This is a genomic window from Campylobacter porcelli (assembly GCF_002139855.1).
Taxonomy (GTDB): domain Bacteria; phylum Campylobacterota; class Campylobacteria; order Campylobacterales; family Campylobacteraceae; genus Campylobacter; species Campylobacter porcelli.
This window is the reverse complement of record NZ_CP018789.1, coordinates 230,686-346,028: the sequence shown is the minus strand read 5'-3', so window position 1 is coordinate 346,028 and position 115,343 is coordinate 230,686. Positions and strand designations below refer to the sequence as shown.

The 115,343-nt window shown below is 34.8% G+C and carries 104 protein-coding genes, 1 tRNA gene, 3 rRNA genes and 2 pseudogenes (2 of these 110 only partly in view); 38 read left to right on the top strand and 72 right to left on the bottom strand.

What is annotated here, in order from left to right; genetic code table 11:
* Both groL and groES read right to left on the bottom strand, forming a co-directional pair.
* Positions 1-1,273, bottom strand: the 5' portion of a protein-coding gene (gene groL / locus CSUIS_RS01690; RefSeq protein WP_086296842.1) for a chaperonin GroEL. The gene continues 365 nt to the left of window position 1, outside the view; 1,273 of the gene's 1,638 nt are visible here — the first part of the coding sequence; the start codon lies at positions 1,271-1,273; its stop codon lies beyond the left edge, outside the window.
* 14 nt (positions 1,274-1,287) lie between these two features.
* Complete coding sequence (gene groES / locus CSUIS_RS01685; RefSeq protein ID WP_086242535.1) at positions 1,288-1,551, bottom strand: co-chaperone GroES; 264 nt, start codon at positions 1,549-1,551, stop codon at positions 1,288-1,290.
* 237 nt (positions 1,552-1,788) lie between these two features.
* On the opposite strand from groES, the gene CSUIS_RS01680 reads away from it, so the two are divergent.
* Positions 1,789-4,356: a translocation/assembly module TamB domain-containing protein gene (locus tag CSUIS_RS01680; protein ID WP_086296840.1), complete on the top strand. Its 2,568-nt coding sequence runs from the start codon at positions 1,789-1,791 to the stop codon at positions 4,354-4,356.
* A 23-nt stretch (positions 4,357-4,379) separates the two neighbouring features.
* Here the strand turns inward: CSUIS_RS01680 and CSUIS_RS01675 are convergent, their stop codons facing one another.
* The 7 genes from CSUIS_RS01675 to CSUIS_RS01645 all read right to left on the bottom strand — a co-directional run bounded on the left by CSUIS_RS01675 (position 4,380) and on the right by CSUIS_RS01645 (position 13,348).
* On the bottom strand, positions 4,380-5,654 hold the full coding sequence (locus CSUIS_RS01675; protein WP_086296838.1) for an aminotransferase class V-fold PLP-dependent enzyme: 1,275 nt from the start codon (positions 5,652-5,654) through the stop codon (positions 4,380-4,382).
* Between the two features lie 62 nt (positions 5,655-5,716).
* Positions 5,717-7,504 (bottom strand): ATP-dependent DNA helicase RecG, encoded by a 1,788-nt coding sequence (recG, locus tag CSUIS_RS01670; protein WP_086296837.1) that lies wholly within the window; start codon positions 7,502-7,504, stop codon positions 5,717-5,719.
* Entirely contained in the window at positions 7,504-8,724 is a 1,221-nt protein-coding gene (locus tag CSUIS_RS01665) for a M16 family metallopeptidase (protein WP_086296836.1), read from the bottom strand. The genes recG and CSUIS_RS01665 overlap by 1 nt, the downstream gene beginning before the upstream one ends.
* Positions 8,724-10,166, bottom strand: a complete 1,443-nt coding sequence (pyk, locus tag CSUIS_RS01660; RefSeq protein WP_086296835.1) for a pyruvate kinase — start codon at positions 10,164-10,166, stop codon at positions 8,724-8,726. The genes CSUIS_RS01665 and pyk overlap by 1 nt, the downstream gene beginning before the upstream one ends.
* Before the next feature lie 99 nt (positions 10,167-10,265).
* Complete coding sequence (locus CSUIS_RS01655; RefSeq protein WP_086296834.1) at positions 10,266-11,612, bottom strand: FAD-dependent oxidoreductase; 1,347 nt, start codon at positions 11,610-11,612, stop codon at positions 10,266-10,268.
* A 176-nt stretch (positions 11,613-11,788) separates the two neighbouring features.
* The gene (locus CSUIS_RS01650) at positions 11,789-13,096 is read right to left on the bottom strand and encodes a DNA recombination protein RmuC (RefSeq protein ID WP_086296833.1); all 1,308 of its coding nucleotides are present in this window, start codon (positions 13,094-13,096) and stop codon (positions 11,789-11,791) included.
* Positions 13,097-13,138: 42 nt separating this feature from the next.
* Complete coding sequence (locus CSUIS_RS01645) at positions 13,139-13,348, bottom strand: alkylphosphonate utilization protein (RefSeq protein ID WP_086237644.1); 210 nt, start codon at positions 13,346-13,348, stop codon at positions 13,139-13,141.
* A 140-nt stretch (positions 13,349-13,488) separates the two neighbouring features.
* Here CSUIS_RS01645 and alaS point away from each other — a divergent pair, with 140 nt between their 5' ends.
* From alaS to CSUIS_RS01625, 4 genes are read left to right on the top strand one after another with little or no spacing between them, the layout of a single operon-like run.
* Entirely contained in the window at positions 13,489-16,026 is a 2,538-nt protein-coding gene (alaS, locus tag CSUIS_RS01640; RefSeq protein ID WP_086296832.1) for an alanine--tRNA ligase, read from the top strand.
* Complete coding sequence (locus CSUIS_RS01635) at positions 16,023-16,505, top strand: hypothetical protein (protein ID WP_086237642.1); 483 nt, start codon at positions 16,023-16,025, stop codon at positions 16,503-16,505. Before alaS ends, CSUIS_RS01635 begins: the two co-directional genes overlap by 4 nt.
* Complete coding sequence (gene maf / locus CSUIS_RS01630; protein ID WP_086237641.1) at positions 16,502-17,047, top strand: septum formation inhibitor Maf; 546 nt, start codon at positions 16,502-16,504, stop codon at positions 17,045-17,047. The genes CSUIS_RS01635 and maf overlap by 4 nt, the downstream gene beginning before the upstream one ends.
* Positions 17,044-18,984 carry a transglycosylase domain-containing protein gene (locus CSUIS_RS01625; RefSeq protein ID WP_086242528.1) on the top strand — a complete coding sequence of 647 codons (1,941 nt, stop codon included), beginning with the start codon at positions 17,044-17,046 and terminating at the stop codon, positions 18,982-18,984. Before maf ends, CSUIS_RS01625 begins: the two co-directional genes overlap by 4 nt.
* A 31-nt stretch (positions 18,985-19,015) precedes the next feature.
* Here CSUIS_RS01625 and CSUIS_RS01620 read toward each other — a convergent pair whose 3' ends face one another.
* The 22 genes and pseudogenes from CSUIS_RS01620 to rpmH form a co-directional block, all read right to left on the bottom strand.
* Positions 19,016-20,668, bottom strand: a complete 1,653-nt coding sequence (locus tag CSUIS_RS01620) for an FTR1 family iron permease (protein ID WP_236860788.1) — start codon at positions 20,666-20,668, stop codon at positions 19,016-19,018.
* A gap of 26 nt (positions 20,669-20,694) precedes the next feature.
* A complete protein-coding gene (locus tag CSUIS_RS01615; RefSeq protein ID WP_086296830.1) occupies positions 20,695-21,852 on the bottom strand; it encodes a Dyp-type peroxidase in 1,158 nt (385 codons plus the stop codon).
* Between the two features lie 9 nt (positions 21,853-21,861).
* The gene (gene efeO / locus CSUIS_RS01610; protein WP_086296829.1) at positions 21,862-22,674 is read right to left on the bottom strand and encodes an iron uptake system protein EfeO; all 813 of its coding nucleotides are present in this window, start codon (positions 22,672-22,674) and stop codon (positions 21,862-21,864) included.
* A 245-nt stretch (positions 22,675-22,919) separates the two neighbouring features.
* Positions 22,920-23,201 (bottom strand): cupin domain-containing protein, encoded by a 282-nt coding sequence (locus CSUIS_RS01605; RefSeq protein ID WP_086237689.1) that lies wholly within the window; start codon positions 23,199-23,201, stop codon positions 22,920-22,922.
* A 124-nt stretch (positions 23,202-23,325) separates the two neighbouring features.
* Positions 23,326-23,682 (bottom strand): 50S ribosomal protein L19, encoded by a 357-nt coding sequence (gene rplS / locus CSUIS_RS01600; protein WP_086237636.1) that lies wholly within the window; start codon positions 23,680-23,682, stop codon positions 23,326-23,328.
* A 9-nt stretch (positions 23,683-23,691) separates the two neighbouring features.
* Positions 23,692-24,375: a tRNA (guanosine(37)-N1)-methyltransferase TrmD gene (gene trmD, locus CSUIS_RS01595; RefSeq protein ID WP_086296828.1), complete on the bottom strand. Its 684-nt coding sequence runs from the start codon at positions 24,373-24,375 to the stop codon at positions 23,692-23,694.
* A gap of 9 nt (positions 24,376-24,384) precedes the next feature.
* The gene (gene rimM / locus CSUIS_RS01590; protein WP_086237634.1) at positions 24,385-24,915 is read right to left on the bottom strand and encodes a ribosome maturation factor RimM; all 531 of its coding nucleotides are present in this window, start codon (positions 24,913-24,915) and stop codon (positions 24,385-24,387) included.
* Positions 24,905-25,150 (bottom strand): KH domain-containing protein, encoded by a 246-nt coding sequence (locus CSUIS_RS01585; RefSeq protein ID WP_086237633.1) that lies wholly within the window; start codon positions 25,148-25,150, stop codon positions 24,905-24,907. The genes rimM and CSUIS_RS01585 overlap by 11 nt, the downstream gene beginning before the upstream one ends.
* Complete coding sequence (rpsP, locus tag CSUIS_RS01580; RefSeq protein WP_086237632.1) at positions 25,150-25,377, bottom strand: 30S ribosomal protein S16; 228 nt, start codon at positions 25,375-25,377, stop codon at positions 25,150-25,152. Before rpsP ends, CSUIS_RS01585 begins: the two co-directional genes overlap by 1 nt.
* Positions 25,378-25,445: 68 nt before the next feature.
* A complete protein-coding gene (ffh, locus tag CSUIS_RS01575) occupies positions 25,446-26,792 on the bottom strand; it encodes a signal recognition particle protein (RefSeq protein ID WP_086237631.1) in 1,347 nt (448 codons plus the stop codon).
* A 134-nt stretch (positions 26,793-26,926) separates the two neighbouring features.
* The gene (locus CSUIS_RS01570; protein WP_086237630.1) at positions 26,927-27,331 is read right to left on the bottom strand and encodes an acyl-CoA thioesterase; all 405 of its coding nucleotides are present in this window, start codon (positions 27,329-27,331) and stop codon (positions 26,927-26,929) included.
* Between the two features lie 110 nt (positions 27,332-27,441).
* Positions 27,442-27,963: pseudogene (locus tag CSUIS_RS08700) on the bottom strand (methyl-accepting chemotaxis protein); the annotation flags it as partial.
* Positions 27,964-28,296: 333 nt separating this feature from the next.
* Positions 28,297-28,896, bottom strand: a pseudogene (locus tag CSUIS_RS08695) (HAMP domain-containing protein); the annotation flags it as partial.
* 256 nt (positions 28,897-29,152) lie between these two features.
* The gene (gene purH, locus CSUIS_RS01560) at positions 29,153-30,685 is read right to left on the bottom strand and encodes a bifunctional phosphoribosylaminoimidazolecarboxamide formyltransferase/IMP cyclohydrolase (RefSeq protein ID WP_086296826.1); all 1,533 of its coding nucleotides are present in this window, start codon (positions 30,683-30,685) and stop codon (positions 29,153-29,155) included.
* 9 nt (positions 30,686-30,694) lie between these two features.
* A complete protein-coding gene (locus CSUIS_RS01555) occupies positions 30,695-31,405 on the bottom strand; it encodes a DnaJ domain-containing protein (RefSeq protein ID WP_086237688.1) in 711 nt (236 codons plus the stop codon).
* A 2-nt stretch (positions 31,406-31,407) separates the two neighbouring features.
* Positions 31,408-33,603: a phosphoribosylformylglycinamidine synthase subunit PurL gene (gene purL / locus CSUIS_RS01550; RefSeq protein ID WP_086296825.1), complete on the bottom strand. Its 2,196-nt coding sequence runs from the start codon at positions 33,601-33,603 to the stop codon at positions 31,408-31,410.
* A gap of 21 nt (positions 33,604-33,624) precedes the next feature.
* Positions 33,625-34,935 (bottom strand): tRNA uridine-5-carboxymethylaminomethyl(34) synthesis GTPase MnmE, encoded by a 1,311-nt coding sequence (gene mnmE / locus CSUIS_RS01545; RefSeq protein ID WP_086237626.1) that lies wholly within the window; start codon positions 34,933-34,935, stop codon positions 33,625-33,627.
* Positions 34,932-35,810, bottom strand: a complete 879-nt coding sequence (locus CSUIS_RS01540; protein ID WP_086298539.1) for a Jag N-terminal domain-containing protein — start codon at positions 35,808-35,810, stop codon at positions 34,932-34,934. Before CSUIS_RS01540 ends, mnmE begins: the two co-directional genes overlap by 4 nt.
* A complete protein-coding gene (yidC, locus tag CSUIS_RS01535; protein WP_086296824.1) occupies positions 35,806-37,365 on the bottom strand; it encodes a membrane protein insertase YidC in 1,560 nt (519 codons plus the stop codon). The genes CSUIS_RS01540 and yidC overlap by 5 nt, the downstream gene beginning before the upstream one ends.
* Complete coding sequence (gene yidD / locus CSUIS_RS01530; protein WP_086237624.1) at positions 37,359-37,700, bottom strand: membrane protein insertion efficiency factor YidD; 342 nt, start codon at positions 37,698-37,700, stop codon at positions 37,359-37,361. The genes yidC and yidD overlap by 7 nt, the downstream gene beginning before the upstream one ends.
* 77 nt (positions 37,701-37,777) lie before the next feature.
* The gene (gene rnpA / locus CSUIS_RS01525) at positions 37,778-38,110 is read right to left on the bottom strand and encodes a ribonuclease P protein component (RefSeq protein ID WP_192940197.1); all 333 of its coding nucleotides are present in this window, start codon (positions 38,108-38,110) and stop codon (positions 37,778-37,780) included.
* Between the two features lie 8 nt (positions 38,111-38,118).
* Positions 38,119-38,253, bottom strand: coding sequence for a 50S ribosomal protein L34 (gene rpmH / locus CSUIS_RS01520; protein WP_086237623.1), 135 nt, complete (start codon positions 38,251-38,253; stop codon positions 38,119-38,121).
* A 153-nt stretch (positions 38,254-38,406) separates the two neighbouring features.
* On the opposite strand from rpmH, the gene CSUIS_RS01515 reads away from it, so the two are divergent.
* From CSUIS_RS01515 to CSUIS_RS01505, 3 genes are read left to right on the top strand one after another with little or no spacing between them, the layout of a single operon-like run.
* Positions 38,407-39,060: a hypothetical protein gene (locus tag CSUIS_RS01515; protein ID WP_086296823.1), complete on the top strand. Its 654-nt coding sequence runs from the start codon at positions 38,407-38,409 to the stop codon at positions 39,058-39,060.
* Positions 39,060-41,876 (top strand): hybrid sensor histidine kinase/response regulator, encoded by a 2,817-nt coding sequence (locus CSUIS_RS01510; RefSeq protein WP_086296822.1) that lies wholly within the window; start codon positions 39,060-39,062, stop codon positions 41,874-41,876. The genes CSUIS_RS01515 and CSUIS_RS01510 overlap by 1 nt, the downstream gene beginning before the upstream one ends.
* Positions 41,873-42,253 carry a response regulator gene (locus CSUIS_RS01505; protein WP_086237620.1) on the top strand — a complete coding sequence of 127 codons (381 nt, stop codon included), beginning with the start codon at positions 41,873-41,875 and terminating at the stop codon, positions 42,251-42,253. Before CSUIS_RS01510 ends, CSUIS_RS01505 begins: the two co-directional genes overlap by 4 nt.
* Here the strand turns inward: CSUIS_RS01505 and CSUIS_RS01500 are convergent.
* Positions 42,245-42,652, bottom strand: coding sequence for a hypothetical protein (locus CSUIS_RS01500; protein WP_086237619.1), 408 nt, complete (start codon positions 42,650-42,652; stop codon positions 42,245-42,247). The two genes, CSUIS_RS01505 and CSUIS_RS01500, sit on opposite strands and share 9 nt — an antisense overlap.
* Positions 42,653-42,750: 98 nt before the next feature.
* Between CSUIS_RS01500 and CSUIS_RS01495 the strand changes: the two genes are divergently transcribed.
* The 5 genes from CSUIS_RS01495 (at position 42,751) to CSUIS_RS01475 (ending at position 47,515) form a co-directional block, all read left to right on the top strand.
* On the top strand, positions 42,751-43,284 hold the full coding sequence (locus tag CSUIS_RS01495) for an ATP/GTP-binding protein (RefSeq protein ID WP_086296821.1): 534 nt from the start codon (positions 42,751-42,753) through the stop codon (positions 43,282-43,284).
* A gap of 103 nt (positions 43,285-43,387) precedes the next feature.
* Positions 43,388-44,083 carry a dUTPase gene (dut, locus tag CSUIS_RS01490; RefSeq protein ID WP_086296820.1) on the top strand — a complete coding sequence of 232 codons (696 nt, stop codon included), beginning with the start codon at positions 43,388-43,390 and terminating at the stop codon, positions 44,081-44,083.
* Positions 44,080-44,796, top strand: a complete 717-nt coding sequence (locus CSUIS_RS01485) for an EI24 domain-containing protein (protein ID WP_086296819.1) — start codon at positions 44,080-44,082, stop codon at positions 44,794-44,796. Before dut ends, CSUIS_RS01485 begins: the two co-directional genes overlap by 4 nt.
* Positions 44,796-46,550: a Na/Pi cotransporter family protein gene (locus tag CSUIS_RS01480; protein WP_086237615.1), complete on the top strand. Its 1,755-nt coding sequence runs from the start codon at positions 44,796-44,798 to the stop codon at positions 46,548-46,550. The genes CSUIS_RS01485 and CSUIS_RS01480 overlap by 1 nt, the downstream gene beginning before the upstream one ends.
* Positions 46,551-46,552: 2 nt before the next feature.
* The gene (locus tag CSUIS_RS01475; RefSeq protein ID WP_086237614.1) at positions 46,553-47,515 is read left to right on the top strand and encodes a cation diffusion facilitator family transporter; all 963 of its coding nucleotides are present in this window, start codon (positions 46,553-46,555) and stop codon (positions 47,513-47,515) included.
* On the opposite strand, the gene CSUIS_RS01470 is transcribed toward CSUIS_RS01475, so the two are convergent.
* The 3 genes from CSUIS_RS01470 to CSUIS_RS01460 are packed head-to-tail and all read right to left on the bottom strand — an operon-like array spanning position 47,512 to position 50,611.
* The gene (locus CSUIS_RS01470) at positions 47,512-48,105 is read right to left on the bottom strand and encodes an NUDIX hydrolase (protein WP_086296818.1); all 594 of its coding nucleotides are present in this window, start codon (positions 48,103-48,105) and stop codon (positions 47,512-47,514) included. The two genes, CSUIS_RS01475 and CSUIS_RS01470, sit on opposite strands and share 4 nt — an antisense overlap.
* A complete protein-coding gene (gene mgtE / locus CSUIS_RS01465) occupies positions 48,090-49,445 on the bottom strand; it encodes a magnesium transporter (RefSeq protein WP_086296817.1) in 1,356 nt (451 codons plus the stop codon). Before mgtE ends, CSUIS_RS01470 begins: the two co-directional genes overlap by 16 nt.
* 2 nt (positions 49,446-49,447) lie before the next feature.
* Positions 49,448-50,611 carry a peptidoglycan DD-metalloendopeptidase family protein gene (locus CSUIS_RS01460; RefSeq protein ID WP_236860787.1) on the bottom strand — a complete coding sequence of 388 codons (1,164 nt, stop codon included), beginning with the start codon at positions 50,609-50,611 and terminating at the stop codon, positions 49,448-49,450.
* Positions 50,612-50,728: 117 nt separating this feature from the next.
* Between CSUIS_RS01460 and CSUIS_RS01455 the strand changes: the two genes are divergently transcribed.
* Genes CSUIS_RS01455 through CSUIS_RS01445 form a run of 3 tightly spaced genes read left to right on the top strand, consistent with a single transcriptional unit; the run spans position 50,729 to position 53,631 of the window.
* Positions 50,729-51,445 carry a plasminogen-binding N-terminal domain-containing protein gene (locus tag CSUIS_RS01455; RefSeq protein ID WP_086296815.1) on the top strand — a complete coding sequence of 239 codons (717 nt, stop codon included), beginning with the start codon at positions 50,729-50,731 and terminating at the stop codon, positions 51,443-51,445.
* Between the two features lie 9 nt (positions 51,446-51,454).
* Positions 51,455-52,834: an FAD-linked oxidase C-terminal domain-containing protein gene (locus CSUIS_RS01450; RefSeq protein ID WP_086296814.1), complete on the top strand. Its 1,380-nt coding sequence runs from the start codon at positions 51,455-51,457 to the stop codon at positions 52,832-52,834.
* Complete coding sequence (locus CSUIS_RS01445) at positions 52,834-53,631, top strand: YihY family inner membrane protein (protein ID WP_086237608.1); 798 nt, start codon at positions 52,834-52,836, stop codon at positions 53,629-53,631. The genes CSUIS_RS01450 and CSUIS_RS01445 overlap by 1 nt, the downstream gene beginning before the upstream one ends.
* A gap of 1 nt (position 53,632) precedes the next feature.
* Here the strand turns inward: CSUIS_RS01445 and flgH are convergent, their stop codons facing one another.
* On the bottom strand, positions 53,633-54,340 hold the full coding sequence (gene flgH, locus CSUIS_RS01440) for a flagellar basal body L-ring protein FlgH (protein WP_086296813.1): 708 nt from the start codon (positions 54,338-54,340) through the stop codon (positions 53,633-53,635).
* 71 nt (positions 54,341-54,411) lie between these two features.
* On the opposite strand from flgH, the gene pta reads away from it, so the two are divergent.
* Genes pta through CSUIS_RS01425 form a run of 3 tightly spaced genes read left to right on the top strand, consistent with a single transcriptional unit; the run spans position 54,412 to position 58,288 of the window.
* Complete coding sequence (gene pta, locus CSUIS_RS01435; RefSeq protein WP_086296812.1) at positions 54,412-55,785, top strand: phosphate acetyltransferase; 1,374 nt, start codon at positions 54,412-54,414, stop codon at positions 55,783-55,785.
* Complete coding sequence (locus CSUIS_RS01430; RefSeq protein ID WP_086296811.1) at positions 55,786-57,009, top strand: acetate kinase; 1,224 nt, start codon at positions 55,786-55,788, stop codon at positions 57,007-57,009.
* Positions 56,996-58,288, top strand: a complete 1,293-nt coding sequence (locus CSUIS_RS01425) for a DUF2920 family protein (RefSeq protein WP_086296810.1) — start codon at positions 56,996-56,998, stop codon at positions 58,286-58,288. The genes CSUIS_RS01430 and CSUIS_RS01425 overlap by 14 nt, the downstream gene beginning before the upstream one ends.
* Positions 58,289-58,333: 45 nt before the next feature.
* On the opposite strand, the gene uvrB is transcribed toward CSUIS_RS01425, so the two are convergent.
* Positions 58,334-60,310, bottom strand: a complete 1,977-nt coding sequence (gene uvrB, locus CSUIS_RS01420) for an excinuclease ABC subunit UvrB (RefSeq protein ID WP_086296809.1) — start codon at positions 60,308-60,310, stop codon at positions 58,334-58,336.
* A gap of 148 nt (positions 60,311-60,458) precedes the next feature.
* On the opposite strand from uvrB, the gene CSUIS_RS01415 reads away from it, so the two are divergent.
* From CSUIS_RS01415 to CSUIS_RS01400, 4 genes are read left to right on the top strand one after another with little or no spacing between them, the layout of a single operon-like run.
* On the top strand, positions 60,459-60,692 hold the full coding sequence (locus tag CSUIS_RS01415) for a hypothetical protein (protein WP_086237602.1): 234 nt from the start codon (positions 60,459-60,461) through the stop codon (positions 60,690-60,692).
* Complete coding sequence (locus tag CSUIS_RS01410) at positions 60,689-60,928, top strand: hypothetical protein (RefSeq protein ID WP_086237601.1); 240 nt, start codon at positions 60,689-60,691, stop codon at positions 60,926-60,928. Before CSUIS_RS01415 ends, CSUIS_RS01410 begins: the two co-directional genes overlap by 4 nt.
* Positions 60,912-61,271 (top strand): type II secretion system protein, encoded by a 360-nt coding sequence (locus tag CSUIS_RS01405; protein ID WP_086237600.1) that lies wholly within the window; start codon positions 60,912-60,914, stop codon positions 61,269-61,271. Before CSUIS_RS01410 ends, CSUIS_RS01405 begins: the two co-directional genes overlap by 17 nt.
* Complete coding sequence (locus tag CSUIS_RS01400) at positions 61,268-63,097, top strand: primosomal protein N' (protein ID WP_086296808.1); 1,830 nt, start codon at positions 61,268-61,270, stop codon at positions 63,095-63,097. Before CSUIS_RS01405 ends, CSUIS_RS01400 begins: the two co-directional genes overlap by 4 nt.
* Before the next feature lie 82 nt (positions 63,098-63,179).
* Here CSUIS_RS01400 and CSUIS_RS08560 read toward each other — a convergent pair whose 3' ends face one another.
* The 6 genes from CSUIS_RS08560 to CSUIS_RS01365 all read right to left on the bottom strand — a co-directional run bounded on the left by CSUIS_RS08560 (position 63,180) and on the right by CSUIS_RS01365 (position 72,659).
* On the bottom strand, positions 63,180-64,691 hold the full coding sequence (locus CSUIS_RS08560; protein WP_236860786.1) for a hypothetical protein: 1,512 nt from the start codon (positions 64,689-64,691) through the stop codon (positions 63,180-63,182).
* Positions 64,692-64,808: 117 nt separating this feature from the next.
* A complete protein-coding gene (locus CSUIS_RS01390; protein WP_202819630.1) occupies positions 64,809-65,141 on the bottom strand; it encodes an MGMT family protein in 333 nt (110 codons plus the stop codon).
* A gap of 1,860 nt (positions 65,142-67,001) precedes the next feature.
* Positions 67,002-67,121 (bottom strand): 5S ribosomal RNA (rrf, locus tag CSUIS_RS01380).
* Between the two features lie 151 nt (positions 67,122-67,272).
* A 23S ribosomal RNA gene (locus tag CSUIS_RS01375) occupies positions 67,273-70,298 on the bottom strand.
* 463 nt (positions 70,299-70,761) lie between these two features.
* Positions 70,762-70,837, bottom strand: a tRNA-Ala gene (locus tag CSUIS_RS01370).
* A gap of 80 nt (positions 70,838-70,917) precedes the next feature.
* A 16S ribosomal RNA gene (locus CSUIS_RS01365) occupies positions 70,918-72,659 on the bottom strand.
* Together the 16S, 23S and 5S rRNA genes with 1 tRNA gene alongside form the textbook arrangement of a ribosomal RNA operon.
* A 425-nt stretch (positions 72,660-73,084) precedes the next feature.
* Here CSUIS_RS01365 and CSUIS_RS01360 point away from each other — a divergent pair.
* Both CSUIS_RS01360 and murI read left to right on the top strand, forming a co-directional pair.
* Positions 73,085-74,884 (top strand): menaquinone biosynthesis decarboxylase, encoded by a 1,800-nt coding sequence (locus CSUIS_RS01360; RefSeq protein ID WP_086296805.1) that lies wholly within the window; start codon positions 73,085-73,087, stop codon positions 74,882-74,884.
* Positions 74,884-75,642, top strand: coding sequence for a glutamate racemase (murI, locus tag CSUIS_RS01355; protein WP_086296804.1), 759 nt, complete (start codon positions 74,884-74,886; stop codon positions 75,640-75,642). Before CSUIS_RS01360 ends, murI begins: the two co-directional genes overlap by 1 nt.
* A 52-nt stretch (positions 75,643-75,694) precedes the next feature.
* Here the strand turns inward: murI and CSUIS_RS01350 are convergent, their stop codons facing one another.
* From CSUIS_RS01350 to CSUIS_RS01340, 3 genes are read right to left on the bottom strand one after another with little or no spacing between them, the layout of a single operon-like run.
* Entirely contained in the window at positions 75,695-76,162 is a 468-nt protein-coding gene (locus CSUIS_RS01350; RefSeq protein WP_086296803.1) for a tetratricopeptide repeat protein, read from the bottom strand.
* Between the two features lie 27 nt (positions 76,163-76,189).
* Positions 76,190-77,998: a glutamine--fructose-6-phosphate transaminase (isomerizing) gene (glmS, locus tag CSUIS_RS01345; RefSeq protein WP_086296802.1), complete on the bottom strand. Its 1,809-nt coding sequence runs from the start codon at positions 77,996-77,998 to the stop codon at positions 76,190-76,192.
* Positions 77,999-78,001: 3 nt separating this feature from the next.
* Positions 78,002-80,398, bottom strand: a complete 2,397-nt coding sequence (locus tag CSUIS_RS01340) for a hypothetical protein (protein ID WP_086296801.1) — start codon at positions 80,396-80,398, stop codon at positions 78,002-78,004.
* A gap of 114 nt (positions 80,399-80,512) precedes the next feature.
* Between CSUIS_RS01340 and CSUIS_RS01335 the strand changes: the two genes are divergently transcribed.
* Genes CSUIS_RS01335 through CSUIS_RS01325 form a run of 3 tightly spaced genes read left to right on the top strand, consistent with a single transcriptional unit; the run spans position 80,513 to position 82,532 of the window.
* Positions 80,513-80,926 (top strand): DUF1924 domain-containing protein, encoded by a 414-nt coding sequence (locus CSUIS_RS01335; protein WP_086296800.1) that lies wholly within the window; start codon positions 80,513-80,515, stop codon positions 80,924-80,926.
* 9 nt (positions 80,927-80,935) lie between these two features.
* A complete protein-coding gene (locus tag CSUIS_RS01330; protein ID WP_086296799.1) occupies positions 80,936-81,433 on the top strand; it encodes a diheme cytochrome c in 498 nt (165 codons plus the stop codon).
* Positions 81,414-82,532 (top strand): cytochrome b/b6 domain-containing protein, encoded by a 1,119-nt coding sequence (locus CSUIS_RS01325; protein WP_086296798.1) that lies wholly within the window; start codon positions 81,414-81,416, stop codon positions 82,530-82,532. Before CSUIS_RS01330 ends, CSUIS_RS01325 begins: the two co-directional genes overlap by 20 nt.
* A gap of 497 nt (positions 82,533-83,029) precedes the next feature.
* On the opposite strand, the gene CSUIS_RS01320 is transcribed toward CSUIS_RS01325, so the two are convergent.
* The gene (locus tag CSUIS_RS01320) at positions 83,030-84,274 is read right to left on the bottom strand and encodes an autotransporter outer membrane beta-barrel domain-containing protein (RefSeq protein ID WP_086296797.1); all 1,245 of its coding nucleotides are present in this window, start codon (positions 84,272-84,274) and stop codon (positions 83,030-83,032) included.
* Positions 84,219-84,722, bottom strand: coding sequence for a hypothetical protein (locus CSUIS_RS01315; protein ID WP_086296796.1), 504 nt, complete (start codon positions 84,720-84,722; stop codon positions 84,219-84,221). Before CSUIS_RS01315 ends, CSUIS_RS01320 begins: the two co-directional genes overlap by 56 nt.
* A gap of 201 nt (positions 84,723-84,923) precedes the next feature.
* On the opposite strand from CSUIS_RS01315, the gene dapB reads away from it, so the two are divergent.
* Together dapB and purF are read left to right on the top strand one after the other, a co-directional pair.
* Positions 84,924-85,685 (top strand): 4-hydroxy-tetrahydrodipicolinate reductase, encoded by a 762-nt coding sequence (gene dapB, locus CSUIS_RS01310; RefSeq protein ID WP_086296795.1) that lies wholly within the window; start codon positions 84,924-84,926, stop codon positions 85,683-85,685.
* Between the two features lies 1 nt (position 85,686).
* Complete coding sequence (gene purF, locus CSUIS_RS01305) at positions 85,687-87,027, top strand: amidophosphoribosyltransferase (RefSeq protein ID WP_086296794.1); 1,341 nt, start codon at positions 85,687-85,689, stop codon at positions 87,025-87,027.
* A 40-nt stretch (positions 87,028-87,067) separates the two neighbouring features.
* Here purF and CSUIS_RS01300 read toward each other — a convergent pair whose 3' ends face one another.
* Positions 87,068-88,405: an acetyl-CoA carboxylase biotin carboxylase subunit gene (locus CSUIS_RS01300; RefSeq protein ID WP_086236958.1), complete on the bottom strand. Its 1,338-nt coding sequence runs from the start codon at positions 88,403-88,405 to the stop codon at positions 87,068-87,070.
* A complete protein-coding gene (gene accB, locus CSUIS_RS01295; protein ID WP_086242374.1) occupies positions 88,402-88,848 on the bottom strand; it encodes an acetyl-CoA carboxylase biotin carboxyl carrier protein in 447 nt (148 codons plus the stop codon). The genes CSUIS_RS01300 and accB overlap by 4 nt, the downstream gene beginning before the upstream one ends.
* 121 nt (positions 88,849-88,969) lie before the next feature.
* On the opposite strand from accB, the gene dcd reads away from it, so the two are divergent.
* Both dcd and pseC read left to right on the top strand, forming a co-directional pair.
* A complete protein-coding gene (gene dcd / locus CSUIS_RS01290) occupies positions 88,970-89,530 on the top strand; it encodes a dCTP deaminase (RefSeq protein WP_086296793.1) in 561 nt (186 codons plus the stop codon).
* Between the two features lie 9 nt (positions 89,531-89,539).
* The gene (pseC, locus tag CSUIS_RS01285; protein ID WP_086296792.1) at positions 89,540-90,664 is read left to right on the top strand and encodes a UDP-4-amino-4,6-dideoxy-N-acetyl-beta-L-altrosamine transaminase; all 1,125 of its coding nucleotides are present in this window, start codon (positions 89,540-89,542) and stop codon (positions 90,662-90,664) included.
* Positions 90,665-90,703: 39 nt separating this feature from the next.
* On the opposite strand, the gene CSUIS_RS01280 is transcribed toward pseC, so the two are convergent.
* The 7 genes from CSUIS_RS01280 to rho are packed head-to-tail and all read right to left on the bottom strand — an operon-like array spanning position 90,704 to position 97,388.
* Positions 90,704-91,273, bottom strand: coding sequence for a ComF family protein (locus tag CSUIS_RS01280; protein WP_086296791.1), 570 nt, complete (start codon positions 91,271-91,273; stop codon positions 90,704-90,706).
* Positions 91,273-91,800, bottom strand: a complete 528-nt coding sequence (locus CSUIS_RS01275) for a hypothetical protein (RefSeq protein WP_086296790.1) — start codon at positions 91,798-91,800, stop codon at positions 91,273-91,275. Before CSUIS_RS01275 ends, CSUIS_RS01280 begins: the two co-directional genes overlap by 1 nt.
* Before the next feature lie 10 nt (positions 91,801-91,810).
* The gene (locus tag CSUIS_RS01270; protein WP_086236964.1) at positions 91,811-92,470 is read right to left on the bottom strand and encodes a hypothetical protein; all 660 of its coding nucleotides are present in this window, start codon (positions 92,468-92,470) and stop codon (positions 91,811-91,813) included.
* On the bottom strand, positions 92,467-92,673 hold the full coding sequence (locus tag CSUIS_RS01265; RefSeq protein WP_086236965.1) for a 2-hydroxymuconate tautomerase family protein: 207 nt from the start codon (positions 92,671-92,673) through the stop codon (positions 92,467-92,469). Before CSUIS_RS01265 ends, CSUIS_RS01270 begins: the two co-directional genes overlap by 4 nt.
* A gap of 46 nt (positions 92,674-92,719) precedes the next feature.
* Positions 92,720-94,510 carry a translation elongation factor 4 gene (gene lepA / locus CSUIS_RS01260; RefSeq protein WP_086242369.1) on the bottom strand — a complete coding sequence of 597 codons (1,791 nt, stop codon included), beginning with the start codon at positions 94,508-94,510 and terminating at the stop codon, positions 92,720-92,722.
* A gap of 7 nt (positions 94,511-94,517) precedes the next feature.
* Complete coding sequence (locus CSUIS_RS01255; protein WP_086296789.1) at positions 94,518-96,062, bottom strand: DNA polymerase III subunit gamma/tau; 1,545 nt, start codon at positions 96,060-96,062, stop codon at positions 94,518-94,520.
* Positions 96,063-96,071: 9 nt separating this feature from the next.
* Positions 96,072-97,388, bottom strand: a complete 1,317-nt coding sequence (gene rho / locus CSUIS_RS01250; protein ID WP_086236968.1) for a transcription termination factor Rho — start codon at positions 97,386-97,388, stop codon at positions 96,072-96,074.
* 234 nt (positions 97,389-97,622) lie between these two features.
* Here rho and CSUIS_RS01245 point away from each other — a divergent pair, with 234 nt between their 5' ends.
* From CSUIS_RS01245 to CSUIS_RS08660, 3 genes are read left to right on the top strand one after another with little or no spacing between them, the layout of a single operon-like run.
* Positions 97,623-98,555: an aspartate carbamoyltransferase catalytic subunit gene (locus tag CSUIS_RS01245; RefSeq protein ID WP_086296788.1), complete on the top strand. Its 933-nt coding sequence runs from the start codon at positions 97,623-97,625 to the stop codon at positions 98,553-98,555.
* Positions 98,555-99,835 (top strand): dihydroorotase, encoded by a 1,281-nt coding sequence (locus tag CSUIS_RS01240; protein WP_086296787.1) that lies wholly within the window; start codon positions 98,555-98,557, stop codon positions 99,833-99,835. Before CSUIS_RS01245 ends, CSUIS_RS01240 begins: the two co-directional genes overlap by 1 nt.
* A complete protein-coding gene (locus tag CSUIS_RS08660; protein ID WP_086296786.1) occupies positions 99,836-100,261 on the top strand; it encodes a type II secretion system protein in 426 nt (141 codons plus the stop codon). It begins immediately after the preceding gene.
* Between the two features lie 36 nt (positions 100,262-100,297).
* Here the strand turns inward: CSUIS_RS08660 and flhB are convergent, their stop codons facing one another.
* Genes flhB through lpxB form a run of 13 tightly spaced genes read right to left on the bottom strand, consistent with a single transcriptional unit; the run spans position 100,298 to position 112,418 of the window.
* Positions 100,298-101,374 (bottom strand): flagellar biosynthesis protein FlhB, encoded by a 1,077-nt coding sequence (gene flhB, locus CSUIS_RS01230; RefSeq protein WP_086296785.1) that lies wholly within the window; start codon positions 101,372-101,374, stop codon positions 100,298-100,300.
* Positions 101,375-101,383: 9 nt separating this feature from the next.
* Positions 101,384-102,517, bottom strand: a complete 1,134-nt coding sequence (nspC, locus tag CSUIS_RS01225; RefSeq protein ID WP_086296784.1) for a carboxynorspermidine decarboxylase — start codon at positions 102,515-102,517, stop codon at positions 101,384-101,386.
* Positions 102,518-102,569: 52 nt separating this feature from the next.
* Positions 102,570-103,115 carry an aminoacyl-tRNA hydrolase gene (pth, locus tag CSUIS_RS01220; protein WP_086296783.1) on the bottom strand — a complete coding sequence of 182 codons (546 nt, stop codon included), beginning with the start codon at positions 103,113-103,115 and terminating at the stop codon, positions 102,570-102,572.
* The gene (locus CSUIS_RS01215) at positions 103,115-103,651 is read right to left on the bottom strand and encodes a 50S ribosomal protein L25/general stress protein Ctc (protein ID WP_086236975.1); all 537 of its coding nucleotides are present in this window, start codon (positions 103,649-103,651) and stop codon (positions 103,115-103,117) included. Before CSUIS_RS01215 ends, pth begins: the two co-directional genes overlap by 1 nt.
* Positions 103,652-103,708: 57 nt before the next feature.
* On the bottom strand, positions 103,709-104,689 hold the full coding sequence (locus CSUIS_RS01210; RefSeq protein ID WP_086296782.1) for a transaldolase: 981 nt from the start codon (positions 104,687-104,689) through the stop codon (positions 103,709-103,711).
* 9 nt (positions 104,690-104,698) lie between these two features.
* Entirely contained in the window at positions 104,699-105,322 is a 624-nt protein-coding gene (gene serB, locus CSUIS_RS01205) for a phosphoserine phosphatase SerB (protein WP_086236977.1), read from the bottom strand.
* A 9-nt stretch (positions 105,323-105,331) separates the two neighbouring features.
* Positions 105,332-105,832 (bottom strand): chemotaxis protein CheW, encoded by a 501-nt coding sequence (locus CSUIS_RS01200; protein WP_086236978.1) that lies wholly within the window; start codon positions 105,830-105,832, stop codon positions 105,332-105,334.
* A 9-nt stretch (positions 105,833-105,841) separates the two neighbouring features.
* Positions 105,842-108,169, bottom strand: a complete 2,328-nt coding sequence (locus CSUIS_RS01195; protein ID WP_086296781.1) for a hybrid sensor histidine kinase/response regulator — start codon at positions 108,167-108,169, stop codon at positions 105,842-105,844.
* 10 nt (positions 108,170-108,179) lie between these two features.
* Positions 108,180-109,136, bottom strand: a complete 957-nt coding sequence (locus tag CSUIS_RS01190) for a chemotaxis protein (protein WP_086236980.1) — start codon at positions 109,134-109,136, stop codon at positions 108,180-108,182.
* Positions 109,129-109,845 (bottom strand): UDP-2,3-diacylglucosamine diphosphatase, encoded by a 717-nt coding sequence (locus CSUIS_RS01185; RefSeq protein ID WP_086296780.1) that lies wholly within the window; start codon positions 109,843-109,845, stop codon positions 109,129-109,131. Before CSUIS_RS01185 ends, CSUIS_RS01190 begins: the two co-directional genes overlap by 8 nt.
* Positions 109,842-110,855 carry an N-acetyl-gamma-glutamyl-phosphate reductase gene (gene argC, locus CSUIS_RS01180; protein WP_086296779.1) on the bottom strand — a complete coding sequence of 338 codons (1,014 nt, stop codon included), beginning with the start codon at positions 110,853-110,855 and terminating at the stop codon, positions 109,842-109,844. The genes CSUIS_RS01185 and argC overlap by 4 nt, the downstream gene beginning before the upstream one ends.
* An 8-nt stretch (positions 110,856-110,863) precedes the next feature.
* Positions 110,864-111,349: a transcription elongation factor GreA gene (greA, locus tag CSUIS_RS01175; protein WP_086296778.1), complete on the bottom strand. Its 486-nt coding sequence runs from the start codon at positions 111,347-111,349 to the stop codon at positions 110,864-110,866.
* Between the two features lie 43 nt (positions 111,350-111,392).
* Positions 111,393-112,418 (bottom strand): lipid-A-disaccharide synthase, encoded by a 1,026-nt coding sequence (lpxB, locus tag CSUIS_RS01170; RefSeq protein ID WP_086296777.1) that lies wholly within the window; start codon positions 112,416-112,418, stop codon positions 111,393-111,395.
* Positions 112,419-112,497: 79 nt separating this feature from the next.
* On the opposite strand from lpxB, the gene surE reads away from it, so the two are divergent.
* From surE to CSUIS_RS01155, 3 genes are read left to right on the top strand one after another with little or no spacing between them, the layout of a single operon-like run.
* On the top strand, positions 112,498-113,274 hold the full coding sequence (surE, locus tag CSUIS_RS01165) for a 5'/3'-nucleotidase SurE (protein WP_086296776.1): 777 nt from the start codon (positions 112,498-112,500) through the stop codon (positions 113,272-113,274).
* Entirely contained in the window at positions 113,271-113,912 is a 642-nt protein-coding gene (locus tag CSUIS_RS01160) for a tRNA threonylcarbamoyladenosine dehydratase (protein WP_086296775.1), read from the top strand. Before surE ends, CSUIS_RS01160 begins: the two co-directional genes overlap by 4 nt.
* Positions 113,906-114,787, top strand: coding sequence for a nuclease-related domain-containing protein (locus CSUIS_RS01155; protein ID WP_086296774.1), 882 nt, complete (start codon positions 113,906-113,908; stop codon positions 114,785-114,787). The genes CSUIS_RS01160 and CSUIS_RS01155 overlap by 7 nt, the downstream gene beginning before the upstream one ends.
* Here the strand turns inward: CSUIS_RS01155 and CSUIS_RS01150 are convergent.
* Both CSUIS_RS01150 and CSUIS_RS08425 read right to left on the bottom strand, forming a co-directional pair.
* Positions 114,780-115,202, bottom strand: a complete 423-nt coding sequence (locus CSUIS_RS01150; RefSeq protein ID WP_086296773.1) for a Sua5/YciO/YrdC/YwlC family protein — start codon at positions 115,200-115,202, stop codon at positions 114,780-114,782. The genes CSUIS_RS01155 and CSUIS_RS01150 overlap by 8 nt on opposite strands.
* Positions 115,199-115,343, bottom strand: the 3' portion of a protein-coding gene (locus CSUIS_RS08425) for a hypothetical protein (RefSeq protein ID WP_192940195.1). 8 nt of this gene lie beyond the right edge of the window; the window shows 145 of its 153 coding nt (coding positions 9-153); its start codon lies off the right edge, out of view — the gene reads right to left on this strand; it ends in the stop codon at positions 115,199-115,201. The genes CSUIS_RS01150 and CSUIS_RS08425 overlap by 4 nt, the downstream gene beginning before the upstream one ends.

Here is a 115,343-nt window from a genome sequence, read left to right as displayed (position 1 = left end):
CTTTATTGCCAGCTTTGATTAAAGCAGCACCACCGCCTATTACGATGCCCTCTTCTACTGCTGCTTTTGTAGCATTTAGAGCGTCATCTACTCTATCTTTTTTCTCTTTCATTTCAGTTTCAGTCGCAGCGCCAACTTTGATAACTGCCACACCGCCACTTAATTTGGCTAATCTTTCTTGAAGTTTTTCTTTATCATAATCGCTTGTAGTTTCGATAATTTGAGCTTTGATTTGATTAATTCTAGCATCTATTGCATCTTTTGAGCCTGCACCATTTACAATTGTAGTGTTATCTTTGTCAATTACAACTCTATCAGCTTGACCCAAATCACTTAAACTAGCACTTTCTAAAGTTCTACCTAGCTCTTCGCTTATGACTTCACCGCCTGTTAAAATCGCTATATCTTCTAGCATAGCCTTTCTTCTATCGCCAAACCCAGGAGCTTTAACCGCTGAGATGTTTAGCACTCCACGAAGTTTATTAACAACTAAAGTCGCTAAAGCCTCGCCCTCTATATCTTCAGCGATGATTAATAGCGGTTTGCCAGTTTTTTGAATTTGCTCTAAAACCGGTAAAAGATCTTTTAAATTTGATATTTTTTTATCAAATAATAGTATAAATGGGCTACTTAGCTCAACTTGCATTTTCTCTGCATTTGTGATGAAATATGGACTTAAATAGCCTCTATCAAATTGCATACCCTCAACTACATTTAACTCATCATTGATTGATTTAGCCTCTTCAACTGTGATAACTCCATCTTTGCCTACTTTTTCCATAGCTTCAGCTATTAGATCACCAACGCTTGTGTCGCTATTAGCTGAGATTGTAGCTACTTGGGCGATCTCTTTTTTGCCTTCTACTTTTTTAGATGCGTTTTTAAGCTCGTTTATCACCGCAGCGGCGAATTTATCCATACCTCTTTTTACTTCAATTGGATTTGCACCAGCTGTGATATTTCTTAAACCTTCTTTAAAAATAGCGTGAGCCAAAACTGTGGCAGTTGTAGTGCCATCGCCTGCTTCATCGTTTGTTTTGCTAGCTACTTCTCTTACTAAACCTGCGCCCATATTTTCTATAGTATCAGCCAGTTCAATCTCTTTAGCCACGCTAACGCCATCTTTTGTGATTGTTGGGGCGCCAAAGCTCTTTTGTAAAAGCACATTGCGTCCTCTTGGTCCCATTGTTACTTTGACCGCGTCGCTTAATTTTTTAACACCATTATATAATCTATTTCTAGCATCATCTGCAAATATAATCTCTTTTGCCATCTTTTATCCTTTTATTATTTTATAATTCCTAAAATATCTTCTGTATTTAAAACTAGATATTTTTTATCATTAAGCGTAATTTCGCTACCGCTATATTTAGCAAATACAACCGTATCACCTACGCTAAGACCCTCTGCTTCTTTGCTAACAGCTACAACTTTACCTTGACTTGGTTTTTCTTTAGAAGCATTATCTGGAATGATAATACCTGAAGCTGTAGTTTTAAGCTCTTCTTCCCTCTCTACAAGCACACGCTTGCCTAATGGCTCAAAATTCATCTCTATCCTTTCGTTTATATGATTTGTCTTAAAAATTAGCACTCTATATATTTGAGTGATGAAAATATATCATAATTTTATATATATGTCAATAAATTTACCCCAAATTTAAATAAAAATTATCAAAAACATTTAGTCTAATCCACTCAAGCTTAATAAAATTTCTCTATAACTAGCAAATTTAATTTATTAAGCTAGATTTGAGTATAATTAAATAAATTTTTTTAAGGAATTTAGATGAGAGTTTTATACTGGATTTTAGGAAGCTTAGCCGTGCTTTTGGCTATTGCTTATACCCTGCTTTTTAGTAGCGTTGGAAATAGCATAACAAAGCCATATATACAAAAGATAGCATCTCAAAAGAGCGGAATGGATATAAGGCTTGATGAGTTTAAGCTATCTATCAGCACTCTTGATATTACCGTTAGTGTAAATAATGCCTTAAAAGCTAGAATTTATGGTAATTACAGCCTATTTACCCAAAAATTAGACCTTAACTACACCGCTAGCACAAGCGATTTAAGTAGTTTTGGGGTGGATATTAAAGATAATATAAGCTTAAATGGTGCTATTTTAGGCGAATTTAATAATTTTATTGCTAATGGTAGTGGGACGATAGTTGGGTCAAATTTGCGTTTTGCTACTAGAATTGCCAATTTTGCTCCAGTTGAGATAAAGCTAGATGCCAAATCGCTTGAACTAGCACAAATTAGCTCCATAGCATTAGGAAAGCCATATATAAAAGGCAAGATGAATATCATAGCTGATATTGGTAGTAACGATGGAAATTACAATGGAAATGCTACTTTAAATATCCCAAATTCTATAGTAAATAGCGAGTTAGTGGCTGCTGATTATGGTGTAAATTTGCCACAAAATTTCACAATAAAAGCAAACTCAAATTTAAACTTAGATGGTAGAGTTGCTAAGGCTAAAAGCGTGATTACCACGCCAGTTGCCGTTATCGCAGCTTTAAATTCAATATATAATATTGATGAAAATGCCTTAAATAGCGATATAAATTTAAATATTCCAAATTTGGCTAGACTTGAGCCTATAATCGGTCAAAAACTACATGGAGAGATCACGGCTAAGGCTAATACTAAGATAGTTGGAGCCAATTTAGAGTTTTTAGATGCTGATATTAATGGATTAGGCGGCGTAATAACAGCTAAAATGGCAAATAATGAGGTAAAAGCAGATATTAAAAAAATTAAATTAAATGAGCTTTTAAAACTCATATCTATGCCAGCACTAGCTAATGGAAGTATAAACGGCAACGCCACAATAATAGGGTTAAATGACCCTAATAAAAGAGCTGGAGATATAAAAATAGATATAAATGGTGGGCTATTTAATGCTAGTGAATTAAATAAGATGATTGGCTCAAATATAAATAAAAATATCGCATTTAACTCAAATATAAAAGCAGATTTAAAGGGCGATGATGCTAATCTAAACGCGAATTTAAAATCTGAAATTTTAAATATAAATAGCCTAAATGCAAACTATAATCTAACGCAAAAAATCGCAAAAGCTAGTACCCAAATAGTAGCACCAGACCTTGCTAAATTAGGCAATATTTCTGGAGCCAAACTAACAGGTCAAATCGCTATAAACGCAGATTTAATAGGGGATTTGAATAATCAAAAATTACCATTAAAAAGTGCAAATTTAGATATTAAGGCTATTGATGGGTTGATTAGTGCTAATATAGATAATGGCAAATTAAAGGCTAAAATTCAAAATATTTTGGCTCAAAATCTCTTTTTGATGATTGGTCAAAAGCCACTTTTAAGCGGGGAGTTAAATGGGGAGCTAAATCTTGATAGCATTGATATTGCTAATTTAAATGGCAAGGGCGAGATAAGACTAGAAAATGGGGTGCTAAATGCGACAAATTTAACAGAGCTAACAAACAAAACATTTCCACAAAATACCACCATAAACGCACATATCAAACCCACTTTTACCAATTCCACCATCCATTTTGCCACTACGATTAATTCAAATTTAGCCACAATAAACAAATTTGATGGTAGCTATGATATAAATAAAAATAGCCTTGAAGCCATATATAACGCTGATATTCCAAGGCTAGATAAGCTAGAGTTTTTAACTGGAATGAAGCTAAATGGCTCACTAAATCCAAGCGGTAAAATCTCTATAAATGATAATATAAATGCTACTTTAAATAGCGATTTTATCGGCTCAAAACTCAAAGTAGATATAAGGAATAATAAAGCAAATTTAACCTTACCTAAATTTGAGATTGCTAAGCTTTTGGAATTTTTAGATTTTAGTGCTTTTTATGAAGGGGAGGCTACTTTAAATGCTAATTACGATCTAAACAGCTCCAAAGGCGATTTCAAAGCTGATATAGCCAAAGGGCAATTAGCTAAGAGTGATCTTACAAATTTAATTAGCGCTACAATTCAAAAAGATATAACAAATGAAGTCTATAAAGATGGCTATATAAAAGGGATAATAGATAAAAATTTGATTAATTTCAACGCTTTGCTAAGCTCACAAAAATCAGATATAAATATTACATCTGCTAGTTTAGATACCGCCTCAAAAGCTATAAATATCCCAGTTAAAGCGAATTTAGAAAAGACTGATATAGCTGTAAATATCACAGGCACAAGCGACCAGCCAAAGTATGCTATTAGCTCTAACTATCTAAAAGATAAGGTTTCAAAAGAGATTGATCGTGGACTAAATAAGCTATTTAAAGGCGACGAAGAGAAAACTCAAGGCACAAAAGATCTCATAAATGGCCTTCAAAATTTATTTAATCGCTAAGCCATTTTACAGCTTAGATAAGATCAAGCTAAATATTTTTTAGCTTGATTAATCGCACTTAATAGATAATCCACATCATCATCGCTATGAGACCAGTGAAGGCTAACTCTTAACCAGCCAGGCTTAAAGCTAAGCGGTTCATCATCATTAAGCCCTAAAAGATCATGTCCATATGGTCCAGCACATGAGCATCCATCACGACTTTGAATTCCAAATTTCAAGCTTAGAGTTTGAGCTAAATCAAATGGCGATATGCCTTTGATATTAAAAGCAAAAATAGCGAGTTTTTCCTTATCTTTTGGAGCGTAATTTACCACCCCTTTTATATGAGATAGTCCATATTCGAATTTACTCATCAGCCTATCTTTTTGATTTTTGATAAACTCCAGTCCCACTTGATTTCTAAGCTCAAAAGCCAAATACGCACGGATAAGCTGAGTAATGGCAGGAGTTCCAGCATCTTCTATCTGCTCTATATCATCTAAATAACGCACACTTTTTTTGCTAACATAGCTAACCGTTCCACCAGCTGAAAATGTAGGCAAATTTGTATTAAATAATGATTTTCTAATAGCTAAAATCCCACAACCACCAACCCCACCAAGCAATTTATGCGAAGATATAAATATAGCATCACACAAAGAGCTATCTACATTCTCATACGCTATCAAGCTTGAAGCGTCTATGGCAATTACAGCATTATACCGCCTTGCTATGGAATTTATAGCCTTTATATCAGTTTTAATCCCAGTTACATTTGAAGCAGCACTAATGCTAATTATAATCTTTCTATTAGCGTTAATCTTTAAAATTTTATCTAGCTCCCCCCAGTGTAATCCGCCATCTCTAGCTAGAGGTATTCGCACCACTTCACAAGCTCCACTTCTATAGCTAATCTCATTGCTATGGTGCTCATATGGCCCAACAATCACTAAAGGCAAAGATCGCCTTATACTATCAAAATTGATATTCAACGCCATTTTGGTAGCTGGTGGAATATAAATTCCCATAATTTCTTGAAATTTTTTGATCGCCGCACTGCTGCCTTGTCCGCATGGTAAAAGCAAAAAATCGCTTTGTAAATTTAGTAATCTTTTAATTCCAGCCCTTGCATTTTCATAATAATTTGTCGTGATATTTGAGCATTGGCTACACTCGCTATGAGTGTTAGCGTAAGTCTTTAAAACTCGCCTTATCTCATCTTCAATAGGCAAATACCCAAGCCCGCTAGCAGTCCAATCAAAATAGTAAATTCCATCTTTTAATATTATATTTTGGCGAATTTTATCTATATTCAATACTTATTCCTAGATTTTTGTCTAATTATACTAAAATTTAGTAAAATCTAAATTCACAAACTCTATTTGCCCCTTAAAGCGGCTAATCTACTTTTGGCTTTTTGAGCTATATCCTCTTCCATATCATAATATTCAAATGTAGCCCCATGCTGAATTGTCCCATCTAAAATATCTCCAGCTTGGCGGTTTTTTAAATCTATCTTAGCCACCTCAAATCCATCAAGAGTTTTAGCAAATTCCTTAAGCCTACTTGGTATATTATCAAGCTTAGTATATAGATAGCACCAGCCAACTCCGCCATTTCTACTAACCCTACCACGAAGCTGATGAAGTGAAGCAAGACCTAACTTCTCAGCACCAACTATAACAATAGTAGAGAGTCTAGGAAGTGAAATCCCAACCTCAACAATCGTAGTAGCTAGTAAGATATTGCCATCATTAGCAAACTGCTCTAAAATATCATCTTTTTGCTTATCCTTGCCATGCGTGATATAGACCTTTTGAAATTTATTTAACCAAAATGGAGCAGCCGTGCTTAAGCTTTGATAGTTGCTTACTTGGCTATCTTCTATGAGCGGATAGATGATTATTGTCTGTTTATTTTCTTGAATTTGAGCCTTGATATGCTCTAAAAGTGCGTTAAATCCGCTATTTTGGATTATTAGCGTTTTAATCTGCTTAATAAATGGAGTTTGCTTTAAAAAGCTAAAGCTAACTAGCTCAGACTCAATAAGACAAAGCGTCCTAGGAATAGGTGTCGCACTAAATTGCAAAAAGTGCGCCCTTAGGCTTTCATCACGAGTTAATTCATCGATTTTTTGCCGTTGAGTTGAGCCAAATCTATGCTGTTCATCGATCATTATTAGAGTGCTTTTTGGTAAATTTTGGTATAAGAGTGCGTGAGTGCCAACTATCAAATTCGCATCTTCTAAATTTATATTTTTTGAGCCTTTTTGTAGATATACCACCTTCATAAATTTCGGTAAAAGCCGTATTGCCTCACTATAAAGCTGAGTAGCAAGGATGGTAGTAGGTGCCATTAAAATAGATAAATTTGGAGAATTTAAAAGTGCCGCACCAAGTATCACTAAAGTCTTACCGCTACCTACATCTCCCATTATCACTCGTTTTGCTGATAGATCTTTAGCAAGATCGATTTTAATATCATTTAGCGCTTTTAGCTGGTCATTAGTAGGCTTAAAAGGTAGATTATCCAACCACTGCGAAATATCATATGGCTTAATAGCAGTGGCTTTAAATAGCACTTTTTTTACACTAAGCTTTTTTAAATAGTTAAAAATTTCAATAAATTTTAAAATTTTCATCTGCTTAGGGGTTAAATTTAAAGCTGAATTTGTCTCATTAAGATTATGTAAAGATAAAATCTCATTAGCCTCATTAGTTTCAAGTCCTTGAGCGATTAAAGAGTCAAGGCTTATATATTTTTGAATTAATTTTTGAATTTGGCTATCTTTTATAGATCTTTTATAATGTGGGATAATCTGGCCAACCTTGGTTATAATCTTAGGATTGCTAAACTGCCAAATTCCATTATACAACATGCTTTTACCATAGATATAAAGCCTCTTACCACGCTTAAATGAAGCATAATGCCACGCTTTAGCATTAAAAATAACAATACTTACACTACAATCCCAAGAGATACAATAAGCCAAAACATTAAGTGTATTAGGGCGAGTAAGCGTAGATTTAATCTCTATTTCTACGCTATTATCGCCTGAATTTGGCTGATTTTTTATACGCAAATCCTCAAAACTCTTTGGCAGTATCAAAGCTAGATCTAGCAAACTAGCAATCCCTAGCTCTTTTAGCTCTTTAATTTGCTCCACTACTTTTGCTCATTATATAAACAAGCGATACTAAGAGAATTAATCTCATCTAAGCTAGATATAAATGAGTTTAGCTCATCTAATCCCAAAGCCTTTATACGCTCTAAATTTAGATCAAATTCGCCAAGCTCATAGCCTTGATAATGCTCCTTTTGAGCTATTGCAAGTCGCTTAAATAGCGTCTCTTTGCTAAGAGGCTTACTACCAAGCAAGAAATTTTTAGCCGCGTCAAGCTCTTTTTGCGTTGCTCCATTTTGGACAAATTTAGCTATCTCATCTTTTATAAGAGTTATGGCCTCATCTTTGCTCTCATTTTTAGTTTGTAAGTAGCCATTTAAAGAGTTATAGCTTAAATTTAAATTTGCCGAGCAATATACGCTATAAGCTAGCCCACGCTTAACCCTAATCTCCTCCATCAATCTAGACCCAAATCCGCTACTACCAAGAATAAACATAGCCACATTTAGCTTAAATTTATCCCTTAAATCAAAATTAATCGGCGAACCAAAATATATATAAGCTTGCTCGCTTGGCTTATCAATTATCTTTAAATTCTTATTTTTGCTTACTTCTATCTTGGTTAATGTTTTTTCTTTGCCATGGTTTAACACATTAAAAAGCTTTTGGAATTTGACATTTTCTAACTCTATATCTCCACCCAAAACAACGAACATATTCTCAAGAGTTAAGCTATCTTCTATAAATTCCTTAATATCGCTAAGCTCTATTTGACTAATGCTCTTAGGTGTCCCGATACTAGGCGTAGCTAAGCGTGAGTTAGGGTATAAAATCTCTTGTAATGCGCTACTAGCTTGATAATCATAGTCGCTACTATATGAAGCGATCACGCCTAGAGCTTGAGTTTTTAGCTTTTCTAATATATTTTTATCGTAGTTTGGATCTGATAATAAATCCACAAGCATATCAAATCCATATTCAAAATGTTCGCTCAAACTCTCTAAGCTAATCTCAAATGTCTCAAATCCAGCACTAGCCCCAAGCATAATAGCCCTCATATCAAGAGCTTTATTAAACTCACTACTACCAAGCTTTTTCGTCCCTTCGCTTAATAATTCAGCGGCTAATTTTGCTACTCCATATTTTTTTTCACTACAGGTTCCAGCTACCTTAAAAACAAGCTTTAATCCCACAAGTGGCAACTCGCAACTACGCTCATAAATCAGATCAATATTATCAATTTTTAAATTTAATCTCTCCACTATTTTACCTCATTTAAATAATACTCTATTTGGTCTTTTCTTAAAATCCTTATGTAGTTTGTGCTACCAATCTTTCCAGCTGGATAACCCGCTGTAAGAGTATATGTAGATTCATAGTTGATTAAACCAGCATCTTTTAAGCCTTTTATTGTATTAGCTAGTAGCAAATTTAGCTGATTTTTAGAAACAACCAAGCTTGGAGTAACACTCCAAACAATTGTAAGGCTTCTAGCGATGGCCTCATCATGAGTTACGGCTATTATAGGCATTGTAGGGCGATTTCTTGCCATTTTTATCGCACTTGATCCGCTACTAGTAATGGATATGATAGCATCAGCACCGATCCTTTGAGCTAAATGCGAGCTAGCACTAGCTACCATATCTGTCTCATCGTCAAATTCAAACTCATCAAATTTACCATATGGATAGATAGATTCACTTTGGATTATTGTAGCACTCATCGCTTTTACCACTGCTACTGGATTTATACCCACCGCACTCTCTTCGCTTAGCATCACAGCATCAGTTCCATCTAATACAGCATTTGCAACATCGCTAATCTCAGCCCTAGTGGCACTTTGGCTCTTAGCCATTGTAAGCATCATCTGGGTAGCTGTGATGACTGGGCGATTGGCTGCGTTGGCTTTTTTGATTATTGATTTTTGAATGCTTGGGACTTTGTAGTATGGCACCTCAATTCCTAAATCCCCACGAGCTACCATAATTCCATCACTTGCTTCTATAATACTATCGATATTTTCTACTGCGTCAAATTTCTCTATCTTAGCAAAAACCTTAGCATTTGAGCCAAATTCTCTTAATATAGCTTTGGCATTTATTATATCATTTGCATTTTGCACAAAGCTAATAGCGACAAAATCCACCCCATTTTGAGCTCCCCAAAGCATATCATCTCTATCTTTTTGCGTAATAACATCAATATTTAACTTCGTATTTGGGAAATTCACTCCCTTATTTGAGCTTAAAATGCCATCATTTTCTATAATGGTTTCGATAATATCAGCTGAGCACTTCACCACTTTTGCTCTGATAGTTCCATCATATAAATATATATATTCACCCTCTTTAATCAAAGATAAAATTTGAGGTTGATTGATACTTAGCTCATAAATTTCGCCATTTTTACGACCAATTATGCTATCTTTTAATACATTTAATCTATCTCCAGCCTTTAGCTCAAATGGCTCATTTAAGGCTCCAACCCTAATCTTTGGCCCACAAATATCTTGTAAGACTCCAACTCTAATACCAAGAGAATTTGAAGCCTCTTTAATCTTATCAATTGTGGATTTATGATACTCATGTGTGCCGTGTGAGAAATTTAGCCTAAATACATTAACCCCCTCTTGGATTAATGACTTAATCACATCTATAGAGTCGCTAGATGGGCCGATAGTTGCTACGATTTTTGTCTTTTTCATATCTGCTCCTAAGTTTTGATAATTATACCAAATTTAAGAATAAATAATGAAAAAAATATAAAATAAAGTAGAATTTAGGCGGGATAATCCGCCTAAATATTAATCAAATAACTCTTCGTTTAATTTGGCTTCGTTGAAGTTTTTGCCTAGATATTCACAAACTTCACGAACATCTCTTAACGCATTGCCAAGGCAGCTTGTCGCACCAGGGCTTGGTGTCATATTAAAGATTATTCCGGTTTTTGGATTTATACTAGCTTCACCTAACATTAATTTTTTCTCCGTTTTATTTAATACTTGAGGGCGAACACCGCCAAAACCTTTAGCATAATAAATATCGTTAGTACTTAGGCTTGGGACAATTTTTTGAGCATCTTTGACAAATAATTTTTTGTTTAGATATGGAACTTCAAATAAGAAATTGCGTAAAATATAGTTGCGAATTTCGCTATCTTTAAATAGATCAAATAATATACCAGCAATGGCTGAATCAAAATTTAAAGTTTTACAAAAATCAAGGAAACTTCCCCAATTATCATGGTATCTCTCTAGTTTAGGAAGTGCTAAAGCAGTAGGGCCAAATCTAGTACAACCATCAGCTAAAATATCTGGATCGCCATGTAAAGCAGCAAAAGGTAATTTAGGATTTTGTACCATATAAACCTTGCCATTTAATAGTTTTTTCTTAGTTAAATAAAAGCTCCCAGCCACAGGCAAACAACCAAAATCAAGCCCATATCCCATTTTGTGAGCTAAATATAAAGAGTGAGCACCAGCATTTACTACGACAAAATCAGCACTAATTGATAGACCATTTGCAGTTTGGATATAGTATTTATCTGCATTTTGAGTGATTATATCCACTTTTGAGTTTAGATATACATCACACTCTCCGCCCTCTTTTTTAGCATTTTCTACAAATGTAGTTGTAAATGCACCATAATCAACGGTGGTATATTCACCACTTTTAACACCCATACCAACCACATTTTCAGCCCTATGAGTACCATCGCTATTTAATATAATTTTTGGCTCGATTTTAGCTAGTTCAGCCTTATCATAAAACTCCAAGTATGGATAAAGCTCTTTAAATTCATTAAATCTATTTTTAATATAATCAACCTCAACATCGCCTACGCCAATTGCCATTTTTTGACCATCAAACATATATTTGCCTTGATAGCCGTGCTGTAAGCCATATTTTACCACCATTCTAGCAGTTTTGCTGACTTTTTGAGCCTTTTCAAATGTATAGTTTGTCTCAATATCGCCACAATGGATAGTTTGAGAATTAGCCGTTCCTTTCGAATTTAGCGTAGCTAAACCGCCATATTTTTCTATTAATGCAATACTTTTAACATCTGTATATCTAGCCAATTCATATAGTAGCGCACCGCCACTGATACCGCCACCAATTATCACCACCTCATAGTGCTTCTCTTTCATCTTTCACTCCTAAGATTTTTTGAATTCCGTAGTATATATTAATAAAACTTAAAGATAACAAAATAAAAATAGTAAATTATAATATTTAAAAATTATTCAGCTTTAAAGCTGAAGATTTAAATTTAATTAATTAAATCCCCATATTTTGCTATTTTACTTTTAAAATTACATAGTCTTTATCCCCTATTTTCTGATATTAACTCATCATCGCTAATTGCATATGGCAAAGTTTTTGTAGTTTTAGCTCCTAATTTTTTAAGGTTTTCAAACTTGCTTATTAAATTTCCACGCCCTTGATATAGAGTGGTTTTACCATCTTCGATTACCTTAGACATTGCAATTACTTGATTTTCTAATCTTTCATAATTTTTGATAAACACATCAAATTTATCATATATTTTACCAGCTTCGCTAAATATCCTAGCAGCATTCTCATCGCTTTTTAAATTTCTCCAGCAGATATAAACCGTTTTTAAAGCCATCAAAAGAGTAAGTGGCGTGGTTATAAATATACCTTTTTCATATGCATACTCATAAAGAGTGCTATCAGCACCAAGAGCGACAAATAGCATATTATCATTAGGTATAAACATAAATACATACTCATAATTTTTACTATCTAAAAATGCGTAATCTTTGGAGCTTAAATTATCAATATGATTTCTAATATCCTTAGCCAAAGCCTTAGCATAGCCCTCTTTTAGGCTCTCATCTGTGGCGTTGTGATACTCATTATAATTGATAAGTGAGCATTTTGCGTCTATTATCGCTTTTTTATTCTCATCAAATTTAACCACAGCATCAAGATATTTTTGATTACCATTTTCATCTTTACAAGCTACTTGCTTCTCATAATTAACACCCAAAATAAGCCCACTGCTTTGTAGCACGCTATCAAGTTGGATTTCACCCCAATTGCCTAGAATTTTCTTATTGCTCTTTAACGCTTCGGCTAAATTATGAGCTTGAGTCATAACGCCTTTAGTTTCGCTTTTTAAATTCTCAAAATTTACCTTAAATGTGTTATTTATCTCTAAATTTGATTTTTGGTATTTATTTATCTCATCTTTTAATGGTACAATCAAGCTCTCTAAAATTTTAGCTGAGCTCTCAGTCATCTCTTTGCTACTTAAATTTAGCAAATTCTCACTCATCTGCTTGGTTTTTAGCTCAAAATACTCCCTAGTCTTGTTATCTAGCTCATCTTGACGCTCTTTTAGCTGCGCATTTATCTCATTTGCACTTTCTAATTTTGTAGTTAATTGTGTGATTTTTTGGATATTTTGGATATTTTGCTCTTGTAAATTTTTATTCTCATCTTTTATGGAGTTTAACTCTTGATCTTTTATGCTTAAATTTGCACTTAAATCGCTAAATTTCTGTTCTAGACTAGCTAGCTGGCTCTGCTTTTTAAACAGCACAAAACCAAGCCAAATCAACACAACTACCGCCACCACAACCACTGCGCTTAAAATCTCAACCATCTAAATCTCCACATTAAAACCAAAGCTTTTTAATATAAATTATCAAATTTTCTTTAAAAATTCACACTTTAACACCACAACGCCAACCCCATTTATCTTACACTCTACCTCACTATCTTTGCTTGTAAGCTTGATATTTTTAATCGTTGTGCCACGCTTAATTGTGCTACTAGCACCTTTTACTTTTAAATCCTTAATCACGCTAACGCTATCTCCAGCGTTTAATTCTATCCCGTTAGAATCCTTTGCCACTACATACTCCTTAAGGTTAATTTGAGCCAAAATTATAGCTATTTAATTCTTAAATTTCATAGCTATAAAGCATAAAAATTGAGTATAAATTTAGTAAATTTATGATACAATCAAGCCATTTTTAAACTTAGGAAATTAATATGGATATTAGAAAAGAGTATTTGGAATTTTTTAAAAGCAAAGGACATGAGATTATAGATTCAGCTCCGCTAGTCCCAGATGATGCGAGCCTACTTTTTACAAATGCTGGAATGGTGCCTTTTAAAAGCATTTTTACAGGTGATGTGCCACGCCCTACTCCACCTATTCGCACTAGCTGTCAAACCTGCATTAGGGCTGGTGGCAAACACAACGACTTAGATAATGTCGGCTACACTGCTAGGCACCATACATTTTTTGAAATGTTAGGAAATTTTAGCTTTGGGGAATATTTTAAAGAAGAAGCCATCGCTTATGCGTGGGAGTTTGTAACTGAGATTTTACAATTACCAAAAGATAGATTATATGTAACCGTGCATGAAAATGATGATGAAGCCTATGAAATTTGGCAAAAGCATATTCAAAAAGATAGAATTTATAAATTTGGAGATAAAGATAACTTCTGGGCTATGGGCGATACTGGACCTTGTGGCCCTTGTAGCGAGATATTTTACGATCAAGGAAGTGAGCATTTTAACAGCGATGAAGATTATATGGGTGGCGATGGAGATAGATTTTTAGAGATTTGGAATCTTGTATTTATGCAGTTTCAAAGGGATAAAGATGGAGCCATGAGCCCCCTTCCAAAGCCGTCAATCGATACTGGAATGGGGCTTGAGAGAGTAACTGCTATAAAAGAGGGTAAATTTAGCAATTATGATAGCTCTTTATTTATGCCTATAATAAACGAAGTTGCAAAAATCGCAAATTTAAAATATGAGTATGAGAGTGGCGCTAGCTTTAGAGTTATAAGCGATCATATTCGCTCAACTACATTTTTACTAGCTCAAGGCGTAAATTTCGATAAAGAGGGCCGTGGATATGTCCTAAGACGCATACTAAGAAGAGCTCTTCGCCATGGATACTTGCTTGGGATAAAAGAGCCATTTATGTATAGATTAGTTGATAAAGTAGTAGAATTAATGGGTGAGCACTATGATTATTTAAAAGAGAAAAAAGAGTATGTAAAAGAGCTGATAAAACTAGAAGAGGAGAGATTTTTAGCCACTATCTCTGCTGGGCTTGATCTATTTAACGAAGAGTTAGCAAAAACTTCAAGCAAAACTTTTAGCGGTGAAGTAGCGTTTAAATTATATGATACTTACGGATTTCCACTTGATTTAACGGCTGATATGCTAAAAGAAAAGGGACTTAGCGTAGATGAGGCTAAATTTGATGAGCTAATGAATGAGCAAAAAGCAAGAGCTAAAGCTAGCTGGAAAGGTAGCGGAGACGCTGCAAAAGAGAGTGGAGACTTTAAGGCTTTGCTTGAAGAATTTGGCGAAAATGAGTTTATCGGATATGAAAATTTAAAAAGCACTAGCAAAATTTTAGCCCTTTTAAATAGCGAATTTAAAAGAGTAAATGAGCTAAAAAATGGAGAAATCGGATATATTATGCTTGATTCTACTCCATTTTACGCTCAAAGTGGCGGTCAATGTGGAGATACCGGGCTTTTAGGTGGCAATCAAGTTCTTGATACAAAAAAATATTTTGGATTAAATCTAAGCACCATAGAGACAAAAAATAGCGTAAAAATAGGAGAAAGCATAGATTGTGAAGTTAGCCTTAATAGGCTAGAAATTCGCCGCCACCACTCAGCCACTCACTTACTCCACGCAGCACTTAGAAGTATCCTTGGATCTCACATAGCTCAAGCTGGAAGTAGCGTAGAGGCTAATAAGCTTAGATTTGACTTCTCTCATCCAAAGCCACTCTCAAAAGATGAGTTAGAAAAAATAGAAAATTTCGTAAATGAAGCAATACTAAAAGGTGCTAAAGCAAAAGTAGAGATAATGGGGCTAGAAGAGGCTAAAAATAGCGGAGCCATCGCTCTATTTGGCGAGAAATATTCTGATAAAGTCAGAGTGCTGACCTTGGGATGCTCTAAGGAGCTTTGTGGTGGCACTCATGTGGAAAATTTAAATGAGATAGGAAGCTTTTTTATCATCAAAGAAAGTGGCGTAAGTGCTGGAGTAAGGCGTATAGAAGCAGTTTGCTCTAAAGCAGCATTAAACTATGCAAATGAGCTAAGAAAAGAGCTTGAAGAGATAAAATTTAGCCTAAAAGGAGCTGACCCAATCATCGCTATAACCAAGCTAAAAGATGAGATAAAATCATTACAAAATGAGATTAAAAATGCCAACTCATCAGTAGAGCTTAGCCATGAGAGTATAAATGGTATAAATGTAGTAGTGGGCGAGTTTAATGGCGATATAAAAGCCAAAATAGATGAGATAAAAAATAAATTTGATAAGGTTGTGGTATTTTTAGCTAGTTCAAAAGATAATAAAGTAAGCCTAGCTGTAGGAAGCAAAAATACAGATATAAAAGCTGGAGAGCTAGTAAAAGCTATAGCCCCGATAGTTGGCGGTGGTGGCGGTGGTAGAGATGATTTTGCTACTGCTGGAGGTAAAGATATAAGCAATATCTCAAAAGCCTTAGAAGAGGCTAGTAAGATGATAAAGAGTAAAATTTGAATAGTGCATTTGCAAGGCTAGATCAGATAGCGCCATTTATACATATTAGCATAGCTGTTTTATTCATAGCCTTGCATATAGTAACAGCAATTTGCGCTCACTACTGCTTTAAAAATACAGAGCAAAATTGCTATAAACTAATTTTAAAAGAATTTACCAAATTTCTCTTTAGTGCTTTGGCAATGGTGATACTTTTGCTATTTGGTGGATTATACATGTCTTATGGTGAGCACTTCCCAATAGGCGATCCAATGGTAGAGGCTATTGTCAAAACCAAGATTGCGATACTAATTTTCATCTGTGCTAATCTAGCCTATATCTCATATAAGTATCACCAAGCCAAAGGGGCATTTATCAAAGATGATATGATAATGAGCCATGAGAATTTAATTCTTATAATCTACTATTTTATCCCATTAAATATAGTTTTATCATTTATAAATATATACCTTGGCATAACTTTTAGAGGGTTTTTATGATAGTTTTAGCTTCTAGCTCTGCTAGTAGGGCTTTGATTTTAAAAGAGCATGGCGTGGAGTTTATCCAAGTTTGTATGGAGTATGATGAGAATTTTGATTCTAATTTGCCACCAGCTAAATACGCTATGAGTATCACAAATAGCAAGGCTAAGCAGTTTTTTGATAAATTTAAAAACCAATATGATCGTGTGCTATTTGCTGATAGTAGCGTGGTATGTCAAGGAGTTATTTTAGGCAAGGCAAAAGATGAGATAGAGGCTAGATATATGTTAAAACTCCAAAGCAATAGCCTAACTAGCGTATATACTGCCATGAAATTTATCACTCAAAATATGATAATTGATATGCTAAGCATCGCAAGCTATAAATTTAAAAAATTTGATAACGATGATCTAGATAGATATATAGCAAGCAATCTATGGCAAGGCAAGGCTGGAGCTATGATGATAGAGGGATTTAATAAAAAATATATAGAAGTCCAAAAAGGCAATAAACCCACAGCCATGGGGCTAGATATTATAAATTTAAAGGCATTTTTATGAAATATATTTTTAATCTACTAATAATAATTGCTTTAACCGCTATAGGTGGAGTTATATATTTTTACTCTCAAATTAAGATTGATATATCAAAAATTGTAGATTACAACCCAAAGCTCACAACTCATATATATGATAGAAATGGGGATTTAGTCGCTTATATTTTTGATGAAGAGAATAGACAATATGCTAAATTTAACGAAATTCCCCCACGCATTATAGAGGCACTAATTGCCATTGAAGATACCGCATTTTTCGAACATGGCGGGATAAATTATGAAGCGATCTTTAGAGCGGCGATTAAGGATATTCAAGCAATGGCATTAGTCGAAGGTGCCTCAACCCTAACTCAACAGCTAGTTAAAAATATGCTCTTAACAAGGGAGAAAAAATTTACTAGAAAACTCAAAGAGATAATCATATCTTACGAAGTAGAGCAAAAGCTTACAAAAGAGCAGATAATCGAACGATATTTAAATCAAGTATATTTCGGGCATGGATATTATGGGATTAAAACTGCCGCACTTGGATACTTTAAAAAGAATTTAGATGAGCTAAGCATAAAAGAGATCTCTATGCTAGTTGGTCTGCCAAAGGCTCCTAGTAGCTATGATCCAACTAGGCATTTAGATCTATCTCTCTCTAGGGCAAATAATGTCCTTTTAAGAATGTATAATATCGGCTGGATCACAGATAAAGAGTATCAAGCCGCTATAAAAGAGACACCAAAAATTTACGAACAAACCCTAACTCAAAACAAAGCCCCATATCTAGTAGATGAGACTATCAAACAGCTAACCCCACTTTATAAAGATATTAAATATGGCGGATATAAAATCACTTTAAACGCTGATTTAAAAGTCCAAGAGATAGCTAGAAATGCACTAAAATTTGGCTATAATGAAATTTTAAAAAGAAATAAAGATGCCAACACTACAGTTTTAAATGGTGCAATGATAGTTACCAATCCTACCAATGGCGAGATATTAGCGTTAGTTGGCGGGGTTGATTACGCAAAAAGCAACTTTAATCGTGCCACTCAAAGCTATAGACAACCAGGCTCTAGCTTTAAGCCTTTTATCTATCAAATAGCACTAAATCAAGGCCTATCCCCTCAAAGCAAAGTCGCTGATATATCTAGAATTTATGAAGGAGCAAATAAGAATAGTGAAGAGGATAAGGATTGGAAGCCAAAGAATTTTAGCGGTAATTTCAAAGGGCTAATCACCCTTAATGACGCATTAAAACAATCAAGAAATCTTGCCACAATAAACCTTTTAAATTCCATTGGTCTTGATGTAGTTCAAAGGAATTTAGAGGATTTCGGATTTAAAAATATACCAAATAACCTATCAATCGCACTTGGTAGCTTCGGTGTAAGCCTTATGGATTATAGTGAGCAATACTCTATATTTCCAGGGCTTGGCACTAGGCATAAAACTAGACTCATCAACTCAGTTGAGAGTAAAGATGGGCAAATATTTAAATTTGAGCCAAAAAGTAGTGAAATTATCAAGCCAGAGCAAGCTTATTTGATGGTTAAAATGCTTCAAAATGTTGTAAATAACGGCACTGGACGCTCTGCTAAGATTGATGGTATAGAACTAGGTGGGAAAACTGGCACTACAAATGATAGCATAGATGCGTGGTTTTGTGGATTTGCTCCTGAAATTCAAGTCCTAGTCTGGTATGGAAATGATAATAACACTCCAATGAGATATGTGGAAGGCGGCTCTAGAACTGCAGCTCCTGTATTTAAGCAATTTATGCAAGAGTATATAGCAAATTACCCACAAACCAAACGAGATTTTGATATGCCTAGTGGCGTTTATCGCAAAATATATGATGGAGTAGATGCCCTATACACATCTACTTCACCACTACCAAAAGAACAAAATAGCATACTAGAAAAGCAAGATAAAGAGGGGATAATATTTTAATAGCTTTAATAATGGTAAATTGGTTGAAATTCTAAACCGCCTTTTTTCTCATTAAAAGAGCTAGAATTATTACAGATGATATATAGGCAATTTGCATAATCAACCCCTCAAGCGTATTATAAAATCCAATGAAAGATATAGAAGGAATGGGTGATATAATGCTATTTGGCACTATATTTGTAAGTTGTAAGGCATGCACGCTAACACCTAAAATCTTAAAGCCAAGTGCGTAAAGCAATAAACTCATAAGCTTAAAAATATTGTGCATAGCTATTTTAGAAGTGATAAATTTCATAAAATATGCTATCAAAATCAAAATAGCCAAAGCCCCAACTATACCACTTATAAAGCTTGAAATTTGCACCTTTGGTAGCATTCCAGCATAAAATAGTATAGTCTCAGCACCTTCTCTAAAAACAGCTAAAAATGATAATAATCCAAACCAAAGCAAACTACCACTAGCAACAGCTCTATTGATCTGCTTAGTTATATAGGCATTCCAAGCCTTAAGGCTACTTTTAGAGTGTAACCAAGCTACTACAAACACCATAACAACCACAGCCAATATACCCACTATTCCTTCTAAAATTTCTCTATTTGTACCAGCTGCTGCCAAAGGAAATAGATAGCTCAAAGTCGCCGCACCAAATACACTAGCTACTATAGCAATACCAGCACCACCTAAAATATGAGCCTTAGCTCTTTGTAAATTACCTGTTTTTACAGCAGCTAAAAGTGCGACTACTATAAGCAAAGCCTCCACTCCCTCTCTAATAAGCACTATAGCTACATCATAGGCGTTGTAATTTGCATTAAAATCTAGAGAATTGATATTATCTATAATGTTATTTAGCATATTTATGGATTTTAAGGAGTCTATATCGGCTGCTATTTGTGGTAGATCACTCTCTATTGCGTTGTATAAATTCGCACTGCGAGTTCTAATTTCACCTTCAAAAAGTGGCCAATTTGTTATAAAATTTAAGATATTGCTCTTTGCCTTAGCGTTATCAATGCCGATTAAATCTTTTGCCTCATCAAGTAGAGTTAAATTTCGTTTAAGCTCTTCTAAGGTATCGCCATCAACTTTTATCTCCTTAGTATTACCAGCTAGAAAATCGTTTAAAAACTCACCTAGCTCTATAATTTTACTATCCATAGCGGCTATATCGCTAGGAGTGCTTACCATAGCCATTCTATATAGCGCCATTGATGTCTCTATCTTGCCATAATGCCAAGGACTTAAATCACCCACCACACGCTCATTTCGCTGCCAAGAATCGTAAAATCTCTTAAAAATAGACGGAATTTGCTCTAAATCTCTATCTTTAGTAGCATTTACTAACTGCTTATATAAAGGCATCACCTTTTGTTTAAATTTCGCCCTTTTAGCCTCATAATCTACAGGGTTTTGCTCCTTTTCAAAAGCAATTAATGCACTAGATAAACTCTCGATATTCTCTACACTTGTATCATTTAAAACAGCTTTTAATCTCTGCTTTACATCATTAGATAAAACTGTATTGATATTAAGAGCATTAAATTGTTCTTGAAATTCAACCATTATATCTTTTGCTAGTTTGCTATCACCACTTTTAGCCGCACCTAAAGCGTCTGAAATTTGTATAAAAAATGGACTCATATTAGCTTCTAAACTTAAAGCAAAGAGTAAAGATAAGATCATAAAATAAAATTTAGACATAAAAACCTCTACCCTAAAATCGATCTAGCAAGATAGTCGCCATCACCTCTTACACCACCAAAACAGATAAAAAGCCCCGAGCCAATATGCGTGATATACTCATTCATTCTATCTACATTTCCCAAAGTATTTTGTATCTTTATAAATTGCTCTGGGTCTTTTTGGAATGAGATAAATAAAAGCCCCGCATCAAACTGATTAGTCTTAGGCTCCACACCACTAGCATAGGAGTATGACCTTCTAAGTATCTTAGTATCTGCACTTTTAGATAAAAATACATGAGAATCAGCTGGTAAAGAGGTATTTAAGCCTATATCAGCTTCATCAAATTCGCTCTTGCCGCCATACGGTGCACCGCTATCTCTAAATCTACCAAAGGTATCATTTTGTCCTTTTAGATGAGTTCTATCCCAAGTTTCTAAATGCATTTGTATCTTTCTTACTACCATGTAAGTGCCACCATCAAATGCTCCACCCTTTATCCAAACCTCCTTATCAAGCTCAGCACCCTTAGGATTGATTGTCCCATCTTTAAAGCCAAAAAGGTTGCGTGGGGTATCACTATTCATAAATGAGTTAAAGCCCATTTGTGACCATTTCATAGTAACTTGTAATCTTGCCACACGCACCAAATTACGCACCGCATGAAAAGCCACTTGCGGATCATCGCTACAAGCTTGTATGCATATATCTCCACCGCTAAATTCAGCCCTAATCTGATCTCTTGGAAAATGCGGTAAATCCTTAAGCTCCTTTGGCTTTAGCTTATCCAAACCAAGTTTTTTGAAAAATGACGCACTCACACCAAATGTCAAAGTAAGCCCACTACTTCCCAAAGAATCAGCCTCTCCAGTATCTAAAGTGGGGATAAATTTATTACTGCCATATTCGCTCACATTTTGTCCAGATGTCAATTTAGCTGAATATATAGTCCAAATTTTAAACATCTCTTTAATCTCATCAAGAAAGTTAGTATGTAAGTCTAAAACCATAAAGTATATATGCTTTTGGATAGCAGTAGCTATGCCTTGCTGGTGCTTTCCATAGAATGGATAAATATCTTTATCATCTGATTTAATGCGTGGATTTAAGAGTTGGCTAGCCCCAAGCGTGCTAGCACCAAATGCTAATACTCCACCAATAAAATTACGGCGTTTGGAATTCATATTAATACCTTAATCTAAGATTACACCCATTTTTGACAATGGCTCACCTAGTTTATTTACCGCTTCTGCTAGCTCTTTTATATCAGATTTTGATAGCTTGTCATAGCCTATATACTCATATCCATTTTTACTTTTATTATGCTTTTCTAAAAGATTATTTACATTAGCAAACTGAATTTCAATATCTTTTGCTAATTTAGAATCTTTTTTAATTAAGTGAGATTTGAGAATTTCATAGATCTTTTGCGCTCCTTGAATATTTGCCTTAAAATCATAAAGATCGGTTTTGGAATATATATCCTCTTCTCCTGTTATCTTGCTAGTTGATACCTCATTTAATAGATCTACCGCACCAGTTAGCATTAACTCCGCATCCACCTTGACAGTTGGCACCTTAGCCCTTAACTCCTTAATATCAGCTAGCAACTTATCAGCCACGGCCTCGCTACCTTTTGTCGTATTATCTACCCATAAAATTTTTTCAATCTTATGAAATCCACTCCAATCATCTTCTCCCTTACCATCTTCTTGTAAATCAGCCAAACGGGCATCTATACTAGGATCAAGCTCTCCAAAGCTCTCAGCTATAGGCTCTGAGCGTTCATAATACATTCTAGCTAATGGATAGAGTTTTTTAGCATTTTTAGTATCTCCAGATTTTAAGTAACCAACAAATTTCTCTGTGTCTTCTAATAATTTGTCTATTTGACCGATAACATAAGACCTATACTCATTTGCCTCTTTTGATAGATCAACTGCTCCATACAAGCTACTTCCTAGCATTAAGGCCGATAAGCCTAGAGTGATTTTTTTAAATTGCATTTTTGCTCCTTTAAAATAAAATTTAAAAATGTATAGATATTGATAAACATTTTCATAATCACTATTTTAATAAATATTATCTTAAGATTATCTTATATTTTATGGTAAAATTTAAAAATTATTTAATTAATTTATTTGATTAAATTTAAGATCAATAATCTATTTGCGGGGTTAAAAGAATATAAATAAAGATTAAAATGATATAATTAAACTACTAATTTATAAAAATAAATTAAAATATTTTATTAATTATTAATGACTTTAAACACTCTTGAATGGGTATCTGATTTAGATAGGCTAAGTCTGATTATAGAGTCTTTCAAAGCTTTTAAAGAGTGCGGTACAAAAGCTGGTAGTGTAATCATATCAAGCTCACTCATTACCACAATATCCCCACTCATCTCAAACTCTATCTCTCCACGAAGAATTTGAACGATTATGGCATTTGGTGCCTTATGCTCTTTCATTATGGAATCTTTAGCCATGGTAATGCGTATCTCTTTACTAAATTCACTTTCGCAAAGCATAGCACTCTTTACACCTTCAAATGTATCAAAGTTAAAAACAATTTTTTCCACGCTAAATTCCAAAATAAAATAAAACAGATAAGCCCCAATAAAAAAAGGGGGGGGGCTAAAGTCTAAATGAATGCTATTTTTTAAGCTCTTTAATTCTAGCAGCTTTACCGCGTCTATCACGAAGATAAAATAGTTTAGAGCGTCTTACACGACCTTTGCGTAATACAGTAATGCTCTCTAAACTATCACTATATATAGGGAAAATTCTCTCTACGCCAACACTATTAGCACCTATTTTTCTAATAATAAAGGTCTCTCCAGTGCCACTACCACGGCGAGCGATACATATGCCTTCAAAATTTTGAATTCTGCTTTTGTCGCCTTCTTTGATGTGAATAGCAATTCTCAAAGTATCACCAGCACGAAAGTCAGGCACAGACTTAGTCGCAATTTGAGCATTTTCAAATGCTTCAATATATTTATTTCTCATCTTATTTCCTTAAAGTTTTGGCGATTTAAGAGTTTGATACAAATCAGGGCGAAAAAACCGAGTTTTGCAAAGCGCCATATGATTTTTTAAAGCGAGGATTATACTATGATTACCCTTTAAAAAAGCTGAAGGAGCTAGTAGGCCATTAAATATATTTGGCTTTGTAAAACTAGGAGCTTCCAATACTCCGCCCTCAAAACTCTCAATATTCAAAGAGTTAAAATTACCCAAAACTCCATAAATATTGCGACTAATAGCATCGCAAAGGCTCATAGCAGCTAACTCTCCACCAGTTAAGATAAAATCTCCAATGCAAAAAACCTCATTTACCCTACTCTCGACTACACGCTCATCAATACCCTCATATCTACCACAGATAAATGTTATATTTTTTAGCTTTGAAAGTCTTTTGGCGTCATTTTGATTAAATTTTTTACCAGCTGGAGTAAGATAGATTATGTGAGTATCTCCAAGCGTATCGATGGTATCGCAAAGCGGTTGTGCACTCATCAAAAGTCCAGCACCACCGCCTATCATATACTCATCAACTTTATTATGCTTTTGCTTTGTATAGTTGCGAGGATTAATGCAATTAATCTCTATAATCCCATTCTTAACTGCCTTACCAAGTATGGAGTCGCTAAAATATGGGGTTATTAAATTTGGAAATAGTGTTATAAAGTTAAATTTCATATCTAAAATTTAAGAGTTAATAAGTATATTCATAGAGTTTTTGACCTCTACTTTTTTGGTTGCAGTATCAATCTTAATTATAAAATTATCTTGATAAGGTATATAAAACTGCTTAGGTAAATTTTGAGATACCAAATCTAGATCTGTTTTAATGCTAAATAAAAATCCGGCACCAACTTCTAAAATATCATCAATCCTACCAAGCAAATCACCATCTTCATAAACCATAGAGCCTATAATATCAAAATAAAAATACTCATCTTTTTTCAGCTTACAGCTCTTTTTAGTATCTTCTATTGTGCGATATAAAACCCTATTTGTAAGCTCTTTTGCCTTTTCGACACTATCAAATCCTTCAAATATCACAAGCGAATTTGAAGGCTCATAACTCTTAATAGAAAAAAGATTACCAAATTTATCATAAAATTTAGCACCCTTTTTATACTGCTCTATAAAATCGCTACGATTATGTAGTCTTAAAGCTCCCTTTAATCCAACGGATTTACCAAGTATGCAAACCTCTACTAAATCACTCTTCAATAGCTTTTACCGTAATTCTATATGAGGTTGGATCTTTAGCCTTATAGCCTATAACCACGGTTTTAATAGCATTTATCATCTTACCATCTTTGCCGATTAATTTACCAGTATCAGCCTTGCTAGCGTATATAATGATTTCATCGAAATTCTCTCCAAGATTTATCCGCTCAGTGCGAATAATATCAGGAGAATCACTTATAAGCTTAGCATACTCTTTTAAAAAATCTTCAACCATTATTTTGTAATTTGAGCGACTCTATCGCTTAGTTTGGCACCTACACTTTTCCAATATGCAAGTCTATTAGCATCAAATTTAATCACTTCTGGCTCTACCATTGGGTTATAATATCCAATACTTTCAATCCAGCCGCTATCGCGTCTTTTTCTACTATCTGTAACTACTATACGATAAAATGGTCTTTTTTTGCGTCCCATTCTTGTTAATCTTACTACTGTTGCCATCTTTGTCTCCTAAAATATTTTTATAAGGCTTAGTTATAGCTAAATTTATAGCCATAAATAAACCCTAATTATCTAGGGCGATTAGCATTTGCTAGCATATTAGCAAAGCCTTTCATACTATCTTTATTTGAGAATTTTTTGGCTAATTTTGCCGCACTGCTAAACTGCTTTAAAAATCTATTTACACTCATCTGATCTAGTCCAGCTCCAGCTGCTATCCTGCGTTTTCTAGCGTTATTTAATAAATCAGGATTCTCTCTCTCTTTTGGTGTCATCGAGTTTATCATAGCTTTTATATGTTTTATCTGATCTGAATTATCCAAATCTATATCTTTTAACTGATTAGCCATACCCCCAAGACCTGGTATCATACCTATTAAACTCTTCATACTTCCAAGTTTTTTAACACTCTCAAGTTGAGCGATAAAATCATTGAAATTAAATTCTCCCTTTTTAATCTTTTTATTAAGTTTTTTAGCCTCTTTTTCATCAATTATCGTTGATGCCTTTTCAGCCAAAGTCGCAAGATCCCCTTCGCCAAGAATCCTACCTACAATCCTATCTGGGATAAAGCTCTCAAGATCTGCTACTTTCTCACCAACACCAACAAATCTAAGCGGAATTCCCACTTGATGGGCTATACCAATTGCCACACCGCCTTTTGTGTCAGCATCAAATTTGCTTAAAATCACTCCTGTTATGCCAAGAGCTTCATTAAAGCTAGCTGCGGTGCGAACGCCATCTTGACCACTCATAGCATCAGCTACATAGAATATTTCGTGCGGATTTAATGCGGTTTTAATCTCTTTTAGCTCACTCATTAAAGCCTCATCAATTGCCAAGCGACCAGCAGTATCGACTAAAAGCACATCATAAAGAGCATCTTTAGCCTTTTTAAGCGCCTCTTTGGCTACATTTACTGGATTATTCTCTCCATCAATGCTAAATAGCTCAATCTCATTAGCACTACATAGTTGTCTAAGCTGCTCAACCGCTGCTAAACGCTGCAAATCAGCAGCAGCGACAAGAACGCGTTTTTTACGAGCTTTTAGATAACTTGCTAGTTTAATAGTAGTTGTGGTTTTTCCACCACCTTGCAAACCAGCCATCAATACAATAGTTGGTGGATTAGAAGCAAAAACAAAGCCACTACCCTTATTTCCATCATTTGGGGCGGTTAAGATATTTGTTAAATTTGATTTTATACTATCTAAAAATTGCTTTTGACCTATAGCGCCCTTTTTCATATCAGACTCTACAAGAGCTACTAACTCTTTAGTAACCTTATGATATACATCAGCTTTTAATAGCGACTTTTTAAGCGTCTCTAACGCATTTTTTAAAGCCTTCTCATCATCGACAAATTTAAGTTTATTTACAGCTGATTTTAGCGACTCGCCAATAAGTTCAAACACAATTTACCTTTATTAATTTTTATTAAAAGGAGCTAATTATATCTTTTATTTACTTTAAAATTCTTTAATCGTAATGCTAATTGGAGATAGTATAATAAATTAAATTTAGCCACCCAAAAAAAGGTAGCTAAATATTAAAAACCATGAAGTCGCTTTAGATCATTATCTATGCTCTTTTTCTCCCCTTTTTCATCTACGCTTACATATGTAACCTCAGCAGTAGTTACTGGGACGCACTCACAAAATCCTTGAGCATTTAATCTTTGGACGACAACTTTAACTCTTGTTGTGATAGAGGTGCTACCTACATTTGTGATTTTAGCATAGCAACTAACAATATCACCTATAAATACTGGCTCTTTGAATATAACCTCTTTCATCGATATTGTAACAACCCTAATTGGGGCTAACTCTCTAGCTGCAATTGCTCCAGCTAAGTCTATTTGTGATAAAATCCAACCACCAAAAATATTTCCAGCTGGGTTTGTATCGCTAGGCATAGCTACGATTTTAATTCTTGGTTCTCCCATACCTTTCATAAAATATCCTTAATATTTTTTAATTTATGAATTTTAACTCTAAAATATTAATTATAATTAAATTTACAATAAAAATTATAAATAAATAGTCGCCCAAAGAGAGCTTAAAATCAAGTTTTAAATTTACTTAAATCAACTTCAAGTCTGGTTGCTACATCTTTTAAATTCGTAGATACATCTAAGAATTGATTAACTATCTTAGCATTATTATCAAAAGTCTCTACAGATTCTTCAGATTGATCTAATAGCTTTTTAATCTTTTTGCTAATATCAGTAGCCATAGCCGATACCTCTTGAACTATTTGCATGGATTCATTTGTGGCTGTTTGAGTAGATCTTGCTCTATCCATAAGCTCATTGGCACTTTTGCTAATTAAAGCAATGTTTTTAGCATTTTCATTTAATGCATTTCCAAGCTCTGTAGTAGATTCTATCATATTTTTAGCATTTAAATTTATACCACCTAAGGATTCATTTGTCTTTTCAGCTAGCACTCTGACCTCTTCAGCAACTACAGCAAAGCCCCTTCCCATCTCTCCAGCTCTAGCTGCTTCTATGGCCGCATTTAAAGCAAGTAAATTTGTCTGGTCTGCTATATCGCCTATAATATCTAAAACTTTTTTCATATCTTTGGTTTGGCTAACTACGCTTATGGTTTTTTGTGCTACCTCTTGCTCTTTAGCATTTGCTTCATTTAGGTGAGTTACAACCTCGCTTAATGATTGTATCATCTCTTCTAACTCATCATATGACTGCTTGTTTGCACCAGCTGCCTGGGTGGATTTATCCGTTGAAATCTCAAGCTCATCAGATATACTTTTACTAATAGCATATGAGCTTCTAGCCTTATCTTTTCCATCTTCTGTGCTGCTAAGGAGTATGGAAGCGTTATCGTGTAAGGTTAGTGTCTGGCTCTCTACGCTTTTAGCACTACTTTGAGCCTTTTTGACTATATCTTGAATTTTTTCTATAAAGAGATTTATATGCTTACAAGTTTGCCCGATCTCATCGCTGCTTTTTATAGATATTCTAGCACTTAAATCACCATCTCCACTGCTTAAATCTTTAGCACGATTTAAAAGCTCTAACACAGGAGTTATAACAACCCTTTTTAATACCACCAAAACTATAATAGCTGTTAAAATCAAAGATATAGCAAATATCAATAAAAACATAACGCTCTTATCTCTTAAATCTTTATCCATAGCATTCAAAGAGTATGATAGATCCATAACGCCTAAAACATCATTTTCTTTAGAAAGAGTATGACAAGCTATACACTCACTCTTAGCAATGATTGGAGTGACTAATCGTAATGTGTGATTATCTTGTGTTTTTATAGTTTGAGTATAATTTTTAGGATTTATAAATTGTGATTTTATTATATCATCTTTAGGCGCTACCTTTTCAAGACCAAAACCTTCTGATACAGTATCTGAGCGGTATATTTTTAAAGATGCCACACCTTGGATTAAGCTTGCATCGTGGATTGATTTTTCTATTATTTGTGGATCACCAGTATTCATAGCAGTCTGAACTGTCTGAAATATAGATGAGCTAAGCATATTTAAGCTATCTTTGGTAATCTGTGTAGATGAGTTATTAAATTGAGCTATGATGATAAATTGCATAGCTATAAAACTTATAAATAAAACTGCGACAATACTAAAAACTATCTTTTTACCTATAGTATTTATCATGCTGTCTGCCTTGAAAGAAGATATAGTGAAATTATACTCATTAAACTCTTATTAAAAGTTTAATGAGATAAATAGACCCTTAATTTAAGGTAAATTAAATATAAATTTACCTTAAATTTAATCAATGCAAGAAGTGTCTAATGCCAGTAAAATACATACTCATTCTAGCTTTATTGGCAGCTTCTATCACCTCATCATCTCGGATTGAGCCACCTGGCTGAATTACATTAGCCACGCCCACACTAGCAGCTATCTCTATACTATCAGCAAAAGGGAAAAACGCCTCACTAGCTAACGCACAACCCTTTAAATCTATCCCCATATCATTAGCCTTTGCCACCGCTGCACGAGCCGCATCAACCCTACTAGTCATACCCATACCAATTGCTAAAAGTGTGCTATCTTTGACATAGACAACGCAGTTTGATTTAGTTAATGCTGCTATCTTCCACGCTATTTTAAGATCTGTAATTTCACTAGGATTTGCTGCTTTTATAGTAACTTGTTTAGCATTATCAACTTCGCTATCATTTAGGCTATCTTTTTCTTGAAAGACAAACCCCCCATCAATGTGTTTAAAGTCCCATTTATATCCCGAAGTTACTAAAAATTTATTATTTTGCGTAAAGATTTTAGTGCGTTTTTTATCACTATAAAGCTCTAAAACCCCATCTTCTACATTTGCAGCAATTATAACCTCTATAAATATCTCTTTAGTTTTTAAAGCTAGCTCCTTTGTAAGAGTTCCATTTATCGCCACCACGCCACCAAAAGCACTAACTGAATCGCACTTAAGTGCTTTGATATAGCTATCTAGCTCATTTTCTCCAATAGCAAAACCGCATGGATTAGCATGCTTACAAATAGCCACCGCTGGAGCCTTACCAAATGATGAAGCTATCGCCACGGCTGAATTAATATCAGTCATATTATTAAAGCTTGCTTCGCCTTTTAATTGAGTGAAATTTAAACTTAAAAAGCTATCAAATTCATACGCAGCGCCCTTTTGGTGTGGATTTTCACCATATCTTGTATCAAATACCTTTGAGCCAGTTATAAATCTCTTAGCACCAAATCCACCCTTAAATCTCTCATTCATATAGTTAGCTATCATTGAGTCATATGAGGCTGTATGTTCATATGCTTTTATCATCAAATCCCGTCTAAATTCATAGCTATCGCTACCATCTTTTAGTGATTTTAGCACTATTTCATAATCATTCACATCAGTAACGATTAACACATCTTTGAAATTTTTAGCAGCACTTCGCACCATAGCAGGGCCACCAATATCTATATTTTCGATAATCTCATTAAAATCATCTGTGCGGATTGTAGTCTCTTTAAAAGGGTATAAATTTACACAAACTAAATCAATTGCCTTAATATCATATTTATTAGCTTGTTCTATGTGATTAGTGTCATCTCTTTTATGTAAGATACCGCCATGAATCTTTGGATGTAAGGTTTTAACCCTACCTTCAAACATCTCAGGACTAGCGGTAAATTGGCTAACTTCTATAACTTTTATGCCACTATCTTTTAAAGTTTTATATGTCCCACCTGTACTTAAAATCTCAAAGCCCAAAGCCTCAAGCCCTAAGGCAAACTCCACCACACCGCTCTTATCACTTACACTAATTAAAGCTCTCATAAATCCTCCTTATTTATTAAATTTATTTTTTAATATCTCATATGCTTCATTTATTTGCTGCATTTTCTTAGTCGCTTGGCTTATAATATCATCGCTCTTATCCATCATAAAATCTGGATGATACTGCCTAGATAATCTCCTATGACTAGCTTTAATCTCTTCAAAACTAGCATCTTTTGAAACCTCTAAAATCTCATATGGGTCAATGCTATGCTCTTTGGATAAATTCTTAAATTCAGCCTCAAAATGAGAAAAAAGCTCTTCTACAATGCTCTTATTAATAGCAAATCCATCGCAAATTTCGCGTAAAATTTCTCTCTCATCGCTATTAAATTCCCCATCGATATAGGCTAAATTCATAAAAAACACTACACGATTTATCCAAATATTTTGACTAAATCCTAGCCTTTGCCTATACTCTTTAGCAATTGCGTAGGCTGAGCTTTGATTATCTTTATAATAAAGATATATATCTTTTAACTTGGCTCTAACATCTCTATTACCAAGCTTTAAACAAATATCATCTAATAAAAGCGATATATAATTAGCCTCATCCTTACTCACAGCTCCATCGCTTTTAGCGACCTTTGCCGTTAGCATAATTAGATATTTAGCATCATCATATTGGAGTTTGTTAATCCTTAAGCTTGAGTTAGTAAATCCACGACCAAGTAGCCAAAATATAATAATAACGCCGATTAAAATTAAAAATATATGCACTATCAATCTTCACTTTTAATAACAGCAGCAAACTCGCTAAAATAGATATTTTGTAGATCTTTTAAGCTAATTTTAATATCATTTAAAACAAACTCATCGCCACCACTTAAGCCAATTTTAATAAATTCAATCCCATATTTCTTAGCTAACTCTTTAAATTTAAGCTCATCTCTAACCCCTACAACTGCCCTAGAAAAGCTCTCATCAAATATAAAGCGACTATCTTTAAGCTCTATTTTGCCATTAAAACCAATAGAGCTAACCGCTGCCATCTTGGCTAAAGTAATGGCGATACCACCTACTCCAACGCTATTTGCAAACTCCAATACTCTATCTTTATTAGCCTCAATAACCAAATCCCAAAGTGCTCTTTCAGCCTTATAATCTATCTCTTTTAACTCTCCAGCGCATAAATTTGCCACCACCTTCATATATAGCGACCCTGCAAACTCGCCAGTAGTCTTACCAAGTAGATAAACACTCACATTTTCACCGCTAAATTCGCTAATCAAGCTATTTTTAGCATCATCTCCTACGCCTACTGATACTATGCTTGGTGTAGGCTGGATACTAACTCCATCTGTCTCATTATACAAGCTTACATTACCGCTAACTACTGGAGTATTTAGCTTTGCACACGCCTCTTTAATCCCTTCGCAACCTTGTGCGAACTGCCACATAACCTCTGGATTTTGCGGATTACCATAGTTTAGACAATCAGTAATCGCAAGCGGAGTTGCACCACTCATAGCCACCTTTCGCCCACTAGCTGCGACTGCAGCTGCAGCGCCGATTTTAGGATTTACATAATTATGCCTTGTATTACACTCCATGCCCATAGCAATTGACTTGCCATTTTGCTTAATTCTCATTACAGCAGCACCCAATTTACCAGCTTTTTTAATCACATTTGTGCCTACTGTTGAGTCATATTGATCATAAATAAAACTCTTATTTGCCACATTTAAATCTTTGATTAATAGCTCAAAGGCCTCTTGATTGCTGATTTTTGATATATTATTTAAATTTATATTTGCGATCTCATCAAGATATTTTGGTCTGCTAGTTGGGCGATTTAGTATTGGTGCGGCCTCGCTAAGTGGAGCTATTGGCACGCTACCAGCTAACTCATTATGCCAGTATAGCTCCATTATGCCACTATCAGTTACTTCTCCTATAATCTCAGCATCTAAATCCCATTTATCAAATATCGCTTTTATCTTATCTTCACAACCCTTTTTAGCACAAATTAGCATTCTTTCTTGAGACTCGCTAAGCATTAATTCATATGGCGTCATTCCACTTTCACGCATAGGAACTCTATCTAAATATAGCTTCATACCGCTACCGCTTCTACCAGCCATCTCAAAGCTACTTGATGTAAGTCCAGCTGCACCCATATCTTGAATTCCAACTATATAATCGCATTTAAATAGCTCCAAGCAAGCCTCCATTAAGAGCTTTTCAGCAAATGGATCCCCAACTTGCACTGTTGGCCTTAAAGATTTATTCTCTTCATTAAAGCTATCACTTGACATCACAGCCCCACCAAGACCATCTCTACCAGTCTTTGAGCCAACATATATAACCGGGTTTCCTACCCCTTCAGCCTTAGCATAAAATATCTCATCACTTTTACAAATTCCAAGCCCAAAAGCATTGACTAAAATATTACCATTAAAGCTCTCATCAAATGTGGTTTCACCGCCAATAGTTGGCACACCCATACAGTTGCCATAGTGGCTAATGCCAGATACCACGCCTTTTACCAAATAGCGTTGATGGCGACTAATCTTTGTATCGCCATGCACTTGACCAAACCGAAGTGAGTTCATACTCGCCTCAACCCTAGCCCCCATGGTAAAAATATCTCTAAATATACCACCAACTCCAGTTGCAGCACCAGCAAATGGCTCAATAAAGCTTGGGTGATTATGGCTCTCCATCTTAAATACAGCTGCCATACTATCGCCACAATCTATCACCCCAGCATTCTCGCCTGGACCTTGAAGTACCCATGGAGCCTTAGTCGGAAAGCCATTTAGATATTTTTTACTTGATTTATAGCTACAATGCTCACTCCACATCGCAGAAAATATACCAAGTTCAAGTAAATTTGGCTCACGCCCTAAAATCTCTAATATCTTTTTATACTCATCATCGCTAATCTTATGTGCTTCTATTGTCTTTTTATCCATTATTATATCCCCTTTTTAAAATTATTTTCCTAAGCAAAAATTGCTAAACATTTTATCTAAAATTTCCGAATTTTGTAGCGGTTTTGTGATGCTTCCTATCTCTTTTATAGCTCTATTTATCTCATAAGCAAAAAGCTCAAGCACAGAATCATCTAAAAGATGAATAGCCCTATTTATCGCACTTTTGGCATCATCACAAGCTTTTATTTGCCTATTTGAGCTTAGCATTATCTCATTTGTATCTTGTGAATTTAAGTATTCTTGGATTGCTAGTTTTAAAGCATTAGAGTTATCTTTTGCACTAAGTAAAATTCCATCAATATTAAGGTCAAATTTAAATTCCAAATCAGATTTATTTAATACAAAAATTACCTTCTTATTTAAGCTATTTACAAAATCCAAAATCTCCATATCTTCGCTATTTACAACCCTTGAGCTATCAAATACACAGATGATTATATCAGCGCTATTTGCGGCCCTTTTGGAGTATTCTATACCGATATTTTCTATATCGTGATCGCTATGCCTAATACCAGCAGTATCGATTATACGCACTAAGTGGGTGCCGATTTTAATCTGCTCTTCGATAGTATCTCTAGTGGTTCCTGGAGTATTGCTAATTATGGCTCTTTCATAATTTAAAAGTGAGTTTAAAATGGAGCTTTTGCCTACATTTGGGGTGCCGATTATCGCTACTTTGTAGCCATCGATTAGACCTTTTTTTGAATTTGAAATTGATATTATATTATCTAGTTTTGAATAAATTTGCTCTAATTTTAGCTTGATTTGCTCCATTATATCAGCTGGTAAATCATCATCAGCATAGTCAATACAAGTCTCAGTATAAGCTAAAGCTGATATTAGCTCATCACGCAAAGTATCGCAAAATCTAGCCAACTCCCCGCTCATAACCCTAGCTAAAATCTTAGCCGCACCTTCGCTTCTAGCATTTATAAGACCTTGGATACTCTCAGCCTTAGCTAGATCAATTTTGTCATTTAGCACCGCTTTTTTACTAAATTCACCAGGATTAGCAACCCTAGCCCCATAAGATAATATCTCATCGATAATCAAATTTGCTACAACCACTCCGCCATGAGTCTGAAACTCCACCACATCTTCACCAGTAAAGCTAAATGGAGCCTTAAAATATATCACAATTGCCTCATCTAAGATATTGTCAAATTTATCCTTTAGCTTCTTTAAATGTGCTACTCTAGGCGTTAGATTACCGCAAATTTTATTAGCTATGCTTAGGGCATCTTTGCCACTAAGTCTAATAATAGATATAGCTCCGATGCCATATGGGGTTGCAAGTGCTACTATATTCATTTTTTATGAAAATCATTTATAACAATGAATTTGCCTTCATCGCTACTTTTAATTCCAACATATTTATCTGGAAATCTCTGCCTTAACTGCTCTAAAGCGATTTTAACTAATACCCCATCAAGAGGCTTGGTTTGAGCCCTGCCAATTAGCTCTACTCTTTCTATAACTCCATTTAAATATACAGCCATACTGCTCTCTTGGTTTTTTAAAAATTCAGCTATCTCTAGGCGAATTCCTTTATTATATTTAGCATTAATCCAGTTAAATATGAGATATGAAATAGCCTTATATCTATAGCCCTCCTTGCCTATCATTAGTGCTGCATCAGCTCCATCAAGCTTGATATATATAGTATCAGCGTCATAAATTGATAGCTCGCTAACCTGAATATCAAATAAACTAGCACCAAATAGCCTATCAAGCCCAGCTCTAATCTCTAATAAGATATTATCCAAAGATACTGCGGTTTGATTATCATCAATTTTATGAAATGAATCAAATATGGATTGGTCTATATTTAGCGTTGATTTTCTAGCTGGTTTTGCAAATTGCGCTTCTGCTTGGGTATCACTTTGAGTTATAGTGATGTTTGGCTCAAATTTATCTTCGCTACTTGGCTCAAATTTAGAGTGTGTGAATTTTTGGGCTTTATCGCACCTTATGCTCTTTTCAATGCGATCATTTTTTGGCTTTTTAACTCTTTTTTCACCATCTTTTTTCACAGATACTTCAAAAATACCATCTTTTTTAAAAAAGCCTAAAAATCCCTTTCTAGCTGCTTTTATCTGTGTAATTTCTAAATTTATAGCAGAGCATTTAAGCTCATTAGCTGCTTTTATATAAGCACTTTGTAAATCCTTAGCTTCAATCTTAATTCCCATGGTGTTTCTCCGCTATCTCTTGAGATTTATGACGCTCAAATATTTTATTTACGACCATTTGCTGAGCTATAGAGCATAGGTTGTTTATAAACCAATAAAGAGTAAGCCCCGCTGGGAATGTAATAAAGAAAAATGTAAATATCAAAGGTAGAAATTTCATAATCTTTGCTTGCATTGGATCTGTAAAATTGGTTGGCGTGATGTGCTGCTGGATATACATTGTAATACCCATAAGGATTGGTAATATAAAGTAAGGATCAAGCTCTGCAAGGTCATTAATCCATAAAATCCACTCAGCACCTTTTAACTCAATAGCATTTAGCAATACCCTATAAATTGCAAAGAATATTGGAATTTGAATTAAAATTGGCAAACATCCACCCATCGGATTAGCACCATGCTTTCTGTATAGCTCCATTACATGGGCGTTTATTTTTTGTGGATCGCCTTTATATTTGGCTTGTATCTCTTTCATCTTTGGAGCTAGATCTTTTAGCTTATTCATTGAGACCATACCCTTATATGTAAGAGGAAATAAAACTATACGGATAATGATGGTTAGTGCCACAATAGCAAAGCCCCAGTTGCCTATAAATGAGTAGAGCCAATCAAGTAGCAAAAAGGCAGGTTTAGCAATAAAGGTAAACCAACCATACTCAATGGTATCAACTAAGCTTGGATTGATTGATTTTAAAATTTTATAATCTTTTGGGCCGATGTAGCCTTTAGCACTGAAATTTCCAATATTTCTAACAAAGCTTAGAGTATTCTCATCGGTATCTTTTTGGATAAAGACCTCCATAGATCTCTTGCTATCATAAAATAAAGTAGTGTAATATCTATCACTATTAGCTAATAAATCCACACTTCTAAAGACCTCATTCCCTTTAGCGTCCCCATCTTCAATAATTTCTAAGCTATCATCTTCTTTTCTAAGCAAAACTCCATGAACGGTATATCCATCTACTGCTACAACTGGGCGAAATCCAGCTGTGATGAAATATTCATAATTTGAGCTTACTTTAACATCAATATCATATGAGCCATCTGCGTGGAATGTTATATTTTTTACCACGCTTACAGATGATAAATCTTGAGTTAAGCTTAAAGTAGCTGGGGTAGTGCCAACATCGATTTTATCGCTACTTGCCTTATATGCCACCTTGAAAGCCTCTTCATTTATAGCCCTATCAGAAAATCGAATTTCCAAAGGTAGTGGCGAAGTAGGTTTTAAAAGCGAAATTTGCTCACCATTTTCATTTTTAAATTTAGAATCTTTAAGCGTAAAGCTACTAATCCTTCCTAACTCATCGATTGTAGCGGTATAATTAATGCCTTCGATTGTAGCAATATTCTTGCTAGTTTGCTTTGGGGCTTGAGTGGTGCTGTTTGTTGTAGTTGTTGTCGGGGCGCTTTGATTTTGCTCTAAAGTTTTATTTATATCTAGTGGTTGCTTTGGTGCAAAAAGAGCATCATAAGCTATAAAAAATAGAACAGATATAACTGTGGCTATTATGAGCCTTTGCTGAGTTGAAAGTTTATCTAACACTTTTTATCCTTTGATAAGTCAAATGCTTTTATTAAATAAAATTTATCTTTTTTATATTTAATTAGCCAAAATTTTGGCTCTACATAATATGGCTTTGAAAATATATAAGATGGCTTAAATTCCCATCTAATAATAGGATAATCTATACCACCTCTAAAGAGTTGATTGCATCGCAAAATTCTAAAGCCAATAGCAAATATAGAAGTGATTATTCCACTATGGCTAAGCTGCCAAAGTGCATATTCAGAACAACTAGGATAGTATCTACACGACCTTGGCAATAATGGCGAGATATATTTTTTATAAAAAATAACCAAACTAGTGGCAATTTTCATCAATTTGCACCTAATAAATTTGCAAACAGAACAAGCACAAGAGTGCTAAATTCGCTACTTAAACTAAATAGCACAGGCTATCTTATGGAGTCCATTCGCTTTAACGCCCATCTAAAATTTTTACAAATTTTATCAAAAGGCACCTCATCTGCTCCACTTTTTGCAATGAATATATATATACCGCTTTTTAACTCATTACTAAGCGCAAAAAATGCAGCACGAAAAACCCTTTTAACTCTATTTCTTACTACTGCTTTTCCAATCTTTTTGCTTACTACTGCGGCAAATCTACTCATATCTGACTCTAAAAAATAGACAACTGCCAAATCACAATGCCACTTTTTGGCATTTTGATAGACCTTTTTAAACTCTTTACTATCACTAATAGAGTCAAATTTGCTAATTTTCAATTTAACTCTTAAGCAGCTAGTCTTGCTCTACCTTTTGCCCTTCTAGCGCTAATTACTTTACGACCATTTTTAGTTTTCATTCTAACACGGAAGCCGTGAGTGCGTTTTCTAGGTGTTTTATGCGGTTGATAAGTTCTTTTCATAAATGTTCCTTTTGGGTAAAATTAAGTTTTGGATTTTATCTAAATTTTACTTAAACGGCTTTTAATTTGATAAATTTCATCTTGGCTAGATATATTTAAATTCTATCTAAAGCAAATTACGCTAAAATCAAGCAATTTATTTTGGAATTTAATATGATACTTTATAATCAAAACTATGAAATGATCGGCATTAGTAGCGAAGGGTTATCTCTTTTTGGCTTTTTAACTCCTGAGGATTTTTTTAGAAGTTGTAATGATGTGAGCGACTATTTTTTAGAAACTAGCCCCCTATATAACACCAAAAAACACTATATAGATCTCATAATATCTGAGTCCCAGTCCAATATCCAAGATATGCAAATCAAGCTTGATAATGGCGATATAATGAGTGCTAAAATTGCCGTTGAAGTGGTAAATTTAAAGGATTTAAATGAGCATTATTATAGCGTCAAGCTACTATTTGATGGCAATAGACTATCATATTTTAGCGACCAAACTAGATGGCTATGGGATATACTATACATTAGTAGATTGGATGCTAATGAGTTTAAAACTAGAGTTTTAGAATTTACTAAAATAGCCAAAGAGAGATATGAAGCCTTATATGAAGCGAAGCTTTTATTGATAGATGCTAGTGATATTATCAAAGAGCTTGCCGCGATGGCTACAAACTTAAAATTAACTGAATTTTGCCAAATTCTAATAAATATCCAATCTACTAATGATGAAAAACTACTCAATGATGAGTTCTACCAATATATGCAATTTATCGAAAATATCGAAAATATAATTAAAAGTGAGATGTGATGAGACTACACTTTGGCCTACTTGGAATTTTGCGTTTAATAGCGACAATACCTTTGTGTATTATATTTTTTCTATCTAGCTGGTATTTGATTAGACAGTATGATATTAATATGGATTTAAAAGATCTAAAATCCAAATTTATCATCTCACTAGATCTTGTAAATCTCTCTAAAGAGTTAGATAAAGAGATGATTATCAATGATACAACAAGCAAAAATATAAATCGCCAAATCACAGATCACACAATAGAGCATATCAAATCCCTACACTACAATCAAAATAGCATAGAGCCGATTTTAGATAAGCTTAATACGCTTTTTCAAATTCGCCATAAATTAGATAATTCAGACTTTAATAAAAGTGAAATTTCAAGCTATTTTAGAGATATTAACCTGCTTATCAAAGATGATATTTTAGAGTTTAGGAATTATAATATATCGCATAGAATAAATTTATTTATCCTTGCTTTTGTCTCATCATACTCTAACACCATAACCATAAGTGCTAAAAGAGATCTGGTGGCTAATATTATCAATTATAGAGCCCTTAGTGATCAAGAACTTCTTTTATGGCTTGAGCTTATAAGAAATAATAAATTAGATTATAGCCACCTACCATCAAGTCAAGCCAAAAATACTATAGAATCAATATTTACAAGCAATGAATATAGACAGGCTATTAATAATCTTAGCACCTTTACAATTGAGATTATAAAAGATGGTTTGCCAAGCAACTACCTAGCACAGAAGCATTATGATCTAATCAGCGATGAGCTAAAATTCGCATATCAAATTCAAGAAGCGATAATATCTCAAATCAAATCTGAAATAGATAATTTCTCTACAGAAATTTTATTTGATTCTATCATAGCTTTTGTGGTTTGGCTTATTAGCATTGTGCTGATTTTAACATCATATTACACTAAAAATTATATAAGAGCTAATATCAATAATCTATCAAAAATTATTAAAAAAATAAAATCAGTCTCATCTGCAAATTTATCTGATGGCACCCAAGAAAATTCGCTAGAAAATGGCCATAAAATCATCAATGAGGCCTTAGATAGGATTATCGCACAAAAAGATATAGCCCAAAGCGATAGTAGATCTAAAACCGCCTTTTTAACCAATATATCGCACGAAATCAAAGCTCCGCTAAATGGCATAATGGGCTTTATAGATCTTTTAAAAAGTCGCTCACTAGGCAAGGATGAAAAAGAGCTAATTGATATAATCGAACATAGCAGCCAAACTCTACTAAAAGCTATAAACAATATCATAAATATGGCTAAGATCGAAGCTGGAGAGAGCGAAATTTATGAGAGCGAATTTGTGCTTTATAATCTATTTGATGGGATTATAACCTCATATTTTGATAGGCTTATAGCTAAAAATCTATCCCTTACTTACTACATCGATCCAGAGCTTATGATAACTGCATTTAGCGATGAAGAGAAGATAAGGCAAATAGCTATAAATTTAATTGACAATGCCATCAAATTCACGCCAAATGGTGGCAAAATCAATATATATGCAAAGAAAATTTCATCTACAAATAGCGATATTAGCTTTGATTTTATAGTCAAAGATAATGGAATTGGGATCGCTCAAAATGCTATTAATAAGATATTTGATAGCTTCTATGTAGATGAAAATTTATCAAGAACTTATGGCGGAACTGGTCTTGGCCTAAGTATAATCAACCACTATGCTAAGATGCTAAATAGCAAGATAAATGTCCAAAGTCAGCTAAAAAATGGTAGTGAATTTAGCCTAAACTTAACCCTAAAATTCCACCCACATAATGATAAAAACTACGCTAATATATTTAAAGGCTCAAAAGTATCGATTAATAAAAATGATATTGATGAAGAGAATTTAGAGATTATAAACCTATATTTAAAATACCTTGGTGTAGCAATTGAGCCAAATGCCACGCCAGTTATTGGCAAATTTAAAGGCGATAAAAATCCAAAAAATATAGAGTATCAAGAGCTTAATCACGGCTTTAGCCCTAGCCTAATCTCTTTGATAAATACACTATTAAATAGCCTTAAATCCACACAAAAATATAATTTAAAAATTCTAATTGCCACCAATGATACAAGCAAAAAAATTAAAGAGATGTTTGAGGAGATATGTGCTAATGTAGATGTGGTTTATGATGGCAAAAGCTTGTATGAGCTTACTTTGATTAACCACTATGATGCGATTTTTACTGATATTGCCCTAAATAAGCAAAACGCCATAATCGCTACAACAAATATCATCAACACGCAAGATGAAAAGGATATAGAAAGAACACCTATAATAGCGATGCTTTCAAGCCCTAAAGATAAGATAAATAAGACAAATTTGCTATTTGATTACTACTTGCAAAAGCCGTTTTTTAAATCACAAATTATCGAAATTTTATCTAGCATTGATAATAAAGACCCACTAAATGCCCTTGATGATACAAGAGATATATTGCTATTAAAAAAGAGTAAAATGGAAAATAGAATTTACCAAGCCGTCCTATCAAAGATCTGCCATAGTATAGATAGCACTGATTCTTTAGATGAGCTTGAAGAGATCATACAAAATAGAGCTTATAAGCTAATTTTAATTGATTATGGAGCAGCTCAATTTGACTTTAAAAGAGTCTTAAATATCCTAAAGACTAGCTATGAATTACATAAATTTATGAGTAAAATGGTGCTATTTATAGAGCCAAACACTGAAATTCCAACACAGATGAAAACGCAATTTGCCAAGATACTAAATACAAATATCAGCAAATCTGAGCTAGAAAATCAGATAAAAGAGCTACTATGATAAAGCTAAATGTCCTTATAATCGATGATGATGAGATTACTCTTAAGCTATTAGATATGATCTTGGCTAATAATCTCTATATAGCAAGCATAACCACAGCCAAAGATGGATTAGAGGCGATGGAGATTTTAGAGCGTAGATTTGATATAAATTTGATACTACTAGATATATATATGCCACGCCTTGATGGGTTTGAGTTTTTAAACAATTTCAAACAACGCAAATATCTCCAAGATATTCCAATAATAGCCATCAGCACAGATATTTCTCAGCGTCAAAAGGCGTTGGAATTTGGGGTATATGACTTTATAGTAAAGCCAATTAGCAAAAAATCATTAAATAAATTTATAAAAAAGATAGCCAACGCTTTAGGCTAAATTTAACTCAATTTTCTTGCCAAATCCCAAGCTATTATCTGTAAATTTAAGCCAATTTAGCCTAATTGTGTATAAATTTAGCTTCATAAACCTAGCATAAGCAAACCTCGATATATAGGCACTTTTATGCTCTTTAATATCGCTTTTACTTATCACTCCTTTGGCTTGAAGACCTTGAATTTTCCCTACTATATCTGTTTGTAAGGCAATATTTATAAAAACCCTATTATCACTTTGTATAGCCCTTAGGTGGTAGCTACCACTTCCAAAAGCCACAATAATCAAATTTGGCTCAATAAAAGCATAAAAACAGCTACAAAGATACGCCCCATCTGGCGAATTCACGCCAAGGGTTAATATATGCTCGTCTTTAATAAATTTAACTATCTTCTCATTCATCTTTTTATATTGGCACTATTTTTGCTTGATTTTAGCCAAATTTGGCTTAAAATAAATCGCTTTTAGCCGATTTTGTTATAAATTTTAAGGAAATCATAATGACAACTAGCAACTACGCAAATGCCTCTTATAATGCGTTTAACTACTCTTTTAAAACCAGCTCAGGCGATACTATCAATCTTTCAATGTATGATAATAAAGAGCTTAACTACTCAAATAAAAACTCTAAAAATTCTCAAGAGCAAACCCTTAGCTTAAAACACTCTTATGGGTATAAATTTGAACTAAATAGCGATAATGGCCTAAGCCAGCAAGATAGAGATGAGATAGCAAAGGCTATGGAAGAACTTCGCCCAAAAATAGATGAGTTTATGAAGCAAGTTAAGGAAAATGAGCCATTTAGCGATGAGACAATCGCAAATATCTCAAATTCGCTTAAAAAATATCTACCAGATTTAAGCAGTAATGATGCAAAAATAGAGCTAAAAAAATCGCTTTTAGATATGTTTGATGAGATGCTAAAAGAGAATAAAAGTACAAATAATAAAATAAATAAAACCTTACTAGAACAAACCAATAAGCTATTTGAAAATATGATAAAACCACAAAATAGCCTAAACTACTACGCTTAAGCTTGCTTAAAAGCAAGCTTATTAGCTAAATTTTGCTATCTAAATTTAATCATTAACTAAATTTTTGTATAATCTTTAATTTTAAAAATTTTAAGGTAAAGCTATGATATATAGAAATTTAATAAAAGAGATGTTAAAACTTCAACAAGAACTAAATGATAATACAAATGGCATTGGCTGGGAGAGAGGCACTACTAAAGATGGCAAACTAATTAGCTGGAAGCGTTGTATATATATGGAGTGTGCTGAGCTAATTGATAGCTTTGCTTGGAAGCATTGGAAGGAGATAAATGCCCCATTAGATGTCGATAATATCGCTATTGAGATTGTGGATATTTGGCATTTTATTATGAGTTTGGGATTAGAAAATTATAAGATTAACTCCCTTGGAGATATAGAAAATTTAACTGATGATATAGTAGCAACAAGCGGATTTAATGAATTTTGTAAAGAGCCTTATAATATTAAAAAGTATAGCATTTATGAGATTATCAATGATACTGAGCTTATCATAAATCGTTGTAGTGGGTTTAATATAAATTTCTTTGATCTTTTAAGGGATTATTTTAGAGTTGCGTTAAAATGCGGAGTGAATTTACAAAAATTATTTAATATCTATATAGGCAAAAATGTATTAAACAAATTTCGCCAAGACCACGGCTACAAAGATGGCACATACAAAAAAATTTGGAATGGAGTAGAAGATAATATAGTAATGAGTGAGATATTACAAAGTGGAGTAAGTAGCGTAGATGAAATTTACTCTAAACTTAAAATTAGCTATCAAAATATCCAATGAATAGTGTGATTAAACGCTCATTTGCTGATTTTTTAAGCCTTAGATTTATCCTATTATCCATCTTGCCACTTGTGGTATCTTTGGCTAGTTTAATTGGCTTAGTTGTGCTATTTGGCGATGATATTTTTGCCGCTTTTGCTAAGCCGCAAATCCAAACCTATGCTAGTGGAGATGGATTTATAGCGTGGCTAATATCACTAAGCTTAGTTCAATTCATCATAACCTCATCATTTTATGTAATTAGCATATTCTTAGCCATCATCTTAAGCGTCGCAATCGCTGCTGTAATCACAGGATTTTTAACCCCGTATATAGTTAAATTTATAAATCAAAAATATTATAATTACAACACAACCCCAGAGCCAAGCAACATTAGAGTATTAAATTTAATCTTTATCACATTTATCAAATTTATACTAATTTTTCTAATTTGTATCCCACTTCTATTTATCCCAGTAATCAATCTTTTTATACTAAATTTGCCATTTTTCTACCTATTTTATCGCCTTATGCTAATTGATGTCGCTAGCAATACCTCTGATAGATTAATCTTTGAAGTTGATTTACAAAAAGGCGGTGGAGTTAAATTTTTTAGCGCTTCAGTGATATTTTACATAATTACCTTAATACCATTTGTTGGATTATTTAGTCAAATATTTTTTGTAATATTTTTAAGCCATTTATTATTAGAGAAAAATTCAAAAGGGTTTTGATGAAAAATATTCTATTTTTTAGCTTTATAGTTTTAATATCTATTTTGATGTATATTAGCCAGAGCTTTTTGACTATTATTTTTGGGGTTTGTATATTTTTGTATGCGATGAGTGTGCTTGAAAAGAGCTTTTCGATGATGGCAAGCTTGGAGACATTTTTAAAAAAAATGACTAAAACAAATTTTCAAAGCTTTATATTTGGCTCTGTTTCTACCACCATAATGCAATCAAGCGGTCTTGTAAGCGTTCTTGCTATATCATTTTTAAGCGCTGGGCTAATCTCTTTAGCTTCAGGCCTTGCTATTATATATGGGATAAATTTAGCCACCATTACCACAGGTTGGTTTTTAGCTGGATTTGGGGTTAAGGTAGATATAGCTGCATACTCAATGCCTCTTATCGTAATTGGCATGCTATGTATGGTTAATAAAACTCAAAAGATAAAAGGCTTTGGGTATTTTTTATTTAGTATTGGGCTTTTATTTTTGGGAATTTCATATATGAAAGGTGGCTTTGACCACATTAAAGATAGCATTGATCTATCACAATTTGCTATGTCTGGCATTGGAGGATTGCTTATATATACGCTTGTAGGGGTTGTAGTTACTGTGCTAATTCAAAGCTCACACGCATCTTTAACCCTAGCAATAGCTGCTCTAAGCGTAGGACAGATAACATATGAAAATGCCGTTGGTATAGCCATCGGCTCAAATGTAGGCTCAACTGTAATGGCTGTAATTGGCTCATTAAATGCAAATATAGAAGGCAAGAAGCTAACAGTAGCTCATGTATTATTTAATGTATCGTGTGCGATAATAAGCATTATTTTAATCACGCCATTTATGTATATCACCGATATTACTAGCGACTATTTTGGTATTGCTAAAGATGATTATACCCTTAGACTTGCTGTATTTTTATCATATTTTAATGCTGTTGGCGTAATCATATTCTACCCATTAATCCCATTTATCGAAAAACTACTAAATAAATTTATGAAAGATAGCAAAAAAAGGAGTAAAATCGATAGCGCTAAGTATCTTGATGAGCACTCATTACAATTCCCAAATAGTGCTTTAGAGGTCTTAAATAAAGAGATGCTACACCTATATTCTAACGCAAACTCAATCATCGCAAAAGCCATTAGCATTAGTAGTAGCGATATACAAAATAGCGATACCCCCGCTAAAGATATAATCGCCCTAAGGCAAACTGCGATTAAAATTGACTATGATGAGCTATATAATAATAGATTTAAAGAGATATATAGTCAGATTATCGACTACGCCATATTAGCTGGAGCTAATGCTAAGCCAGAACAATTGAGTAAATTTATGGATATTAGGCGCTCAGCACTGATTATGGCTGAAACCTTAAAAGATATGAAAAATGCCCAGCCAAATATCTATAAATATATCACAAGCTCTAATCAATATGCTAAAGAGGAGTATGATAAACTAAGAGTCGAAATGCTACAAAGCCTTCGCATAATGTATAAAATCGCAAATATCAAAGACCCAAGTGAGCTAGAAAATCAGATAAAAAATTTGCGTAAAATATATCAAGAGTATGATAGTGAGTTTAACTTTGATGTATTAATCATCAATAAAAAAATCACCAACAAAATGGCAACATCTTTGATGAATGATACGGCGCTAATGAAAAATATCACAAAAGGTATGCTTAAGGTGGTTGAGATGATATTTACTCATCATCATAGCGAAGAAAAATTAGAAGAGATAACGAATGCATAAATATGATAAAGCCACCGCAAAATAAGTATAAAAAAATTAGAAACAACATAGAGCAGCCATTAACGCAAAGCCAAAAAGAGCAATTTACGCTAAAAATATCGCTATATTGTGCGGTGGTGTTAGCGATTTTTGGAATTTCGTATGGGATATACATTGGCTCAAAGGCGATTATTTTTGATGGTTTGGTGGCGTTTTTATCTATTATTTTAATCCTACTTAGCGTAATTACATCAAAATTTATCTATAAAGAAGATGATGATATTTTCCAATATGGATATATGCGATTTGAGCCTATGGTAAATCTATTTAAAAGCTTGATTTTACTAATACTATGCGTGTATGCCATAATCAACGGCATTGAAGGCATTTTAACCGGTGGCTATGAAGTTAAATTTGACCAAGCGATGCTTTACTCATTTTTATCTATGATTTTATCTATTGGAATTTGGCTTTTTACATCATATCAAGCTAAAATCTTACAATCCCCGCTAATATCCGTTGATAGCCTAGAGTGGCTTATAGATAGCGTGCTTTATATGGGTGGATTTTTAGCTTTTGGGGCGGTTTGGCTATTTGATAAGGAGAGCCAAACTATATGGGCTAGATATTTAGATCCTACGCTTTTAGTGGTATTGTCTATGATCTTAGCCATAATGCCGCTAAAGGTATTTATAAAAAATTTAGCCGATTTAGCCATGGTCGCACCTAAGGATATGGATGATAAGATAGACACTCTACTACAAAATATATCAAAAAAGTATAATTTTAGCGATTATGATACGCATGTAGCAAAGAGTGGGAGATTTTTTATGATTGAGATAAATATCTTAATGGGTGAGTCATTTAAAATTCAAAGCATAGATGAGATGGATCAAATAAGAGATGAGATAGAGCAAGGATTAAATATCCCAAGTTATAAAATTTGGCTTAGCGTTAGCTTTACAAAAAATCCAAAATGGCTTTAATCAAATTTAGCCTTTTTATTCATCATCCACCAAAGTATGGAAAATTGTAGATTTGGTGCCTTTACCTTGCTTTCATCATAGATGAAATTTAATATCTGGCTTTGCTTTATAAATACTAACTCTATCTTCTCATCATCTACCCCACCGCCACTTGAGACCTTCATACTCTCATCAATTTCGCCATAAAATAGAGTTTGAGAGTTTGCTCCAAATCCAAGTGCGGTAAAACTACTAGTAACTCGCTCTATATTACTAAGGCTATATCCTGTCTCTTCTATAATCTCTTCAATCATAGTAGCTTTGGTATCTAGCCCCTTATCCATAATCCCCGCACAAAGCTCATATGTAAGGCCGTTTTTGGTTTGGATTTGATTTTTCTCTTGATAGTACCACACAGATGGGCGAAACTGCCTAACAAACAAAAATGAGTCAAACTCCCTATGATATAGCAGACAACTCACGCTATCGTGTGCCTCAACGCAATCCCAACACTTCTTCTTACCATCTTGAGTATATGAGATACTAAATGGTCTAACAAATTTAGACTCCTTTAATGGTATGATTTTTAAATCACTTATAGTAAAATCCATGTCGCTAGTCCTAAAAATACAAAAAATCCTATAATATCAGTTGCAGTAGTTAAAAACACCGTGCTACCAACAGCTGGGTCAAGCCCTATGCGTTTTAGAGTAAGGGGGATAAATGTGCCTAAAAATGCCGCCATAATGATATTTGCCACCATCGCTACTGCTATTACCACTCCAAGCATCGGCATATCAAACCAAAGCCCCACTAAAACCCCTAAAAAAATCGCAAAAATCAAAGAGTTAAAAATCGCCATTATAATCTCTTTTTTAAGCACCGTCCAAAAATCATCAATCCCAATCTCGCCAAGAGCAAGTCTTCTTACAGTAACGGCTAGCGTTTGATTTCCAGCGTTACCACCCATACTAGCTACTATTGGCATTAAAACTGCTAAGGCGACCAAACTCTCAATAGACTTTTCAAAAAATCCAATAACTATAACCCCTAAAATTGCCGTAATCAAATTCACAAACAACCAAGCAGCCCTAGCTCTACCAGTTTTGACTAGCCCCTCCTCTTCAGCTTCATCATTAACCCCAGCTAGATTGTAAATCTGCTCAGTAGCACTCTCTTTTAAAAAGTCGTGAATATCATCAGTAGTAATCCGCCCAAGCAAAATTCCAGCTCTATTTGTAACCGCAATCGCACTTAAATCATAATCCATAATAATATCAGCCACAACCTTAATATCATCACTATCAATAGCAAAATGCGGTTTAAATCTCTCCTCATCTTCAACTACAATTTGATTTAAATTTAGATTAAAATCATATGTTATAAGATCCTCAAGTGCAATTGTATGCTTTAATACCCCTTCATTATCCACAACAAATAAAGAAAAGACATTTTCAATCTTATTTTCTTGCTTCATTATACGAAACCTAGCTATAGCACTACCCAAGCTCTCATCTAACCTAGCGCTAAATAGCTCTGTTTGCATATACGCACCAGCTTCGTTATCTTCATAATTTATAAGCTTACTAATCTCTTTTTGGCTATCTATCTCAAGTGAGCTAAATAGCTCTTTTGCCTTCTCTTCATCTATCTCTTCTATGGTCTGTATAAGATCAGTTGCGTCATCGCTTTCTAGCTCATCTATAGCTTCGGCTATCTTATCATTTGGGATATTTTCGATCACATCACGGAGCATATGCTCTGGCATCTCCATAGCCGCCTCGCCAAGCGTGTGAGCGTCAAGCTTTTCTAGATATTTAGCATACTCATCTTCATCGTGAGTTTTTAATATCTTTAGATGGCTTGCTATATCAGCAGCACTTAGCTCACTCTCATCTATAATATGCTTTTTAAGCTTCTCTTTAGCCTCTTCTAAATTTTTATTTGGCATTGTTATATCTCGGTTATATTTGCTATATCTTCAAGTGGAGCTTTATTAATATGATTTTTAAAACTAGCTTGAATTTGATTATCTAAACTCTCTTTTAGTTTATTAAATTCGATTTTTTGCTCTTTTTTTAGCTCGGATTTAGCTATTCTTACTACAGATTCTGGATTGATGGCGTTGCCATTTTTATATAGACCAAAATGCAGATGCGGACCAGTGCTTAAGCCTGTGCTTCCTACATAAGCAATTAGCTGACCCTTTTTAACTTTTTTGCCCTTTTTAATACCCTTTGCGTAGCCATTTACATGAGCATATAAAGTCATATATCCATTTGAGTGATCTATAGTTACGGTTTTGCCATATCCGCCCTTATTTCCAACAAAGCTTACCACCCCATCTCCAGCAGCATATATTTTTGTTCCTCTTGGCGCAGCATAATCAACACCAAGATGAGCCCTATATCGCTTTAACACTGGATGAAATCTCTTAGGATTAAATCTTGAGCTAATCCTTGCATTTGGCACTGGTCTAGTAAGCAAGAAATTTTCAATCTCCTTGCCATCAGCGTTATAAAATACATCATTAAATTTATATATATAATTTTGCTTACCCCTTGTCTCCACCATCGCAACCTTAATATTTGGCTCTCCAATATACTTACCCAAACGCTTTTTACGCTCATAGATAATAGCTAGTCTATCGCCTTTTTGCAAGGTTTTAAAATTCACACTTCCATTAAAAGATTTATTAAAAGCATTAGCTAAAATCTCATCATTTGTCGCTTTTTTAATCTCTTTATATGGGGAGTCTTGTATTTGCACATTTAAAATCATCTCTTCAATCTCATATACAATTGGGATAAAATCCAAAGAGTAGTGATTATTTATATCTTTAAAAATATGAATTTGTATCTCATTGCTTATTGGTAATAAAATTTGGCTAATCTCATCATTTATATCTCTTAAAATTTGAAATTTTGTCCCAGCACTAAGCTCACTAGCTAGCTCTTTATCTTCGCCTGAGAGATTATAATATATGGATAATGGGATATTGTGCCTTTCTAAAAAGGTCAAAAATGTATCGCCTTGAGGCCATATCAGCTCTTCAACGCTCACATTTACTGCATTTAAATTCATAAAAGCTAAAATAGATAAGATAAATTTTTTCATCAAAAGTCCTAATAAAAAGATTAATCACACAATTATAACTCAAAATTACTTACACTTTACAAACATTTACCCAAACTAAGTATAATTAGGCAAATTTAAACACACAAGGGGTTATAATTGAAAAAAATCGCACTTTTACTAATTGCCATCTTCACTTTTAGCTTTGGGGCTAAATTTGACTTACAACCAAGCTATAATCTAATCCTAAACACAAATGAAGGCAACGCCACAATAGTTGATAATGATAGTTTTATAGTTGGCTCAAGCGGAGTTGTAACACGCAAACTAAAAGATGGTAGCAAGACCATAATAGCCCGTGCTGTAGTAACTCAAAAAAGAGATGGCTATGCGAATTTGAGATTTGAGGTATTTGACCAGCTTAAGCAACCAGCCTTACCTCTGCCTAATATTTTGCCTCAAGCTGGTGATGAAGTGATACTAAATTACATGTATAATAGATCTTTAATCATCACACCAAATAAAGAAATTTACGATCAAGTAACAAAAGCCTTTAACCGCATCACATTTATCCATCCAGATATTGTAGCGGCATATCTAAGCTATGAGTATAAGCCAAATCCAAGTAGAGCTGACTTTCGCAAAATGTGTGCTTTGAATGCGGCTGGGCTGATATTTATCGCACTTGATGGGGAGGCTGTCTTTGCTGATTGTGGTAGCTTTGAGATATTACAAAGCTTCAAAACTGGCGAGATAAGCTACTATGAGGTGCCATTTTATACAAGAATAAAGGATATAGATAGTGTATTTTGGAAATTTGATGGGGCGAAAATTAGTAACTATAATAAGTATTACAATAAACTTTTAGATAGATAAAGGAATAAAATGGATACAAAACATATAAAATATTTTGAAAGCTTAATTGGCAAGGATAATGCTAAATTTGATAAGGCTCATCAGATAGCCTACTGCTATGATGCTACCAAAAAACGCTATGAGCCAGATGGGGTTTTATTTCCAAGAGATGAAAATGATGTAAGTGCGATTTTAAAATATTGTAATGAAAATAAAATAATAATTGTCCCAAGGGGGGCTGGAAGTGGATTTACAGGTGGGGCTCTAGCTAGTAGCGGTGGCGTGGTATTAAGCTTTGAAAAGCATATGAATAAAATTTTAGAAATAGATATGCAAAATATGGTAGCCGTAGTCCAACCAGGCGTAATCAATATGGATTTACAAAAAGCCGCACTAGAAGTAGGACTATTCTATCCGCCTGATCCAGCTAGTGAAAACTATAGTAGCATAGGTGGAAATGTAAGCGAAAATGCCGGCGGAATGCGTGCTGCAAAATATGGAATTACCAAAGATTATGTAATGGCTCTAAGAGCTGTATTGCCTAATGGAGAAATTATAAGAGCTGGTAAAAAAACAATCAAAGATGTCGCTGGATACAATATAGCTGGAATTTTAATAGCAAGTGAAGGGAGCTTAGCAGTAATTACAGAGATAACTCTAAAATTAATAGCTAAACCTAAATTCAAAAAAACTGCTATGGGGGTATTTCCTAGTGTAAATTCAGCTATGAATGCTGTGTATAAGACTATGGCAGCTGGTGTTACCCCTGTGGCAATGGAGTTTTTAGACTCATTAAGCATCAAAGCAGTAGAGCAAAAATTTAATAAAGGCTTACCGCTTGATGCTGGAGCGATACTAATTAGCGATGTAGATGGGGCAAATTTAGATGTGATTGATGGGGATTTAGAGATTATTAAAAACTGCTTTATCCAAAATGGCGTTATAGATTTTAAAGTAGCAAAAGATGAGCAAGAGAGTACTGATATATGGTTTGCAAGACGCAACTGCTCACAAGCCATAACAACATATGGTAGCTTAAAATTAAATGAAGATATAACAGTTCCACGCTCAAAACTACCTGAACTCTTAGACAAAATAGCTCAAATTTCAGCTAAATATAATGTTACTACCCCGTGCTTTGGCCATACAGGCGATGGCAATGTCCATACAAATGTAATGGTGGATAAATCCGATCCCAAAGCAGTAGAAAGAGGTTATGAGGCTATTACAGAGATTTTTAAAGCTACAGTTGAGCTTGGCGGCACCCTAAGTGGCGAACACGGCATAGGCATATCTAAGGCTCCATTTATGAGCCTAGCATTTAGCGATGGCGAGATGGAGCTATTTAGATCTATCAAAAGAGCATTTGACCCCAATAATATACTAAATCCATTTAAAATGGGACTTTGATGGCTAATATCAAAGATATTGTAAAAATAGTAGCAAAGGAGTTAAGTAATAAAGAGCTATTTCACTTTGCTGCTTCTCTTAGCTTTCATACTCTTTTATCGATAATACCAATAATTTTCGTATCTCTTAGCATATTTACAACCATGCCAAGCTTTAAAGAGTATTATATTAAAATCAAAGATTTTATCTACTCAAATTTACTTCCTAGCCAAAATATAACTCAATATTTAGACCAATTCTTAAATAACTCTAGCTCACTTGGGATTATGGGCGTTGTAGCGATACTTTTTACTAGTTTGCTATTTTTTGCTGAGTATGACTACGCTATATCCACTATTTGTGATACTCAAAAGCGTAAATTTTGGCAAGGACTTAGCAACTACTGGACGCTAATTACTCTTATGCCCCTTGGTCTAGGACTATCATTTTGGCTATCTAACTCTATCCAAACTGCCCTAAAAAGCAGTGAATATACAAGCTGGATAAATTTCCTTGCTATATTTCCATATATCATTATATGGGCGATATTTGCCATCACATATATAATTAGCATTAATAGAAATTTATCTATTAAAAGCATAGCCATAAGCTCATTTATTAGCTCCCTTGCTTGGTCAGTATCTAAATGGCTATTTATAGAGTATTCATTTTATAATAAAACATACGCTAGTATATATGGCTCTTTTTCGATAATTCTATTTTTTATCCTATGGATATATATATCGTGGATAATATTTTTACATGGCATTAAGCTATGCTACGCCATAGAAAATACCAAATTTACAAAAAACCAATAGATTAAAACGGCCATATAGTCTCTAAAACTCTAGTCCCCCACGGCTTATCTGTAGCGCGTTGTAAATCACCTTCAGTGCGATATAGTATCTTAGCATCTGAGATATATTTTGATTCTATCTCATTATTTTGACTAATATCATATGGTCTAATCACACCGCTAATTTGCATTATCTGCTTTTCATTGTTTAATAATATCTCTTTACTACCTTCTATAAAGTAGTTGCCATTAGTCAAAACCTTAATAATTCTAGCTGAAACTGTAGTGGTAAAGGCCTCTACCCTAGTAGCCGTGCTACTTCCAGCATAGCTACCACTACTTCCAGCACTAAAGCCAATCCCAGCAATCTTATTAACATCATTTAGCGGACCTTGTAGTGGCGAACCAGCTGGAGTAGTAAATGTCCCCCCATTTAAAGCCGTAGCACTATTTTTAGAAGTGGAGCGATTAGATTGTGAGCTTTGGTTGGCATTTTCTTCTATGATTACTGTAACAATATCATTTACATTCATCGCTTTTCTATCTGAAAATAGCGGATTATCCCCCTTGCCAAATAGACTACCAGGATTGCCTATTCCACCACCTTGAACGCGACTTGGTAGCTCCTCTACATATGCAGGTGGCGCCATCGATATATGCGGATCAGCCCCAGTAGTACAACCAGTAAAAGCAACTACACAAAATAGTGTAAAAAAAGAACTCTTTTTCATAAATAACTCTCAATTTTATGATACAATATAGCAATAATTGCACAAAATAATACCAAAGATAGGATAAAACAATGCTAAAAGCTATTTATGTATTAAAAAGCGACTATGAAAATAGCGAATTTAAAGCCAAATTAAACGATAAATTACCTGATAGTGTTACATTTTTACCCATTAGTTTAGATAATCAAGATAATCTTAGAGTTTTTAACCCAGATGAGGCCATAAGCCTTTTAGAAAACGCCAAAGAGAATGAGCTTATAAAAGCTATAATGGGTAAATTTGATAGCATAAAAGATAAATTTATAGTAGTTGTAGGCTGCGATAACGAACTTCTTGATCTCTTAATAGCCAAAAATTTAAATGCTCCATTTTTGCTTAGTAAAAAATCTCTTTATAAAGCAAAGCTTTTGGGATTTACTTGCCTTAGCGATATTGATGAAATTCGCACAATCCAAAGCAACTACATAACTCCATTAAAATTTGAAACTCTCCTATACCAAAAAGCCGCCCAAAAGCAAAAAATAGTAGTCTTACCAGAAAGCGATGATGATAGAGTGCTTAAAGCGTGTGATGCCTTGCTAAGCAGCAACGCAGTGGCTATAACCTTGCTTGGAGATAAAGATAAAATAGATAAAAGGGCTAAAGATTTGGGGTTAAACTTAACCAAAGCAAACATTATAAACCCAGCCACAAGCGAATTTGTAGATGAATTTGCCACTACCCTTTATGAACTTCGCAAAAATAAGGGCTTAAGCTTAGATAGCGCTAAGGAGCTAATCAAAGATAGAACATACTTTGGCACAATGCTAGTTTATAAAGGATTAGCTAATGCGATGGTAAGCGGAGCAAGCACAACCACAGCCCAAACTATCCGCCCAGCCTTGCAATTTATCAAAACAAAGCCAGGAGTTTCTAGCGTAAGCGGTAGCTTTATAATGTGCGTAAATGGTCAAATTCACTTCTACGCTGATTGTGCCATAATCCCAAATCCAACCCCAAAAGACCTAGCCACAACAGCCATATCCACAGCCTTACTAGCTCGTGAGTTTGGCTTTAACCCAAAAATAGCAATGCTAAGCTACTCTACAGGTGATAGCGGAAGCGGGGTTAGCGTTGATGCTATTATAGAGGCTACAAAAATTTTAAAAGAGCTAGACCCAGGCCTTGATGTAGAAGGCCCAATCCAGTTTGATGCAGCCATAGACAAAGAAGTAGCGGCTAAAAAATTGCCAAATTCAAAGGTAGCTGGCAGTGCAAATGTATTTATCTTCCCAGATTTAAACTCAGGAAATATATGTTATAAAGCAGTCCAAAGAACTTCTAACGCACTAGCGGTGGGTCCAATTTTACAAGGATTAAATAAGCCAATTAACGATTTAAGTCGTGGCTGCTTAGTAGATGATATAATAAATACGGTATTAATTAGCGCAATTCAAGGAGATTAAGTGAAGATTTTAGTTATAAACTCTGGTAGTAGCTCTATTAAATTTAAACTATATGATATGGATAATGAAAGCGTAATGTGTAAAGGATTAATAGAGCAAATCGGCTCTGAAAATTCATATGCTAAGATAGTAACAGCTTGTGGAAAGAGCAAAGATAGCTCAAATCCCATATCAGATCACGCTCAAGGTATCGATATAATGAATGAGCTTTTATTTAATTCAGGAGTGGTTCAAAGCCTAGATGATATAGATGGCGTAGGGCATAGAGTAGTTCAAGGTGCTGATATATTCACAGATGCGGTATTAATCGATGAGAGCGTAATGCAAAAGATCAAAGAGTTAATCCCACTTGCTCCGCTACATAATCCAGCTCACCTAGCTGGAATGAAAGAGACCTTAAAGCTAAGGCCTGATATTCCAAATGTAGCTGTATTTGACACGGTATTTCATCAAACAATGCCAAAAAGCTCATATATGTATGCCTTGCCACTTGAATTTTATGAAAAATATAAGATACGAAAATATGGATTTCACGGCACCTCCCACCACTTTGTCTCAAAGGCTGGAGCTAAAATTTTAGGGATTGATTATGATAAATTTAGCTGTATCACACTGCACCTTGGCAACGGAGCTAGTATAGCAGCTATAAAAAATGGCAAATGTATAGATACCACAATGGGGCTTACTCCACTTGAAGGGCTGATGATGGGAACTCGCTGCGGTAGCATAGATCCAGCTATTATGCCATTTTTGATGAAAAATGCAAATTTGAGTGGCGAAGAAGTTGATAATATAATGAATAAAAAATCTGGCCTTTTAGCAATTGGTGGCACAAACGATATGCGTGAAATCGAAAAGCGAATGGACGCAGGAGATGAGAATGCTAAACTCGCTTTTGATATGTTTATCTTAAGAGTGAAAAAATATATTGGATCATATATTGCGATTTTAGGTAGGGTTGATGCTATTATATTTACTGCTGGAATTGGCGAAAATGACGCTAGGGTAAGAGAGACTATATGTAATGGACTAGAGGTATTTGGTATCAAAATTGATAAAGATAAAAATATAGAACCAAAAGATGAACCGCGAAGAATAGGAGCTACAGATACAAAAATCAAAATCATCATTGTGCCTACAGATGAAGAGCTCGCAATAGCTCAAGATACAATGAGAATTATAAATAATTTAAAGTATAAAAAGGCAATAGATGATACAGACTAAAACTTATAAAATTGATGGCGTAAATGATGCTGAGCTAGGCATAAAGCGTAAATCAAAGCTTGAGTTTAAACTCACATATGATAACAAAAAGGAGATTAGAGCCTTAATAGCTATTATACCAGGACTTGGCGAAGATGGCGATTCATACTATAGACAAAAACTAGCACAAAGTATCGCTAGGGATCTAGACGCAGCGGTTGTAACAACAAACTATTTTGCCGTAAGAAGCAATCCCCCAGCGGCTAAATTTAGCATTGATGAGATAGATGAATTAATATTAAGAACCGTAGCCCAAAGCATTAACCGCCCTATCCCTGATGATGTAGAACTAACCAAGATGGGCTCAGATGAAATTTGGGAATATCTAAATAGCTATCTATATAATTTCATCGGTATGCAAAAGGTAACTGGCAAATTAAAGCTAAATTTTAAACTTCCGTTTCATTTAACACTAGCTCCACCAAATGATGAGTATCAAAATTTTGGTTTAATGGCTGCACTTGATGTGGTAAATGCCACCTTATACGCTCAAAGCAATCCGCCATTTAAAGTAGCAAATTTAAATGGGGGGGGGCTTGCCAAAATTTATGTAGGCTCTAGCCATGGTGGCTATATAGCTAACCTATGTGCTAAATACGCTCCATGGGCAGTAGATGCTATCCTTGATAATTGCGGTTGGAATTTAAGCACAGATATATTTGATAAAGAGAATTTTCAGCCAGGGACATTTCGCACTATTGGCTTTGGTAAAGAGATTGACTTTATGCATTATAGACGAGATAGCAGAGATAATGAAAACTTCCACCTATGCGTCTCAGATAAGACTAAATGGACCTCAAATTCGCAAAGCCCAAACTACTTTAGTCGCTCAAGATATGAGATTAGAGATCTAAATGAGCCAAGCCATCTTATAACACAAGCCAAATATCCAAAACCAATTTTTAAATGCTACCATGTAAAAGATGATGCCGTGGCTCCAGTTGGTGAGAAGATTAAATTTTATGAACAGCTTAAAAATCTTGGATTTGATGTTACGCTTGATATTATCAGTGATAAATCCAGAGTTGATGGCAAATTTATCAAAAATATAGAGCATGGTATGGGTATGAGTATGAAGCTGCTTGTAGCAAATAATTATGAGTGGATAATGGATAAAATCGCTAAAAATCAAAAGCCACCATATGAGCCAAATATCGAGTTTAAAACCAGCCAATACCTATATAAATTTAGCCAAAAAGATAATCAAGTAAGCCTAAAATGCACTAAAATCACAGATTAAATTTATAGCGACTTTATAATATCAAGGTCGCCGCTAAATTTTAAGCTAAATTTGCCTTAATTTAGCAATCTCATCACGCAAAGCGGCTGCTTTTTCAAATTCCAAATTCTTAGCCGCTTCCATCATCATAGCTCTTAGCTCTTTTACCATTTTAGCACGCTCGTTTGCTGGCATTTTTTCTAATTTTTTAGCCTTGGTATAAAGCGTTTGAGTATCATCTTCTTTTAAGCTATCTTCGATATTTCTACTAGTGCTTTTTGGGGTGATATTGTTTGCTTTATTATACTCATCTTGATATTTGCGGCGAGAGGTTGTAATATCGATAGCTTCACGCATTGAGCCTGTTATTTTATTAGCAAATAGTATCACTTCTCCATTTACATTTCTAGCAGCCCTACCCATTGTTTGAATAAGGCTAGTCTTTGAGCGTAAAAACCCCTCTTTATCAGCATCCATCACAGCTACTAAGCTCACTTCAGGTAGATCAAGCCCCTCACGAAGCAAATTTATCCCAACCAAAATATCATAATCCCCACGCCTAAGCCCCCGTATAAGCTCATTTCTCTCAACAGCGTCAATATCAGAGTGCATATACTTAATCTTTAATCCAAGCTCTAAATAGTATCTTGTCAGCTCCTCAGCCATCTTTTTAGTTAGAGTTGTAACTAGCACTCGCTCTCCACGCTCTATTACAGCCCTAGCTCTATCGTATAAAATTTCCACTTGATTATCACTACTTATCACCTCTATTTTAGGGTCAAGCAGCCCTGTTGGTCTTAAAATTTGCTCATAAATATACCCCTTAGATAGCTCTAGCTCATACTCATTTGGCGTAGCAGAGACAAAGAGAAATTTCCCCTTCTTAGCGATAAACTCATCAAATTTAAGCGGTCTATTATCCAAAGCACTAGGCAGTCTAAATCCATACTCTACTAATATCTCCTTTCTACTTCTATCCCCAGCATACATTCCACGAAATTGCGGCAGACTAACATGGCTCTCATCTACTATAACCAAATAGTCCTTCCCCTTAATCTCAAAATAATCAAACATAGAATATGGCGTCTCTCCTGGTTTTTGCCCTGTTAAATATCTAGCGTAATTTTCTACACCTTTTGTGCTACCAGTGGTTGAGAGCATCTCTAGGTCAAACTCCACCCTTTGCTTTAGCCTTTGATACTCCACTGCCCTACCTTGGCTCTCATAAAATTTCAATCTCTCATCTAGCTCAGCCTCAATGCCCTTAATAGCTGATTTTAGCCTATTTTCCCCTACTACAAACTGACTTGTAGCATATAATATAAAGCGATTTAAATTCTTAGTTTTTTTATTATCCAAAGCATTAAAATGGTAAATTTCCTCTATCTCATCACCAAAAAACTCAAGCCTAATCGCCTCATCGTTAAAATACGCCGGATATATATCTATCACATCGCCATTTACACGAAAATTCCCACGCTCAAAAAAGCTATCATCTCTTTTATACCCCATATCAACAAGCTTTAAAAGTAGCTCTTTTTGACCTATTTGCATACCTTGCTCTAGCGTTATTACCATACCTTTATACTCTGCTGGATTACCTAAGCCATAATTTGCCGATACACTAGCAATAACTATAGTATCATCATACTCAAGCAAATTTGCCGTAGCTGATAGCCTTAGGCGTTCTAATTCATCATTGATTGAGCTATCTTTTTCTATAAATAGATCTTGCCTTGGTATATAAGCTTCAGGCTGATAATAATCATAATAGCTAATGAAATACTCCACATGATTATGCGGGAAAAAGCCCTTAAATTCGCTATATAGCTGAGCGGCTAGAGATTTATTGTGTGTCATAATTAGCGTAGGTATATTTAGCTTTTTTATAATATTTGCCATAGTAAAGGTCTTGCCGCTACCAGTAACACCAAGAAGCGTGCTATACTTTGCTCCGCTTTTAAAAGCCTTAGTAATGCTATCAATGGCGTTTTGCTGATCTTTACTGGGTGAAAATTTACTATTTAACTCAAATTTATCCATATTATTACCTTATTTTTTCTTGATTTTACCATCTTTTTTTAAAAATTCAACCTAGCAATTAGAGACAAAATAGCCCAAATTTAGACCATATTTATAATAAATATGATAAAATTACGCAAATTTATCACTATAAAATAAGGATTTCGTAATGTTTGAGAATGAAAAGGTATTAAACACTCTAGCTTCAAAAGTTACCGAGCTAATGCTAAAATATGAAGAGGTATGCGAAGCAAATGAAAATTTAAGAAATGAATTAATAAGCGTAAAAGCACAAAATGAAGCTAAAACAAATCAAATAATGAGACTAGAAGAGGAGCTTAAAAATCAAGATTTAGCAAGCGATGATCTGCTAAAGCAAGTTGAGGCTGTGCTTGGTCGATGAGACAAATCACACTAACTGTAGCATCTAAAGATTACAATATAACCCTTGATGATGAGTTTGCTGATTATTTCGAAGCTGATATAAAGCAGCTTTTAGATGATAAACATCAGCTTGCTATCAAGGATCTACTAACTGCCTTTGTGAAAAAATGCCATGAAAATTATGAGCAAAAGAGCGAATTAAGCTCAATTCTTGGTAATATAAACAAAGCCCTTACTAATGATAAAAGCATTTAGCCTAATTGAGCTAACATTTGTAATTATTATTCTTGGCGTTTTATTAGCCATAGCGACGCCAAGACTTTCTTTTAATAAAAATGACGCAAATTTACTTAAAATCAAATCTGATTTAGCCACAATCCAAGCTAATATTCTCCACCAAAAAACCGCCTCATTACTCACTGCTAAAGTCCAAGAACCAGTGCTAAATTCAGATATTTTACTCTCTATTAATCTAGCTAAATGGAAAGTAGAAGATAAAAAACTAATATTTAATGAAGAGGTGGAATTTAGCTACGATAGTAACGCAAGCATCAAGTGTCTATCACCACAAGAGATATGCAAAAAGCTTGAGCTATGAACTACTATAAAATCGCTATAATAGGCGTAAATTTACAGCCTTTAACATATGAAAGCGAATTTGAATTAGACGAATTTGAGATAGTAAGCGTTATATTAAGGGGCAAAAAACAGAGCGGTTGCGTTATAAACCACACTTCTAAGCCAAATTTCAAAACTGCTAAAATAGTAGAAAGACTAGGTAGTTTTACCAACTATCAAATCACTTTAGCTAAATTTATTAGCCACTACTACACTTGCGAAATAGGCGTGGCATTTGGGTTATTTGAGCCTTTTAGCGGCTGCCAAATGGCAAAATGTAGCTTTATAAAATCACCAAATTTAAGCCCACTCCAGCAACAAGCCGCACAATTTGCTAAACAAAATCAAATTTGCCTACTCTTTGGGGATACTGGAAGCGGAAAGAGTGAAATATACATAAGCCTTATAAAAGAGTGTTTAAATAGCGGTAAGCAGGCTCTATTTTTAATGCCAGAAATCTCACTAACTCCACAAATGCAAGAGCGACTTGAGGCTTATTTTGGCAAAAGTGTAGGCATATGGCACTCCAAAATTTCTGCTAAAAACAAAAAAACTTTGCTAACTAATTTTAGTTTAGGCGATGTAAAATTAATCGCTGGAGCAAGGTCGGCGCTATTTTTGCCTTTTAGTGATTTAGGCTTAATCGTAGTCGATGAAGAGCACGATGATAGCTATAAAAGTAGTGGCGACCCATACTATAACGCCAAAGATTTAGCCGTATATATCGCTAATAAAATGGGGATAAAATGCCTTTTAGGTAGTGCTACACCAAGCCTAAATAGCTACGCTAAATTCCCGCATTTTCGCCTAAAGGGGCGATTTTATAACTCGCAAAAAGAGTATATATATGACCATAGCCCAACTGGATTAAATGAGCTATTATTAAGCCATATCTCTGATACTATAAATAGAAAAAAACAAGCGATAATATTCTTGCCTACAAGGGCAAATTTCAAATTTCTAACTTGTAAAAACTGCGCTCAAAGTATCCAGTGTCCATACTGCTCAATCTCTTTAAGTCTACATAAAAAAGATAAAGCCCTAAAGTGCCATTACTGCGGATTTGTCTGTGCGATACCAAGTATATGTCCATCTTGTAATAATCAAATGCTAGAATCTCGTAAAATCGGCACTAGTGAGCTTGTCTTACAGCTTAAAAGCCACTTCCCATCTGCGAATATAGCCAAATTTGATAAAGATGAGATCACCACGCAAAAAAAGCTCACAACCTTGCTAAAAAATTTTAATGAAAATAAGATTGATATAGTTGTAGGTACTCAAATGCTAAGCAAAGGTCACGACTATCACAATGTAACTCTAGCTATAATTATGGGGCTAGATGAGCATTTGGATTATAGCGATTATCAAGCAAGAAGCAAAAGCCTAGCACTAGCAATGCAAGTAGCTGGTAGGGCTGGTAGGGCTGATTATGGCAAGGTGATAATACAAGGGCTAAAGTGCGAGTTTTTCGCTGAGTATATGGATAAATTTGATAAATTTATAGATGATGAAATGGCTATTAGAGAGGGATTGTATCCGCCATTTACACGACTTTTGCGTATAAAAATAGAAGAAAAAGATGAAAATAAAGCCATAATCAAAATGGAAAAAATCCTAAAAGAGTTAAAAGAGATAAGAAATTTAGAGATAATAGGCAGTGGAAAGTGTATAATCGAGATGATAGCCTCTAAGCACAGATACCAAATACTACTTCGCTCAATCTCCCACACTCCGCTACTACAAGCTAGTCAAATAGCTAGAGTTTATGGTGCTTTGCCAGATATAGATCCTGTGAATTTTAGCTAAATTTATCTTAATCAAATTTAGCTAAAATTTTATAGATACTTGCTAATTTCATACTATGCTTTATATTAAATTCTATATTTGGCTAATTTTGCCATTTATGCTCGTTTTTTATCTTTATAGCTTCAAATATGAATTTAATATATCCGCCTTTATACCAACTTTTGTGTGCCTTGATTAAGGAGTTGCCTAGTTTATAGCTTAGATGATTTTTGAAATTTGCTGCTTTTTGGTAGCTAGTTTGTAAGGCTTTAATCTCATTATCTTTTTTAGATATCTGCTCTTTGAGTAAATTTATCTGATCTTGCAAAGATGGCTCTTTTGGTTGTTGTGGCGTGGCTTTAGGCGGTTGCAAGACCAACAAGTGCTCTTTAATTTTATTTATAATTTGTGGCGTTAAAACTTTATCTATGTGTTTTGTAATATTTGGATATAGGTATCCGATATACTCATCTATAAACTCCATAGAATCTTTAAAAAATACTATATTTGGTATAAGATGAGAGCGGTCTATATCTCTATCAATCTCTATATCCTTATCGTTTGGTATAACACTTAGATCAAATAGCTCCATATTTGGATTTGGCTTACATAAGAAAAAGGCGATTAGATCAAAATATGGTAAAGATATGCTATTTGTATGATTAGAAATTGACATACTATAAAACTCAGTGTCAGGTAATTTTTGAGAATTAAATTGTATTTGTAAATCTTTGCCAATCAGTGGCTCTGCTTGTAGCTCAAAAAATCTATTTAGCTTAGATGTAGATTTTATTATAGTATTTTTATGCGAACTTATACATATTGAACCGCATTGAAATTGCGCTTTATCAACAGGAATTTTGCTTATGCTCCCATCTTCTTCTAACATCCAACTATGGATACCTATTATCTTATAACCATCTTCATTCTCAAAATTTAAAGTAGAGTTATATTCTAATCTATATACGACTTCATCAAAAATTGAATTTTTTGGAGTAAATACTTTTAGTAATGAATTTCTATTCATATTTTTTGGAGTAATTATTTTAAAATTTGGAATATCAACTTTTAAACTTATATTAGAAACTACAAATTTATCAATATTTTTAGAAATATTGCTTCCAAGTGCTTTATTGACTACGCATAATTGATGATGCCCAAATTTATTACCAAATTCTACAAGATTATATTTCTTATAATAATCATGTAGACTAATTAAAGAAAATTTATAAAAATTGACTAAGTATTTATGCATATTATGGATTATATTGTATTTATTCTGATGAAATGATGGCAATATAATAACGCATACTGGTATTTTTAATTCATATAAACTAGCATAAAAATATTGCATATTTCTAAATATTATTTCTAAGCTCAATTGTTCCCGTTCATTTAAATGCTGATGAAGCTCATTTATATTGCTCTCAGTTACTATTAAATCTGCATTTTTTATAGCCTCTTGATTTTTTTCTCGTTTTAATTCATATAAATTCTGTAAGCATGTACTACCACCAAGGGCTAAATTTGTTACATTAGCATACTCTCTAAGACCTTTTTGTAATCCATTTACCATTACAGAATTGCTACCGCCAAGAAGCACTATATTTTTCATTTTCTAGCTTTCTAAATTCAATCTCAAAAACGGCAGTTTATCAAAAAAAAAAAAATGAAATTATAAATTAAAACTAATATAAATATTTAAAAATAAATTTATATTGTGCTAAATCATCTAGCCCTTGGATTTTATAAATTTCTCAATGTCAAACCCGTAAATATCAAGCCTTACACGATTAAATTTATCAAATTTAATATTCTCATCAACCAACAATCTCATCTGCCCTTCACTCCCACCAAATGCAAATGCCTTAGATAGCTCCCCTTTGCGATTTACCACCCTATGGCAAGGATATAGCGTTGGATTAGGATTATTATGTAGCGCATTACCAACAGCTCTAGCTAGTTTTACATTACCTAAACACAACGCAATCTGAGAGTAAGTAACCACCTTGCCTTTTGGTATTAATCTTAATAAATTATAAACTTCTTGATTAAAATTTGCCACCACTTATATCCTTATTTTAAATATAAATCATTAAACCTAGCATTATTTTGCTTATAAATGGATTTTTAGTTTGGTAATTTTGGGGATATTATTAGAAATTTTGCTCTATGGCTTGGCTACTTTTAATCTTAGACACCAAACCACTTACACCTAAATATATGATAAATAAAGCACCAAAAATCGCCACTTTATTAAGCAATTTAAATTTAAACTATCAAAAATAAAAAAAACTATAAACACAAGATAAGCTAAATTTGTGCCTAGAATAGAGCAAAACAAAGTTTTAAATCCAACACTTATAGCATTTTATAACAAATATAACGACTAGTTATAGCGCCACTATAAATGCAACCGCTACAAAAATAGATTCAAATTTAAATCTAGCATTTTATTTTTGAATAAAATATTATCGTAAAAGGATAAAAAAGAAAGTTAATTATATCTTGTTATACTAGCTTCAAATCACTAACACTTTGCTTTTATCTACGATCCAAATAAAGCTTGACAGCGTTAATCATTGCCTCTCATTTACCCTTGAACAAAAATAAGCTTTGCCATAGCTCATTAATATTCTCTTGTTTAAAAATTTAAATAATCAACATACCCAACCATTCATAATCTCCTTAAATATATTGATAAAAATAAAAAAATATAAATACAATAGCCAAAATCGCATCTAGCTTTTTGGAATGTCTTATGTAGATCGCTTTTATTTTGGCATTTAAAAATAAAAGAGTAACAAGAGAAAAATAAATAAAACTCCCCAGCGTTAAAAATTGCAATCGCTACTAGATTTATATTAAAATTTAAACTTGAAAATATGCTAACAAAAATAAAATAATGCTTTTACATTACTGATATTTATGATAAATCTAGTCAAAAATAGATTGCCAGAAATGCTAAATTCCGTAAATTCGCTTTGACTTCTTAAACTTTTTAAAATAAAATCCACCAAAAACACTTAAAATTATATGCAATATTGGAAAAGTTAAAAAATCAAATTTAAATGCCAATAGAAACTATAACCCAAATGCAAATTACTAAACTAACACCAAAAACCACCATTAAAGCATTTTTAAATTTCTCTTTAATAAATAAGTAGTTACTATAAAAATCTAATCTAAGAATTAAAAAGAATAAAAATAAATTAGTAAAATAAGTAAAACACTCAACTATCGCTCCTTAATAAAATCAATAACAATACTATCATAAACAAGATAAATTGAGAATAATTTAATAAAATTAATATCTAAACCTAAAAAGCCAGAGAAATAAAAATAATAAAAATAATAAAAATAATAAAAATAATAAAAATAATAAAAATAATAAAAATTAATATCACAACCTACACTATTCAATCCATATTCCTTAATTTAACATAACTAGCTAAAAATACCATAGCATAAGCCATATAACCAAATAAGCTTTACCATACAATCAAATAAAAACACTATAATCTAGCATATACTATCTATATTTTAATAGGAATAAAGATAATATAATAAATTCAATCTCGATATAAAACAACAACACCTAAAAACTAAATTTAATAACTAGAAAAATAAAAATTTAAAAAATAAATCTATATAAAATATGTAAAATACAAGTTATCCATATAAAATAACACCTAAAAACTAAATTTAAAAAACCAATTAACTCTAATAAGTTGATTTTTGTTTTGATAATAATATGAAATAATATGAAATAATATGAAATAATATGAAATAATATAAATCTTTTAAAATTTCTAATAATTGTAAAATGATTTAATAAATTGAAAAATAATTAAAAGTATAAAAACCACTCACTAACAATCATAAAAAGCTGATTTAAAATAAAAAAGATAGAGAATAAAAACAAAGCTCGCAGCAACCTACTTTTCCAGCATCCCAGTAAGGGAGAGTATCATCGGCCATGAAAAGCTTAGCTTCTTGGTTCGAGATGGAGCAAGGCGTTTCCTAATCATGTATAGCCACGAGCAGTGTTAAATAAAACATTATCTAAATAAGAGTAATATCTTATTTAACACTGCTAAAGCATTAAAGTTAAAAATCACTAAGTTTAATATCTAAAAATATTTTAAAAACCTAAAAGGATTATATTTTATCCTTAACAAGGAAGTGATGCTTATTAAGATAAGCAAACGAGCTATTAGTACTGGTCAGCTAAAGGACTTTCATCCATTACACACCCAGCCTATCAAACTAGTAGTCTACTAGAGCTCTTAAAAGAAGATTCATCTTGGAGTTGGCTTCGAGCTTAGATGCTTTCAGCTCTTATCACATCCCAGCTTAGCTACTCAGCGATGCTCTTGGCAGAACAACTGATACACCAGTGGCTGGTTCAACCCGGTCCTCTCGTACTAGGGTCAACTCTCCTCAATCTTCTTACGCCCACGGCAGATAGGGACCGAACTGTCTCACGACGTTCTGAACCCAGCTCGCGTACCGCTTTAAATGGCGAACAGCCATACCCTTGGGACCTGCTCCAGCCCCAGGATGCGATGAGCCGACATCGAGGTGCCAAACCTCCCCGTCGATGTGAGCTCTTGGGGGAGATCAGCCTGTTATCCCCGGGGTACCTTTTATCCTTTGAGCGATGGCCCTTCCACACAGAACCACCGGATCACTAAGACCGACTTTCGTCTCTGCTCGACTTGTATGTCTCGCAGTTAAGCTGGCTTATGCCTTTATACTCTACGAACGATTTCCAACCGTTCTGAGCCAACCTTTGTAAGCCTCCGTTACACTTTGGGAGGCGACCGCCCCAGTCAAACTACCCACCAGACATTGTCCTACCTAAGGATAACTTAGGCTAGTTAGCTACCCAAATAAAGAAGAGTGGTATCTCAACAATGGCTCACCATAAACCAGAATCTATGGATCAAAGCCTCCCACCTATCCTGCGCATCTTTATCCAAATAGCAGTGTCAAGCTGTAGTAAAGGTCCACGGGGTCTTTCCGTCTTGCCGCGGGTAGGAGGAATTTTCACCTCCACTACAATTTCACTGGATCCCTCTTTGAGACAGCTCCCATCTCGTTACGCCATTCATGCAGGTCGGTATTTAACCGACAAGGAATTTCGCTACCTTAGGACCGTTATAGTTACGGCCGCCGTTTACTCGGGCTTCGATCAAGAGCTTCGCTAATGCTAACCCCATCAATTAACCTTCGAGCACCGGGCAGGCGTCACACCCTATACATCCTCTTACGAGTTAGCAGAGTGCTGTGTTTATGGTAAACAGTCGGGAGGGACTCTTTGTTGTAACCTTCTTTGCTTTGGGAGTAAATCTTAATACAAAGTTAGGCACACCTTATACCGAAGATACGGTGCTATTTTGCAGAGTTCCTTAAAGAGAGTTCTTCCACGCGCCTTAGAATACTCATCCCACCCACCTGTGTCGGTTTACGGTACGGGCAATTATTACTAAACTTAGAAACTTTTCTTGGCTCGATAGTATCATGGATTCTCCATCTACTCCGAAGAGCGTCAAGAGCCTTTAAGATCTCGAATAAAGAGTGGCGGATTTGCCTACCACTCAATCTACATCCTTAGACTAGCACTTCCATCCGCTAGCTCCACTAACTTTAAGCGTCCTTCCATCGCACATAATAATTGGTATTGGAATATTAACCAATTTTCCATCGCATACCCCTTTCGGACTTTGCTTAGGACCCGACTAACCCTACGATGACGAGCATCGCGTAGGAAACCTTGGGTTTACGGCGAAGGGGATTCTCACCCCTTTTATCGCTACTCATGCCTGCATGCTCACTTCTATCCGCTCCAGCACTCCTTACCGGTATACCTTCAACGCTGAATAGAACGCTCTCCTACCACTTGCACTTAATTCTAACTACTCTACTTTTAGATTGATACTTTCTCATAATTTAATTTATGAGCTAAATTAAATTATGAGAAACATAACTTAATCTATTTAAAATTCTAAATTATAGTTAGAATTAAGTGCAAGTCTAAAGCTTCGGTACTCATTTTAGCCCCGTTATATTTTCCGCGCAGAATCACTAGACCAGTGAGCTATTACGCTTTCTTTAAAGGATGGCTGCTTCTAAGCCAACCTCCTGGTTGTTTCAGTAACTCCACATCGTTTTCCACTTAAATGAGATTTAGGGACCTTAGCTGTTAGTCTGGGTTGTTCCCCTCTCGACGACGGATTTTATCACTCGCCGCCTGACTGCTGTGATTACACTTTGCGCATTCGGAGTTTGATAGGGTTTGGTACATTGGTGTATGCCCTAGCCCATTCAGTGCTCTACCTCACAAAGTTACTACACAACGCTATACCTAAATATATTTCGGAGAGAACCAGCTATCACGATGTTTGATTGGCCTTTCACCCCTATCCACAAGTCATCAGGAGCCTTTTCAACGGCCGTCTGTTCGGTCCTCCACTGGCTCTTACACCAGTTTCAACCTGCTCATGGATAGATCACATCGTTTCGGGTCTGCAGCATCTGACTATACGCCCTATTAAGACTCGCTTTCGCTACGGCTCCGGGTTTCCTTAACCTCGCCAGACACCACAACTCGCAGGCTCATTATGCAAAAGGCAGTCCATCACCCTGATAAATCATAGGGCTCTGAATGATTGTAAGCAAATGGTTTCAGGTTCTATTTCACTCTGATCACCTCAGTTCTTTTCACCTTTCCCTCACGGTACTTGTGCACTATCGGTCTAGTAGTAGTATTTAGGGTTGGATAGTGGTCTACCCAGCTTCAGACAGGATTACACGTGTCCCGCCCTACTCAGGATACTGCTAAGTATAAACGCACTTTCATATACGGGAGTATCACCCTCTATGCTTAAGCTTTCCAGCTTATTCTATTAGATTGTTTAAGTCTATGTTGCAGTCCTACAACCCCACTAGCAAGCTAGTGGTTTGCCCTCTTACGCGTTCGCTCGCCGCTACTAGCGTAATCTCGTTTGATTTCTTTTCCTGTTGGTACTAAGATGTTTCAATTCCCAACGTTCGCTCCGCATTGCGGTAGTATATATCACTATATACTGGGTTGCCCCATTCAGAAATTCCCGGATCAAAGCCCCTTGACGGCTCCCCGAGACTTATCGCAGCCTGGCACGTCTTTCATCGCCTCTACTAGCCAAGGCATCCACCATTTGCTCTTAGTAGCTTACCTTTTTTATTAGATTATTATATATTCTAATTCGCATCACTTCCTTGTTAAAGATAAATATAATTAGTTAATCTTTTTTAAAAATAAGATATTTTATTTAAAGATATGACTATTAAATTTATAGTGTTTAAATATTAACTTATAAGACGGAAAGCATTAACTACTATTAAGTAAGTTTTAAAACTTAATAGATTGTGAAGTTAAACTTGATAGTTAATATATTTAGTTATTGGGATAACAGATTGTTTAATTAACTATTTGCTAAACTAAGTCCATATTTAAAGCTTTAACAAGTCCTGTAAAATTGTTTTAAATATTAAAACTTGATTGTGACTTTTAACAATAGGGAAATTAAATAACTTTAGACCATTTATAAAGTCTAATCAGAAAGCTCAAACGCAAACTCTCTGATTAAACCTTAGAAATATATCTTAACTATCTTTTAACTTGCTTTTAACTTAAACTATGGTGGAGAATAGCGGGATCGAACCGCTGACCTCCTGCGTGCAAAGCAGGCGCTCTCCCAGCTGAGCTAATTCCCCTTGTCAATCTCTCAAACCTAAACAAGCTGATTGAGACTATATTGAAGTGATAATTGTGAGATTATCACTTTGTACTCTAGAAAGGAGGTGATCCAACCGCAGGTTCTCCTACGGTTACCTTGTTACGACTTCACCCCAGTCGCTGATTCCACTGTGGACGGTAACTAGTTTAGTATTCCGGCTTCGAGTGAAATCAACTCCCATGGTGTGACGGGCGGTGAGTACAAGACCCGGGAACGTATTCACCGTAGCATGGCTGATCTACGATTACTAGCGATTCCGGCTTCATGCTCTCGAGTTGCAGAGAACAATCCGAACTGGGACATATTTTATAGATTTGCTCCATCTCGCGATATTGCGTCTCATTGTATATGCCATTGTAGCACGTGTGTCGCCCTGGGCATAAGGGCCATGATGACTTGACGTCGTCCACACCTTCCTCCTCCTTACGAAGGCAGTATATTTAGAGTGCTCAGCCTAACTGTTAGCAACTAAATACGTGGGTTGCGCTCGTTGCCGGACTTAACCGAACATCTCACGACACGAGCTGACGACAGCCGTGCAGCACCTGTCACTAAGTTCTAGCAAGCTAGCACCCTCGTATCTCTACAAGGTTCTTAGGATATCAAGCCCAGGTAAGGTTCTTCGCGTATCTTCGAATTAAACCACATGCTCCACCGCTTGTGCGGGTCCCCGTCTATTCCTTTGAGTTTTAATCTTGCGACCGTACTCCCCAGGCGGTATACTTAATCCGTTAGGTGCATTACTGCCATGACTAGCACAGCAACAACTAGTATACATCGTTTAGGGCGTGGACTACCAGGGTATCTAATCCTGTTTGCTCCCCACGCTTTCACGCATTAGCGTCAGTTAAGTTCCAGCAGATCGCCTTCGCAATAGGTATTCCTGGTGATCTCTACGGATTTTACCCCTACACCACCAATTCCATCTGCCTCTCCCTCACTCTAGATTATCAGTTTCTCAAGCAGTTTAATGGTTAAGCCATTAGATTTCACAAAAGACTTGATAATCCGCCTACGCGTCCTTTACGCCCAGTGATTCCGAGTAACGCTTGCACCCTCCGTATTACCGCGGCTGCTGGCACGGAGTTAGCCGGTGCTTATTCGTTGGGTACCGTCATGGTTCTTCCCCAACAAAAGGAGTTTACGCTCCGAAAAGTGTCATCCTCCACGCGGCGTTGCTGCTTCAGGGTTTCCCCCATTGAGCAATATTCCCTACTGCTGCCTCCCGTAGGAGTCTGGACCGTGTCTCAGTTCCAGTGTGACTGATCATCCTCTCAGACCAGTTATGCGTCATAGCCTTGGTGAGCCATTACCTCACCAACTAGCTGATACAATATAGTCTCATCCTATGCCGAGAGCTCTTAGTAATACACATAAAAAAGGTTTTAAAATTATTTTTATTAATCTCTTTTAAAGAAAATATTTTTAATTTAAAAACCACTTTATAATTCAGAATTTTACAAAAATCTTTAAAAGCTAACTGCTTCACTTTTTCTTGCCTTACTACTTATGTAAGACTTCAAAAAAGTTTATTGTTATCTTTTTAGCTTTTTGTTTTAAAATCCATTTTATATGCATTACTAAGAGCTACTTTCCCAACTTAACTTGTGTTAAGAAGGAGTATGGAGTATTAGCAGTCATTTCTAACTGTTGTCCTCCAGCATAGGGCAGATTAACTATACATTACTCACCCGTGCGCCACTAACTCATAAGAGCAAGCTCTTACTTGTCCGTTCGACTTGCATGTATTAGGCACGCCGCCAGCGTTCACTCTGAGCCAGGATCAAACTCTCCATAAAAATACTTCGCAAATTAGCAAAGTAATAATTTATTATGAAGTTTTAATCTAAAAACTTAATTGTTTGTAACTATTAAATTAGCAATTATTTAATTTAAATAATTAAAATTGCCTTTGGCTCAATCGATCACTTGTTTAGATTTCAAAGATTGACTATAAATGATAGTTTAACATTATAAAAATTAAAAAACAGAAACGATAAAGAGATGATTTATCCAACTATAAGAAGGTGCTTCTCAATTCGTGAGCTGGAATTATATAAGAGATATACTTAAAGTTTGCTGAATGATTGGGGAGGGGGATGTATAAAATCAATTAAATTTAATATTATTATGAATTTTATAAGCAAAATTCATAAATTACATCTAATTTTTCTAAATATTTTATATATTATGATAGACTTATCTGTTTTAAAATGGAGAAAATATGCAAAGATATATAAATTTACTCAAAGAAAATAATCTTTTAAAAATTATTGATGAGCCATGCGATATTGAGCTTGAGATTGCTCATCTTAGCTATATTGAGGTTAAAAAGAGTGATTCTAAAGCGTTATTATTTACCAATCCTACAAATAAAAATGGGGATAAATTTCCGCCTGTTATTACAAATATTTTTGGTAGTTTTAAGGCTTTGGAGCTGATTTTTGGGCGTAATATTGATGATATTGCCAATGAAATTTCTATGCTTTTAAAGCCTAAAAAACCAAATTCTATAAAAGAAAAGATTGACTTTTTTTCTCATATTTTAAGCTTAAAATCGATTTTTCCAAAAAGATTAAAGGGCAAAGGAGTATGCCAAGAGTGTCAGATGGAGTCAAATTTATATAAACTTCCAGTTTTAAAAACTTGGGATTACGATGGTGGCGCATTTATCACGATGGGGCAAGTCTATACTAAAACGCTAAATGGCACTACTCAAAATTTAGGAATGTATCGCCTGCAGATTCACTCAAAAGATGAGCTAGGAATGCACTGGCAAATCCACAAAGATGGGGCTCATTTTTTTTGCGAGTATAAAAAAGCAGGAGTCAAAATGCCAGTTAGCGTAGCTATCGGTGGCGATCCTTTATATATATGGTGCGGACAAGCCCCATTGCCAAAAAATATTTTTGAGCTAATGCTATATGGATTTATCCGCAAAAAAGCTCCAAAACTGGTAAAATCGCTTACTAATGATATATATGTGCCTTTTGATGCTGATTTTGTAATCGAGGGTTTTGTAGATCCAAATGAGCTAAGAGATGAGGGTAAATTTGGCGATCATACTGGGTATTACACGCCAATTGAGCCATTTCCGCTAATGAAAGTAAGCAAGATTACGCATAAAAAAAATCCGATATTTTCCGCAACCGTAGTAGGCAAACCACCTTTAGAAGATAAATATATGGGTTATGCGACAGAGCGTATATTTTTGCCACTTTTACAGACAAGTGTGCCGGATTTAATCGATTATAAAATGCCTGAAAATGGGGTATTTCATAATCTAATTTTGGCTAAATTTAACCATCTTTACCCAGCTCACGCTCAGCAGATTATGCATGCATTTTGGGGTGTGGGGCAAATGAGCTTTGTAAAGCACGCTATATTTGTCCCAGATGACGCACCAGATTTAGGAGATTATGAGAATTTGGCTAAATTTATTTTAAATAGATTTAGCCCTAAAAGTTGCTTAATCACAAGCGGAATTTGCGATCAATTAGATCATGCTAGTCCAAATTCTTGCTATGGTGGTAAGCTAGGGATTGACGCTTCTATCGATTATGCTCCTTTGCCAGTAGAGGTTATAAGCGATGCTGAGCTACTAAGTAAATTTAAAAAGATTAATCTTGATATTTTAGATATTTATCAATATTTTACCGATAGTAAAAATCCAATTTGTATGGTTAAAATAGATAAAAAGTCAAATTTAAAACCACTTTTTAATTCTCTTTTGGAATTTAAAAGGCATTTTAAGATAGTAATTTTCGTAGATAGCGACGCAAGATTAAACAATCCATATATGATGACTTGGCGTATAACAAATAGTATCGATGCGCAACGGGATATACATATAGATGGTGAGCAGATATTCATCGATGCTACTCGTAAAAATATAGATGATGGCTATACAAAAGAGTGGCCAAAGGAGACTAATTGTAATAAAAATATAGTAAATAACCTTATTAAAAGAGGCTTAATAGATGATGATGAAAATTTATTTGAGAAATTTGAGATATTTGGATAATGGTTGTAGCGGTATTTGACTCTGGATTTGGGGGACTAAGCCTTTTAAATGAAGCTATGAGAGAGATTGATGGGTGTGATTTTATCTATTTTGCTGATAATGATAACGCACCTTATGGGGTAAAAAGCATTGATGAGATAAAAGTCCTTAGCATCGATGCGGTGGAGTTTTTACGCCCTATGGCTGATATAATCGTCATTGCGTGTAATACCGCTACCAGTGCAGCCGTAAGCGAACTTAGGAGCAAATTTACCTTGCCGATTATAGGAATGGAGCCAGCGGTTAAATTAGGAGAGAACTCAAGTGGCGATATACTAGTCATTGCCACTCCAGCTACCATAAAAGGTGCTAAACTAAATGAGCTGATAAAACGATCAAATTTAAGCGATAAAACATATCTCTTGCCTATGCCTAGGCTTGTGGAGTTTGCCCAAAATATGGAGTTTGATACTGATAAAGTGCGTAGGTATATCGCTAAGGAGCTAGAGCGATTTAATAGAGAAAATATCTCGCTTTTGGTGCTAGGATGTACGCATTTTAACTATTTTAAAGATAGCTTTAATGCTTTAATGCCAAATTGTAAGATTGTAGATGGCGTTAGCGGGACAATCCGCCAAATCAAAAGAAAAATCAGCGAAATAGGAACATGTGGTAAAACTCAACCAGTAAGGCTAACTTACTACTCATCTAAAAGAAAAGAGAGTATAAATCGCATTGCCCCATTTCTATCAAGGCTTGATAAGATGGCTAAGATTTAATCCCATAAAAAGAGATAAATCTTAACCAAAAGATTACTACGCTAATATAAATTTATCTACTACTTAATCTTTTATATCTATCGCAACCTTTTTGATCGCCTAATTTACAAGCCTTATCATAATACTCCTTAGCCATAGTGTAATCTTGTCTTAAGCCTTTGCCATTTTCATATAAAATCCCAAGAGCAATACAACTAAGTGTATCATTATTATCACACGCTTTTCTAATTAACTCAGCGGCTTTTTGGTGATTTTGTCTTACTCCATTGCCAAATATATATAAGCGTCCAAGAGCAGCACAACTCAATACATGATTATTATCACAGGATTTTTGATATAGCTTAGCAGCTTTTTGGTAATTCTGCTTTACACCATTACCATCATCATATAAAACTCCAAGGTTATAGCAAGCATCCATATCTCCATTATCGCAAGAGATTTCTAACTTTTTAGGATCTAAAACTTCTTCACCATCAACCACGCCAAAAAATAGCGAAATTATTAAAATGAACTTTTTCATCAATATCCTTTACAAATAAATTTAATTCTACTCCACCGTTACACTCTTAGCAAGATTGCGTGGCATATCCACATCATTGCCTAATCTAATAGATATCTCAAGGGCAAATAGCTGTAATATAATCATAATCTCAAAAAACTCACTCATCGGGTGCGAATGCGAATTTATCCTTATAAAATCATCGCTAAGCTCAAATTCCAAAGGAGAAATGGTGGTTATAAACGCATCTCTAGCCGCTAACTCCTCTATATTTGATTTGGTTTTATCATATAAAATGGTTTGTGGCAAAAGCGCAATCGTATATAGCCCCTCATCAGCTAAAGCTATTGGGCCGTGCTTCATCTCTCCAGCTGGATAGCCCTCGGCGTGTAAATAGCTAATCTCTTTTAATTTAAGCGCCCCTTCAAGTGCAAGTGGGTAAAAAATATCCCTTCCGATAAAGAAAAATCCATGCCCATGGACATAGTGCTTGGCTTTGCGATAAATTTTTTCTTGTAAGATTTTATCGAAATTTACAATAGTTGGGATATTGCGAAGTGCTTTAATCTCATTTTGGAGCATCTCTTGACTTATGGTGCTACGAATTTTAGCTAATTTTAAAGTTAGCATCCATAGACAAATGACTTGAGTGGCAAAGGCCTTGGTACTTGCTACTCCTTTTTCTATCCCAGCACGAGTGAGCAATACCTCCTTAGCCATTCTAACAATGCTTGAATTATCCACATTACATATGGCTAAGGTGTTTAAATTCGCCCTTTTAGCGATCTTTAAAGCCTCTAAGGTATCAGCCGTCTCGCCACTTTGGCTAATTACTATAAATAGAGAATTTGGATTTAAAAACGGCTCTTTGTATCTAAATTCACTAGCCACAACCACACTAGCCCTAATCTTAGCAAGTCTTTCTAATAGATAGCTAGCTACAAGGGCGGCGTGGTAGCTCGTCCCACACGCACATAATACAACTTCTTCTATATTATTAAATATACTCTCATCTATATCCAAATTCAGATCGCTATCGCTTAATCTACCCATCAAGCACTCAGCGATCACTTGGGATTGCTCATAAATCTCTTTTTCCATAAAAAATCTATAGCCATCTTTTAAAGCGTAGCCTTTATCTTTTGGTAGCTCGGTGAAATTTGGCTTTATCTCTTGATTATTCTCATCAAAAATAGTCAAATTCCCAAGCTTTGCTACGCCATAAACGCCATCTTCAAGATATATAGCGTCCTTAGCTAGACCGATAAGCGCAGAGTCTGAGCTAGATAGATAAATCTCATCGCCATCTCTAGCAATTATCAAAGGGGCTGCATTTTTAGCAAAAAATAGCTCACCAGGAGCAGCCTTAGTCACAAGCAAGGTAGCATAAGCACCCTTTAGCCTTGAGATTGTCTTTTTATAGGCTTCAAATGGGGTTTTAGCACTCTTATTATACTCTTCAAAAAGATGAACTATAACCTCTGTATCAGTCTGGCTTATAAATTTCACACCCTTAGCTTCTAGCTCATCTTTTAGCTCTTTATAATTTTCTATAATTCCATTATGGATAACAAAGCTATACTCGCCAAGATGCGGATGAGCATTGATCTCAGTAGGTTTGCCGTGGGTAGCCCATCTAGTATGACCTATGGCTACTCCATCTCCTTTATACTCGCACTCTTTCATCTTATTAGCTAAATTCTCAAGCTTTCCAACTGCCTTATAATAGCCTATCTCATCGCTAGTAGCAATCGCCATTCCAGCACTATCATAACCACGATATTCAAGCTCTTTTAGTCCATTTAATATAATATTTTTCTTCTCTTTACTGCCTATATATCCGACGATTCCACACATATTTCACTCCGTTATAATCTCTTTTAAAAACTTATCAATTTTATCTTTTAACCCATCTTCCATAGATAAAAGAAACATATTTCTAGTGCGATTTTTGATGGTTTGTATTCTAGCATTTGCTAACTTAATTTGAAATTTGCTAAGCATACTTAAAATATAGATCATAAAGCCTCGCTGATCTTTTGAATTTATATTTAATTTAGCATAGCTTTGAGAATAATTCATATCAAATCCAACCTCATTTGGCAAGATTACTGGCTTATCATATTGCGGCTTCTCCTTAGAGCAAAGAGCTTGGATAATCTGATTTTTGCTCTTATCAATATTAGAATTATAATCAAGCCTTATATAGCTCTTACCATCAAAAAGCTCACAAATCTCCATATACGCAAGATCAAACCCACGAAGCTCCCTAAGTGCCATAGCCATATTCCAATTTCTTTTGGCTATGATTTGCAAACTATGGCTAGTTAGCTCTAGATCTATATTTGAGCACTCACTGGCTCTAAGCGCTATATCTATTATTTGCTGTTGGCTATATTTACTAAAAAACCAATTAGACTCTATGCTTAAAATTTGATCTTTTATCTGCTTATCTAAGGCGATAAATTCTTTCTGTTTTTTTAATAATTCTATCTTTTTAGTCCTTTTATTGACAATATCCATAAGGCTCTCATCACTATCAAAAGCACTTAAGGCACTATCGTAAATTTGACGAAGTTTGGCATTTTGAGCTTGATTAAAGTGATTTAAATTCTTAGCTTTTAGCCTAGCGTAAGTTAGGATATATAATAATTTTAGGGCTTGTTTTTCTTTTATAGAGCTTACTAAATTTAGCATTAATGGCTCACTAATTGACTCTGATAAAATATCTATTAGTTGATTTTGATTTTTAATCAGATTAATACCCATATTTATGGTCTTTTGCATTAAATCTAATTTCGCACAATATGAGCGAAATATATTAGCACTACTTACATAATTTGGCGACGCTTGATGAAGTAGTGCTACTAGCTTTAATAGCATTTTTCCATTAGCGCAAAGATCAGCATAAAGGCTAAAAGCAAATCTATCTTCAATCCTCTCAAGCTGTGCAACTATAGCCACGCAACTCTCATCTAGGCTATACTCACCTTCTAAACTAGCTAAATGTGAGCTAAATTCCATTGGCTTTATGATTTTAAGTAGCTTTGAGCTATCTAGTAGTAATTTTAAAATATCCTTGCTATGTCTGCGATTTAATATCTTTTTTAACCCCTCATAAACCTTTGGAGAGCTACTATCTTCTAAACGCTTTATATAGATTAAAACGCTTATATCAAATTTAAGCTCCACATCTGGCAAAAGGCTTAAATCCTTAAGTATGAGTTTAAGATCTTTTGGCTTTTTACGACTTGGTGCGTAGATTGTATTTGCGATATTATATAGCCCACTTGGTAAGCGGCACACTCTAGCTGTGCCTAAAGATATTTTAACACCAAAGGCACTTCTAGCTAAATATCTAGAATAGATATATATAGTATGCATAGCCCATAGGCATTTGCTTAATAGTATCTCTTGTGGGCTTAGACCTTTTTTGGCTTTTGTTTGCATAACTTCGCAAACTAAATCTAAATATTCACGCCCCAAAATCTCTCCGCCACCGCTAATTTGAAGAGCTGAGCGAAGTGAGCTAATATAATCAAATGCCAAATTCATCTCACTTAACTCATTTTCATCAATATATTTTAATACACTTGTTTTTGGATTTGCGCCAAAAAGGCTAAATACCCTTTTATAATCCATAAATCCGCCATTTCCGCTAAATAAATTTGGACTACAATCCAAATAGTGCGGACAATTCATCGGCTCAAGTTTATGCAGATGATACATAATCAACTCATCTTTTTTGCTCTCATTTATTTGAGATATTTGATTTTTAACATCTTTATATAGCATTTTTGATCCACACACAAAGCGAATATGGCTAAATAGCACCGTTAGCTCAATATCATTAGCAATCAAATCAAGCTCATCTCTCTCATAGAGCTTAGCCTTAACATCTAAGCCAACATCTTTTAAGATATTAGTATATCTATAAGCTATGGATTTGGAGTTGTAGCCTAGCTCATTTTTATATATTATAGCTAGTTCTATATGACTCTTAACGCTCATCTCAGCAAGTGCATAGCTACCAATAGCCATCACACACAAAGGCACACTATCATCATTTGGCTCAAAATCCCCAAATGAGTCAAATTTAAGTATATCAAAGGCTGATTTTAAAAACTTATCTATCTCTTTGGATTGATAAATTCCATAATTCCTACCCCCAAGACGCATAAAATTGCTCTTTAGGCCATTTTTACACTTTGTAATATCATCTTTTAATTTTATAATTGTTATATTTTTAGCTCTCATCTACTTCCTTTAGGCGGCATTCTACCCAAATTCAGCTTTTAATTATATTAGAAAATTTAACAACGATTAAACAATTTTTACTTATAATTCCACATCATTTTATAAGGAGAGATTATGAAAAAAGTAGCGTTACTATTTTTGTGTGCGTATGCTTTAAATGCCGCCCAGTTTAATCCTGCTATGCAAGGCTATATAGATGAGCTAAGGTTAGAAGCTAAAAATCTAGATCCAAATTTCAAAGATTTTGACGCTTTAAGGGGCGAAAAAATCTTTACTACCAAAAATATTGGCAAAAACTCGCAAGAAATATCCTGTCAAAGCTGCCATGGAAGCGACCTTAAAAAAGAGGCCACAAATATCTTTACAAACAAAACCATAGCCCCACTTTCGCCAAGTGCAAATCCATCTAGACTAAGTGATGTAAAAGAGGTGAAAAAATGGCTAAAAAGAAATTTTAAAGATGTATATTTAAGAGAGGGAACCGCTATAGAAAAAGGCGATGTCCTTTACTATCTAATCAAACAATAAGGAGAAAAAATGAGATTTTTACTATTTATATTTGTAGCTATTTTAAGCTTACAAGCAAAGGGCTTAGATGTAAAACCAGTAGATAATGAGCTATATAAAAAAGAGTGTGCCACTTGTCATTTTGGCTATCAGCCAGGTCTTATGCCAACTCAGTCTTGGGAGTTTATAATGAAAAATTTAGCCGATCACTATGGCACTGATGCGAGCATTGATGATAAGACAAATAAAAGCATACTTAGCTATCTTTTGGCAAATGCTAGTCAAAATGCGATGAATTATAAAAAAAGTGCGAAAATCACAAAATCGCTAGAAAATGGCGTTTTATACCAGTCTATAACTGAAATTCCATACCATATAAAAAAGCATAAAAAGATAGAAAAATGGATGATTACGCAAAAAGAGGTCAAAACTCTATCAAACTGCACCGCCTGTCATAAAAAAGCCGATCTTGGAATATATAGCAAAAAAACTATAGATATACCAAATTATGGGGCTTGGCGTGATTAAGAGCTATATTTACAGTTTTGCGGCGAGATTTTCTCATATTGCATTGATACTTGGTCTTGCTATATCATATTTGCTTAGCGAATTTGATGGTTTGCTATATTTTCACGCCGCTTTTGGCGTGATATTTGGCGTAGCGATTATATTTAGGATAATTTGGGGATTTATCGGGACAAAATACTCTAAATTTAGCGATTTTAAATTTAGCGGATTAGGCGGATATTTCCTATCTTTTTTTAGCAAAAAAGAGAAATTTATCGGGCACAATCCCGCCTCAAGCATAGCAATCATAATTATGCTAAGCCTTGGATTTATCTGCGTTATATCTGGGCTTATGCTCTATGGAATAGATGAAAATAGCGGAATTTTTGCATTTTTATACAATAATTATAATGAGCTTAAATTTGTAAAATCCATACACGAAGTATCGGCAAATCTGCTTTTAATAGTGGCTATTATCCATATTTGTGGGGCTTTGATAGATAAATTCATACATAAAAATGATGCTTTAAACTCTATGATAACAGGCTATAAACTAACTAAAAATGATGAGAGCGTAAAGGCAAATTTAGCTCAAAAAATCTTTTGCTTAGTGTGGATTTTAGCCATAATTGCTGCTTTTTTATATATTTTAAATAGGGATAATTTTATATTAAAATCTCACGCTTTAAAGGTGGATTATAGCTCACAAAATGCCGTATTTGCCAAAGAGTGTGGAAGCTGCCATATGCTCTATCCGCCATTTTTACTACCTAAAAAATCATGGGAGATAATGATGGCAAATTTGGAAAATCACTTTGGCGATGATGCTAGCATAGATGAAGAGGCAAATCAAAATATATTAAATTTTTTACTTGCTAATTCTGCTCAAATGAATAGCAATAAAACAGCATTTAATATACTAAAATATGCCAAAAACGACCAAAATATAGCCATAACTCAAAATGAATATTGGATAAAAAAGCATAGAAAAATAGATGAAAAAGTATTTTTAAGAGATGATATAAAATCTAAGGCAAACTGCACCGCTTGCCATAAAGATATACAAAATGGCATAATCCAAAAAAGCTTGATAGATTACGAGAAAATAAAGCGATTCTGAATTTACAAACGCTTATTTCATAAGGTTAAAGAGCTATTTTATGGCTTTTAACTATTTTTACTTCGCACGGCAACGAGTCGCCGTTTGCGACAGGGAGCTACGCTCCCTTAACCCACCTAAAGTTATCCATCCGACAAATGCGAATGAAATTATGGTTTAACTTCACTAGAGCCAAGCTAGTCTTTGCGACAAACTTTTTTAAATTCTTTTCTTTAAGGGGCAGGGGAAACTATTTTTAACTTCGCAGTGGAGCAAAGCTCCACTTTGCGACAAGAAGCTACGCTCCCTTGACCCACCTGAAGCCCCACAAGTGGGGTACCCCATTTATGGGGACTTTAGTATTTGCTACTTTAGCACGGACTTCGTTCGTGCGTTAAAAGTAGGTAAAAATGGGTTTTCCCTATCCCTTAAAAATCAGAGCCCCTTCCCAGTTTGGCATTTTTATTTTATAAAAACTGAGCTATAGCTCAGTTTTCTTTTTATCTATTTATTTTAAATTAAAACTTATACTTAACCCCTAGTGTTCCATTATAGATTTTCTCATTATTTCTTAGTTTTGCTCCTATGTTGGCATTTATGCTAAATGAGTTATTTAGAGATACTTCAGCACCTAAGGTTGTGTTTATATAGGTGTGTTTTTTCTCATCAGCTTGACTTATTATACTATACTCATTTCCTACGAAATTTGCTACACTATCTGTGCCACTTTTGTATATATCTCTCTCAAGGGCTGGTTTGAAATAGAAGTAGCTATACTCATCATAGTATTTTCTAAGCTCAACTCCTAATTTAGCAGTGGCGTTTTTATTAGTTGTTTTATTATAGTGTAAGTTTATATCTCCACTCTCATTAAAATCTTTTGTTTTTATATAATTATAATTTAGTCCAATAAGTGGCTTTATAAATATATTATTAGTATCAAATACATATCCATACTCTAGCTCAATCCCAGCAAAATTAGTATCATAATCAGCTGTGTAGATACTATTTAATACATTCTTGCTATAATCACTCTTACTAATTCCATAGTAGATTTTACTATCTAGTTCTGAATTTCCAAAGAAGCTTTTTGAGTAGATACCAAGTTGGTAGTTATCACTACTATTTACTATATTATCTCCACTGCTTTTTGCTTTAGCATAGCTAAAGAATACTCCAACTATATCACTATCAAATGCATAATCATATCCAAATATAAAACCATATATCTTAGTATCTGGGCTATTTTTTAAATATGCTTTAGCTCCTAAGATATTAGCCCATAGATTATTATTAGTTTCAAATCTCTTTGTATAGTCTCTAATCATACAAGCTAAAGCCTCATCATCACAAGAGGCAAACTCTACCCCATCAAGGTTTTTTATAGCTGAGGCTAGAGCCATACTACTATTATTTGGATTTAATAAAGATATAACCCTAGCATCAAGAGCATTTTTACTTAAGCTTATTATAGAGTTTATATTTGTATTTAGCTTTAATGCTTCAAGGGAGTTTTGGATTGAGTTTTTCTCTAAAGATTGTAGTTCTTTGATGGCGGTGTTGAAGATTTCTTGGGCGAGTTCTATTATTGCGTTTACAGATCCCGCTTCTACACCAATCGTGCCATTATTTTTAAAATATTCTATTCTATCAAAATATTTTTGCATTGTGCCTATTTTTGGACCACCAGCATAATACGCAGTTGTACTACCAACAAAGTGTGCTTCTATAAAACATCGCCATCTTCCTTGCAGCATATACATTTAACCCTTGATTGCCACTTGGATTATTGCGAGCATTTTGATAATATATCAAAGCTTCGCCAAAGGATTTTAAATCAGAATATGTAGGATTATTTGCTATAATATCTGTATATTTATCGATTTGACTTTGGATTTGCTCGATTGTGATATTTAATTTTGGATATATATTAATAAAGTCATTAATCGTTTGAGTGAGTTCTGCTTCACTTGGACTTATTCCACTATTTATTTTGTTATCTATAAAAGTATTTAGTTCTTGTGTCCAAAAATTAGTATCTCTTGGATGATCATATGTTGATGTTAGTGCAAAAGCATAGAAATCCCTTATATGTTGATATTTAGGATCATCAAGAGTGTCATACTTATCAATGGGCGGAATATCGGCATATAAAGATCCACTCAAACCAAAGCTAATTATAGCCGCACTTGTAATTTTAGAAATTTTCATATTGCCTCCTTAAAATTGTAAATTTAAAGTGGGTATTATACCCCCCCCCATTAATCTAAGTTTAAATTTTTATAATAAATAAAAAATAATTTAAAAAATAAAAAATCAATAATAAAATTTCAAATACTTCAACTTATAAATTTGCTATTTTTATCTTTTTTTGGCTAAAATAAAATCTCAATTTATCCAAAAAGGGCGATGATGATTCATATAGGTTTGCACGGAGCAAGTGGCAAAATGGGAAGCGAGATAATCGCAAATTTAAAAGGGCTTAATAACGCTAAATTATCAGTAGCATACACTATAGAGCCTATGAGCGTAGATGATGGCGTGATAGTTACTGATAAATATAATGTTTTATTTGATAATAGCGATGTGGTTATTGATTTTAGTATAGCAAGTGCTTCTATAAATTTGATAAATTACGCTAGGACAAATCCAAAGCCACTAGTGATTGGGACTACTGGATTGGGCGATGAGGGTATGGAGCTAATCAAACTTGCAAGCTCCACAATGCCAATACTTCAAGCTACAAATATGAGCCTAGGTATAGCGGTGCTAAATCGCCTAACACAGATGGCTAGTAGGGTGCTAAGTGATTTTGATATTGAGATTGTCGAGATGCACCATAGAAATAAAATAGACGCACCAAGTGGCACTGCCTTGACGCTTGGAGAGCACGCGGCAAAAGGTAGAGATCTAAATTTATCTAATGTAAGAGTAAGTGCTCGTGATGGGATAACAGGAGCTAGAAGTAAAAATGAAATAGCCGTAATGTCACTTCGTGGTGGTGATATAGTGGGTAGGCATACGGTTGGATTTTATAACGATGGTGAGTATATAGAGCTTAATCACACAGCTACAAGTAGGGCTACATTTGCTAAAGGTGCGATAAAAGCAGGAATTTGGCTAGCTGATAAAGAGCCAAAATTATATACAATATATGATGCTTTAGGGATATAAAATGTGTGCGATAGTAGGGGTAATAAATTCAAAAGATGCGGCTAAAACGGCCTATTATGGGCTATTTTCTATGCAGCATAGAGGGCAAGAGGCAAGTGGGATTAGCTCTAGTTATAATCAACAGATTAAAACTATTAAAAATAGAGGCTTAGTAACTGAGGTTTTTAATAGCGATAGCTTTGAGATATTGCAAGGGCAGATGGCTATAGGGCATAATAGATATTCAACCGCTGGAAGTGATAGTGTGCTAGATGCTCAGCCGGTGAGTGCGAAATACTCTTTGGGTGAGATTAGTATCGTTCATAATGGAAATTTGATTAATAAATATGAAGTTAGGGAGCGATTAATCGAAGATGGTGCGATATTTCAATCCAATATGGATACAGAAAATATCTTACATTTAATAGCTAAAAGCAAAAAAGAGAATTTACAAGATCGCATTATAGAGGCTTTGGGGCAGATCGTTGGGGCGTATTGTTTGTTGATTTTGAGTCGCTCTAAGATGTTTGTGGTGCGTGATCCATACGGCGTTAGGCCTCTTAGTATAGGTAGATTAAAAGATGGTGGATATATCATAGCTAGTGAGAGCTGTGCTTTTGATCTGGTGGGGGCTACATTTGTGCGTGATGTAGCGCCTGGCGAGATGATTGTATTTGAAGAGGGCAAAAGCTCATTTAAAAGCATAGATCTATTTGAGGCTAAAGACCCTAGAATTTGCGCTTTTGAGTATATATATTTTGCTAGACCTGATAGTGTGATAGATGGTAAAAATGTATATGAGATTAGAAAAAAGCTTGGTGAAATTTTAGCTGATAAATCCACTTGTAAGGCTGATTTTGTCGTGCCGGTGCCAGACTCCGGTGTGCCTGCGGCTTTGGGGTATGCTGCTAGGAGTAAAATCCCATTTGAGATGGCGATTGTGAGAAATCACTATGTGGGCAGAACCTTTATAGAGCCAACCCAAGAGATGAGAAACCTTAAGGTTAAATTGAAATTAAATCCTATGAGTAGTCTCTTAAAAGGCAAAAGTATTGTAGTAATCGATGATAGCATAGTGCGTGGGACAACTAGCAAGAAGATTGTAGAGCTTTTACGCAATGCTGGAGCTAGGGAAATTCATATGAAAATCGCCGCTCCTGAGATCAAACATCCTTGTAGATATGGTATCGATACGCCAAGTTATGAAGAGTTAATCAGCGCTAGGATGGATGCTAGAGAGGTGTGTAAATTTATTGGTGCGGATAGCTTGGAGTTTTTAAGCATTGATGAGCTAACTACAGGGCTAGGAAGTGAGCGTAAGTATTCGCTTGTTAGCTTTGATGGGGATTATTTTATAAGTTAACTTTAAAGTAAATTTGGCTATCTCTAGCCAAATTTATAAATTAATGCTTTGATAGATAGTTAGTATCATACAAGTTATTTACGAAGTCATCATTATTCATCATACCTATATGAAAATCTTTAGTTGTTTTAATACCTTGGATAATTAACTCATCTAAAGCAACCTTCATCTTAGCAATAGCTTTATCTCTATTAGCATCATAAACTATTAGCTTACCTATCATACTATCATAATATGGTGGGACGCTATACCCTTCATAAATATGGCTATCCATTCTGACATTTCTACCGCCAGGGGCTACATATTTTGTGATTTTACCAGGATTTGGAGTAAAACTCTTTGGATCTTCAGCAGTTATCCTACACTCTATAGCATGACCGCTTAGCTTAATATCCTTTTGGTCTAAGAGCTTCTCGCCTTGGGCTATGCGGATCATCCACTCTATAAGGTCTAGCCCACTACACATCTCGCTTACGCAATGCTCGACTTGAAGTCTTGTATTCATCTCAATAAAATAGAATTTATTATCCTTTTGATCATATAAAAATTCAAATGTCCCAGCACCAGCATATCCGATAGCCTTAGCCGCTTTTACTGCTGTTTGGTGTAATTCATCTCTAGTTTTTTCATCTAAAATTATAGCTGGGCTCTCTTCTATTAATTTTTGGTGGCGGCGTTGCATTGAGCAATCCCTTTCGCCTACATGGACTACATTACCATACTCATCGCCTAGAACTTGAACCTCTATATGGCGAGGATTTGAGATATATTTTTCCATATACATTGTGCCATCACCAAAAGCACTCATAGCCTCACTTTCAGCTGACCAAAAGTTTTTTTCTAAATCCTCTTCTTTTTCTACCACTCTCATACCGCGACCGCCACCACCTGCGGCTGCTTTTATGATAACTGGATAGCCGATTTGAGCGGCTAATTTCTTAGCTGTTTCTATATCTTTTATCGCACCATCACTACCTGGAACAACTGGAATTCCAGCTCTCATCATAACTTGCTTAGCTTTGCTCTTATCACTCATTAAAGCCATAGCTTCCACGCTTGGGCCGATAAATTTGATATTGTGCTTATCACAAATTTCTACGAAATTTTGATTTTCGCTTAAAAATCCATACCCTGGAAATATCGCATCAGCCTCGCTAATCTCACACGCTGTGATAATAGCTGGAATGTGTAAATAGCTCTCGCTACTTCTAGCCCCACCTATACAGATACTAGCATCAGCGTATTTGACATAAAGGGCGTCCTTATCAGCTGTAGAATGCACCACAACTGCCTCTTTACCCATCTCTTGTATAGTTCGAAGTGCTCTAAGAGCTATCTCTCCACGATTTGCTATTAAGATTCGCTTAATCTCTCTCATAGTTTCTCAACCTCAAATAGCGCCATACCAAATTCCACCGGCTGACCATCTGCGATTAAAGCCTTTATAATCCTGCAATCAAACTCCGCTTCAATCTCATTCATAATTTTCATAGCTTCTATAATGCCGATAATATCACCTTTTCTAACTGTTTGACCTACTTTTACAAAGCTTGGCGCACCTGGGCTTGGAGCTATATAAAATGTGCCTACCATCGGTGCATTTAGGGTATCTGTGGCTGATGTGGTTACTGTTTTTTCATTTACTACCACATTAATTGGTGCTGGTGCTGGGATTGGAGGACAAACTGGAGCTGGAGCTACTTGTTCGCAAGGTTCATATTTTTCTAATTCAATTGCAAAATCGCCATTTTTAATTTTGATTTTATTAATGCTTGTCTCATCAAAAAAGCTCATAAGCTCTTTAATTTCATCTTTTGTCATAAATTCTCCTTAAATTGAGTAAAATCTCATAATTTTACCTAAAATATATAAATAATAAGCTAAACTTTAGTTTAAAGTAGAAATTGATATAATGTAGTGATTTAAATTTAAAAGGAAAATTATGGGTTTAAAAAGCGATAAATGGATACGCCAAATGAGTTTAGATCACAAGATGATAACACCATTTTGTGAAGAGAATATAGGTCGTGGAGTCGTAAGCTACGGGCTTTCAAGCTATGGGTATGATATTAGAGTTGGTAATGAGTTTAAAATTTTTACAAATGTAGGCGGAACTGTGGTAGATCCAAAAAATTTTGATGAGAAAAATGTGGTGGATTTCATAGGAGATGTCTGCATTGTGCCGCCAAATTCATTTGCGTTAGCTAGGACTGTGGAGTATTTTATAATGCCTAGGGATACTCTAGCTATATGCCTTGGCAAAAGCACATATGCAAGGTGTGGAATAATAGTGAATGTAACCCCATTTGAGCCTGGATTTGAAGGTCATATCACGATAGAAATTTCAAATACAACCCCACTTCCAGCTAAAATTTACGCCAATGAAGGGATAGCTCAAGTGCTATTTTTACAAGGAGATGAGATTTGTGAGGTAAGCTACGCTGATAAAAATGGCAAATATCAATCCCAAACAGGAATAACCCTACCAAGAATATTACAATAAGGGCTTAAAATGATGGTTTATAGCAGACAAAAGATAGATGATGATGATATACAAGCTGTGGTAGAAACACTAAAGAGCGATATGCTTACTTGTGGTAATAGAGTGAGTGAATTTGAAAGTGCTTTGTGTGAGCTTACTGGGGCGAAATTTGCTGTGGCGATGAACTCAGCTACTTCAGCGCTCCATGCTGGTTATATCGCACTTGGTGTGAGTAAAAATGATGAAGTAATCACCACGCCAATTACCTTTGCGGCTACGGCAAATGCGGCTATAATGTGTGGAGCAAATATTAAATTCGCTGATATTTTACCAAATGGAAATATAGACCCAAAATCTATAAAACCTTTGATAAATGATAAAACAAAGGTTATTACCGCGGTTGATTTTGGTGGTTATCCAGCGGATATAGATGAGATTAAAAATTTGACTAAAAATAGCCAAATCAAAATCATTGATGATGCTAGCCACGCTCTAGGAAGTAGTCGTGATGGGAAGATGGTAGGGAATTTAGCCGATGTGAGTATATTTAGCTTTCATGCGATTAAGCCTATTACTACATTTGAAGGTGGGGCGCTGCTAACTAATGATGAAAATATCGCCACATCAGCTAGACTTACACGCTCACATGGCATTATCAAAAAACAGGCTTGGAATATGGATATAATAAAGCTAGGATACAACTACCGCTTAAGCGATGTAGCGTGTGCTTTGGGGTTTAGTCAGATTAAAAAACTTGATAAATTTATAAATAGGAGATATGAAATTGCTAAGATATATGATGATGCTTTTAAAGGCTCAAAATATCTAAAAACTATAGAGATACCAAGTAATATAAGAAGTGCTAGACATCTATATCCAGTACTTTTAAACTCAAATTTATGGTGCGTAAAAGAGGATATTTATAATGAGCTTCACGCTAGAGGAATTGGCGTACAAGTGCATTATAAACCAACTTATCAATTTAGCTTTTATAAGAATTTATATGGAGAGATTAGGCTTAATGGGGCTGAAGATTTCTATAGGGCTGAGCTTAGCTTGCCATGCCACCAGATGATGAGCGATGAAGATGCTAGATTGGTTATATCAAATTTAAATGAAATAATGGAAAAATATAGGTCTAGATGTGCGATTTAACCAAATTTAGGATTAAACTAATCCTAAATTTAAACCACCCTACTCTCTAGCGTCTGCTAAAACTAAGCCAAAAAGCACATTTATCCCAGCTTTTGCTAATACCTTTTTAGCCTCTAGCATACTAGAGCCAGTAGTTATAATATCATCTACTAAGATTACGGGATATTTAATCTGCTTTAAAAGCTGAAATTTGCGTGGATTTTTACGGCGAAACTCTAGAGATTTTCCAGCATATTTGACTTCATTTATAGCTCGTAAAGCTCTATAAATAGGGGATAATTCTGAATTTGATAGGGCTTTGGCTAAAATCGCAGTGTGAGAGTAGCCACTTTTTATATTATCATCAAGCGCTACTACTGCCACCTTACTCCCAAAGCTAAACTCACTAGCAAATTTAGCTAAACTAAGACTAGCCAAATGCGAAATAACAAAAGAGCCATGCAAATGGTGCTTAGTAGCTAGCAACTCCTTAATATCGCTATATTTATAAAAATAATATACCTTAAATCCATCTACTAATCTACAGCCTTGCTCATACTCGCTAAGTATATTTTGGCAATCTTTACATATCATTTTAAACGATATTTTAGCACATTTAAGGCATCGCATCAACTAGATAAAATAGCCTTGATACTAGCTTCTACCATATCTCTTAACATATCATTAATAAATGGCTCAAATGCCGATGGAATAGGAAGTGGAGTATATCGGCTTTGGGGTTGAGAGATTGTCTTAGTGATAACCTTATCGCCATTTTTAATCTTGATTATCACCTTACTTTGACCTTTTAAATTCTCCCCACTATAGCCACTTAGATTAGCACTAAATTGCACTATCTCTATATCCACGACAATCTCATCGCCATCGCCATTTTTTCCTAATGCTTGATTTAACGCTTTAGCAAAGCTATCTTCTAAGCTTTGAGAGAGTATCACACTATGCTCTACGCTCCCTTTAGAATCTGTAATGGTGGCTACTATACTTTTATTTGGTCTTGTGTCAGTTATACTATTTATAAGCACTTTTTTATGTATATTCTCACTAGTAACACTATAATCTTTAAGTGTTAAAACCGAGCTAAAACTAGTACAACTTGCTAAAATCAAGATAAAAATAGCAAAAATAACCACTCTCATATCTTAACCTTTAGAAATTTGATACCTCTTGGGCTACTTTATTAGCCGATTGCTTGATAAGCAAATTCATAAACATATCAAAATCGGATGATTGACTAGCATTTAGGTCGCTCACACTCTGAGTTGTAGTGATTAATATCGTTCTTTTTTTATTTATATTTTTGATATTTAGCGTTCCTGATAGCTTGGAATTTAAATAGTTCGCCCCTGGGCTATATGTGCTTCTTATATCGGTAAAATCAAAATCCACTCTATAAGTATAAGGCGATTTGCTGCTATTTTCTACATAAATTCCACGAGATTTTAACTCAGTTGCTAACGCCGCGTAAAAAACTGAGGCAAAATTTTTATCAAATTTAACATTTTTGCCATTTATTTTAACAGATTTTTGCGAATCTGCTAAATCAACCACTTTGTGGATATAGACCTTTTTTAACGCTGCTGATGTATCGATAGTGCGGCTATTTTCACAACAATTAAGCGCTATATCGCTTCTATATAATCTACCATCTATAGTAGTCTCATAGCCCTTTTGTGAGCATGGTTCGCACTTGGTATTTATGCGAAATATCGTATCATAAGACTTCGCACTCTCTGTCCTAGCCGTGCTACTATTCATAGCACAACCACCAAAAATCATCGCCAAAACCAAAATCAAAATTTTTCTCATTTGCTCTCCCTTATAGATTTTATACTTTTAGCCCCTAAGCCGTAATTTTCCATATCTATCTCATCAATGATTACTACGGTGTTAGCTTTGTTTCTACCTAGAATTTGACTTACTAAATCCGTTACGCCCTCTATTAGCTTCGCTTTTTGCTCGGTTGTGGGTTCGCCATTTTCTTTAGTAACCCTAATATTAATATATGGCATTGCTCTCCTTAATCAAAATACTTAGCAAATTCCGTGCCATTTAAATTTAATCTATCTTAAGCACGCTTAAAAATGCCTCACTAGGCAAAGTAACCTTGCCAATAGCCTTCATACGCTTTTTACCCTCTTTTTGCTTTTCAAGGAGCTTTCTTTTGCGAGTTATATCGCCACCATAGCACTTTGCGGTTACATTTTTACCCATTGATTTGACTGTCTCTCTAGCAATTATCTTGCTACCTATACTTGCTTGGATAGCCACCTCAAAAAGCTGTCTTGGGACTATCTCCTTCATTGCTTTTACAAAGTCTCTACCCTTGCTCATCGCCTTTTCTTCAGGAACTATGATGGAGAGAGCATCGACTGTCTCGCCAGCTACTTTTATATCTAGCTTAACTAAATTTCCAACCCTATACTCGCCTAGCTCATAATCAAAACTAGCATAGCCTTTTGTAGCGCTCTTTAGCTTATCATAAAAGTCCATAACTATCTCATTCATCGGTATATCATACTCTAAAAGCACTCTTGAAGTGGTGATATAATCCATCTTAGTTTGGATAGCACGGCGTGAATTTAAAAGAGTGATGATATTGCCTAAAAACTCACTTGGAGTGATAATAGTAGCCTTGACATATGGCTCTTTTATATGCTCTATTTTATTAGTTGGTGGTAGTTCGCTTGGATTTTGGATATTTAGCGTAGTCCCATCAGTGCATACTACTTGATAGGTTACAGTCGGAGCTGTGGCTATGAGATCAAGATTAAACTCACGCTCTAATCTCTCCTTTACCACCTCCATATGAAGTAAGCCCAAAAATCCAACTCTAAAGCCAAAGCCAAGAGCTGCTGAAGTTTCAGGCTCATAACTTATAGAGCTATCATTTAATTTAAGCTTATCTAAAGCATCCCTTAAATCTTCAAATTTATCTGTATCTATAGGATATAATCCAGCAAATACAAACGGCTTAGCCTTCTCAAATCCACCTATTGGCTCTGTGGCTCTATTTTTAGCTAGTGTGATGGTATCGCCCACACTTACACTTGCTACATCTTTTAGACCTAAGACCACTACCCCTACTTCTCCAGCTTTTAGCTCATCTGTTTTAATAGGTAAAACTGGATTTGGATACATCAGATCTAAAACAATATGCTTTTTATCTGTTCCCATCACATAGACTTCATCGCCCTTTTTAACGCTTCCATCATAGACCCTTACAAGAGCCAAAGCACCTAAATAATTATCAAACCAACTATCGTAAATTAACGCTTTTAATGGCAAATTCAAATCCGCCTTTGGTGGTGGAATTTTGCGAATTATAGTTTCTATTAGCTCTTTTATCCCAACTCCGCTTTTTGCACTCACCTCTAAAGCATTAGAGCAATCAAGCCCAATTATATGCTCTATCTCATTTTTTACTCGTTCAGGATCAGCTGCTGGGAGGTCTATTTTATTTATAACTGGAATAATTTCAAGATTATTTTCTAAAGCTATATAAACATTTGCTATAGTTTGAGCCTCAACGCCTTGAGAAGCATCAACTACAAGAAGTGCCCCTTCACAACTTGCTAAGCTTCTACTAACTTCATAGCTAAAATCCACATGCCCTGGAGTATCAATTAAATTTAAAATATAATGCTCGCCATCAAGGGTATAGCTAAGCCTTACAGATTGTGCTTTTATGGTAATTCCACGCTCTTTTTCTATATCCATTGTATCCATTACTTGAGAGCTCATAGATCTCTCATCTACAGCACCACACTGGCTAATAATGCGATCAGCTAGAGTGCTTTTACCATGATCTATATGGGCTATAATGCTAAAATTTCTTATATTTTTCATAATATTCCTAACTATTTGATATAATTTCTGGCTCCCCAAATAGCCGTTTTAACTCTTTTAAATTTATCTCTTCTTGGCTTAATGATGATTTTAAACTCAACACACCGCTTGGCTCATTAATGGCTTTTGGCTCACTATTTTGCGTTTTTGGCTCGTTAATTTGCTGGGTTATTGGTGGCATTGGGGCACGACTTAAAGCGCCAATCTCTTTTGGGGCAACTTTTTGCACATTGAGTTTTATAGAGTCTCCATAAGATGCCTTAACAGCTGGTAAAATCACATCATTATAGTGCTTTCTAGCAAGATCTAGCTGCTCATCACTCATAGCAAATTCAAGCGTCAAAACGCCATTTTCTAGACCTTTTAAACTAACGCACTCATCAAATAAAATACCCAAATCATAGCTTTTATCATATAAAAAATCTACAAAATTTTGATAATCACTCTTTGGCTGGATTGGAGTAGATCTATTTTGTGGCTCTAAATTTGGAGTTATGGGCTTATTTTTTAGCTCCGTTATAGCATCATCTATACTTCTTAAATTAAATGCTTCAACCATCATAAATAAGGTGATAAATAGCACAAATTCAGGATCTGCTAGATTGCTTAGCATTGATTTTGCTTCGCTTAAAATTCTAAAAAATCTCTCAAATATAAGCAAAGAGTATTGGCTATTTTGATGGATAAATTTATATTTTAAATTCTCTATTAACTCATCAATTATCGAGCTAGAATCATAATTTTGCAACTCACTTAAAAGCTTTAAAAGCTCATTTTTATCCCTTGAATTTACCACAGCAAATATCTTATCAATCTTATCTGGATCAAGTAGCCCTAGCATATCTACAATGACCTTATGCGTAAGCTTTTCGTGTGAATAAATGATCGCTTGATCAAGCAAGGTAAGAGTATCTCTAAGGCTCCCACCACCACTTCTAGCTAATACTTCTAAGGCTCTTTCTTCAAATTCAATTCCCTCTTTATTTAGTATAAATTCTAAATGCTTAACCACACTAGCTTTAGCTATAGAGTGAAATCTAAAGTGCTGAGTGCGTGATAAAACAGTAGCTGGAAGTTTAAGCGGATCAGTAGTCGCTAGGATAAATTTAACATAATCAGGCGGCTCTTCAAGCGTCTTTAAAAGCGCATTAAAAGCCTCTTTGGTTAGCATATGCACCTCATCTATGATAAATATCTTAAATCTAGCACTACTTGGAGAGTATTTAGTCTGCTCGATTAACTCCCTAATATCATCGATTTTACGATGGCTTGCTGCATCCATCTCTATAATATCCATATGGCGATTCTCATTAGCCATAATACAATTTGGACAAACTTCACACGGATGAGCACTTATACCATTTTGGCATATTAAAGCCTTAGCAAATATCCTAGCACTACTGGTTTTACCACTTCCCCTAAGCCCAGAAAATAGATACGCATGTCCTAATCTATTGGTCTCTAAAGCGTGGGTTAATGTATTTGCCACCACATCTTGACCGATTAACTCATCAAAGCTCTTTGGGCGATATTTAAGTGCTAAAGCTTTCAAATTCATTCCTTATTCGTTCATTATACCCAAAAGCTCTTTATTGTTTTTGGTTTTTAGCATTTTAGAGTATAGGAATTTAAGAGCCTCTATATCATCCATCGTAGCTATAATATTTCTTATAGCCCAGATTTTACCTAGATCATCGCTACCTTGTAGTAGCTCATCTTTTCTAGTGCCTGATTTGAGTATATTTACAGCTGGGTAAATTCTACGATCTGAAATGGTGCGATCTAGTATAATCTCGCTATTACCAGTGCCTTTAAACTCTTCAAATATCACATCATCCATTCTAGAACCCGTATCTATCAATGCGGTTGCTACTATGGTTAGACTTCCGCCATTTTCTATATTTCTAGCTGCACCAAAAAATCTCTTTGGTTTATGCAGTGCATTTGCGTCCACGCCACCGCTTAAAACTTTACCGCTACTTGGCGTTACTGTGTTATACGCCCTTGCAAGGCGGGTTATACTATCTAGCAAGATTACTACATCTTTACCCATCTCTACTAGCCTTTTGGCCTTTTCGATTACCAATTCAGCTACCCTTACATGATTTGACGCTGGTAAATCAAAAGTAGAGCTAAAGACCTCGCCACGTACGCTGCGTTGCATATCTGTAACCTCTTCTGGACGCTCATCTATTAAAAGCACTATTAGCTCAACTTCTGGATGATTTCTAGTAATGCCGTGAGCTAACTCTTTCATAAGCTCGGTTTTACCGGTTCTAGGTGGTGCTACTATTAGACCTCGTTGCCCCTTACCAATTGGAGTAAAAAGATCAAGCACACGACCTGTAAGCTTCATCGGATCATACTCTAATTGAATTTTTTGATTTGGAAATAATGGAGTTAGGTTATCAAATAATGGCCGCTCTTTGGCTTCGGCTATGGATTTATAATTTATAGCTTCTATTTTTAATAGAGCATAATACTTCTCTTGCTCTCTTGGTTCTCGCACCTGCCCTGTGATAATATCGCCAACTCTTAGGGCAAATTTTTTAATCTGGCTTAGGCTGACATAAGTATCATTTGCCGAATCGCTCAAATTCGCATCAGTAGAGCGTAAAAAGCCATATCCGCCCTCTACAATCTCTAAAATTCCAGTAAATAAGATAAATCCACCTTGCTTGGTTTGTGCTTTTAAAATTTCAAATACAAGCTCTTGGCGACGAAATTCTCTAGGATTTTGCACACCTACTTCTTCAGCGATTGCTACTAAGCTATCTAAATCTTGAAGTCTAAGCTCTTCTATCTTATAGCCATCAACTGGTGTATGGGTGCGAGTGTGCTGTTTTTTGGTTTGTTGAGTAGTTTCCTTGCTTTCCATTAGTCCTCTTTAAATTATGAATAAATAGCGGTTACAACGAATAAAATTGTAGTTTTAAAGCCTTAATTTTATACAAATTTTATTAAATTGTCAAGGCAAAATTTAAAAATAAAATTTATATATTTTTAATATAATTATTTTTATATTTTATATATCTTTAAATAAACAAAATTTTTTAATTATATTCACAATTAAGCCAAATAAGGATAAAATGCCACGCAAAAAGGAGAGAAAATGGCATACTCCAAAAAAAATCTAATCTCTACAAAAGATCTTAGTAGCGATGATATATTTCAAATTTTAAATTTAGCCAAACATTATAAAAATCTAAATCTACAAAATGAGAAAAAATCCCCACTTTTAAAGGGCGTTACGGTTGTAAATTCATTCTTTGAAAACTCCACTAGAACTCGCACAAGCTTTGAAATCGCAGCCAAAAGGCTCTCAAGTGATGCTATTAATTTTACTGCTAGTAGCTCAAGCACCAATAAAGGAGAGACGCTAATTGATACAATCAAAAATATAGAATCTATGAAAACTGATATATTCATTATGCGTCATAGTAGCTCAGGTGCTGCTAAATTCGTAGCATCTCACACCCCAAGTTGCGTGATAAATGCCGGCGATGGATGTAATGAGCACCCTACTCAAGCTTTGCTTGATCTATTTACGATATATGAGAAATTTGGCTCATTTGATAACCTAGTTGTATCTATAATCGGCGATATAGCTCACTCTAGAGTAGCTAGGTCAAATATCTATGCTATGCAAACTTTAGGTATAAAAATTAAACTATTTGGCCCACCTCAAATGATGCAATATGCTAGCGTCTTTGGCTGTGAAATTTGTAAAGATATGGATGAGGCGGTGCGAGGTAGCGATGCGATTATAATGCTTAGAATTCAGCTTGAAAGAAGCGATGATGAGACGCCATTTCCTAGCATTAGAGAGTATAGTAGATATTTTGGATTAAGTAAAAATAGAATGAAACAAGCCAAAGATAACGCCATTATACTCCATCCAGGCCCTATAAATAGAGGCGTGGAGCTAAATAGCGATGTAGCTGATGATACTAGAATTTCTAATATCTTATCCCAAGTAGAAAATGGCGTGGCGATTAGAATGGCAATATTAGATATAGTATATAAAAATCTCAAAGGATTATAATGAGAACTTTGATTAAAAATGGAATGATAATCAACGCCAATGATAGTAAAAAGGCAAATGTATTAATAGAAAATGACAAGATAGTTGATATTACTCTAGATGAGCCAAAGGCTGATAATATCATTGATGCTAATGGCAAACTCATAATGCCTGGACTTATTGATATTCATGTGCATTTTAGAGATCCTGGATTTGAGTATAAAGATGATATTATAAGTGGTTCTGAAACTGCTGTAGCTGGGGGTGTAACTGCTTGTTGCCCTATGGCAAATACAAATCCCGTAAATGATAACGCCACAATCACTAGAGATATGATAAAAAAGGCTAAAAAACGAGGCCTAATAGACCTAATGCCAATAGGAGCCATAACAAATGGTATGAAAGGTGGCAGTATCACTGAGATGGGCGAGATGAGCGAGGCTGGATGCGTGGCATTTAGCGATGATGGATTGCCAGTAAGCTCTAGTGATGTTATGCGAGCTGCGCTTGAGTATTCAGCATTTCATGGCTCATTTATTATAAACCACTCTCAAGATTGCTCACTATGTAGAAATGGACATATGAATGAGGGGTTAATGTCTATGAAACTAGGCATAAAAGGTATGCCAAGAGAGCAAGAGGAGATTATGATAAGCCGCGATATGCTCCTAGCTAAGCTAACTGGCGGACATATTCACATAGCTCATGTAAGTAGCGGATGGAGCTTAAAACTCATCGAAACTGCCAAAAAAGAGGGTATAAATATAACTTGTGAAGTCTGTCCACACCACTTTACATTTGATGATAGCTACCTTGAAGGCTATGATACAAACTACAAAATGTCTCCACCACTTCGCACTAAAGATGATGTCAAGGCGATGAGAGAGGGGCTAAGAAATGGTATAATAGATATAATCTGCACAGATCACGCTCCACACCATTTAGATGAGAAAGAGAGGGAATTTGATAAGGCTCCATTTGGAATTTTAGGTCTTCAAACCTTAATCCCGCTTACTTTAAATTTAGTTAGAGATGGAGTTATAAGCTTAAATAAGATGGTAGAGCTTACAAGCCTAAATCCAGCTAAGCTATTAAAACTCAATGATAGGGGCAAAATCGAGATAGGATATTTGGCTGATATTGCCATAGTTGATCCTGAATTTGAGTATATTTATGATGAAAATTTAAATAAATCCAAATCCAAAAACTCACCACTTTTAGGCAAAAAACTAAAAGGAGCCGCTATAAAAACTATAAAATCAGGAAAATTAGTATATGATTTTCCAAATGTGGTGGTGTGAATGAGAAGTGCATTTACTATGATTGAGCTGGTTTTTGTGATTGTGGTACTAGGGATTTTAGCTAGTATTGCTGTGCCTAAATTTATAGCTACTAAAGATGACGCAAGTGCTATGGTCTCTGCTACTTTGCTAAAAGATACCATTGTTCAGCTAACAGCATACTATACGATAAATGGCAAACTTCCATCTGGTGAGCTAAAATCTCAAAGCAATTTAGATAAACTAGCCCCAACTTACAAAAAATCATATGATAAAAATGAAGCTTGGACAAAGTGCCTAAATATCAATCTTACAAGTGATACTATAGCGATTAATCAAGCTACTATTGATGATGAGCCTCTGTGTAAAACACTAGTTAAAATTCCAGCTGTTAAAGATTGGATTGATAATAATATCACGCTAAGCGGTGGTGGAATATTTGATTAATAATCTGCTTAAATGGCTATAAATTTTAATAAATTTCTAGCCATTTAGCCTTTTGGCAAATTTACTCTTATTACCTAAATACACAAATGTCAGCACTTCAGCTACTGCTTTAAATAGATTAGCTGGAATTTGATCATCTACATCACACAAGCGGTATAATTCACGAGCTAGTGGCGGATTTTCCACTATTTGCACCCCATGCTCAATCCCAATTTGCCTAATACGAAGTGCCAAATGATCTGCTCCCTTAGCTAATACAACAGGCGCAGACTCCTTATCCTTATCATAGCGGATCGCCACAGCATAGTGGGTTGGGTTTGTGATAATGGCATCGGCTGCTGGGATATTTTGCATCATACGCTTTTTGGCTGCTTGCATCTGTAACTGACGGATACGCCCCTTAACTCTAGGATCTCCATCCATCTGCTTATACTCATCTTTTACCTCTTGCTTAGACATTCTAAGCCCTTTGAAATATTGATACCTTACTATAAATATATCAGCAACTGCAATAATCAAAAAAAGCAATAGCATAATCCCAGCTAAAATAAACATCTTATCTCTAAGCCATACAAGCTGGTCAAACATCGTATAAAACATCGTATAAGGAAGCTCTGTAATAAACTGCAAAAATACATAAAAAGCACAACCTAATATGGCTGAAACTTTGATTAAAATTTTTGCTGTTTCAACTGCCTTTTTAAGCGAAAAGAGATTTCCAAGACCTTTGATTGGATCAAGCTTAGAAAAATTTGGCATTAAAGGCTCAGTGGTAAAAATAAAACCAAACTGCATAACATTTGAGATAATCCCAGCAATCATCACGCAAATAAGCAAGGGCAAAAGTATAAGCAAACATTGAAAAATAGAGTGGATAACAATTTTAAAAAATAACTCTCTAGTAAGTGGTGTGCCGATAAGATCTTGATAATATAGATATAAATTCATCACCCTATCGCCCATAAATCCCATCAAAGCAATAAGAGCTACGCACCCCACAAGCAAGGTGACAAATCCACTAACATCTTGGGATTTAGGGACATTTCCTTTATTCCTAGCATCCTCAATCTTCTTAGCGGTGGCTTCTTCGGTTTTTTCTTGATCGTCTGCCATCTAGCCTACTTAATTTCTATTAGCATAATCTTTATATCCAAATTCACGCCAAACCACCACATCACCACTCTCATTGACCATAGCTAGGCTTGGAAGTTTAACGCCATTAAAAGTGGTGTTTTTTACTATTGTGTAGTGAATTTGATCTTCAAAAATTATCTTATCGCCAATATTTATAGGGTTATCAAATTTATAAATTGGATCCCCAGCTTCAGCTCCGACAATATCCCCAGCTAAGCAAGTTGCCCCACCAAATCTATAGCTAAATTTGCCATTTTGGCTCTCATTTCTAATCTTTGGGCGATATGGCATTAAGATAGTATCTGGCATATGGCACTCAGCTGAAGCATCTATAATACAAATTTTTTGCTCATTATCAACTATATCTAACACAGTGGCAATCAAAAATCCACACTCCCAGCCCACAGCCTCACCTGGCTCGATATAGACTTCAACATTATACTTTTTAGAAAAATTCTTAATAAGCCTAATAAGCAATTCTACATCATAACCAGCCTTTGTGATATGATGGCCACCTCCAAAATTTACCCACTTCATACGCGATAAAATCTTGCCAAACTGCTCTTCAAACGCCTTTAAAACCATCTCCAAGCTCTTAGCACTCTCTTCACAAAGTGCGTGAAAATGGAGCCCATCAATCCCATCTATATTATCAAATTCAAAATTCTCTCTAGTAATACCCAATCTAGAAAATCTACCACACGGATTATACATATCAGTTGGACTAGCTGAGACATTTGGATTTACTCTTAGGCCTATACTTGCGTTGCTATTTTTAGCCTTTGTAGCAAAGCGTTTCCACTGGTTAAAACTATTAAAAACCACATGATTACTAATGCTTAGCACCTCATCGATCTCATCATCTTTAAAGGCTGGAGAGTATGTGTGTATCTCCTTAAAACCATGCTCTTTGGCATATTGGGCTTCAATTAAACCACTACAAGTAGCACCACCTAATATAGCTGATGTAAGTGGCATACCAGGAGAAAATGCAAAACCTTTAAGAGCACAAAGCACCTTAGCTCCGCTTGTTTGAGCGACATAATTAAGCAGATTTAAATTTGATTGAAGTTTGCTCTTTTCACAGACATATGCTGGAGTTTTGATATCTTGTAATCTCATATTATTCCTAAATTTAATTGGGGTATTATATCAAATTTAGATTAAGATATTTTTAAGTCTTAAGTGTAAATTTAGATGAGATTGCCGCTATATCTTTTGAATTTACTAAAGCCAAAATAGCCTCTTTAGCATGAGATAATATCCCATCAAGCTTTTTCATCTCATCGCTATCAAACTTGCCTAAAACATAATCAATCACGCTTTTATCACTACGACCTATACCTATGCGGACTCTATCATAGCCATTGCCTATTAGCTTATCTATGGATTTGATGCCATTGTGGCCACCACTACTGCCACCATTTTTAAATCTCATCGCCCCAAAAGCTATATCAAGCTCATCATGAACGACAATAATCTGGCTAGGCTTATAAAAATCATTTACAGCTTTTAATGAGTTACCACTAGCATTCATATATGTAGATGGTTTAAGAAGGAGAAGGGAGCCTTTTTTATATAGCTCACCTTGAAATTTAGCTGAACTTACATCGCTATAACCGCCATCTTTAAGCATAAGGTCAATTAGCATAAATCCAACATTATGGCGAGTATTTTCATACTCTTTGCCAATATTGCCTAGCCCAGCTATTAGGGTCATTACTTAGCTTTTACTACACCTAAAACGGCTACACGACCCGCATCTATAATGCGAACATTTTGTGGAGCCTTAATATCACGAACTAATATTGTATCATCTATATCAAGTGGAGATACATCTACTTTAAAGCTATCTGGAAGGTCTTTGCCTTTACATTTGACTTTTAAACGCTTTTTAGATTGTAGTAAAACGCCTTTGTTTTTAATACCAGCTGGAGTGCCAACAGGAATAACTGGGACTAAATATTTTGATTCAACATCTGGTAAGACAACTTTTAAATCAACATGTTTTAAAATACTTGTTACTGGGTGTTTTTGATAATCAACCACTACAACATTATAGGTTTTACCACCTACGCTTACATCAAATTTCAAACCGCTTTTAGCCTTTACAGCTTTGATAAAATCATTTACTTTAAAAGCAGCATTGATATTTTCAATACCTTTTGCGTAAATGTTGGCGATTAGATAACCATCTTTTCTAAGAGCTTTAGTGCTTCTTTTGTCAATACTCTCTCTAACAATGCCTTCTAACATTATCTTTCCTTAAAATAAAATAGTTGGCAATTATAGCCAAAAAATATAAATTTAAACTTATGATAGCGACGCTAAAATCTCATCAAAAGCCGTTACAAACGCCTCTAAACCATCATCTAAAAGCTCTGAACAAACTCTATTATAATCTATACCAAGCACCTTTGCATTTGCCATAAATTTAGATATTTCATCATCGCTTGGCAAAGCTTTAGCCCTAAAATCGCCACTAGCAATAAAAGCTTTGATGGTATCAAGTGGTGCTGTATTTATAGAATTTGGATATAAAAGCTCTTTGATATAATAATCCGCTGGCAAACTCCCATCCTTAACGCCTGTGCTTGCAAATAGAGTTCTTACATTACTCTGATTGGCATTTTGGATTTGATTGTATATGCTTGTTGCGTTATAAATCCCAAATTTAGCTCTATCTTCGAGCTTCTCATCAAGCAATCTATCAAAGCGACTTACAAATACGCTAATTACCCCTTGAGGTAAAGTGGTTTGCGGAAATCTTTTGCTATATTTTTTCGTTCCTTCTTTAAATGCCTCTAGGCACTCTTTGGCTTGAGAATTAGAAAAAATAAGCGTAGCATTGACATTAATTCCTTTTTTCATTAGCTCACTCATCGCTTCAAATCCAGATGAAATAGCTGGGATTTTAATCATCACATTTGGCATTTTAATTGTATTATATAGCCTTTTGCCCTCTTCGACAATATCGCTTGTTAAAATTAAATTTGGATCTATCTCGATACTGACAAAGCCATCATCGCCTCTTGCGTAATTACCAAGCAACTTAGTAGCTGCCATTTTAATATCATTTGTAGCTAAAATTTCATATAGTTTTTTTGGATCTTTTTTTCTAAATTTATCCTTTAACTCACTATAGGCTTTTGAGCTACAAATAGCATTTTTAAATATGCTTGGATTGCTTGTAACGCCGTTAATTACGCTATTTTGGATTAGCTGCGTGAAATTTGAATTTATAAAATCACGCTCTAAAAAATCACACCAAAGAGAGAAATTAATCTCTTTCATTTTCTACCTTTATATAATCTTTTTAATCTCGTTTAAGTCTTTAATATCTATTATATGAGTAGCAGCGTCTTTTAATACCTGATTTGCGCAAAAGGCAATACCGGTGCTAGCTTCTTTAAACATAGATATATCATTTGCCCCATCGCCCACACAAGCTACTTCATCTTTATTTAAACCTAAAAAATCTTTAAGTCTTTTAAGCATCTTACCCTTAGAGTCGCCAAACATCATCTCTCCGCCTACATTGCCAGTTAAAATTCCATTTTTATGGTGGAGTTCATTGGCAAAATTTATATCAAAGCCTAGTTTATTTTGTGCTATATCTGTTGCTATATGAAATCCACCGCTAAATACAACTATCTTAATATTTTTGGATTTTAAATATGAGATAATATCACTTGCACCAGTGATAAATGGTAAATTTGAAGCAATTTCTAAGGCTCTATTAAGCTCTAAGCCCTCAATCAATCTAACTCTTTTTATAAGACTTTCATAAAAATCAAGCTCACCTGCCATAGCTCTAGCAGTGATCTCGCCCACCTCTTTTTCTTTACCCATCGCTCTTGAGAGGATGGTAATAGTCTCACCATCCATAAGAGTAGAATCAAAATCAAAAACACAAAGTTTTATCATTTAAATGCCTTAAAAATCACGCTTTAATAAAGATTCAACCTTTAATATCGTTAAGATATTATTATCTCTTTTACCGATACCTTGTATCATTCCTTTATCTTTAGCTAGAGTTTCAGGCGGCTGGTCTATTTGATTTGTATTTATTCTAATAGCCTCTGTAAGCCTATCTATGACAAAACCAGCGATATTTTCGCTATCTTGCATAACGATATATCTGGTATTTGCTGTCATTTTACTAGGTTCAAGATTAAATCTAATTCTTAAATCTATCAAAGGGATAACACTACCCCTAAGATTAAACACACCAAGCACATATGGTGGCACACTAGGAACTCTAGTGTATTCAATTGGCTTGATAATCTCTTTTATATATAAAATTGGAATAGCAAACTCCTCATCACCAACGATAAAGCCTACGAGTTGTTCTATCTCTTCTCTATCTTTTATATTTTCAGGTTCGCTTATTTGCTGTTTTTGCCTTTGTAAAACTTCACCTAATTTATCGCTCATTTTACTTCCTTACACTAGCTTTATATTTTTTCTTACGACATTTTCTAAGTATTCTGGAGAGTATGGTTTAGTAATATACTCAGTCATACCTACTTCTACGCCCCTTAAGCGGTCGCTTTTACTTGTTCTACTTGTAACTGCAATTAGTGGCAAATTGCGATATTTAGAGTATTTTCTAATCTCTCCAGCCAATGTATAACCATCCATTCTAGGCATCTCAATATCTATAAGCATTGCATCTATGCTGTGATCTCCTGATTTGACAATATTTAACGCTTCAATACCATTTGTCGCTTCTATCACAGTTACACCAATTGGTTCAAGTGATTTTTGCATAATTGTCCTATCCATCTTAGAGTCATCAACAATTAAAACTTTATAATCACTTGGTTTTTCTTTTTTAGCCATTTGAGCGTTTGATTCCATACTAGCTCTAATATCTATTTTAATCTCTTTTGCCATATCCATTATCATACCAACATCGACAATTAGTGTTACCTTACCATCGCCTCTAATGGTACCACCAGCAATTCCGCGAATATTTTGTAAATAATTTCCAAGAGATTTAATAACGATCTCCTCTTGACCAATCAAGCTATCAACTATAATACCAAGCTTACTATCAGCAACATTAATTACAACTACATATGTTTGATCGCCGCTTTCAAATATCTGCTTAACACCAAATAGATCACTAAGTCTAACAAGGCTAAGAACTTCATCTCTAAGTCTAAGGACATTTTTACCCTCGATTGTATAGATATTATCTACTGGGACTCTTACTGTTTCTTTAACGCTTGCTAGTGGGATAGCATAAAATTCCTCTTGAGAGCCTACTAATAGGGATTGTATAATTGCTAGAGTTAGTGGAATTTTAAGCTTCATAATTGTGCCTTTTCCAACTTCGCTCTCTATATCAATTATACCATTTAATTTCTCAATATTTGTCTTAACGACATCCATTCCCACGCCACGACCGCTAACATTGGTAACTTGCTTAGCCATAGAAAATCCTGGCTTAAATATAAGCGAATATGCCTCTTTATCGCTCATACTATCTACTTCTCTTTCTGTGATTATGCCTCTTTCAAGAGCTTTCATCTTCACAGCTAAAGCATCAATCCCTTTACCATCATCTACTATCTCAACAACGATATGATTTCCCTCATTATAAGCTTTTAGTTGGATTACGCCTTTTTCAGGTTTTCCAGCTGCTAGCCTATCTTTAGGATCTTCAATACCATGGTCGCAAGAATTTCTAATTATATGAACAAGCGGATCGCCGATCTCTTCGACAATTGATTTATCAAGCTCTGTCTCTTCACCACTTATTTCTAGATCAATTTGTTTGCCTAGCTCACGGCTTAGATCACGCACCATTCTTGGGAATTTATTAAATACCTTAGCAATTGGTAGCATTCTTGTTTTCATAACAGCAAGTTGAATATCAGTAGTTACTAAGCTTAATTGGCTTACAACTTGATTTAACTCTTCTAAGAACTTCTCTCCTTCATATCTCTCTTCTACATCATCATAAATTTTAAGGAGTCTATTTTTGCCAAGAACTAATTCACCAATCAAATTCATCAAATTATCAAGTCTTTTTACCTCAACCCTAATAGTTTGCTCTACTGCTGATGAGCTAGAGTGGGCTGGAGTTTGCTCTTTTGATGATTTTAGAGCTTGTGGTTTAGGCGATTGGGCTTGCTCTTTTGGAGCTGGCTGCTCACTGCTTTGCTTTTGCTTTTCTCTTCTGGCTTGATCTTCAGCTTTGCGAACTTTAAGAAGTCTTTCAATTTCAGCTTCTACCTCATCTTCGCTTAAGCTATTTACATCTACTTCTTGCTCAGCTTCTTGCTCTTGTGCTGGAGCTTCTTTTGTTTGAACTGGGAGCTCTTCTTTTAGCTCATCTTTAGTAGTAGATGCACTGCTAACCTCTGGAGTTCTACCTTCGTTAATGGCTGTAAGTCTATCGCATATATCAGATATACTCACACCAGCATCAGTATCATTTCCACGCTCTCTAATACTTCTTAAAAGTGCTTTCATCATATCAACTGATTCTAAAACCACATCCATAATATCTGGAGTAATCTTTAACTCCCCATGGCGAGCTTTATTTAACACATCTTCCATATGGTGAGTAAGTTTTGTTAAGACATCAAAATTTAAAAATGATGAGCTACCTTTTACTGTGTGAGCAACACGGAAAATACGATTTAATAGCTCTAAATCCTCAGGATTAGACTCTAGCTCAACCAAATCATGATCTATTTGCTCAATAAGCTCAAATGCCTCAACTAAAAAGTCTTCTAGTATTTCTTGCATATCATCCATAAATCACCTCTTAACTAATATATTTTTTGCGTGATTCAATCACTCTTGAAACAGCTGAATAAAACTCTGTGGCATTAAATTTGGTTAAGAATACATCTCCGCCAGCATCTTTGCCATGAATTTCGCTAAATTCATTACTCAATGATGAGTTAAAGATAATAGGAATATTTGTAAATCTCTTATCATCTTTTACATTTGCAGCGAAGTGGAATCCATCCATTTGTGGCATCTCAACATCGCTTATAATCACACGAAGATTATCTTCTAAATCATCTTTATACATTGAGTATAGGTCGTTTAGTTTCTCTAGCCCTTCTACGCCATCTTTGGCCTCAACTACTCTTAAGCCCATCTTAGTAAGTGCTTCGCTAACAAGCCTTCTAGCAGTCAAACTATCATCTAAGATAAGAGCTACACCGCTAAATTTATGTATATCGCCAACTTCAACTTCCATTTTTGGCTGATAAATTCCAAGCTCTTCTACAATGCTCTCAAGATCTAAAATCAGCAAAACATCATCATTTTCTATTCTTGTTACGCCAGTAATTTTGGATTTATCCAATGTCCCAGTACCGGCACTTCCAGCAAAATTAGCTGGCTCTATATCTTTCCAATTAATGCGTCTAATTCTCTTTGCTTCATGGACGATAAAACCGATAAAAATATTGCTAAATTCAGCAATGATAACTCTAGGTTTTAAAATTGCCTCTTTTGGCTCTTCAATCTGCATCCATTTAGCAAGGTTGATAACGGGGATAACAACTCCACGAAGGTCAAAAATCCCCTCAATATAATCAGGCACACCTGGTAGTTCGGTGAGATTTGGCATCTTTATGATCTCTTTGACCTTAGCGACATTGACGCCATATATGCCTTCATATATAGCATCTTTGCCTTGTTTTAAGATACGAAAATCAACAAGCTCCATCTCATTCGAACCCGTTTTTAAGATATTATCATCAAACATTTGGGCTCCTTATAAGTTGAAATTTAATTTCATCGGCGTATTCTACAATAAAATATCTACGCTCAGACGCAAAACAAGGTAAATTTATATAATCTTTTGAATTTATCTTAAATTTAATACCTTGATGATAGTGCCCCTCGATAATAACATCAGCCTTATATTTATCTATTTTTTGAGCTATAATCTCTTTGAAATTTGGTATTTTATAGGATAAATTCTTATCTTTTTGAGTAGATAAAATCCACTTAGTTATCTTAAATTTCAAAACCCCATCAAGAAAATCCATAAATTTTAAAAATATACAATTACGCAAAAATTTCAATATATTTTGCGTAAAAAATCCCAAAAATATATCCCCATGAGCTATGGCTACACGCTTATTATCAAGGGTAAAAATAGCTGGTTGCGATGAGATAGGATATAACATAATATTTGGGAAAATTGAGCCAAGATTAAAGTCGTGATTGCCCTCAAAATAGTGTATTTGCGTCTTTGTAGAGAGTAAATTTAACTCATCAATCCACTCCTTATAAACCACTTGAGTATGGCGCGCAGAGCTTAAAAAATCAAAAATATCACCAACTAAAAATATCTGCGGTGGTATCTTTAAAATGCCTTTATTAAAGGCTTTAATGAGTTTTAAAAACTCAAAGCGTTTTATATTTTCATGAGCATCAGCTATAAAAATCGCCCCATCTAAAATTCTCATATAGAATTCCCAATAACTGGCAAGGCAACCTCCTCATCTATCCCCATTATCAAATTAGCATTTGCTAAGGCCTGAGATGAAGCACCACGAAGTAGATTATCTATACTAGAATTTATCCAAATTTTCCCATCTTTATTCATAGCAAAAATATCGCAAAAATGCGTCCCAGCCACATCTTTTATAGATACTGGCTCTGTGCGAATGCGTATAAATCTCTCATCTTTATAAAAATCTTTTAAAACACTCAACGGATCAATACCCTTAAATTCAGGCTTTAAATACCCATAGCTACTTACTAGCATTCCACGACTAAGCGGGATTAAATGCGGCACAAACATCACATCAATATCAGTATTATAAGCTAAATTTAAATGCTCCTTAATCTCATCACTATGCCTGTGAGTAAGTGGCAAGTAGGCGTTCATATTCTCATTTACGCTGATAAAATGGCTACTAGGCTTTAGGCTTTTTCCAGCTCCGCTTAGACCGCTTTTAGCGTCTATCATCACGCCAAATTTACTATCAATCATATTAGCAAATGGCAACAAAGCTAAAAGCGAACAAGTAGGATAACACCCTGGATTTGCTATTAAATTTGCGTTTTTGATCCTGTCTCTATTTATCTCCACTAGTCCATAAACGGCCTCTTTTAGCCCATCTAAATCGATATGAGAGCAGTAATTTTTCTCATAATTTTCCTGGCTTACTCTATAATCAGCTGAGAGATCTACTATCTTTACGCCACTTTTTCTAAGTTTGCTAGCTAAACTCATAGCCTCTTTATGCGGCAAAGCCAAAAATACCAAATCACATCTAGCCTTTATCTCATCAGCATTTGCCACCTCAATTGGCATATCGATCACGCCTTTTAAACTACTAAAGCTATCAGATAACTTCCCACTACTACTAGCCCCAGCATAACAAAGCTCAAAATTTGGATGAGCCACCAGCATTTTAACCAGCTCAAGCCCAGTATATCCGCTAATACCAACTACCCCTACTCTTATCATATTCTACCTTACTCAAAAACTATATCTTGATATTTTACTTCGACTATCTCTATCTCACTTTTACCATTTGGTAAGGTTAAAATCACCTCATCGCCCTCTTTTTTGCCTATTAGCTGCTTAGCAATTGGGGTAGATATTGAAATTAGCCCACGACTAAGATTACTCTCTGTTATGCCTACAATCGTGTAAGTTGTCTCTACCTCGCTATCAATATCCATTATAGTTACAGTTGAGCCAAATTTGACCTTATCATGCTCATACTCGCTTGGATCTATGACCTTTGCTCTGCTTACTATATCGCTAAGTTCAGCTATGCGATTTTCTATAAAAGCTTGCTTCTCTCTAGCGGCGTGATACTCGGCATTTTCTTTTAAATCCCCATGGCTTCTTGCTATATCTATCTCTTTTACTATCGCTGGTCTTTGGATCATTTTTAGATCTTTTAGCTCAGCTGTGATCTTCTCATATCCATAAATTGTCATTGGCTCAGTCATAAATTTTCCTTAAAAATATTTAAATTTAGGATTTTATCCTATTTTATCTTAAAAGCATATCAGCCACGCCCTTTGCACTTCCGTGCTTTAAATATCTCCTAAGCTCATTACAAGCGTTTAAAAATTTAGCCCCATCATAGCTTTTATAGCTATTAAGTAAATTTTGTGGTGTAACTTGCTCTTGGATTAATTCATCATGTAAAGGCTCTTTTCCCATAAAATCAAATATTATATTTGCAAGACCTGCGTGTTTTAGCTTCACAAGCTTTCTAGCAAGCCATATATCAATCGCTTTTGCCTTGTAGCAAAGCACAAAAGGCGTTCCTATAAGAGCTGCCTCAAGCGTAGCAGTGCCTGAGCAGATAAAGGCAAATTGACTTTGTAAAAGAGCTTTATGAGTATCAAAAACCACTTCAAACTCACTAATGTTACCATAAATTTCATCTATATCATCTTTTAAATTCGGCGGGATAACTAAGAGTTTTTTATGCTTTAAGCTTCGTGCGACCTCTTTATAAATAGGCATTAAACGGCTAATCTCGCTCCTTCTAGACCCTGGCATAAAGGCTATAACTTCGCTATTTAAAAGCTCTGTTTTTTGCACCTTTATCTCATCAAGCAAAGGGTGGCCTACATATACGCTTTTAGTGTAATATCTCTCATCAAAAGGCAAAATTGAGGCTAGATTATCGCAATATCTCTCCACCTTAGCTACTCTTTTCTTTTTCCATGCCCAAACCTGTGGGAGTATGTAGTAGGTTATCTCGCATTTTAGTCCAGCTTCTTTTATAGCTTTTGCTAAAGGTAGGTTAAAAGCTGGGCTATCAATTAGCAAGACTTTATCGCAGTTTTTAGCTAGTTCTACCATCTGTTTTAAAGCTCTTTTAGCTTTAAAAATCAGTGGCAAAATCTCCACAAACCCCATTGCGCTAAATTCCTTACTATCATACAAAGCAGCGCCAAATCTCCTATCAAATATCCCGCAAATTTCGCTATTATCTAAATATTTTAGCACCTCTGTTAAGTGCAAATTTGCTGATGCTTCCAGTGATGAGACTAAGATTTTCATAAATTTCCTTTTAAATTTAACCAAAATTATAGCCAACAATTTAAAAATTATAGGTAAAATTTAGCAAAAAAGGATATATGTGAGAGATATTTTAATAACAAACGATGATGGATTTGAAGCAGCTGGGCTACTAGCTTTGCGTGATACACTTAGCAAAATAGCTAATGTCGTAGTCGTCGCTCCAAGTAGCGAAAAATCAGCTTGTTCGCACTCTATTACTCTAACTCGTCCGCTTAGATTTATCCAGCTTGATGATGGATTTTTCAAGCTGGATGACGCTACGCCTAGTGATTGTATCTACCTTGCGCTTGAGACAATGTATAAAGATAAAAAGCCAGATCTTATCATAAGTGGTATAAATCATGGCGCAAATGTAGGCGAAGATATAACCTACTCAGGCACTTGCGGTGGGGCTATGGAAGGCACACTTCAAGGGGTTTGCTCTATTGCCGTTTCGCAACTATATAATAATGATAGCTTGGATAAATTTGGCTTTGATTTAGCTTGTGAAATTACATTAGAATTAGTCAAAAATATATTTGAAAATGGCTATCCGCTACGCGGTAGAGAGTTTTTAAATTTAAATATTCCTGCTGTGCCAAAAAGTGAGTATAAAGGGCTAAAAATAGTCCCAGCTGGTCAGCAAAGCTACAACACAAACGCCCAAATTCATCGCAATCCAAGAGGCTTAGAATACTACTGGCTAGGCACACCTGGAATTCGATACGCAGCAGATCTAGGCTACGCATGCGATATTGAAACTCTTAGTCAAAATTATGCTAGTCTTACGCCAATTAAACTTGATATGACTGCGTATAAAAGCATAGAAATAGTAAAAAACTGGATGGAAAAATGATTGATAGATTTACTAGAAGTCGCTGGATTTTTGGCGATAAATTTGAAAAACTCCAAAGCTCAAAGGTACTAGTATGTGGCTGTGGGGGCGTAGGTGGCGTGTGTATCGATGCCTTGTATCGCAGTGGGGTTGGGCATATCACCGCAATTGATTGTGATAAATTTGATATAACAAACCAAAATCGCCAAATAGGAAGCGACTTTGTAGGGGAGCTTAAAACCGATGTATTTGCTAGGCTCTATCCTGGTATAAAAACGATGAATTTAAAGCTAACGCCAAGCGTGATAAGTGAGTTTGATTTTGAGCCTTTTGACCTTGTTATTGACTGTATAGATGATATACCAGCTAAGGTGGCGATGGCTCAAATTTGCTATAAAAAACTACTTAGCTCAATGGGTGGGGCTAAAAGGCTAGATCCAACAAAAATAGAAGTCGCAAGTATCAAAAAAACTACAAACGATCCATTTGCTAGGAAAATTAGATATGAGCTTAAAAAAGCTGGATTTAAGGGAGATTATAAGGTAGTTTTCTCAACAGAAGCACCAAATTGCGTAAATTTAGGAAGCTTTATAGGCGTAACAGCAAGTTTTGGCTTAAATTTAGCAGCACTTGCGGTAAATAGGCTCACTAAATGCTAAAAAGCTTTTGGCAAAACTATAAACTCGTCTCAAAGCCAAATATAACTCCGCCTAATATGATAAGCCGTGTTGGGAATTTAGCAGAGAGTGAGTTTTTTGATATTATTAGTCAAATCAATGGATTAAATATCTATAAAAATAAACGCGTTAAGGATTCTAATGCTGGATTGCATGAGATTGATTTTATCATCGTAGATGGATTTTATATCTATCTTGTGGAGTTTAAACACTGGGTTGGGAGCATTGATATTAGCGGTGATGGGTGGATACAAACTACTAAAAAACGAACCATAATACACCAAGATCCACTGGCTAAACTACTTAAAAATACTCAAATTTTCAAAGATTTTTTAACCAATAATGAATTTGATCTAAGTAGCTATAAAATACTTAGTTTTGTCGTTTTTGATAAAACAAAAATTAGCATACCAAAGCAAATTCGCAAAAATAGATATATATTAACCAAACACAATTTTTTAAATCTTTTACATAAAAATCGCAGCAAAATCCGCCCAGATAGCAATAGTCAAAATCAGCTTAAAAAAATATTAACTTCTATGACTGTATGGTCTCGCTTGCACCTATATGGCGGCGAGATACTAACTGGGTCGATTAGATATTTTTTAATCAGTAATAAAAAGAAAAAATTGCCAAAGCATTTTAGAGTAAATTTAGACTTAAACTGGCAAAGAAATAATACAATAAGCTTTATAAATGCCCTATTTGGCAGACGAAAAAAGCTAAAAATCAAATCCAAAATATATAAAATTCATCCAAATGATAGCGTAGGATTTATACAAGCTGGGGAATTTGAGATTAAACATATCAAATTTGGATTAATAGAAAAAATCGTAAAAGATGATGAGATTATCTGATTTTTTTAATATTAGTTTTTGATATTTTATAAATTTTTGACGCTGGGGCTTGAGTAAATTTGGTATCTATGATAATATCAGCATTTGCCATCGCAAATTCTATATCAAAGCCCTTTTTATGGGGATTTGCACTAGTAGAATATGCCCACCCTAGCTTATCTAATAATCTAGCGTGCGGGTGATCTTTTACCACTCTAATGGCTTGTGAATTTGGGTATATGAATGTTGTTTTTTTGGCTCTGCGGACTAAATTTCGATATTTTTTAGGAACTCTTGAGATATTTTTTAAGATGCTAAATTGACTAACACAAATCAAACAAGGCTGATTTAATGGGCGGTTTTTTACTCTATTTAACTTCTCTAAGTCTTGGCTTAAAAATCCAGCCGTGGTATCAGTCTGAGCCAAATAAATCATAAAAGCCCTATCCTAGCCTTAAGGTCAGCCACGCCCCTATAAATCGCACTTTTGACTATAGCATTTATGCTAGTTGCGATACCATACTTAAGCAAATTTTGAATACTCTTATACACAGCATAAAGATCGCCAATTCCACCT

Coding starts and splice junctions, on each gene's coding strand:
- CSUIS_RS01410 (WP_086237601.1), top strand. CDS start 60,689: ATGAGACAAATCACACTAACTGTAGCATCTAAAGATTACAATATAACC.
- trmD (WP_086296828.1), bottom strand. CDS start 24,375: ATGAAATTTAACTTTATAACACTATTTCCAAATTTAATAACCCCATAT.
- CSUIS_RS01405 (WP_086237600.1), top strand. CDS start 60,912: ATGATAAAAGCATTTAGCCTAATTGAGCTAACATTTGTAATTATTATT.
- CSUIS_RS01185 (WP_086296780.1), bottom strand. CDS start 109,845: ATGAGAATTTTAGATGGGGCGATTTTTATAGCTGATGCTCATGAAAAT.
- CSUIS_RS01495 (WP_086296821.1), top strand. CDS start 42,751: ATGACAACTAGCAACTACGCAAATGCCTCTTATAATGCGTTTAACTAC.
- CSUIS_RS01195 (WP_086296781.1), bottom strand. CDS start 108,169: ATGGATGATATGCAAGAAATACTAGAAGACTTTTTAGTTGAGGCATTT.
- CSUIS_RS01240 (WP_086296787.1), top strand. CDS start 98,555: ATGAGAACTTTGATTAAAAATGGAATGATAATCAACGCCAATGATAGT.
- CSUIS_RS01320 (WP_086296797.1), bottom strand. CDS start 84,274: ATGTATATGCTGCAAGGAAGATGGCGATGTTTTATAGAAGCACACTTT.
- CSUIS_RS01605 (WP_086237689.1), bottom strand. CDS start 23,201: ATGCTTTGCGAAAGTGAATTTAGTAAAGAGATACGCATTACCATGGCT.
- dcd (WP_086296793.1), top strand. CDS start 88,970: ATGGGTTTAAAAAGCGATAAATGGATACGCCAAATGAGTTTAGATCAC.
- efeO (WP_086296829.1), bottom strand. CDS start 22,674: ATGCAATTTAAAAAAATCACTCTAGGCTTATCGGCCTTAATGCTAGGA.
- mgtE (WP_086296817.1), bottom strand. CDS start 49,445: ATGCCAAATAAAAATTTAGAAGAGGCTAAAGAGAAGCTTAAAAAGCAT.
- murI (WP_086296804.1), top strand. CDS start 74,884: ATGGTTGTAGCGGTATTTGACTCTGGATTTGGGGGACTAAGCCTTTTA.
- CSUIS_RS01505 (WP_086237620.1), top strand. CDS start 41,873: ATGATAAAGCTAAATGTCCTTATAATCGATGATGATGAGATTACTCTT.
- pyk (WP_086296835.1), bottom strand. CDS start 10,166: ATGAAAAAGACAAAAATCGTAGCAACTATCGGCCCATCTAGCGACTCT.
- argC (WP_086296779.1), bottom strand. CDS start 110,855: ATGATAAGAGTAGGGGTAGTTGGTATTAGCGGATATACTGGGCTTGAG.
- CSUIS_RS01360 (WP_086296805.1), top strand. CDS start 73,085: ATGCAAAGATATATAAATTTACTCAAAGAAAATAATCTTTTAAAAATT.
- serB (WP_086236977.1), bottom strand. CDS start 105,322: ATGATAAAACTTTGTGTTTTTGATTTTGATTCTACTCTTATGGATGGT.
- CSUIS_RS01215 (WP_086236975.1), bottom strand. CDS start 103,651: ATGTTAGAAGGCATTGTTAGAGAGAGTATTGACAAAAGAAGCACTAAA.
- rpsP (WP_086237632.1), bottom strand. CDS start 25,377: ATGGCAACAGTAGTAAGATTAACAAGAATGGGACGCAAAAAAAGACCA.
- CSUIS_RS01515 (WP_086296823.1), top strand. CDS start 38,407: ATGATACTTTATAATCAAAACTATGAAATGATCGGCATTAGTAGCGAA.
- groES (WP_086242535.1), bottom strand. CDS start 1,551: ATGAATTTTGAGCCATTAGGCAAGCGTGTGCTTGTAGAGAGGGAAGAA.
- rpmH (WP_086237623.1), bottom strand. CDS start 38,253: ATGAAAAGAACTTATCAACCGCATAAAACACCTAGAAAACGCACTCAC.
- CSUIS_RS08660 (WP_086296786.1), top strand. CDS start 99,836: ATGAGAAGTGCATTTACTATGATTGAGCTGGTTTTTGTGATTGTGGTA.
- mnmE (WP_086237626.1), bottom strand. CDS start 34,935: ATGAATATAGTAGCACTTGCAACCCCATATGGCATCGGAGCTATATCT.
- CSUIS_RS01615 (WP_086296830.1), bottom strand. CDS start 21,852: ATGAATTCCAAACGCCGTAATTTTATTGGTGGAGTATTAGCATTTGGT.
- uvrB (WP_086296809.1), bottom strand. CDS start 60,310: ATGGATAAATTTGAGTTAAATAGTAAATTTTCACCCAGTAAAGATCAG.
- CSUIS_RS01265 (WP_086236965.1), bottom strand. CDS start 92,673: ATGCCATATATTAATATTAGGGTTACTAAAGAAAATGGCGAACCCACA.
- purH (WP_086296826.1), bottom strand. CDS start 30,685: ATGAGAGCTTTAATTAGTGTAAGTGATAAGAGCGGTGTGGTGGAGTTT.
- yidD (WP_086237624.1), bottom strand. CDS start 37,700: ATGAAAATTGCCACTAGTTTGGTTATTTTTTATAAAAAATATATCTCG.
- CSUIS_RS01570 (WP_086237630.1), bottom strand. CDS start 27,331: ATGAAAGGTATGGGAGAACCAAGAATTAAAATCGTAGCTATGCCTAGC.
- CSUIS_RS08560 (WP_236860786.1), bottom strand. CDS start 64,691: ATGAAAAATATAGTGCTTCTTGGCGGTAGCAATTCTGTAATGGTAAAT.
- CSUIS_RS01315 (WP_086296796.1), bottom strand. CDS start 84,722: ATGAAAATTTCTAAAATTACAAGTGCGGCTATAATTAGCTTTGGTTTG.
- CSUIS_RS01300 (WP_086236958.1), bottom strand. CDS start 88,405: ATGAGAGAGATTAAGCGAATCTTAATAGCAAATCGTGGAGAGATAGCT.
- CSUIS_RS01160 (WP_086296775.1), top strand. CDS start 113,271: ATGATTGATAGATTTACTAGAAGTCGCTGGATTTTTGGCGATAAATTT.
- CSUIS_RS01245 (WP_086296788.1), top strand. CDS start 97,623: ATGGCATACTCCAAAAAAAATCTAATCTCTACAAAAGATCTTAGTAGC.
- CSUIS_RS01325 (WP_086296798.1), top strand. CDS start 81,414: ATGGGGCTTGGCGTGATTAAGAGCTATATTTACAGTTTTGCGGCGAGA.
- pth (WP_086296783.1), bottom strand. CDS start 103,115: ATGACCCTAATAGCTGGGCTAGGCAATATTGGCAAAGAGTATGAAAAT.
- CSUIS_RS01335 (WP_086296800.1), top strand. CDS start 80,513: ATGAAAAAAGTAGCGTTACTATTTTTGTGTGCGTATGCTTTAAATGCC.
- CSUIS_RS01155 (WP_086296774.1), top strand. CDS start 113,906: ATGCTAAAAAGCTTTTGGCAAAACTATAAACTCGTCTCAAAGCCAAAT.
- rho (WP_086236968.1), bottom strand. CDS start 97,388: ATGGAAAGCAAGGAAACTACTCAACAAACCAAAAAACAGCACACTCGC.
- CSUIS_RS01585 (WP_086237633.1), bottom strand. CDS start 25,150: ATGGTTGAAGATTTTTTAAAAGAGTATGCTAAGCTTATAAGTGATTCT.
- maf (WP_086237641.1), top strand. CDS start 16,502: ATGATAGTTTTAGCTTCTAGCTCTGCTAGTAGGGCTTTGATTTTAAAA.
- CSUIS_RS01470 (WP_086296818.1), bottom strand. CDS start 48,105: ATGGATTTTACTATAAGTGATTTAAAAATCATACCATTAAAGGAGTCT.
- CSUIS_RS01270 (WP_086236964.1), bottom strand. CDS start 92,470: ATGAGAAAAATTTTGATTTTGGTTTTGGCGATGATTTTTGGTGGTTGT.
- flgH (WP_086296813.1), bottom strand. CDS start 54,340: ATGAAAAAGAGTTCTTTTTTTACACTATTTTGTGTAGTTGCTTTTACT.
- purL (WP_086296825.1), bottom strand. CDS start 33,603: ATGGATAAAAAGACAATAGAAGCACATAAGATTAGCGATGATGAGTAT.
- CSUIS_RS01650 (WP_086296833.1), bottom strand. CDS start 13,096: ATGGTTGAGATTTTAAGCGCAGTGGTTGTGGTGGCGGTAGTTGTGTTG.
- purF (WP_086296794.1), top strand. CDS start 85,687: ATGTGTGCGATAGTAGGGGTAATAAATTCAAAAGATGCGGCTAAAACG.
- CSUIS_RS01190 (WP_086236980.1), bottom strand. CDS start 109,136: ATGTTTGATGATAATATCTTAAAAACGGGTTCGAATGAGATGGAGCTT.
- pta (WP_086296812.1), top strand. CDS start 54,412: ATGCTAAAAGCTATTTATGTATTAAAAAGCGACTATGAAAATAGCGAA.
- greA (WP_086296778.1), bottom strand. CDS start 111,349: ATGACTGAGCCAATGACAATTTATGGATATGAGAAGATCACAGCTGAG.
- glmS (WP_086296802.1), bottom strand. CDS start 77,998: ATGTGTGGAATCGTCGGATATATAGGCAGTAAAGAGAAGAAAAATATT.
- CSUIS_RS01620 (WP_236860788.1), bottom strand. CDS start 20,668: ATGATCTTATCTTTACTCTTTGCTTTAAGTTTAGAAGCTAATATGAGT.
- dut (WP_086296820.1), top strand. CDS start 43,388: ATGATATATAGAAATTTAATAAAAGAGATGTTAAAACTTCAACAAGAA.
- CSUIS_RS01280 (WP_086296791.1), bottom strand. CDS start 91,273: ATGCGATGCCTTAAATGTGCTAAAATATCGTTTAAAATGATATGTAAA.
- pseC (WP_086296792.1), top strand. CDS start 89,540: ATGATGGTTTATAGCAGACAAAAGATAGATGATGATGATATACAAGCT.
- dapB (WP_086296795.1), top strand. CDS start 84,924: ATGATTCATATAGGTTTGCACGGAGCAAGTGGCAAAATGGGAAGCGAG.
- CSUIS_RS01340 (WP_086296801.1), bottom strand. CDS start 80,398: ATGAGAGCTAAAAATATAACAATTATAAAATTAAAAGATGATATTACA.
- CSUIS_RS01680 (WP_086296840.1), top strand. CDS start 1,789: ATGAGAGTTTTATACTGGATTTTAGGAAGCTTAGCCGTGCTTTTGGCT.
- alaS (WP_086296832.1), top strand. CDS start 13,489: ATGGATATTAGAAAAGAGTATTTGGAATTTTTTAAAAGCAAAGGACAT.
- CSUIS_RS01330 (WP_086296799.1), top strand. CDS start 80,936: ATGAGATTTTTACTATTTATATTTGTAGCTATTTTAAGCTTACAAGCA.
- CSUIS_RS01510 (WP_086296822.1), top strand. CDS start 39,060: ATGAGACTACACTTTGGCCTACTTGGAATTTTGCGTTTAATAGCGACA.
- CSUIS_RS01450 (WP_086296814.1), top strand. CDS start 51,455: ATGGATACAAAACATATAAAATATTTTGAAAGCTTAATTGGCAAGGAT.
- lpxB (WP_086296777.1), bottom strand. CDS start 112,418: ATGAAAATCTTAGTCTCATCACTGGAAGCATCAGCAAATTTGCACTTA.
- CSUIS_RS01350 (WP_086296803.1), bottom strand. CDS start 76,162: ATGAAAAAGTTCATTTTAATAATTTCGCTATTTTTTGGCGTGGTTGAT.
- accB (WP_086242374.1), bottom strand. CDS start 88,848: ATGACAAAAGATGAAATTAAAGAGCTTATGAGCTTTTTTGATGAGACA.
- flhB (WP_086296785.1), bottom strand. CDS start 101,374: ATGGCAGACGATCAAGAAAAAACCGAAGAAGCCACCGCTAAGAAGATT.
- CSUIS_RS01475 (WP_086237614.1), top strand. CDS start 46,553: ATGATAAAGCCACCGCAAAATAAGTATAAAAAAATTAGAAACAACATA.
- CSUIS_RS01275 (WP_086296790.1), bottom strand. CDS start 91,800: ATGAGAGTGGTTATTTTTGCTATTTTTATCTTGATTTTAGCAAGTTGT.
- CSUIS_RS01445 (WP_086237608.1), top strand. CDS start 52,834: ATGGCTAATATCAAAGATATTGTAAAAATAGTAGCAAAGGAGTTAAGT.
- CSUIS_RS01500 (WP_086237619.1), bottom strand. CDS start 42,652: ATGAATGAGAAGATAGTTAAATTTATTAAAGACGAGCATATATTAACC.
- lepA (WP_086242369.1), bottom strand. CDS start 94,510: ATGAAAAATATAAGAAATTTTAGCATTATAGCCCATATAGATCATGGT.
- CSUIS_RS01400 (WP_086296808.1), top strand. CDS start 61,268: ATGAACTACTATAAAATCGCTATAATAGGCGTAAATTTACAGCCTTTA.
- CSUIS_RS01655 (WP_086296834.1), bottom strand. CDS start 11,612: ATGAAAGAGAAGCACTATGAGGTGGTGATAATTGGTGGCGGTATCAGT.
- nspC (WP_086296784.1), bottom strand. CDS start 102,517: ATGAGATTACAAGATATCAAAACTCCAGCATATGTCTGTGAAAAGAGC.
- CSUIS_RS01480 (WP_086237615.1), top strand. CDS start 44,796: ATGAAAAATATTCTATTTTTTAGCTTTATAGTTTTAATATCTATTTTG.
- CSUIS_RS01460 (WP_236860787.1), bottom strand. CDS start 50,611: ATGAAAAAATTTATCTTATCTATTTTAGCTTTTATGAATTTAAATGCA.
- CSUIS_RS01150 (WP_086296773.1), bottom strand. CDS start 115,202: ATGATTTATTTGGCTCAGACTGATACCACGGCTGGATTTTTAAGCCAA.
- CSUIS_RS01210 (WP_086296782.1), bottom strand. CDS start 104,689: ATGAAAGAGATTAATTTCTCTCTTTGGTGTGATTTTTTAGAGCGTGAT.
- CSUIS_RS01425 (WP_086296810.1), top strand. CDS start 56,996: ATGATACAGACTAAAACTTATAAAATTGATGGCGTAAATGATGCTGAG.
- rplS (WP_086237636.1), bottom strand. CDS start 23,682: ATGAGAAATAAATATATTGAAGCATTTGAAAATGCTCAAATTGCGACT.
- CSUIS_RS01200 (WP_086236978.1), bottom strand. CDS start 105,832: ATGAGCGATAAATTAGGTGAAGTTTTACAAAGGCAAAAACAGCAAATA.
- CSUIS_RS01415 (WP_086237602.1), top strand. CDS start 60,459: ATGTTTGAGAATGAAAAGGTATTAAACACTCTAGCTTCAAAAGTTACC.
- CSUIS_RS01485 (WP_086296819.1), top strand. CDS start 44,080: ATGAATAGTGTGATTAAACGCTCATTTGCTGATTTTTTAAGCCTTAGA.
- CSUIS_RS01625 (WP_086242528.1), top strand. CDS start 17,044: ATGAAATATATTTTTAATCTACTAATAATAATTGCTTTAACCGCTATA.